102 protein-coding genes, 2 tRNA genes and 1 pseudogene (1 of these 105 cut by a window edge) are annotated in these 114217 nt (G+C 65.2%); 44 read left to right on the top strand and 61 right to left on the bottom strand.

Annotated elements, in window-relative coordinates; all coding sequences use genetic code 11:
• Positions 1-967: the final stretch of an acetate--CoA ligase gene (gene acs, locus AUL31_RS19190; RefSeq protein ID WP_060610508.1), read on the top strand. 992 nt of this gene lie to the left of the window's left edge; the window shows 967 of its 1959 coding nt (coding positions 993-1959); its start codon lies beyond the left edge, outside the window; the stop codon is at positions 965-967.
• A gap of 92 nt (positions 968-1059) precedes the next feature.
• Here the strand turns inward: acs and AUL31_RS19185 are convergent, their stop codons facing one another.
• Together AUL31_RS19185 and AUL31_RS19180 are read right to left on the bottom strand one after the other, a co-directional pair.
• The gene (locus AUL31_RS19185) at positions 1060-4200 is read right to left on the bottom strand and encodes an efflux RND transporter permease subunit (protein ID WP_060610505.1); all 3141 of its coding nucleotides are present in this window, start codon (positions 4198-4200) and stop codon (positions 1060-1062) included.
• A 15-nt stretch (positions 4201-4215) separates the two neighbouring features.
• Positions 4216-5463, bottom strand: a complete 1248-nt coding sequence (locus AUL31_RS19180) for an efflux RND transporter periplasmic adaptor subunit (RefSeq protein ID WP_244489462.1) — start codon at positions 5461-5463, stop codon at positions 4216-4218.
• A gap of 285 nt (positions 5464-5748) precedes the next feature.
• Between AUL31_RS19180 and AUL31_RS19175 the strand changes: the two genes are divergently transcribed.
• A complete protein-coding gene (locus AUL31_RS19175) occupies positions 5749-6948 on the top strand; it encodes an acetyl-CoA C-acyltransferase (RefSeq protein WP_060610499.1) in 1200 nt (399 codons plus the stop codon).
• 64 nt (positions 6949-7012) lie between these two features.
• On the top strand, positions 7013-7207 hold the full coding sequence (locus AUL31_RS19170) for a hypothetical protein (protein ID WP_039194985.1): 195 nt from the start codon (positions 7013-7015) through the stop codon (positions 7205-7207).
• On the opposite strand, the gene AUL31_RS19165 is transcribed toward AUL31_RS19170, so the two are convergent.
• The 4 genes from AUL31_RS19165 to rfbA all read right to left on the bottom strand — a co-directional run bounded on the left by AUL31_RS19165 (position 7208) and on the right by rfbA (position 12021).
• Positions 7208-7927, bottom strand: a complete 720-nt coding sequence (locus tag AUL31_RS19165; RefSeq protein WP_060610496.1) for a haloacid dehalogenase type II — start codon at positions 7925-7927, stop codon at positions 7208-7210.
• 72 nt (positions 7928-7999) lie between these two features.
• Entirely contained in the window at positions 8000-8749 is a 750-nt protein-coding gene (locus AUL31_RS19160) for an AraC family transcriptional regulator (RefSeq protein WP_060610493.1), read from the bottom strand.
• 71 nt (positions 8750-8820) lie between these two features.
• Complete coding sequence (locus AUL31_RS19155) at positions 8821-11019, bottom strand: esterase-like activity of phytase family protein (protein ID WP_060610489.1); 2199 nt, start codon at positions 11017-11019, stop codon at positions 8821-8823.
• A 117-nt stretch (positions 11020-11136) separates the two neighbouring features.
• Positions 11137-12021 carry a glucose-1-phosphate thymidylyltransferase RfbA gene (rfbA, locus tag AUL31_RS19150; RefSeq protein ID WP_060610484.1) on the bottom strand — a complete coding sequence of 295 codons (885 nt, stop codon included), beginning with the start codon at positions 12019-12021 and terminating at the stop codon, positions 11137-11139.
• 196 nt (positions 12022-12217) lie between these two features.
• On the opposite strand from rfbA, the gene rfbC reads away from it, so the two are divergent.
• The 8 genes and pseudogenes from rfbC to AUL31_RS19110 all read left to right on the top strand — a co-directional run.
• Positions 12218-12784 carry a dTDP-4-dehydrorhamnose 3,5-epimerase gene (rfbC, locus tag AUL31_RS19145; RefSeq protein ID WP_060610673.1) on the top strand — a complete coding sequence of 189 codons (567 nt, stop codon included), beginning with the start codon at positions 12218-12220 and terminating at the stop codon, positions 12782-12784.
• A 3-nt stretch (positions 12785-12787) separates the two neighbouring features.
• Positions 12788-13852, top strand: coding sequence for a dTDP-glucose 4,6-dehydratase (rfbB, locus tag AUL31_RS19140; protein WP_060610481.1), 1065 nt, complete (start codon positions 12788-12790; stop codon positions 13850-13852).
• Between the two features lie 2 nt (positions 13853-13854).
• The gene (rfbD, locus tag AUL31_RS19135) at positions 13855-14733 is read left to right on the top strand and encodes a dTDP-4-dehydrorhamnose reductase (protein ID WP_060610670.1); all 879 of its coding nucleotides are present in this window, start codon (positions 13855-13857) and stop codon (positions 14731-14733) included.
• Between the two features lie 21 nt (positions 14734-14754).
• A complete protein-coding gene (locus AUL31_RS19130) occupies positions 14755-15885 on the top strand; it encodes a glycosyltransferase family 4 protein (protein ID WP_060610478.1) in 1131 nt (376 codons plus the stop codon).
• Positions 15882-16772, top strand: a complete 891-nt coding sequence (locus tag AUL31_RS19125; RefSeq protein ID WP_060610475.1) for a glycosyltransferase family protein — start codon at positions 15882-15884, stop codon at positions 16770-16772. Before AUL31_RS19130 ends, AUL31_RS19125 begins: the two co-directional genes overlap by 4 nt.
• A complete protein-coding gene (locus AUL31_RS19120; protein WP_060610473.1) occupies positions 16769-17686 on the top strand; it encodes a rhamnan synthesis F family protein in 918 nt (305 codons plus the stop codon). The genes AUL31_RS19125 and AUL31_RS19120 overlap by 4 nt, the downstream gene beginning before the upstream one ends.
• A gap of 107 nt (positions 17687-17793) precedes the next feature.
• A complete protein-coding gene (locus AUL31_RS19115) occupies positions 17794-18636 on the top strand; it encodes an ABC transporter permease (protein ID WP_060610469.1) in 843 nt (280 codons plus the stop codon).
• 148 nt (positions 18637-18784) lie between these two features.
• A pseudogene (locus AUL31_RS19110) lies at positions 18785-19393 on the top strand (ABC transporter ATP-binding protein); the annotation flags it as partial.
• Between the two features lie 148 nt (positions 19394-19541).
• On the opposite strand, the gene AUL31_RS19105 reads toward AUL31_RS19110, so the two are convergent.
• Positions 19542-19615, bottom strand: a tRNA-Gln gene (locus tag AUL31_RS19105).
• 206 nt (positions 19616-19821) lie between these two features.
• On the opposite strand from AUL31_RS19105, the gene AUL31_RS19100 reads away from it, so the two are divergent.
• A complete protein-coding gene (locus AUL31_RS19100) occupies positions 19822-21063 on the top strand; it encodes an MFS transporter (protein ID WP_082647029.1) in 1242 nt (413 codons plus the stop codon).
• Positions 21064-21112: 49 nt separating this feature from the next.
• Here AUL31_RS19100 and AUL31_RS19095 read toward each other — a convergent pair whose 3' ends face one another.
• Positions 21113-21778: an OmpA family protein gene (locus AUL31_RS19095; RefSeq protein ID WP_060610463.1), complete on the bottom strand. Its 666-nt coding sequence runs from the start codon at positions 21776-21778 to the stop codon at positions 21113-21115.
• A gap of 129 nt (positions 21779-21907) precedes the next feature.
• Positions 21908-22939, bottom strand: coding sequence for an aspartate-semialdehyde dehydrogenase (locus AUL31_RS19090; RefSeq protein WP_060610460.1), 1032 nt, complete (start codon positions 22937-22939; stop codon positions 21908-21910).
• Positions 22940-23498: 559 nt separating this feature from the next.
• Here AUL31_RS19090 and AUL31_RS19085 point away from each other — a divergent pair.
• Positions 23499-25130, top strand: a complete 1632-nt coding sequence (locus AUL31_RS19085) for an MFS transporter (protein ID WP_060610664.1) — start codon at positions 23499-23501, stop codon at positions 25128-25130.
• Positions 25131-25208: 78 nt separating this feature from the next.
• Here AUL31_RS19085 and leuB read toward each other — a convergent pair whose 3' ends face one another.
• Together leuB and leuD are read right to left on the bottom strand one after the other, a co-directional pair.
• Entirely contained in the window at positions 25209-26324 is a 1116-nt protein-coding gene (leuB, locus tag AUL31_RS19080; RefSeq protein ID WP_060610457.1) for a 3-isopropylmalate dehydrogenase, read from the bottom strand.
• A gap of 57 nt (positions 26325-26381) precedes the next feature.
• Positions 26382-26987 carry a 3-isopropylmalate dehydratase small subunit gene (gene leuD, locus AUL31_RS19075; protein WP_060610454.1) on the bottom strand — a complete coding sequence of 202 codons (606 nt, stop codon included), beginning with the start codon at positions 26985-26987 and terminating at the stop codon, positions 26382-26384.
• Positions 26988-27092: 105 nt separating this feature from the next.
• Here leuD and AUL31_RS19070 point away from each other — a divergent pair, with 105 nt between their 5' ends.
• Entirely contained in the window at positions 27093-27977 is an 885-nt protein-coding gene (locus tag AUL31_RS19070) for an HpcH/HpaI aldolase/citrate lyase family protein (protein ID WP_060610451.1), read from the top strand.
• The gene (locus AUL31_RS19065; RefSeq protein WP_060610448.1) at positions 27974-28180 is read left to right on the top strand and encodes a DUF1737 domain-containing protein; all 207 of its coding nucleotides are present in this window, start codon (positions 27974-27976) and stop codon (positions 28178-28180) included. Before AUL31_RS19070 ends, AUL31_RS19065 begins: the two co-directional genes overlap by 4 nt.
• 15 nt (positions 28181-28195) lie before the next feature.
• Here the strand turns inward: AUL31_RS19065 and AUL31_RS19060 are convergent, their stop codons facing one another.
• Complete coding sequence (locus AUL31_RS19060) at positions 28196-28618, bottom strand: metallopeptidase family protein (RefSeq protein WP_060610445.1); 423 nt, start codon at positions 28616-28618, stop codon at positions 28196-28198.
• A 187-nt stretch (positions 28619-28805) separates the two neighbouring features.
• On the opposite strand from AUL31_RS19060, the gene AUL31_RS20435 reads away from it, so the two are divergent.
• Genes AUL31_RS20435 through AUL31_RS19045 form a run of 3 tightly spaced genes read left to right on the top strand, consistent with a single transcriptional unit; the run spans position 28806 to position 34715 of the window.
• A complete protein-coding gene (locus AUL31_RS20435; RefSeq protein ID WP_060610442.1) occupies positions 28806-29669 on the top strand; it encodes an ImuA family protein in 864 nt (287 codons plus the stop codon).
• Positions 29647-31266 (top strand): Y-family DNA polymerase, encoded by a 1620-nt coding sequence (locus AUL31_RS19050; protein ID WP_244489461.1) that lies wholly within the window; start codon positions 29647-29649, stop codon positions 31264-31266. The genes AUL31_RS20435 and AUL31_RS19050 overlap by 23 nt, the downstream gene beginning before the upstream one ends.
• Positions 31263-34715 carry an error-prone DNA polymerase gene (locus AUL31_RS19045; protein ID WP_060610439.1) on the top strand — a complete coding sequence of 1151 codons (3453 nt, stop codon included), beginning with the start codon at positions 31263-31265 and terminating at the stop codon, positions 34713-34715. Before AUL31_RS19050 ends, AUL31_RS19045 begins: the two co-directional genes overlap by 4 nt.
• Before the next feature lie 17 nt (positions 34716-34732).
• Here AUL31_RS19045 and AUL31_RS19040 read toward each other — a convergent pair whose 3' ends face one another.
• From AUL31_RS19040 to cueR, 4 genes are all read right to left on the bottom strand, one after another.
• Entirely contained in the window at positions 34733-35908 is a 1176-nt protein-coding gene (locus tag AUL31_RS19040) for an HlyD family efflux transporter periplasmic adaptor subunit (protein ID WP_082647026.1), read from the bottom strand.
• Positions 35905-37992 (bottom strand): ATP-binding cassette domain-containing protein, encoded by a 2088-nt coding sequence (locus AUL31_RS19035; protein ID WP_244489466.1) that lies wholly within the window; start codon positions 37990-37992, stop codon positions 35905-35907. The genes AUL31_RS19040 and AUL31_RS19035 overlap by 4 nt, the downstream gene beginning before the upstream one ends.
• Positions 37993-37994: 2 nt before the next feature.
• Positions 37995-39470 (bottom strand): TolC family protein, encoded by a 1476-nt coding sequence (locus tag AUL31_RS19030; RefSeq protein WP_060610430.1) that lies wholly within the window; start codon positions 39468-39470, stop codon positions 37995-37997.
• A gap of 202 nt (positions 39471-39672) precedes the next feature.
• Entirely contained in the window at positions 39673-40116 is a 444-nt protein-coding gene (gene cueR / locus AUL31_RS19025) for a Cu(I)-responsive transcriptional regulator (RefSeq protein ID WP_060610425.1), read from the bottom strand.
• An 86-nt stretch (positions 40117-40202) separates the two neighbouring features.
• Between cueR and AUL31_RS19020 the strand changes: the two genes are divergently transcribed.
• Entirely contained in the window at positions 40203-40664 is a 462-nt protein-coding gene (locus AUL31_RS19020; RefSeq protein WP_060610422.1) for a MarR family winged helix-turn-helix transcriptional regulator, read from the top strand.
• Here AUL31_RS19020 and cobF read toward each other — a convergent pair.
• A complete protein-coding gene (gene cobF, locus AUL31_RS19015) occupies positions 40653-41414 on the bottom strand; it encodes a precorrin-6A synthase (deacetylating) (protein WP_060610419.1) in 762 nt (253 codons plus the stop codon). The two genes, AUL31_RS19020 and cobF, sit on opposite strands and share 12 nt — an antisense overlap.
• Before the next feature lie 113 nt (positions 41415-41527).
• On the opposite strand from cobF, the gene cls reads away from it, so the two are divergent.
• The gene (gene cls, locus AUL31_RS19010) at positions 41528-42940 is read left to right on the top strand and encodes a cardiolipin synthase (protein WP_244489460.1); all 1413 of its coding nucleotides are present in this window, start codon (positions 41528-41530) and stop codon (positions 42938-42940) included.
• A 4-nt stretch (positions 42941-42944) separates the two neighbouring features.
• Here cls and AUL31_RS19005 read toward each other — a convergent pair whose 3' ends face one another.
• From AUL31_RS19005 to bcsN, 5 genes are read right to left on the bottom strand one after another with little or no spacing between them, the layout of a single operon-like run.
• Positions 42945-45203 (bottom strand): hypothetical protein, encoded by a 2259-nt coding sequence (locus tag AUL31_RS19005; protein WP_060610416.1) that lies wholly within the window; start codon positions 45201-45203, stop codon positions 42945-42947.
• The gene (locus AUL31_RS19000) at positions 45200-46243 is read right to left on the bottom strand and encodes a glycosyl hydrolase family 8 (RefSeq protein WP_192842538.1); all 1044 of its coding nucleotides are present in this window, start codon (positions 46241-46243) and stop codon (positions 45200-45202) included. The genes AUL31_RS19005 and AUL31_RS19000 overlap by 4 nt, the downstream gene beginning before the upstream one ends.
• 2 nt (positions 46244-46245) lie before the next feature.
• The gene (locus AUL31_RS18995) at positions 46246-48606 is read right to left on the bottom strand and encodes a cellulose biosynthesis cyclic di-GMP-binding regulatory protein BcsB (RefSeq protein WP_060610410.1); all 2361 of its coding nucleotides are present in this window, start codon (positions 48604-48606) and stop codon (positions 46246-46248) included.
• Positions 48603-50792: a UDP-forming cellulose synthase catalytic subunit gene (gene bcsA / locus AUL31_RS18990; RefSeq protein ID WP_060610407.1), complete on the bottom strand. Its 2190-nt coding sequence runs from the start codon at positions 50790-50792 to the stop codon at positions 48603-48605. The genes AUL31_RS18995 and bcsA overlap by 4 nt, the downstream gene beginning before the upstream one ends.
• A 34-nt stretch (positions 50793-50826) precedes the next feature.
• Entirely contained in the window at positions 50827-51732 is a 906-nt protein-coding gene (gene bcsN, locus AUL31_RS18985; protein ID WP_159439818.1) for a cellulose biosynthesis protein BcsN, read from the bottom strand.
• 430 nt (positions 51733-52162) lie between these two features.
• Here bcsN and tal point away from each other — a divergent pair, with 430 nt between their 5' ends.
• Positions 52163-53119 carry a transaldolase gene (gene tal / locus AUL31_RS18980; RefSeq protein ID WP_060610400.1) on the top strand — a complete coding sequence of 319 codons (957 nt, stop codon included), beginning with the start codon at positions 52163-52165 and terminating at the stop codon, positions 53117-53119.
• A 6-nt stretch (positions 53120-53125) separates the two neighbouring features.
• Here tal and AUL31_RS18975 read toward each other — a convergent pair whose 3' ends face one another.
• From AUL31_RS18975 to hslU, 3 genes are all read right to left on the bottom strand, one after another.
• Positions 53126-54109 (bottom strand): DUF1402 family protein, encoded by a 984-nt coding sequence (locus AUL31_RS18975; RefSeq protein WP_192842537.1) that lies wholly within the window; start codon positions 54107-54109, stop codon positions 53126-53128.
• A gap of 105 nt (positions 54110-54214) precedes the next feature.
• Positions 54215-55495 (bottom strand): PQQ-dependent sugar dehydrogenase, encoded by a 1281-nt coding sequence (locus AUL31_RS18970; protein ID WP_060610393.1) that lies wholly within the window; start codon positions 55493-55495, stop codon positions 54215-54217.
• 137 nt (positions 55496-55632) lie between these two features.
• Positions 55633-56940: an ATP-dependent protease ATPase subunit HslU gene (gene hslU, locus AUL31_RS18965; protein ID WP_060610390.1), complete on the bottom strand. Its 1308-nt coding sequence runs from the start codon at positions 56938-56940 to the stop codon at positions 55633-55635.
• A gap of 209 nt (positions 56941-57149) precedes the next feature.
• On the opposite strand from hslU, the gene AUL31_RS18960 reads away from it, so the two are divergent.
• Positions 57150-57902, top strand: coding sequence for a helix-turn-helix transcriptional regulator (locus AUL31_RS18960; protein WP_159439817.1), 753 nt, complete (start codon positions 57150-57152; stop codon positions 57900-57902).
• 15 nt (positions 57903-57917) lie between these two features.
• Here AUL31_RS18960 and AUL31_RS18955 read toward each other — a convergent pair whose 3' ends face one another.
• From AUL31_RS18955 to hisB, 8 genes are read right to left on the bottom strand one after another with little or no spacing between them, the layout of a single operon-like run.
• The gene (locus AUL31_RS18955; RefSeq protein WP_060610387.1) at positions 57918-58403 is read right to left on the bottom strand and encodes a low molecular weight protein-tyrosine-phosphatase; all 486 of its coding nucleotides are present in this window, start codon (positions 58401-58403) and stop codon (positions 57918-57920) included.
• 3 nt (positions 58404-58406) lie between these two features.
• Positions 58407-59363 (bottom strand): type I pantothenate kinase, encoded by a 957-nt coding sequence (coaA, locus tag AUL31_RS18950; RefSeq protein WP_060610384.1) that lies wholly within the window; start codon positions 59361-59363, stop codon positions 58407-58409.
• 2 nt (positions 59364-59365) lie between these two features.
• Positions 59366-59695 (bottom strand): phosphoribosyl-ATP diphosphatase, encoded by a 330-nt coding sequence (locus AUL31_RS18945; protein WP_060610381.1) that lies wholly within the window; start codon positions 59693-59695, stop codon positions 59366-59368.
• Positions 59696-59699: 4 nt separating this feature from the next.
• The gene (gene hisF, locus AUL31_RS18940; protein ID WP_060610376.1) at positions 59700-60482 is read right to left on the bottom strand and encodes an imidazole glycerol phosphate synthase subunit HisF; all 783 of its coding nucleotides are present in this window, start codon (positions 60480-60482) and stop codon (positions 59700-59702) included.
• Positions 60483-60539: 57 nt separating this feature from the next.
• Positions 60540-61271, bottom strand: coding sequence for a 1-(5-phosphoribosyl)-5-[(5-phosphoribosylamino)methylideneamino]imidazole-4-carboxamide isomerase (gene hisA / locus AUL31_RS18935; RefSeq protein ID WP_060610373.1), 732 nt, complete (start codon positions 61269-61271; stop codon positions 60540-60542).
• A complete protein-coding gene (gene hisH / locus AUL31_RS18930; RefSeq protein ID WP_060610371.1) occupies positions 61272-61925 on the bottom strand; it encodes an imidazole glycerol phosphate synthase subunit HisH in 654 nt (217 codons plus the stop codon).
• 7 nt (positions 61926-61932) lie between these two features.
• Positions 61933-62382, bottom strand: a complete 450-nt coding sequence (locus tag AUL31_RS18925) for a DUF2628 domain-containing protein (protein WP_060610368.1) — start codon at positions 62380-62382, stop codon at positions 61933-61935.
• A gap of 1 nt (position 62383) precedes the next feature.
• Positions 62384-62992, bottom strand: a complete 609-nt coding sequence (hisB, locus tag AUL31_RS18920; protein ID WP_060610365.1) for an imidazoleglycerol-phosphate dehydratase HisB — start codon at positions 62990-62992, stop codon at positions 62384-62386.
• A gap of 168 nt (positions 62993-63160) precedes the next feature.
• On the opposite strand from hisB, the gene hslV reads away from it, so the two are divergent.
• A complete protein-coding gene (gene hslV / locus AUL31_RS18915; protein ID WP_039195041.1) occupies positions 63161-63718 on the top strand; it encodes an ATP-dependent protease subunit HslV in 558 nt (185 codons plus the stop codon).
• A 46-nt stretch (positions 63719-63764) separates the two neighbouring features.
• On the opposite strand, the gene AUL31_RS18910 is transcribed toward hslV, so the two are convergent.
• Positions 63765-63840: transfer RNA gene (locus tag AUL31_RS18910), tRNA-Ala, on the bottom strand.
• A gap of 130 nt (positions 63841-63970) precedes the next feature.
• Positions 63971-64399 carry a TIGR02300 family protein gene (locus tag AUL31_RS18905; protein WP_060610361.1) on the bottom strand — a complete coding sequence of 143 codons (429 nt, stop codon included), beginning with the start codon at positions 64397-64399 and terminating at the stop codon, positions 63971-63973.
• A gap of 266 nt (positions 64400-64665) precedes the next feature.
• On the opposite strand from AUL31_RS18905, the gene aroA reads away from it, so the two are divergent.
• From aroA to AUL31_RS18885, 4 genes are all read left to right on the top strand, one after another.
• Positions 64666-66015 (top strand): 3-phosphoshikimate 1-carboxyvinyltransferase, encoded by a 1350-nt coding sequence (gene aroA, locus AUL31_RS18900; RefSeq protein ID WP_060610358.1) that lies wholly within the window; start codon positions 64666-64668, stop codon positions 66013-66015.
• Positions 66015-66665, top strand: a complete 651-nt coding sequence (gene cmk, locus AUL31_RS18895; protein ID WP_060610356.1) for a (d)CMP kinase — start codon at positions 66015-66017, stop codon at positions 66663-66665. The genes aroA and cmk overlap by 1 nt, the downstream gene beginning before the upstream one ends.
• A 263-nt stretch (positions 66666-66928) precedes the next feature.
• The gene (gene rpsA / locus AUL31_RS18890; RefSeq protein ID WP_060610353.1) at positions 66929-68632 is read left to right on the top strand and encodes a 30S ribosomal protein S1; all 1704 of its coding nucleotides are present in this window, start codon (positions 66929-66931) and stop codon (positions 68630-68632) included.
• A gap of 152 nt (positions 68633-68784) precedes the next feature.
• Positions 68785-69399, top strand: coding sequence for a GNAT family N-acetyltransferase (locus AUL31_RS18885; protein ID WP_060610351.1), 615 nt, complete (start codon positions 68785-68787; stop codon positions 69397-69399).
• Positions 69400-69405: 6 nt separating this feature from the next.
• Here the strand turns inward: AUL31_RS18885 and AUL31_RS18880 are convergent, their stop codons facing one another.
• From AUL31_RS18880 to AUL31_RS18855, 7 genes are all read right to left on the bottom strand, one after another.
• Positions 69406-70032, bottom strand: coding sequence for a ribonuclease D (locus AUL31_RS18880; protein WP_060610348.1), 627 nt, complete (start codon positions 70030-70032; stop codon positions 69406-69408).
• A 132-nt stretch (positions 70033-70164) separates the two neighbouring features.
• On the bottom strand, positions 70165-70314 hold the full coding sequence (locus AUL31_RS20110) for a DUF1127 domain-containing protein (RefSeq protein ID WP_082016246.1): 150 nt from the start codon (positions 70312-70314) through the stop codon (positions 70165-70167).
• Between the two features lie 211 nt (positions 70315-70525).
• Complete coding sequence (locus AUL31_RS18875; RefSeq protein WP_060610345.1) at positions 70526-71374, bottom strand: glycine betaine ABC transporter substrate-binding protein; 849 nt, start codon at positions 71372-71374, stop codon at positions 70526-70528.
• A gap of 43 nt (positions 71375-71417) precedes the next feature.
• Entirely contained in the window at positions 71418-72260 is an 843-nt protein-coding gene (locus tag AUL31_RS18870) for an ABC transporter permease (RefSeq protein WP_060610342.1), read from the bottom strand.
• Entirely contained in the window at positions 72176-73480 is a 1305-nt protein-coding gene (locus tag AUL31_RS18865; RefSeq protein WP_060610652.1) for a quaternary amine ABC transporter ATP-binding protein, read from the bottom strand. The genes AUL31_RS18870 and AUL31_RS18865 overlap by 85 nt, the downstream gene beginning before the upstream one ends.
• Positions 73481-73655: 175 nt before the next feature.
• Positions 73656-74702 carry a GlxA family transcriptional regulator gene (locus tag AUL31_RS18860; protein ID WP_060610339.1) on the bottom strand — a complete coding sequence of 349 codons (1047 nt, stop codon included), beginning with the start codon at positions 74700-74702 and terminating at the stop codon, positions 73656-73658.
• A gap of 83 nt (positions 74703-74785) precedes the next feature.
• Positions 74786-75829, bottom strand: a complete 1044-nt coding sequence (locus AUL31_RS18855) for a glycosyltransferase family 4 protein (protein WP_060610335.1) — start codon at positions 75827-75829, stop codon at positions 74786-74788.
• Positions 75830-75924: 95 nt separating this feature from the next.
• On the opposite strand from AUL31_RS18855, the gene AUL31_RS18850 reads away from it, so the two are divergent.
• Entirely contained in the window at positions 75925-77103 is a 1179-nt protein-coding gene (locus AUL31_RS18850; RefSeq protein WP_060610332.1) for an NAD-dependent epimerase/dehydratase family protein, read from the top strand.
• Positions 77104-77162: 59 nt separating this feature from the next.
• On the opposite strand, the gene AUL31_RS18845 is transcribed toward AUL31_RS18850, so the two are convergent.
• Both AUL31_RS18845 and AUL31_RS18840 read right to left on the bottom strand, forming a co-directional pair.
• Positions 77163-77492 (bottom strand): antibiotic biosynthesis monooxygenase family protein, encoded by a 330-nt coding sequence (locus AUL31_RS18845; protein WP_060610329.1) that lies wholly within the window; start codon positions 77490-77492, stop codon positions 77163-77165.
• A gap of 28 nt (positions 77493-77520) precedes the next feature.
• Complete coding sequence (locus AUL31_RS18840) at positions 77521-79626, bottom strand: TonB-dependent hemoglobin/transferrin/lactoferrin family receptor (RefSeq protein ID WP_060610324.1); 2106 nt, start codon at positions 79624-79626, stop codon at positions 77521-77523.
• Positions 79627-79860: 234 nt separating this feature from the next.
• Between AUL31_RS18840 and hemP the strand changes: the two genes are divergently transcribed.
• The 6 genes from hemP to AUL31_RS18815 all read left to right on the top strand — a co-directional run bounded on the left by hemP (position 79861) and on the right by AUL31_RS18815 (position 84081).
• Positions 79861-80016: a hemin uptake protein HemP gene (gene hemP / locus AUL31_RS20105; protein WP_073469495.1), complete on the top strand. Its 156-nt coding sequence runs from the start codon at positions 79861-79863 to the stop codon at positions 80014-80016.
• Complete coding sequence (locus tag AUL31_RS18835; protein WP_073469493.1) at positions 80013-80909, top strand: heme/hemin ABC transporter substrate-binding protein; 897 nt, start codon at positions 80013-80015, stop codon at positions 80907-80909. Before hemP ends, AUL31_RS18835 begins: the two co-directional genes overlap by 4 nt.
• Positions 80906-81988 (top strand): FecCD family ABC transporter permease, encoded by a 1083-nt coding sequence (locus tag AUL31_RS18830; RefSeq protein WP_143190305.1) that lies wholly within the window; start codon positions 80906-80908, stop codon positions 81986-81988. Before AUL31_RS18835 ends, AUL31_RS18830 begins: the two co-directional genes overlap by 4 nt.
• A complete protein-coding gene (locus AUL31_RS18825) occupies positions 81988-82767 on the top strand; it encodes an ATP-binding cassette domain-containing protein (protein WP_060610318.1) in 780 nt (259 codons plus the stop codon). Before AUL31_RS18830 ends, AUL31_RS18825 begins: the two co-directional genes overlap by 1 nt.
• Positions 82768-82890: 123 nt before the next feature.
• Positions 82891-83718: a lytic murein transglycosylase gene (locus AUL31_RS18820; protein ID WP_082647021.1), complete on the top strand. Its 828-nt coding sequence runs from the start codon at positions 82891-82893 to the stop codon at positions 83716-83718.
• A gap of 102 nt (positions 83719-83820) precedes the next feature.
• Complete coding sequence (locus tag AUL31_RS18815; protein ID WP_060610312.1) at positions 83821-84081, top strand: hypothetical protein; 261 nt, start codon at positions 83821-83823, stop codon at positions 84079-84081.
• Positions 84082-84090: 9 nt separating this feature from the next.
• Here the strand turns inward: AUL31_RS18815 and AUL31_RS18810 are convergent, their stop codons facing one another.
• The 3 genes from AUL31_RS18810 to AUL31_RS18800 form a co-directional block, all read right to left on the bottom strand.
• Positions 84091-84873, bottom strand: a complete 783-nt coding sequence (locus tag AUL31_RS18810; protein ID WP_060610309.1) for an ATP-binding cassette domain-containing protein — start codon at positions 84871-84873, stop codon at positions 84091-84093.
• Complete coding sequence (locus AUL31_RS18805; protein ID WP_060610305.1) at positions 84870-85958, bottom strand: ABC transporter permease; 1089 nt, start codon at positions 85956-85958, stop codon at positions 84870-84872. The genes AUL31_RS18810 and AUL31_RS18805 overlap by 4 nt, the downstream gene beginning before the upstream one ends.
• A gap of 71 nt (positions 85959-86029) precedes the next feature.
• A complete protein-coding gene (locus AUL31_RS18800; RefSeq protein WP_060610302.1) occupies positions 86030-87058 on the bottom strand; it encodes a sugar ABC transporter substrate-binding protein in 1029 nt (342 codons plus the stop codon).
• A gap of 170 nt (positions 87059-87228) precedes the next feature.
• Between AUL31_RS18800 and AUL31_RS18795 the strand changes: the two genes are divergently transcribed.
• The 3 genes from AUL31_RS18795 (at position 87229) to AUL31_RS18785 (ending at position 91217) form a co-directional block, all read left to right on the top strand.
• A complete protein-coding gene (locus AUL31_RS18795; protein WP_082647020.1) occupies positions 87229-88482 on the top strand; it encodes an ROK family transcriptional regulator in 1254 nt (417 codons plus the stop codon).
• Between the two features lie 75 nt (positions 88483-88557).
• Positions 88558-90732: a malate synthase G gene (locus tag AUL31_RS18790; protein ID WP_060610299.1), complete on the top strand. Its 2175-nt coding sequence runs from the start codon at positions 88558-88560 to the stop codon at positions 90730-90732.
• An 80-nt stretch (positions 90733-90812) separates the two neighbouring features.
• Positions 90813-91217, top strand: a complete 405-nt coding sequence (locus tag AUL31_RS18785) for a VOC family protein (RefSeq protein WP_060610296.1) — start codon at positions 90813-90815, stop codon at positions 91215-91217.
• Between the two features lie 89 nt (positions 91218-91306).
• On the opposite strand, the gene AUL31_RS18780 is transcribed toward AUL31_RS18785, so the two are convergent.
• Complete coding sequence (locus AUL31_RS18780; RefSeq protein WP_073469491.1) at positions 91307-92080, bottom strand: L,D-transpeptidase; 774 nt, start codon at positions 92078-92080, stop codon at positions 91307-91309.
• Positions 92081-92253: 173 nt separating this feature from the next.
• On the opposite strand from AUL31_RS18780, the gene AUL31_RS18775 reads away from it, so the two are divergent.
• The gene (locus tag AUL31_RS18775; protein ID WP_060610293.1) at positions 92254-92760 is read left to right on the top strand and encodes an MmcB family DNA repair protein; all 507 of its coding nucleotides are present in this window, start codon (positions 92254-92256) and stop codon (positions 92758-92760) included.
• 7 nt (positions 92761-92767) lie between these two features.
• On the opposite strand, the gene AUL31_RS18770 is transcribed toward AUL31_RS18775, so the two are convergent.
• From AUL31_RS18770 to AUL31_RS18760, 3 genes are all read right to left on the bottom strand, one after another.
• Entirely contained in the window at positions 92768-93343 is a 576-nt protein-coding gene (locus AUL31_RS18770) for an ActR/PrrA/RegA family redox response regulator transcription factor (RefSeq protein ID WP_060610290.1), read from the bottom strand.
• Between the two features lie 87 nt (positions 93344-93430).
• Positions 93431-95884, bottom strand: a complete 2454-nt coding sequence (gene hrpB / locus AUL31_RS18765) for an ATP-dependent helicase HrpB (protein WP_060610287.1) — start codon at positions 95882-95884, stop codon at positions 93431-93433.
• Positions 95881-97086, bottom strand: coding sequence for an ABC transporter substrate-binding protein (locus AUL31_RS18760; RefSeq protein WP_082647019.1), 1206 nt, complete (start codon positions 97084-97086; stop codon positions 95881-95883). Before AUL31_RS18760 ends, hrpB begins: the two co-directional genes overlap by 4 nt.
• Positions 97087-97211: 125 nt before the next feature.
• On the opposite strand from AUL31_RS18760, the gene AUL31_RS18755 reads away from it, so the two are divergent.
• Entirely contained in the window at positions 97212-97970 is a 759-nt protein-coding gene (locus AUL31_RS18755; RefSeq protein WP_060610281.1) for an SDR family NAD(P)-dependent oxidoreductase, read from the top strand.
• A 9-nt stretch (positions 97971-97979) separates the two neighbouring features.
• Here the strand turns inward: AUL31_RS18755 and AUL31_RS18750 are convergent, their stop codons facing one another.
• The 3 genes from AUL31_RS18750 to AUL31_RS18740 form a co-directional block, all read right to left on the bottom strand.
• On the bottom strand, positions 97980-98576 hold the full coding sequence (locus tag AUL31_RS18750; RefSeq protein ID WP_060610278.1) for an HdeD family acid-resistance protein: 597 nt from the start codon (positions 98574-98576) through the stop codon (positions 97980-97982).
• Positions 98577-98667: 91 nt separating this feature from the next.
• A complete protein-coding gene (locus AUL31_RS18745) occupies positions 98668-98955 on the bottom strand; it encodes a DUF2218 domain-containing protein (RefSeq protein ID WP_060610275.1) in 288 nt (95 codons plus the stop codon).
• A 65-nt stretch (positions 98956-99020) separates the two neighbouring features.
• Complete coding sequence (locus tag AUL31_RS18740) at positions 99021-99965, bottom strand: Bug family tripartite tricarboxylate transporter substrate binding protein (protein WP_060610272.1); 945 nt, start codon at positions 99963-99965, stop codon at positions 99021-99023.
• A gap of 217 nt (positions 99966-100182) precedes the next feature.
• Here AUL31_RS18740 and AUL31_RS18735 point away from each other — a divergent pair, with 217 nt between their 5' ends.
• From AUL31_RS18735 to AUL31_RS18715, 5 genes are all read left to right on the top strand, one after another.
• A complete protein-coding gene (locus tag AUL31_RS18735) occupies positions 100183-102642 on the top strand; it encodes a transglycosylase domain-containing protein (protein WP_060610269.1) in 2460 nt (819 codons plus the stop codon).
• A 190-nt stretch (positions 102643-102832) separates the two neighbouring features.
• Positions 102833-104761, top strand: a complete 1929-nt coding sequence (gene dnaK / locus AUL31_RS18730; protein WP_060610266.1) for a molecular chaperone DnaK — start codon at positions 102833-102835, stop codon at positions 104759-104761.
• Between the two features lie 186 nt (positions 104762-104947).
• On the top strand, positions 104948-106090 hold the full coding sequence (gene dnaJ, locus AUL31_RS18725; RefSeq protein WP_073469486.1) for a molecular chaperone DnaJ: 1143 nt from the start codon (positions 104948-104950) through the stop codon (positions 106088-106090).
• A gap of 115 nt (positions 106091-106205) precedes the next feature.
• A complete protein-coding gene (locus AUL31_RS18720; RefSeq protein WP_060610260.1) occupies positions 106206-106844 on the top strand; it encodes a class I SAM-dependent methyltransferase in 639 nt (212 codons plus the stop codon).
• Positions 106845-106885: 41 nt separating this feature from the next.
• Positions 106886-107515: a class I SAM-dependent methyltransferase gene (locus AUL31_RS18715; protein WP_060610257.1), complete on the top strand. Its 630-nt coding sequence runs from the start codon at positions 106886-106888 to the stop codon at positions 107513-107515.
• On the opposite strand, the gene AUL31_RS18710 is transcribed toward AUL31_RS18715, so the two are convergent.
• The 7 genes from AUL31_RS18710 to AUL31_RS18680 form a co-directional block, all read right to left on the bottom strand.
• Positions 107504-108838 carry a bifunctional folylpolyglutamate synthase/dihydrofolate synthase gene (locus AUL31_RS18710; protein WP_060610254.1) on the bottom strand — a complete coding sequence of 445 codons (1335 nt, stop codon included), beginning with the start codon at positions 108836-108838 and terminating at the stop codon, positions 107504-107506. The genes AUL31_RS18715 and AUL31_RS18710 overlap by 12 nt on opposite strands.
• A 21-nt stretch (positions 108839-108859) precedes the next feature.
• Positions 108860-109753, bottom strand: a complete 894-nt coding sequence (gene accD, locus AUL31_RS18705; protein ID WP_060610251.1) for an acetyl-CoA carboxylase, carboxyltransferase subunit beta — start codon at positions 109751-109753, stop codon at positions 108860-108862.
• A gap of 47 nt (positions 109754-109800) precedes the next feature.
• Positions 109801-110634: a tryptophan synthase subunit alpha gene (gene trpA, locus AUL31_RS18700; protein ID WP_060610248.1), complete on the bottom strand. Its 834-nt coding sequence runs from the start codon at positions 110632-110634 to the stop codon at positions 109801-109803.
• A gap of 8 nt (positions 110635-110642) precedes the next feature.
• Complete coding sequence (trpB, locus tag AUL31_RS18695) at positions 110643-111863, bottom strand: tryptophan synthase subunit beta (RefSeq protein WP_060610244.1); 1221 nt, start codon at positions 111861-111863, stop codon at positions 110643-110645.
• Entirely contained in the window at positions 111860-112534 is a 675-nt protein-coding gene (locus tag AUL31_RS18690; RefSeq protein ID WP_060610241.1) for a phosphoribosylanthranilate isomerase, read from the bottom strand. Before AUL31_RS18690 ends, trpB begins: the two co-directional genes overlap by 4 nt.
• Before the next feature lie 117 nt (positions 112535-112651).
• Complete coding sequence (locus AUL31_RS18685; protein ID WP_073469484.1) at positions 112652-113419, bottom strand: M48 family metallopeptidase; 768 nt, start codon at positions 113417-113419, stop codon at positions 112652-112654.
• 91 nt (positions 113420-113510) lie between these two features.
• Positions 113511-113936, bottom strand: coding sequence for a DUF2852 domain-containing protein (locus tag AUL31_RS18680; protein ID WP_060610238.1), 426 nt, complete (start codon positions 113934-113936; stop codon positions 113511-113513).
• Between the last annotated feature and the right edge of the window lie 281 nt (positions 113937-114217).

Raw genomic sequence — 114217 nt, 5'->3', positions numbered from 1 at the left:
CGAGGGCGTCCCGAGCTATCCGGACGCATCGCGGTTCTGGCAGGTCGTGGACAAGCACAATGTCTCGATCTTCTATACCGCGCCGACAGCCATCCGCGCCCTGATGGGCGCCGGCGACGAACCGGTGCGCAAGACGTCGCGCGCGTCCCTGCGTATTCTGGGTTCGGTCGGCGAACCCATCAATCCCGAGGCGTGGAACTGGTATTACCGTGTGGTCGGCGACGAACGCTGCCCCGTGGTCGACACCTGGTGGCAGACCGAAACCGGGGGCATCCTCATCACCCCGCTGCCCGGCGCCACCCCGCTGAAGCCGGGCTCGGCAACGCGCCCCTTCTTCGGTGTGCAGCCACAGATCGTCGACAATGAAGGCAATATCCTCGAGGGGGCGGCCGACGGCAACCTCTGCATCGTCGATTCCTGGCCGGGCCAGATGCGCACGGTCTATGGCGACCACGAGCGCTTCGAACAGACCTACTTCGCCACCTATGCCGGCAAGTATTTCACCGGCGACGGCGCGCGGCGCGACGCCGACGGCTATTACTGGATCACCGGCCGGGTCGACGACGTTCTGAACGTGTCCGGCCACCGCATGGGCACGGCCGAGGTGGAATCGTCCCTCGTGGCGCATCCGAAGGTGTCGGAAGCGGCAGTGGTCGGCTATCCCCACGACATCAAGGGGCAGGGCATCTATTGCTATGTCACGCTGATGGATGGCATCGAGCCCAGCGACGAACTGCGCAAGGAGCTGGTCCAGCACGTGCGGGCCGATATCGGGGCGATTGCATCTCCGGACAAGATTCAGTTTTCGCCCGGCCTGCCCAAGACGCGCTCCGGCAAGATCATGCGGCGCATTCTGCGCAAGATCGCAGAAGACGATTTCGGCGCGCTTGGCGATACGTCCACCCTGGCCGATCCCGGCGTGGTCGATGACCTGATCGACAACAGGCAGAACCGCAAGGGCGCCTGAGCGCCTTCGGCAACAGAAAACAGAAGAGGCCGCCCGGCGTCATGCCGGGCGGCCTCTTTTCGTTTGGGCACGGGTACCTGTGAAGGCGTCCGTCAGGCGCCCTGTACCGGTGCCGGCGTCTCGTCCTTCTTGGGCTTGTCGCGCGAGAAGGTACGCATGACGAAGACGAAGAAGATCGGCACGAAGAACACGGCCAGAACGGTGGCCGAAATCATGCCGCCGATGACGGCCGTGCCGATGGCGTTCTGGCTGGCCGCGCTGGCGCCGGTGGCGATCGCCATGGGGATGACGCCCATGGTGAAGGCCAGCGAGGTCATCAGGATCGGCCGGAACCGCAGGTGCGCTGCCTCGATGGTCGCCTCGATCAGGCCCTTGCCTTCGGCTCTAAGATCCTTGGCGAACTCCACGATCAGGATGGCGTTCTTGGCCGATAGTCCGATGATCGTGATGATGCCGACCGTGAAGTAGACATCGTTCTCCAGGCCGCGCAGCAGCACGGCGACGACGCAGCCGATAATGCCCAGCGGCACGACGAGCATCACCGCGAACGGGATGGACCAGCTTTCATAGAGTGCCGCAAGGCACAGGAACACGAACAGCATGGCCATGCCGATCAGGATCGGCGCCTGCGAGCCGGACGCGATCTCCTGCAGGGATTGGCCCGTCCATTCGAAGGCGAAGCCCTGGGGCAGGTCTCCGGCCAGCCGCTCCATTTCGGCGATCGCCTCGCCGCTGGAGAAGCCGGGCGCTGCCGAACCGGTGATGCGGGCCGAAGGATAGCCGTTGTAACCGATCAACTGCGATGTGCCGACCGTCCAGTCCACCGTGGCCACCGCCGACAGCGGCACCATGCCGCCCTGGGCGTTGCGCACGTTGAGCTGGAGCACCTGCTCGGCATCCATGCGCGCCCTTTCGTCCGCCTGCACGATGACGCGCTGCATTCGGCCATTGTTGGGGAAGTCGTTGACGTAGTTGGAGCCGAGGCTTGTGGAGATGGTGTTGTTGATGTCGGCAAAGGTGATGCCGAACGTGTTCGCCTTTTCGCGGTCGATGTTGATGATCAGCTGCGGCCCATCCGGCAGGCCGTCGAAGCGCACATCCGTCAGGATGGGGCTTTGCGAGGCCGCTCCCAGCAACTGGTCGCGCGCGGCGGCAAGCGCCTCCGGGCTCTGGCCTCCCCTGTCCTGAAGGCGGAACTCGAAGCCGCCCGCATTGCCGAGACCCTGGATGGGCGGTGGCGAAAGGGCAAAGGCGATGGCATCGCGGAACTGCAGGAGACGCATGGTAAACGCGCCTCCGAGCTCGCCCGCGCTCTGACCTTCGCCCGTCCGCTCCGACCAGTCCTTCAGCGTGATGAAGGCGAGGCCGGCATTCTGCCCTGTACCCGAGAAGGAGAAGCCCTGGATGGTGATCATCTTGTCGACGGCCGGGTTGGCAAGGATGAACTCCTCGCTCTGCCGCGTCACTTCCCGCATGCGGTTGGACGTTGCGCCGGCGGGGCCCTGGAAGCTGGCGATCAGGTACCCCTGGTCTTCCTGGGGCAGGAAGGCGCTGGGGATCTGGACGTAGAAGTAGCCAAGGCCCGCCAGGAGCGCGATGTAGATCAGCATCAGGCGACCGGCCTTGCGCACCGAGCGTCCGACGATATTGCTGTAGCCCCGCGACGTCTTGTCGAAGCCTCGGTTGAACCAGCCGAAGACGCCGCCCTTGGCATGGTTGTGACCGGCCTTTACGGGCTTCAGGAAGGTGGCGCAGAGGGCCGGCGTCAGCGACAGGGCCATCAACGCCGAGAACAGGATGGACGTCACCATCGTCAGCGAGAATTGCCGATAGATGACGCCGACCGACCCGGGGAAGAAGGCGAGGGGCACGAACACCGAGGCCAGAACGAGCGTGATGCCCACGATGGCGCCGGTGATCTGTGACATCGCCTTGCGGGTGGCCTCCAGCGGCGGCAACCCTTCCTCGGACATGATGCGTTCGACGTTCTCGACCACCACGATCGCGTCGTCGACGAGGATGCCGATGGCGAGCACCATGGCGAACATGGTGAGGACGTTGATCGAAAAGCCCGCCGCCAGCATGACCGCCAGCGTGCCCGACAGGGCAACCGGAACGACGAGCGTCGGAATGATCGTGTAGCGGAAGTTCTGCAGGAAGATGAACATCACCACGAAGACGAGCACGATGGCTTCGATCAGCGTGTGCACGACCTTCTCGATCGATGCTTCGACGAAAGGCGCGGTGTTGTACGGGATGTCGTAGGTGACCCCCTGCGGGAACAGCGGCTGCAGCCGCGCCATCACCGCTTCGACGCCCTCCGCCGCAGCCAGCGCATTACCGGTGGGCGAAAGCTGGACGCCGATCGCGGCGCTGGGCTGACCGTTCAGGAAGGTGGTGAAGGCATAGGATTCGGCGTCGATCTCGACGTCGGCCACGTCGCGGAGACGGACCAGCGATCCGTCTTCGTTGGAGCGCAGAACGATGGCCCCGAACTCATCGGGGGTCGATAGCTGGCCCCGCACCAGGATGGTCGCGGTGGTCTGCTGGCTGACCGGGTTCGGCTGCGCGCCGATGGAGCCTGCGGCAACCTGCGCATTCTGGGACTGGATGGCCGCGGTGACGTCGGAAACCGAGAGGTTCAACCCGATCAGCTTGTCGGGATCGAGCCAGATGCGCATGGCCCGCTCGGAGGCGAACAGCTGGGCGCGGCCGATGCCGGGCACGCGGCGGATTTCGTTGATGACGTTGCGGCTGAGATAATCGCCCAGTCCGACGGCGTCGAGATCGGAATTCTCGTCGGCGATCAGCGAGACGACCATCAGGAAGCTCGAGCCCGCCTCCTCGACCTGGAGGCCCTGCTGCATCACGACGGACGGCAGCGACGCTTCCACGCGCTTGATCCGGTTCTGCGTATCGACGACCGCCTGGGCGATGTTGGTGCCGGATTCGAAGGTGACGGTGATCTCGACCCGGCCGCTCGCGTCACTCGTCGATTCGAAGTAGATGAGGCCCGGAACGCCGTTCAGCTCTTCCTCGATGGGCTTGGTGACCTGCAGATAAAGGTCTTCCGGCGACGCGCCGGGATAGTTCGTCGAGATGGTCAGCTGCGGTGGCGCGACATTCGGGTACTGGGAGATCGGCAGGTTCGGGATCGAGATCACGCCGGCCAGTACGATGAAGATCGCGACCACCCAGGCAAAGATGGGTCGGTCGATGAAAAAACGAGGCATCTGGCTGTCGGTCCCTTATTCGGCCGTCTGGCCGGCCGGTGCCGCATCGCCTTGCGGCGCAGCCTCGGTCGGGGTTTGTGTCTGGGCGTCGCCGCCCTCCGCACCGGCCGGCTGGGCCTGCGACGGATCGGTCCATTCGACCGGCTCGACGGTTGCGCCCGGACCGGTCTTCTGGAACCCGTCCACGACGACGCGCTCTCCCGCCTCCAGACCCTGGGAAACGACCGCACGGTTGCCGATGGCGCGGCCGATGACGACGTTGCGAAGCATGACCTTGTTGTCCGGGTCGAGCACGAAGAGCTGCGCCCGGCCCGCCGTATCGCGCTGCACGGCCTGGCTGGGCACGGCAATGGCGGCCTGGTCGATACCCTGCTCCACCGCAACGCGCACATACATGCCCGGCAGGAGGTTGCCGTCGCTGTTGGGGAACTCGCTGCGCAGCGTCACCTGGCCGCTTGCCGGATCGACCGTGGCTTCCGAAAACAGAAGTCGTCCCGGCTCGCCGTAGCTGGAGCCGTCGTCCAGCATCAGGCTGACCTTGGCGACGTCCGGCTCGATCTGCTCCAGCTCGCCGCGCGCCAGCGCGTTGCGCAGGCGGATGAGCTCCGTAACCGGCTGCTGGACGTCTGCATAGACCGGGTCGAGCTGCTGGATGGTGGCAAGCGCCTCGGTGTTGTTCTGGCTGACGAGGGCGCCCTCGGTAACCAGCGCGCGGCCGATCCGGCCGGCGATCGGCGCACGCACCGTGGTGTAGTCGAGGTTGATCTCGGCACCGCGCAGCGAGGCCCGGGCGGATGCAAGGTCGGCTTCGGCCTGCTTCTGCGTGGCGATGGCCGTGTCCAGGCTCGACTGGCTGGTCGTCCGCGTCGAGACGAGCTGGCGTGCGCGTTCGGCATCCTGGTTGGCCTGCAGAAGCACGGCCTCGGCGCGCATGACGGCGGCACGGGCGGCCTCGACCTCGACTTCGTAGGTCGCGCGGTCGATCTCGAACAGCGGCTGGCCCTCTTCCACATCGGAGCCCTGCTCGAAGACGCGGCGCACGATGATGCCGCCCACGCGCGGACGCACCTCGGCGATACGGGTCGGGGCGATGCGCCCGGGAAGATCGGAGACGACAGGCAGAGCCTCGCGCTGGGTGGTCACGATGCCGACCTGGGATGGCGGCATCTGCGGAGCACCCCCGCCACCGGCCTGCTCTTCGCCCCGGCAGGCCGCCAGAAGCAGTGTCGAGGCCACGAGGGGCAGCAGGACGAGTGTCTTCATCTTACGCATCGGGATGCCTTTGCTGTTGCGGCGTCGGGCCGCACGGACGACAGCGCGGACTCCGGGCATGGGTCGACGCGTCTGATTTGCAGTGCGACATAGATACATCGGTGCATGTATGTGCGCAACCCGGGCGCATAGTGAATTTCGCCCTTACGCTGTTTTGCAGTGCAGCATCGACCCGTCGCATGGGGGCGATGCTGTTGTTCCGCGACCGCAAGATGCTGCATAAGACGTCCAGTCGCAAGCGCGGTTAACAGCGCGCGTCACCGGGAGGATACCAGCATGTCCGTATCGGACCAGTCCGTCGTCATCGTCTCTGCCGTCCGCACGCCGCTGGGGCGGCTATCGGGTGCCTTGGCGCCGTTCGAGGCGCCGCAGCTCGGCGCCCATGTCATTGCGGCGGCCCTGGAGCGGGCAGGAAATCCGGATGGCGCATCGGTGGACGAGGTTCTCATGGGCTGCGTCCTGCCGGCCGGCCAGGGCCAGGCTCCTGCGCGGCAGGCCGCGCGCGGCGCCGGGCTGCCCGACAGTGTCGCCGCCACGACGATCAACAAGGTCTGCGGCTCGGGAATGAAGGCAACCATGCTGGCTCACGACCTGATCCGCGCCGGGTCGGCGTCGGTGGTGGTGAGCGGCGGCATGGAGTCGATGTCCAATGCTCCCTATCTGTTGAAGCGCGCCCGCAACGGCTACCGCGTCGGTCACGATACGGTGTTCGATCACATGATGCTGGACGGTCTCGAGGACGCCTATGAGAGAGGGCGTCCGATGGGCGATTTCGGCGAGGCGGTTGCCGCCGCGTATCAGTTTTCGCGGGCCGACCAGGACGCCTTCGCCATGGAAACCCTGACGCGTGCCCGTTCTGCGGCGGCCGACGGCGCCTTCGCGGCCGAAATCGCGCCGCTGACCGTATCGGGCAAGGGCGGCGAAACCGTCGTGGATACGGACGAACATCCGATGAAGGTGCAGCCGGAGCGTATTCCCGGCCTGAAGCCGGCTTTCAGGCCCGATGGCACGATCACGGCGGCAAGCGCCTCGGTGAACGCGGATGGCGCTGCTGCGCTGCTTCTGACCACCTCGGCCCATGCACGCGCGCACGGCCTGCCCGTGCTGGCAACGATACTTGGCCACACCACCCATGCCCAGGAGCCGGCATGGTACGCGACGGCGCCTATCCCGGCGATCGCCAGGCTGCTCGACCGGCTGGACTGGCGCGTCGACGATGTCGATCTGTTCGAGATCAACGAGGCGTTCGCGCTGGTCGCCATGGCGGCCGCGCGCGAACTGTCGATCCCGCGCGAGCGGCTGAACGTCAATGGCGGCGCCTGTGCGCTTGGCCATCCGATCGGCGCGACGGGAGCACGCCTGATCGTGACGCTGGTCCACGCTCTTCGGGCGAGGGGCCTTCGGCGTGGTATCGCCTCGCTCTGCATCGGCGGTGGCGAGGCAACCGCCATCGCGGTGGAGTGCCCGCCGGCCTGACGCGCATTGCCCTTGGCCGGCGCCGACCCACATCTTCAAGGACTCTCAGAACGGAGACCTATCGATGAGTGAAACGGACGAGCTTGCGGCCCTGGACAGCGAAATCCAGATGGTGGAAGCCAATATGCGCGACCTGACGGAAGCGGCGGCAGCGGCCTCCGGCGCCGCTAACGAGGAAAACATCGCCCGACGGCTGGAAGAGCAGCAAGAGACGCTCGACGAACTGCACCGGCGTCGCAAGGCGCTTGGGGGAGAATAGCTAGCGCGTTTCGGCGTGATGGGCGGCAGCCAGGTCTGCCATGCTGTCGAAGCGAAAATCGACATGCGGCATGACGCCGGGGTCCATCGTCGCGCCGAAGCCCGATTGCGCATGCCGGCGGTAGATCCAGCAACTCTTCAGGCCCATGGCATTGGCAGGCCGATGGTCGTGGAAGAGGCTTTCCGCCGTATGCAGGATACGGCCTTTCTCCACGCCCAGGCCCCCGAGGTTTTCCAGCATATAGTCGAAGTTTCGGGCGGCTGGCTTGTACGAGCCGATGTCTTCGGCCGTATAGACGGCATCGAAGGCGACGCCGAGTTTGCGTTGGCTGTGCGCAAAGGAACGATTGTCCACATTGGACAGGATCACCAGGCGATAATGCGACTTGAGGTAAGCCAGGGCTTCTGCTGAATCCGGGAAGGTCGGCCAATCCTTGACGCTGTCGCCATAGGCCTCGCAATCGGCCAACGACGCCTCGATCCCCCATTCTTCCGCAAGGCGTTTGTAGACGATGGCCAGAAGCTCCCGGTAGGGGCGCGCGGGCGTCCACGCCTGCTGGGCAGATTCGTGCCGGGCATGCGCCTGCAGGATCTGATCGCGGGACAGGCTGTTCTGCAGACGCCCGGTCAGGCTGCGCAAGCCTTCCACCATGCCGCTTTCCCAATCGATGAGCGTGCCGTAGCAATCGAAGGTCAGCGTGTCGAAGTCGTTCAGTTTCATCGTGCGTCCGCGCCGTCTTGAATGGATCGTGACCCTCGATAGCTGGTTTTTCCGACCCCGGATTGGCGATTTCTACGACGAAGCGGCGTTTTCTCGCATGGCCCGGCGATAGGCGGCCGGCGTCGTATCCAGCGCACGGCGCATGGCGCGCGACAGGGCGCTTTGGTCGCCATAGCCGGCAGCCAGGGCAATTTCCGCCAGCGGCAATGTTCCGGTGGCCAGAAGATCGCCGGCCAGCCGCAGGCGCGCGGCGTCCAGAAAGGCGTGCGGGGTGGTGTCCATCGTCGTGCGGAACCGGTCGTGCAGGCGGCTGACGCTCATTCCGGCGGCCTGCGCCATCGAGCGCGTCGTCCATCGGTCCTGCGGGCGCGTCTCGACCGCGGCCAGCATGGCGTCGAAGGCGTCGCGGGACGTGGGTCTGGTGTCTGCAAGATTGTCTACCAGAAGTGCCAGCCACGGCTGCGCCCCGGGGGCTGCCCCATCGGGCGTACCGGCTGTCGCCAGCGCCATGTATTCGACCAGCCGTGCCGACATACGCGATATGGCTGGAAAGGGACGAAGGCGAAGCCGGTCTATCTGGCAGGCCGGCAGCAGCGTCATGTCGACATCGACGATCAACGACCGGTTTGCCCCGGCAGCCTCCTGACAATGAGATACGCCTTCTTCCACGAAGGCGGCGCGCATGGGAGACACACGATTGGTGCGTCCGCCGATCTCCATCTCGAAGCTGCCGCGCAATGGCAGCACGAACTGTGCGAAGTCGTGCCGCTCCGGCGGGTGGCAAAGCCCGTAGCTTCGGATGTGGAAGGCTGGCTGCAGCATATCCCGGCGACGTCCGACAGTTTGAAGCGTGTCCTGCCTCTATACTGCGGGGCCTCGCCGGGGCATAGGCCTTATTGGGCGGACAGGGCGGCCGACTGCTCGTCCATGCGGCCGATCCCGAAGAAGAGCGTCTCGCCGGAGGAGTCGTCGACCCCGTCATTGTCGGTGACCACGAAGCCGAAGCCTTCGGCGTCGATGGCGAACCCCTCGACCTTGTCCACCACGTATCCGTTGGTCTGTGACTTGAGGTCGGGGATGAAGTCGCGGACAAGCTCCTTGCGAACGACCGGAAGATCGCCGCCCAGCGCAGCCGGCTGCATATCGGCAAGGCTGACGCGCGTCAGGCTTTTCAGCGCGGCCTTGTCGCCGATCAGGTTGTCGCGCTCGATCAGATAGGCATGCCCGTCGTGGATCGTCAGCTCCGACAGGCCGACCCAGGCGCCCTCCTGGGCGGGCGCTTCCAGCGGGTAGCGCACGGCGCCCCATTGTCTGGTTCCGAGGTCATAGGCCAGCAGCTTCGTCATACCGGCAGGATCGTCGGCCCAGGGGCGCTGGATGGCAACCCAGAGCCTGTCGCCATCGAGCGCGATACCCTCGGCGCCAAACCGCGTCTGGCCGGCCAGGAGGATGTCCGGAAACGCAACCGATTCCACGATGGCGCCGGAAGCGTCGACATGCACCAGCCGGTGCGGAACCTCCTTCGCGGCGTCGCCCTCGCTGGCAAGCCAGAAGCCGCCCTTGCCGTCGAGCGCAAGTCCCTCGATATCCAGCTTGCCTGCCGGCTCGCCGTTTTCGGTAACGGTCATGGCATCGACGATGCGTGCGGGCGCCGCCGTGGCGTCGATGGTGAAGATGGTTGGTGCGCCCTTGTAGACGCTGTCGCTGGCGGCATAGAGCCAACCGGCTTGCGTGGCATCTGCTGCGAGTGCCCCCAGCGCGCCCCAGCCGATGGGCTTGCCGTCCCGATCATCGGACACGAGCTGCGGATAGGCCGGCTTGCCCTCGCTGCGCTCGAACAGCATGACGTGGCTGCGTGCGGCACCGTCTTCCACCAGATCGGCCTCGTTCGCGGTAGCCAGGAGATTGCGTCCGGGGATGGCGACAGCCCCCTCCGGCGATATGCCGGACGGCAGCAATTGCAGGAATTTGGGATCACCGCCCGTGTCGCGGTAGACGCCGACGACGGAGCCGCGTTCCGACAGAACGAAGATCAGGTCGTCATCGCTGAAGCGCGCGACTTCGAGCCCTTCGGGTTCCACGCCCTTCGCGTCGGACCGCTTGTCCGGATAATGGCCGGCCCGCGCGACATGCATCTCGAAGGAGGGGCCGGATTCATAGGAAACGCTGCCGTTGCGGTTGAAGATGGTGAACCCCCGCGTGCCGCCCTTCCAGTCGCCTTCGTTGGCGATCACCAGACGCCGGCTATCCAGCCATTTGACGGCATCGGGCTCGCGCGGGCGGGCATCGAGCGAATTGGAAAAGGACAGGACGCCGTCGTCCTCTGCGTCGATCCCTTCCAGCGCGATGGTTCCGGCGCTGAAGTGGCCTGTGACGGTGCCGGACGCGCCGTCGATGATCACGATATGGTTGTTCTCCTGCAAGGTGACGGCCAGTTCGTTGGCATCGTTGAAGGCGACGAATTCGGGTTCCGGGTCTTCCGGGGCAATCTCGGCAAGCCCGGTCACGTCGACCTTCCTGAGGCTTTCGCAGTCCGGCAGTCCGTTCGACAGCGCAAGCAGCACCACATAGCCGGCCGGCAGTTGGGGCAGGGCACCATCGTTCAGCTCTTCGTCACGCTCGTTCTCGATCGCGACGGCCGCCATCGTGCCATCCGGCGACACGGCAACGGAATCCGGCTGGCCGCCAAGCTCGCATCTGGCCACGACCGCGTGCCCGGACAGCGAGACGGCGGCCAGATCACCCGCCGGGTCCGTCTTGGAATCCGATGTCCGCAGGCCCACCAGCACATTGGCCCCGGCCATGGCGACGGATGTCGGCTCGCCTTCGAAGGCCACGTATCCGGCCGCCTTCGGGGCCTTCGCATCCGTGATATCGATGAAACCTATGCCGCCATGCGGGCTGTCGGAATAGACGAGCATCGTCCCGTCGCTCGAGGCCGCGATGATCTCGGCCGAAGTCTCGCTGTCGCGGTCGACACCCTCGGGCAGGTTCAGCGCAACCGGAAAGGACGCGATACGATTGAAGACGGGCTCGGCCGCCGCGGACAAGGCCGATGACGTCAGAAGCAGCGCGGCGAGGGGCAGGGTCATGGGGTGGCGCACGGGGGCGAACCTCTTGCTGTGGCGATGCCGCTTCCAAGCAAAAGGGCGCTACACCCGCATGACAGGTCGATGACGAAACAATGACAGGTTGCGTCTACCGGACGGTCAGAACGGTGTTCTAAGACCGTCGTCGGCTATGCGCAGAAGATACTGGCCATAGGTGCTCTTGCCGAGTTCGCGGCCGAGCGAGCGCAACTGGTCGGCGTCGATGAAGCCGTTGACGAAGGCGATCTCCTCGGGGCAGCAGACCTTGAACCCCTGCCGCTGCTCGAGCGTCTGCACGAACTCCGCGGCCTGCAGCAGCGAATCCGGCGTACCGGTGTCGAGCCAGGCAAAGCCGCGTCCCATCGGTTCGACGGAGAGTTTGCCTTCCTCGAGATAGACCTTGTTGAGGTCGGTGATCTCGAGTTCGCCGCGCGGGGACGGCTTGAGGCTGCGCGCGATCTCCGACGCGCGGCCATCGTAGAAATAGAGGCCGGTGATGGCCCAGTTGGATTTCGGCTGCGTCGGCTTTTCCTCGATGGAAACGGCGCGGCCGTCTGGCCCGAACTCGACCACGCCGTACCTTTCGGGATCGCTGACATGGTAGGCGAAGACCGTTGCACCGTCGGCGCGGCTGGAGGCATTGCCCAGCAGTTCGGGCAGGCCATGCCCGTAGAAAAGGTTGTCACCCAGGATCAGCGACGATGGCTCGCCGCCGATGAACTCCTCGCCGATCAGATAGGCCTGCGCAAGGCCGTCGGGGCTTGGCTGCTCTGCGTAGGACAGCTTGATCCCGAGCCGTTCTCCGCTGCCAAGCAGGGCCTGGAAGCGGGGCAGATCGTGCGGCGTGGATATGATGAGGATCTCGCGGATCCCGGCGGACATCAGGACAGACAGCGGATAATAGATCATCGGCTTGTCGTAAACGGGCAGAAGCTGCTTCGACGCCACGAGCGTCATCGGATGCAGACGCGTTCCGCTTCCGCCGGCGAGGATGATCCCCTTCATAAGCCTGTCCCACTCCATGCAAACAATCGCCGCCTTCTACCGGAAGACTGTCGGCTGCGAAAGATTTTCCTGCATGGCGCGGCGATACGCCTACCAAAGGGCGATTTTCCTTTCTGCCGGATTTGGTCTAGAGCGATTTGAAACGAATATGCATCGCGGGCCACCCTGCCGAGGTGGCGACTTTCATGGAGAGATGATGCTCGATATAAGAAAGCTTGCCTTGCAGGACGTGCTTGAGATCAAGCCCCGCAAGTTCGGCGACGACCGTGGCTTCTTTGCCGAAACATATAATCGGCAGCGCTTTCACGATGCGGGCGTCGCGACCGAGTGGATTCAGGACAACCAGTCATTCTCGGCCGAACCGTTCACCCTGCGCGGCCTTCATTATCAGGAGCCGCCCTTTGCGCAGGACAAGCTGGTCCGCGTCCTCAAGGGCCGCATCCTGGATGTCGCGGTGGATATAAGGAAGGGTTCGCCCGATTTCGGCAATTGGGTCTCGCTGGAATTGTCGGCGGACGCCTTCAACCAGATCCTCGTGCCGGCCGGCTTCGCGCATGGCTTCCTGACGCTGGAGCCGGATACGGAGGTCTTCTACAAGGTTTCCGCGCCCTACAGTGCCGAGCATGATCGATCCATCCGCTTCGACGATCCCGATATCGGGATCGACTGGCCGCTGGGAGGCCGCATGCCGGTGCTTTCGGCAAAGGATGCGGCAGCGCCATATCTGGCGCAGGTTGAAACGCCTTTCGTATTTGGAGCCTGAGCGTTGAAGATCCTTGTCACCGGCGGTGCCGGCTTCATCGGTTCGGCGGTCTGCCGCCATCTGATCCACGATACCGAGCACGAGGTCGTCAACCTCGACAAGCTCACCTATGCGGCAACCCTCGGCTCGGTGGCAGAGCTGGAGGGCGACGCCCGCTACCGCTTCGTGCGGGGCGATATCTGCGACCGGGCCTTCGTGGAGGGGGTCCTTGCGGAAACGCAGCCGGATGCGATCATGCATCTGGCCGCCGAAAGCCATGTCGACCGCTCCATCGATGGGCCGGGTGACTTCATCCAGACCAATATTGTCGGCACTTACCAGCTTCTGGAGGCGGCGCGTGCCTACTGGAACGCATTGAAGCCTGCGCAGCAGGAGGCCTTCAGGTTCCATCATATCTCGACCGACGAGGTCTATGGCCAGCTTCCGCTCGACGGTAGCCTCTTCACGGAAGAGACGCCCTACGCGCCGTCATCGCCTTACTCGGCGTCGAAGGCCTCATCGGACCATCTGGTGATGGCCTGGCACCACACCTACCATATGCCGGTAGTGCTTTCGAACTGCTCTAACAATTACGGGCCGTTTCACTTCCCCGAAAAGCTCATTCCCCTGGTCATCCTGAATGGTTTGGAAGGAAAGGAGCTTCCGGTCTACGGCAAAGGTGAGAACGTCCGTGACTGGCTGTTCGTGGAAGACCACGCCCGCGCCTTGGCGCTGGTCGCCACCAAAGGAGAGCCGGGCCGATCCTATAACATCGGCGGGCGCAACGAGCGGTCCAACCTGACCGTCGTCGAGACGATCTGCGATACGCTGGACAGGCTCCGGCCGCTTGCCGACGGAGGCAAGCGCCGCGACCTGATCCGCTTCGTGACAGACCGGCCCGGCCACGATCTGCGCTATGCGATCGATGCGACACGTATCGAGAATGAACTCGGTTGGCAGGCGCAGGAGAACTTCGAGAGCGGCCTCGAAAAGACTGTGCGCTGGTACCTCGACAACGAGGCCTGGTGGCGACCCATACGCGAGAAGCGTTATAGCGGCGAACGGCTGGGCCAGAAGGCTTCCGCATGACGTTGCGACTTCTTGTAACCGGACGCGAGGGGCAGGTGGCGCAGGCCCTGCTTGCCAAGCAGACCGACGATCTGCAGATCGAAGCTCTGGGCAGGCCGACACTCGACTTGACCGACCCGTCGTCGATCGACCGCGCGATCGCGGCCTTCCGACCCGACGTGATTGTCAATGCGGCGGCCTATACTGCGGTCGACAGGGCCGAAAGCGAAGAAGAGACGGCTTTTGCCGTCAATGCGACGGGCGCCGGCAACGTCGCGGCCGCGGCCGCCGCTGCCGGTCTGCCGATCATCCACATCTCCACCGACTATGTCTTTCCCGGCGACAAGGCGACGCCTTATGTCGAGACCGATCCGACGGGGCCGCAGGGCGCTTATGGCCGCAGCAAGCTGGCAGGTGAAGCGGCCGTCGCCGCCGCCAACCCCCGTCACGTTATACTGCGTACGGCTTGGGTCTATGGCCCCTATGGCAACAACTTCCTGAAGACGATGCTGCGGCTGGCTGAAACACGCGATACTCTGCGGGTCGTGGCGGACCAGCATGGCACGCCAACCTACGCGCCCGACATCGCCGAAGGGATACTCGCCGTTGCGCAGCGGCTCGTTTCCGACGCCAGCACCCCCTCCGGTGTGTTCCACATGGTCTCCGCCGGCGAGACGACGTGGGCGGGTTTTGCGGAGGAAATATTCCGCCGATCGGCAGCCCTCGGCGGTGCGGCAGCGACGGTGGAGCCGATCGGCACCTCCGAGTATCCGACACCCGCACGGCGCCCGGCAAACTCCCGCCTCGACACCAATCTGTTTACCCGGACTTTCGCTTACCGGCTCCCGACATGGCAATCCGGTATCGAGCGATGCCTGGAGGCTTCGGCTGACGCTCGGTAAGACCAGGGGTATCGAACGCGGATGAACGGCGGCCGGAGACTCGCATTCATAGTGACGGAGGACTGGTTCTTCGCGTCGCATTTCCTGCCGATGATCCGCGCGGCCCGCGATGCAGGCCTGGAGCCCGTCGTGATCGCGCGGGTTCGAAAGCATGGCGACAGGATCGCCGATGCCGGTGCGCGGGTCATTGCATTCGAAGCCGACAGGCGCAGCCTCAATCCCTTCGCGATCCTGGGGTCGATCGCACGCATGGCCGCGATCCTGCGTCGTGAAAACATCGACCGGGTGCATCTGATCGCCTTGCGCTCCATCATCGTGGGCAGCGTGGCGGCCTCGCTTGCCGGCATCGGCAAACGTGTCTTCGCCGTCACCGGCGGCGGCGTCCTGACGGCGCGCAAGGACCGACTGGGCCGCTTCTCGGCGCGGTCCATCGTATGGCTGATACGCAAAGCGCTTGAAACGCGCGAGACGCAGTATCTGTTCGAGAACCCGGACGACCCCGTCAGCTTCGGCTTCGAGCAGGGGAATGCGCGGGTTACCATCGTCGGAGGCGCCGGCATCGATCCCGATCACTTCCGCCCTACTCCAATGCCCGAAATTCCGCCGCTCAAGGTGGCGATCGTCGCCCGCATGGTCTGGTCGAAAGGGATCGATCTGGCTGTCGAAGCCGTCACAAGGGCCCGTGCACGGGGCGGAGCGATCGAGCTGTCGCTGTTCGGGGCGCCGGATGCCCAGAACCCCAAGTCCATACCGAAGGCGACCTTGCAAAGCTGGTCGGCGCGCGAGGGTATCGACTGGCACGGCGTGGCAATCGACGTTCGTGCCGTCTGGAGCGTCCATCATGTGGCTTGCCTGCCGTCGCGCGGCGGGGAGGGGCTGCCGAGAACTTTGCTTGAGGCCGCAGCATGCGGCCGCGCACTGCTGACCACCGATGTTCCGGGTTGCCGAAGCTTCGTGCGCGATCGGGTCGATGGGTTAGTGGTCGCTCCCGACGATGTGAAGGCGCTCGAAGACGCGCTTGTTTCCCTTTGGTTCGATCCGGATCGGGTTCGTTCTTATGGTGCGTCGGCACGTGACCGGGTCGAACGCGGGTTCACCGAAAGGGACGTCGTCGCCGCTACGACGGCACTCTATCGACGGTGGGGTCCATGAACCGGCCGCGCAGCAGCGGTCTCGCCGCCGCGATAACGGTCTACCGTCCAGACCATGCCGCCCTCGAAAGGCTTTCAGGTGTTCTCGCCGGCTGCACGGAACGCATCTATGTCTATATCGACGGCCCAACCGGTGAGGCGATCGATCTTGATGGATTGGCGATCTTCGAGGGTCGTGATGCTTTCCGCGTCATCCAGTCGCCCCATAACGCCGGAATCGCCACTGGTCTGAACAAGATGGTCGCTGCCGCGATCGAGGATGGCTTCAAGAGGCTGATCTTCTTCGATCAGGATAGCGACGTCGAGCCGCAACTGCCCTGGGCGCTCGACGCGGTACTTGGCGAGATAGGGCGACAGGGTTACAGGCCTGCCGCGGTGGGGCCCATGCCCACGGCTGCCGAGCCTCAGTCCAAGGCACCGTCCTATCGCCCTACGGGACGGCGCTCGGATGCCAGGGAAGAGGTTGCCTATCTGATCGTTTCCGGTTGCTGCCTCGATCTCCCGGCCTTCGAGGCGATCGGCCCCTTCCGGGAGGATCTCAGGATGGACGGCGTCGATGTGGAGTGGTCGTTCCGGGCCCGGTCTCGCGGCTACAGCCTGTGGTGCGATACCGCTTCCATCATGCCACATCGGGTCGGCAACGGCATTGTGCGCCTTGGTCCGGTCGCCTTTCCCCGTCAGAAGGCGGCTCGCATGCTCAATTACGTCTACAGTCAGGCATTGTTGCTTCGGCTTGCCCACGTGCCCACAAGCTGGAAGCTGCGTTCGATGATCTATGTCCCGCTGCAGGTGCTCGCCTACGCGCTTAAATCACCCTGGTCGCCCGGCTTTGTCGGACGAGCGATTGACGCGGCACGCTCCGGTTTCGCCGCAGGAGGCAAACGGTGACGTCCGTAACCGTCTTCGTGCACATTCATTATCCCGATACATGGGCACCGATCCGCGACCGTCTGCAGGCATGCATGGCGATACCATATCGCATCGTCCTGACAACGACTTCCGATCCGGATCAATTCGACCCTCCGAAGTCCGAATACCTCCTTGCGATGTCGACTTATCCAACCGAGAACCGCGGTCGCGACGTCCTCCCGTTTCTCGAAATGCTGCGGCGGGCCGAGCCGTTCGACGTCGGGCTTAAACTGCATGGCAAGAAATCGCTGCACAGGCTTGACGGTGTCTCGTGGCGAGATGCCCTGCTGCAATCCCTGTTGCCGTCTGCGGACGAGGTTGCCGCCATCGTCTCCCGGATCGCGTCCGACCCCGGCATTGGGATCGTCGCTCCCGATAATTCGCTGTGTTCACTGGACCGCCATATCGGCCGCAACATGGGGGCAATGCGCAAGATCGCATCACGGCTGCGTGTCGACCTCGAAACGCTCTTGGCAAAGACCCCGTATTTCGCCGCCGGAACCATGTTCTGGTTTCGGTCCGATGCTTTCCAGGCCCTTGGACAGCTCGATTACGCCGGTGCGTTTCCGGCTGAGAAGGGACAGACCGATGGAACGGCGGCCCACGCTTTCGAACGTTTATTCCCGGCCATCGCGGGTCAGGCAGGGGCAGCAACCGTTACCGCTTCCATGATCCCCGCATTGCCGGACGGCCTGACCTCGGACGCTTTGAAGGCCAACGCCCTGGACGTCCTTGATACGGATAGTGTCCATGTGCGCCGTCCAAGCCGCCTTGGCGTATTCGTCATGCGTTACCTATGGTTCGTCACACCTTTCTATGCGGCGATGCCGGTTTCCGTCCGCCGGCTTGTCAAACGCGTATCCAGCGACGCCTTCCACTCCAACGGCCGGTAACAATATGCCGGCCTTGTTGGACAGCCGATCACGAATTGGCTATAGGCGCCTCACCGAAAAACTTGTCTATCCAACGTATGACAAGTGACCATCCAAGGCAGAAGCATATGACAGGCGCAGGCGGTCAACGCGTTCTCGTATCTCATGCGGGACAGTCTTTCGCGCAACGGCTCGCGGCCCTGGGCCGGGACGTCAAGCACGCGATCGGAATGCGCGAACTCTGGTTGTTTCTTGGCTGGCGCGACGTGCGTCGTCTTTACCAGCGTTCCGTTCTTGGTCCGCTCTGGCTGACGCTCTCCATGGGCGTGATGGTCGGCGGCCTAGGCGTCCTGTATTCGCAGATATTCGGCATGGATATCTCCACCTACCTGCCGTTCCTGGCGACCGGCCTGATCTTGTGGGGGTTTATCGGCAGCGCAATCAACAATGCCTGCACCGTTTTCACCTCAGCCGCCTCGTCCGTCCGTCAGATCCATTTGCCATTGATGGTCTATGTGCTGCAGTTCGCCTGGGCACAGCTGATCACCTTCGCGCATAATCTTCTGATTTTCGTCGTCGTCGCCGTAATCTTTCAGCTGAATCCGGGCTGGAGCGGGCTTCTGTTCCTGCCGGCCATGTTACTCATCCTGTTGAACGTGATCTTCTGCGCGATGATCCTCGGCCCGTTCTCGGCCCGCTTCCGCGATATGCCGATGATCGTTCAGAGCATCACCCAGGTGGCCTTCTTCATGACACCGATCATATGGAGCGCCACACAGCTTCCCGAGCGCGCGGTCTTCGTGCATTTCAACCCCTTCTATCACTTCATAGAGATTGCGCGGGACCCGCTTCTCGGTGGCACTGGAACCGTGGAAAACTGGGTCGTCGTTGGAATCCTGACAGCGGTGATGGGCGTGGTCGCCACTCTCTTTCTCGCACGGTTTCGTGCTCGCATAGCGTATTGGGCTTGATACGATGGCATCGATCACACTGCAGAACGTACAGGTCGACATCGTCATATTCGACGCAACGAGCCGGTCCCTGAAGAACAAGGTTCTCGCTGCCGCGACAGGCGGACAGATCCGGCCGCGCGAGGGGCGTGGCAAGCTGACCGTCCGCGCCATCGACGATCTGACGCTCGATCTTCCTCACGGCACGCGGCTAGGCCTCGTCGGCCATAATGGTGCCGGCAAGTCGACCCTACTGCGCGTCCTGGCGGGCATCTACGAACCGACCGGCGGTTCGCTCCGCGTCGAAGGCGGCACAGCCGCCATGTTCGATATCGGTTTCGGCATGGACCCGGATGCTTCGGGCTGGGACAACATCATCCTGCGCGGCATGCTGCTTGGCTATTCCCGCAAGGAGATCGAGGCGCGCCAGACGGAAATCGGCGAGGCCACCGGGCTCGGCGAATTCCTCAACATGCCGATGCGAACCTACAGCGCGGGCATGTCAACGCGCCTTGCCTTTGCGATCTCCACCTCCATTACGCCGGAGGTGCTTTTGATCGACGAGGGGATCGGTGCCGGCGATGCCGCATTCCTGGAGCAGGCGGAGCGCCGGCTGAACGAGTTCATCGGCCAGGCCGGGATGCTGATCATGGCCTCCCACTCGGAAGAACTGCTGCGCAAATGGTGCACAACCGGCCTGTGGATGGAGCACGGTAAAATGCGCTCCCATGGCCCTCTAGAGGCGGTTCTCCAGGAATATCAGCAGTCGCGGGGATAACAACAGGCTGCTGTCGGGATTGGTCGCGGCAGCGGCAAAGCGGTGACTGCAGATGCGAGGGGCGCATCGGCAGTAGGCTGCGACATGAAACGAGGCGGTACACCGTCCCGATCAAAGCAAAAAGCGCACATTGCGGTGTTTTGAAATTTGGCTGGGGGACCTGGATTCGAACCAAGACTAACGGAGTCAGAGTCCGTTGTTCTACCCTTAAACTATCCCCCAGCGGGGTGCCGAACCAAGCCGACGGGCGCCTCTATAACAATGGCACCGCGTCGATGCAAAGGGAAAATGACGACCATTACAAAAAGATGGATCGTCATGGTCGCTTAACAATCTCCCCTCGTCATCTTGTTGCCAATGATGCGCTGCAGTATGGTCGATCAGAGGCGACCATAGCGCGCGCCATCCACCTTCGACAGGCTTCCATCATGCTTCCGACAACCGATGTCGCGGACACCGTGCCGCCGGCCGGCAACGCCGATGTCTCTGCTGCCAAGGGTTTTGGCAGCGAAGCGCCTGCCCTGGCAGCCCTGTCGATCGCATCCTTTGCCATCGGCGTCGGCGAATTCGGAATCATGGGCCTTCTCCCGGGTGTCGCCGACGATCTCGGGGTCACCATCCCGCAGGCAGGTCTGCTGGTGACCGGCTATGCCCTGGGCGTCGTCTTCGGCGGCCCGCTGCTGGCCGGGCTGACGTCGCGCATGGAGCGCCGGCGGCTTCTGCTCTGGATGGTCGTCATCTTCATCTTAGGCAACCTTGCCTGCGCCCTGGCGCCCGGCTACGGCCTGCTGATGGCGGCCCGCGTCTTCACCGCGCTGGCCCACGCCACCTTCTTCGGTATCGGCGCCGTGCTGGCAGCCGATATCTCGCCGCCCGGCCGGCAGGCCCAGGCCATCTCGCTGATGTTCGTCGGGATGACGCTGGCCAATGTGATGGGCGTACCCCTCGGCACGTTCATCGGCCAGGCCTATGGCTGGCGCGCGACGTTCTGGGCCGTTACCGGGCTCAGCATCCTGTCCGGCATCGCCCTCTACGTCTTCCTGCCCCGCAGCTATCCTCTGGCCGGCATTGCCTTCCGGGACGAGATCCGTGCGCTGACCCGGGTGCAGGTGCTTCTGGCCATGCTGCTCAGCGTGCTGGCTTCGGTCGCGTTCTTTTCCGTCTTCACCTACATCGCCCCGATGCTGGAGCAGGTGACCGGGCTTGCACCCGCCAGCGTTCCTTACGTCCTGCTGGTCTTCGGTGTCGGCCTGACGATCGGCAATGTGCTGGGAGGACGGCTGGCCGACTGGAAGATGATGCCGGCGATCATCGGGCTGTTCGTGGCGATGGTCGTCGTCATGATCGCGCTCTATCCGGCCATGACGAACGCGCCGGTCATGATCGGCGTCATGTTCCTGTGGGGTATCGTCGTCTTTGGGCTGGTCGCACCGATACAGATGCGGATCGTCTCCCGCGCGGTCGGGGCGCGAAACCTGGCTTCCACCTTCAACCAGAGCGCCTTCAACCTTGGAAATGCGATCGGGGCCTGGTTCGGCGGTGCATTGATCACCCTCGGCCTGAGCTATCGCGATCTTCCGCTTGGGGCTCTGGTCATGGCCGTGCTGGGCGTGTGTGTCGCGCTGTTGTCGGGCTGGCTCGACCGGCGCTCTCGCCAATTGCAGGCATAAAAAAGGGGCCGGCAGATGCCGGCCCCAGATTGCAAAGCCTTGGCTTCGATTAACCGCCCTGCAGCGGCGAAATGGCGATCTCGACACGGCGGTTCTGCGCACGGCCCTGCTCGGTCGCATTGGATGCGATCGGCCGTGACATGCCGAAGCCCTGGATGTTGAGGCGATTGCCCGTGACACCCTGCGTCTGCAGGAACTGGCCCACGCTGGCAGCGCGACGCTGGGACAGCGCGAAATTGTATCCCTCGGCACCGACATTGTCGGTGTGGCCCATCACATCCACGATGGTCTGGTTGTACTTGTTGAGCACGATCGCGACCGATGTCAGCGTCGGGTAGAATTCGGAGCGGACCTGATCCTGATCCGTCGCGAAGGTGATGTTGGACGGCATGTTCAGGATGATGCGGTCGCCCTGCCGCGTTACGGAAACGCCCGTTCCCTGCAACTGCGCACGCAGATCGGCTTCCTGCCGGTCCATGTAGACGCCGATCCCGCCGCCCGTCAGGGCGCCGACGCCGGCGCCCAGAAGCGCTGCCCGTCCGCGATCCACGCCGGCGATCTCACCCACGAGAAGGCCACCCAGCGCGCCGACGCCGGCGCCGATGCCGGTGCCTGCAGCCGTGCGCGAAATCTGGGACTCGTTTGTATAGGGGTTCGTCGTCGTGCAACCGCCGAGAACGGCAAGGGAAACACAAGCGGCCAGGGTCTTTTTCATCGCAGGCTCATCTCTCAGAAAGCTCGCGCAGGATGTGCGCCGTCCATGGTTAATATTGCATGAACGGCGCTGCAACCAGACTGTGGCCGCATGGCGGCCGAACGCGTGGCTCGGCCGCCGGTTGAACCATCAGGCCGCCTGACGCTGGTCCAGCAGCTTGCGGTTGACCAGCAACTCGGCGATCTGCACGGCATTCAACGCCGCGCCCTTGCGGAGGTTGTCGGCGACGACCCAGATGTTCAGGCCGTTTTCGAGCGTCTGATCCTCGCGAATACGTGAAATATAGGTGGCATCCTCGCCGGCCGTCTCGAGCGGCGTCACGTAACCGCCGTCCTCATGCTTGTCGATCACCAGGCAACCGGGCGCTTCGCGCAGGATGTCGCGCGCCTCGTCTGCGGTGATCGGGTTCTCGAACTCGATGTTCACGGCTTCGGAGTGGCCGATGAAGACAGGAACGCGGACGGCCGTGCACGTGACCTTGATCCGCGGATCCAGCATTTTCTTGGTTTCGGCCATCACCTTCCATTCTTCCTTCGTCGACCCGTCTTCCATGAAGACATCGATATGCGGAATGACGTTGAAGGCGATGCGCTTGGTGAACTTGCGGGCGGTGACCGGGTCCGCCACGAAAACGGCGCGGCTCTGCTCGAACAGCTCGTCCATGCCTTCCTTGCCGGCTCCCGAGACCGACTGGTAGGTCGACACGACGACGCGACGAATGGTGGCGCGGTCATGCAGCGGCTTAAGCGCCACGACCAGCTGTGCGGTGGAGCAGTTTGGATTGGCGATGATGTTCCGCTTGCGGAAGCCGGACACCGCATCGGCGTTCACTTCCGGCACGATCAGCGGTACGTCCTGCTCGTAACGAAAGGCCGAGGAATTATCGATGACCACGCAGCCCTGCGCGGCGATCCGGGGGGCCCATTCCTTGGCGACCGAACCACCGGCCGACATCAGCGCAATATCCGTATCGGCGAAATCGTAGGTTTCGAGCGCACGGATCTTCAAGGTCTTGTCGCCGAATGTGACTTCCTTGCCCTGGCTGCGGCGCGACGCCAGCACCACGACCTCATCGGCCGGAAAGCCGCGCTCGTGAAGAATGTTGAGTATTTCCCGGCCGACATTACCCGTCGCGCCGACGACAGCTACCTTGTAACCCATCTTGGACCCAGTTCCTCTGCTCCCCGCGACCTCGTCAAACGCCTCCAACCCCGTCCCGGGGGAGTGCGGGACGAAGGTATCAGCTAATCGCGGTTTTAATCGTGGAGCGTGTGAACATGGGCCCGCATATGCGCCCTCGGGCGCGGCTTGTCAATCGAAGGGCCGCGGGGCGCTCAGCGCGCGCCGCGACGCCTGCCGCGCTCGTCACGATCCTCGTGGCCGAACAGTTTCTTCATTACCCAGCCGATTACCACGGCCTTGATCAAACCTCTGATCATATCCTGAGATTCCCTGTCTAACTTATCGATGTACAAGACAACGGCGATGTGGGCGCCCTCGTTCCGTGACCATCGACAGACCAGCGTGTGCCGGCGCTCCGCAGGATTTCCCCAGACAGAATTTTGCCACTTTTCATTTACGCTGGATAGGTTAGCGTGCCTGTCAACACACATCAGGACACGTCGGTGTGTAAGCAACGAGACCGCCTACAAACAGCGGCCGGGAGGGGAACTACGTGGCAAGCTACAATGATACGACCGCGTCCGAAAGCAAGACCAGCATGACGCGGGAAGAGCGGAAGGTGATCATCGCCTCATCGCTCGGTACCGTATTCGAATGGTACGACTTCTATCTCTACGGCTCTCTGGCGGCCATCATCGCCGCGCAGTTCTTTGCCGGTGTCAATCCGACGGCAGGCTTCATCTTCGCGTTGCTGGCCTTTGCCGCCGGCTTCGCGGTGCGCCCGTTCGGCGCCCTCGTCTTCGGGCGGCTGGGCGACCTCGTCGGGCGTAAATACACCTTCCTCATCACCATCATCATCATGGGCCTGTCGACCTTCCTGGTCGGCCTTTTGCCCAACTATGCGTCGATCGGCGTGCTTGCCCCGATCATCCTGATCATCCTCCGCCTCCTGCAGGGCCTTGCCCTCGGCGGCGAATACGGCGGCGCCGTGGTGTACGTCGCCGAGCATTCGCCCAACGGCAAGCGCGGCTACTTCACCTCGTGGATCCAGACGACGGCCACGATGGGCCTGTTCCTGTCGCTGGTCATCATTCTCGGCACCCGGACGATCATGGGCGAGGCGGCATTCGCCGAGTGGGGATGGCGCATTCCGTTCCTGATCTCCATCTTCCTTCTGGCAATCTCGGTCTGGATCCGCACCAAGCTGAACGAAAGCCCGGTGTTCCAGAAGATGAAAGCGGAGGGCAAGGCGTCCAAGAGCCCCTTGCGTGAATCCTTCGGCCAGTGGCCGAACCTGAAGATCGTGCTTCTGGCGCTGTTCGGCCTGACGGCCGGCCAGGCGGTGGTCTGGTATACGGGGCAGTTCTACGCCCTCTTCTTCCTGACTCAGACGCTGAAGGTGGACGGCGCGACCGCCAACATCATGATGGCGGTGGCCCTGCTGCTGGCGACGCCCTTCTTCCTGATCTTCGGCATCCTGTCGGATCGGATCGGGCGCAAGGCGGTGATCATGGCGGGTCTTGCCCTGTCGGTGGTGACGCTGTTCCCGGCCTTCCAGATGCTGACGCGCATGGCCAACCCCACCCTCGCGGCGGCGCAGGCTTCCGCGCCGGTCCATGTGACCGCCGACCCGGCCACCTGCTCGTTCCAGTTCAACCCGGTCGGAACGAGCCGCTTCACCAGTTCCTGCGATATTGCCAAGGCGTTCCTGGCCAGGAACGCCGTGAACTACGACAATATCGAAGCGCCTGCCGGCACAGTGGCCAACGTGCGCGTCGGCGACGTGGTCATCCAGAGCTTCGAGGGTGAAGGCCTGTCGGCCGCCGACCTGAAGACGCAGACCGATGCCTTCGGCGTAGCAGCGACGGATGCGATCCGTGCGGCCGGCTACCCGGCGGCCGCAAACCCGGCCGAGATCAATTATGTCGGCACCACGGCCATCCTGTTCTTCCTGGTTTTCCTGGTTACGATGGTCTACGGACCGATCGCGGCCTATCTGGTGGAACTCTTCCCGACGCGTATCCGCTACACGTCCATGTCGCTGCCCTATCACATCGGCAATGGCTGGTTCGGCGGCTTCCTGCCCACGACGTCGTTCGCCATCGTGGCGGCAACGGGCAACATCTACTCCGGTCTCTGGTATCCCGTGGTCATCGCCGCGATGTCGCTGATCGTCGGCATGATCTTCCTGCGCGATACCCGCCACGTCGATATCCATAAGCTGGACTGACGGCAGAGCCTGCGACACATGAAAAAGGGCCCCGGTGGAGACACCGGGGCCCTTTCCTTTTGGATCTTGTTTGCGCCCTCAGGCGGCGGCGAGCTTGTCGCGGAAGACCGCTGCGATGGCGTCGCCCATCTCTTCCGTGCCGACCTGTCGCGTGCCTTCGGCAACGATGTCCGCCGTGCGGATGCCTTTTTCCAGCACTTCCGCGATCGAGGCTTCCAGCTTGTCGGCTTCGCCGACCATGCCGAAGGAATAGCGCAGGCACATGGCGAACGAAGCGATCATGGCGATGGGGTTGGCGACGCCGCGTCCGGCGATATCGGGCGCCGAACCGTGTACCGGCTCGTACATGGCGCGCCGCCGTCCTGTGGCGTCGTCCGGCCGGCCGAGCGAAGCGGACGGCAGCATGCCGAGCGAGCCCGTCAGCATGGCCGCGATATCGGACAGCATGTCGCCGAAGAGGTTGTCCGTCACGATGACATCGAACTGCTTGGGCGCGCGAACCAGCTGCATGCCCCCGGCATCGGCCAGCATATGCTCCAGCGTCACGTCTGCGTAATCGGCATGGGTTGCCGTGACGACCTCGTTCCATAGGACGCCGGATTTCATGACGTTGCGCTTTTCCATCGACGTCACCTTGCCGCGCCGCGTGCGCGCCAGCTCGAAGGCGGCGCGTGCGATGCGCTCGATTTCGTAGGTATCGTAGACCTGCGTGTCGATGCCGCGCTTCTGGCCATTGCCCAGATCGCGGATTTCCTTCGGCTCGCCGAAATAGACGCCGCCGGTCAACTCCCGCACGATAAGGATGTCGAGCCCGTCGACCAGCTCGCGCTTCAGCGAGGAGGCGTCGGCCAGGGCCGGATAGCAGATGGCCGGGCGCAGATTGGCAAAGAGTTCAAGCTCCTTGCGCAGGCGCAGAAGCCCGGCTTCCGGCCGATGCTCGTAGGGCACGCCATCCCATTTCGGACCGCCCACGGCGCCGAACAGGACGGCGTCCGCGGCCAGGGCCAGCGCCATGTCGGCATCGGAGATCGGCACGCCATGCGCGTCGTAGGCCGAACCGCCCACCAGGCCGCGCTCGATGGTGAAACCCGTGCCCGCTTCCGCGTTCATGAGGGCGATCAGCTTCTCCACCTCGGCCATGGTTTCCGGGCCGATCCCGTCACCGGGAAGAAGAAGCAGGTTACGGGTTGTCATGCGGCGGTCCTCCGGCCGGTAATCGGAATTATGAAAGATCGGGCAGGGCCGACGCGTTCAGGCCCAGGGGCGGTCTTCGGCGAGCTTCTGCTCGAAGGTCGAAATGCCGGGCGCGCGCTCGAGGGTCGTGCCGATATCGTCGAGACCGTTGAGAAGCCGGTGCTTGCGCGATGCCTCCAGGTCGAAATGGATCACCTGACCGTCCGGCCGGCGGATCTCCTGGGTGTCGAGATCGACGGACAGCCGCGCGTTGGAGCCCTTCTCGGCATCCTTGAGAAGCTCTTCCAGTTCCTGCGGGGTCACGCGGATCGGCAGGATGCCGTTCTGGAAGCAGTTATTGTAGAAGATGTCGGCGAAGGACGTGGAGATGACGCAGCGTATGCCGAAATCGAGCAGCGCCCAGGGGGCATGCTCGCGCGAGGAGCCACAACCGAAATTGTCCCCCGCGATCAGGATCTCGGCCTTGGAGTAGGCCGGCTTGTTCAGCACGAAATCCGGATCGGGCGAACCGTCCTCGCGGTAGCGCATATTGGCGAAAAGGCCGACGCCGAGACCCGTGCGCTTGATCGTCTTCAGGTAATCCTTGGGGATGATCATGTCGGTATCGATGTTGACGATGGGCAGCGGGGCGGCAACGCCCGTCAGCGTGTCGAACTTCTGCATCGCATGTCTCCTCGGCTACATGGCTTTTTCCGCTTTCCGATATATCAAGGTGGCAGGCGGGTCAAAACCATTGCGGCATCCGGCGGCATTTGGCAGGAAGCAGGGATGACACAGACACCGCGCTTTCTGAGATCCGCCTTGTTCGTGCCCGCCGCAAACGGCCGCGCGCTGGCGCGCAGCGCCGATTTCGACGCCGATGCGCTGATCTTCGATCTGGAGGATTCCGCAGCACCGGAAGAAAAGGCCGAGGCACGAGAGCGCCTGCGCGATCATCTGGCGACGCCCCGGGGCAGCGCCATGCGGGTGGTGCGCATCAACCCGCTGGCGACGCCGGAAGGCACCGAAGATCTTTTGATGGCGCGCGGCGCGCATGCGGATGCGATCCTGGTGCCGAAAGTGGATAGGGCCGCCGATCTCCTCGATGTGTCGGCGGCGCTGGAGCAGACGGACGCCCCGCCGGCCCTGCAGGTGTGGGCGATGGTGGAAACGCCGCTCGGCATCCTGAATGCGGGCGCGATCGCCGCCGTGCGGATGGCCTATCCGCTGGGGGCGCTCATTGCCGGGCCGAACGACATCGTCGCCGCCGGCCGACTGCGCCCTTCCGCCGGCCGGCCCGAACTCATCCCCTGGCTGGCCCAGATCGTGCTGGCCGCGCGGGCCTACGGCATTCCCGTGCTGGATGGCGTCTACAACGATTTCCGGGATGCCGAAGGTTTCGCCGCCGAATGCGCCGCCGGCCGGCGCATGGGCTTCGATGGCAAGACGCTGATCCACCCCTCGCAGGTGGAGCGTGCCAACGCCGCCTTCGGCCCCACCGCCGAAGAGGTGGAAGCCGCGCGTGACATCGTCGCCGCCTTCGACGACCCGGCCAATTCTGGCCGTGGCGTTATCGGCATCGGCGGGCGGATGGTGGAGCGGCTGCATCTCGCCGACGCACGGCGGCTCCTCGACATCGCCGAATCGATCCCCAATCCGAAGGACAGGTCATGAAGCTTTATCGTCTGCTGACAGGCGTCGACGACGCCGCCTTCTGCCACAAGGTTTCCCTTGCCCTGTCAAAGGGGTGGGAGCTGGCCGGCAGCCCCGCCTATGCCTTCGACGCGGCAGAAGGCGTCATGAAATGCGCCCAGCCCGTCACCAAGGTGGTCGACGGCAAGGATTACGATCCGTCGATGAAGCTCGGCGAACAGTAGGCCGGCGGGCCGGCGTCAGTCGGCCGCGGCTTCCAGCGCTTCCATATCGTCGTCGGACAGGCCGAAATGATGGCCGATCTCGTGGATCAGCACGTGGCTGACAAGCATGCCCAGCGTTTCCTCGTGCTCGGCCCAGTAGTCGAGTATGGGCCGGCGATACAGCAGGATGCGGTTGGGCATTTCGCCCGTCATCTCCGTGGCGGCCGCTGCGACGGCGCGCCCCTCGAACAGGCCGAGAATGTCGAAGGGGGATTCGAGGCTCATCTCCGCCACGACGTCATCTTCCGGAAAGTCGGCGACATGGAATCGGATATCGCCGCATAAGGCGCGAAATTCCGCCGGAAGGCCGGCATAGGCATCGATGGCAAGCTGCTCGATTTCGTCCAGGCTGGGCGCCATGCGCCGCGACCAGTCGTCGCCATGGTCAAGTTGTCCCATCCCCTCAAAGCCTCCGCAGGATACCGCCTGCCGCTCTTTTAGACGAAGCATCGGCCCGTCGCCATCCATCCGGCGTTCTCTTGACTCTGCGTCGGGGCTCTGGAATCCATAAGAACATAACAGGAACAAAACCCTTGGAGCCCCTATGGAGCGGCGATGCGACCCATCTGCCGAGATGCAACCGTCATTGCCGGACAAAGCCCGGCAACTGGCGGAATTGCGGCATCGGATCGCTCGTCTGGAGAAGGCGTCGCCGGCGCTGAATTCCGAAAGCGAAGCGGTGTCCGGCGGGCAATTCGTGCCGCTGCGCGTCGATTCGGCAGACAGGGTGCTTGGAGGCGGCTTTCCATCGGCAGCGCTGACCGAGATCCGCCTTGCCGAACCGCGCGGTGGCGGTGGCGGGGCGGGCTTCCTGGCCGGGGTGGCCAGCCTGTGCGGCGCTTCGGCCGAGCGTCCCTTGCTGTGGATCAGCGAACGGCACGTCAAGGCAGAGCTGGGCGTCTTCTATGCGCCCGGCCTGCGGACATTCGGGCTGGACCCGTCCTCCCTGCTTCTGGTGCATACGCGGCGGTTGCAGGAGGCCCTTTGGGCAGCGGAGGAGGCGGCCGGTTCGGGTGGTGCGGCGCTGGTCGTGCTCGAAGTGTCCGGCAACCCGCATCTTCTGGGCCTGGAAGGCACACGGCGGCTGCATGTGCGGGCCCGTGCAAGCGGCCTTCCGCTGGTGCTGTTGCGGCAGGCCGGGCAGCCGGAAGCCACCGCGGCCCCGTTGCGCCTGCAAATTGCCCCTGCCGCCGCAGGGGCCGTACCGGACCTTTCCCATATCGGCCGGCTCGTCGGGCAGCCTGCCTTCGATGTCGCGGTGGAAAAATCGGCGTCGGGCCGGCCCGGCAGATTTCGACTGGAGTGGAACCAGGATGAGCGTCATTTCACCGCCGCCGAGCAGAATTCTGGCCGTGTGCCTGCCGCATCTGTCGACAGACAGGCTGTTTCGCAAAAGCCTTGGCCGGTCCTGGCGCCGGACGTTTCCCTTGCACGGCGGCGCCGCGCCTGATTCGCCAGTTGCGGGAAGCCTCGCACCCGAGGCTGCCGCAACGGCGGGTCTGTTCCGCGAGGCATCGGGCAGCGCCCATCGCGCGCCGCGCGGTGGTGGCCTGGCGGCCGAGGCCCGGCATCCTGCATGGCAGGGCGCGACGGACGAACTCCAGCCGCTGGCGCTCTACGACAAGGATGGCGGCCTCATGCGCATCCGGGCGGCATGCGAGCGCGCCCGCCTGGCGGGGCTGGTGCCGGGCCTGTCGCTGGCAGAGGCGCGCGCCCGCTTCCCCTTTGTCCGATACGAGGAAATGGACAGGGGCGCGGATGCCGGGTTGCTGGCCGCGATCGCGGATTGGTGCGATCGCTATACGCCGCTGGTTGCGCTGGATGGGCTGGCGGGGCTGTTTCTGGACATTTCCGGCTGCGCGCATCTGTTCGGCGGCGAGGACGGCCTGATGCGCGACCTTGCCCAACGCATGGAAGGGCAGGGCCTGGCTGCCGGGTTGGCCATCGCGTCCTCTGCCGGGCCGGCTGCGGCGCTGGCCGTCCATGCTCCGGGGACGGTGACGAGGCCCGGCGAAGAAGTCGGCCTTCTGGCGCCCTTGCCCTGCCGCGCGCTGCGTTTCGAGCCGGCATTGTCGGCGACGCTGGACAGGCTGGGCCTGCGCCGCGTCGGCGAATTGCTGTCCATGCCGCGTGCCTCTCTCGGGCGCCGCTTCGGCGCGGCCTTCATGGAGCAGCTGGATTTTGCGATCGGCCGCAGTACCCGCCCCTTGAACCCGCGACGCCCGGTGCCGGCCCTTATTCATGAGCGGCGCCTGTTCGAGCCGATCGGGCGGGTGGAGGATATCGAGAATCTCATCCTGCATCTGGCCCAACGCCTGAAGCCGGATCTCGAGCGTCTGGGGCAGGGGGTGCGCCAGCTCGAACTGTCATTGTTTCGTGTCGATGGCGTGGTCGAGCGCATCGCGCTTGCCACCGCACGCCCCATGCGGGACCCGGCCTCCATTCGCCGCCTGTTCTGCGAGCGTCTCAAGGCCATCGGCGACGAACGCGATGCCGGCTACGGCTACGACCTCCTGCGCCTGTCCGTCTTGTCCATGGATGTGCTTGACGACGACCAGTCCAACTTCCTGGCAAGCGGCGTGACGGCCGAAAGGATGGTGACGCTGGTGGACAGGCTGACGGCGCGGCTGGGCCCCGGGGCCGTCCAGTCGCTCCAGGACGTGGCTTCGCATTGGCCGGAAAAGGCGCAGGCCCTGGTGGCCGGGTTTTCCGGTACCGCCGCCGCCACGGATACCGCAATGGAGAGTCTGCCGCGTCCCTTACGCATTCTGGACCCGCCCGAACCGGTCGAGGCCATCTCCGTCCTGCCCGAGGGAGAGCCGATCCGGTTCGTCTGGCGGCGGGCGGCGCACCGGGTGCTGCGCCTCGAAGGTCCGGAGCGGATCGAGCCGGAATGGTGGCATGACGACGTCACCACCGCCACCCCCGGTCTGTTCCGCGATTACTTCCGCATCGAGGACGATGCGGGACGGCGCTACTGGATGTTCCGCGAGGGCCTGGCCGACATGCGGCCTGCCCGCTGGTTCCTGCACGGCATATTCCCATGATGAAGGACGCCGACAAGATAGCGGCTGCCTTCCGGCCCATGGGCGAAGGCTTCTGCGAGATCGGCGTCCAGTCGAGTTTCTCGTTTCTGCGGGGGGCCTCCTCGCCGCAGGAGCTTGTCCTCACCGCACGGATGCTCGGCCTGGGAGGCATGGGCCTTGCCGACAGGAACAGCGTGGCAGGGGTGGTCAGAGCCCTGCAGGCTGCGCGCGATTGCGGTTTCGCCTTTCGACCCGGGGTACGGCTGGTGTTCGCCGACGATACGCCGGATATCCTCGCCTATCCCGAAGACAGGGAAGGCTGGGGAAATATTTGCCGGCTTATCAGTTTGGGAAATCTGCGCGCCGACAAGGGGGAATGCCATCTGGAGCTCGGCGATCTCCTGTCATGGAGCGGGCACTGCCGGTTCGCGATGCTGTGTCCGCAGACGCTGGCCGGCGCCTTGTGGGCCGGTGTCGCCGATGGTTCGGTGCAGGCGCTGGTAAAGCTGCGCGAGGCCGCACCCGGCCGCGTCTGGCTGGCAGCCGCGGCCCGGCAGGATGGGCGCGACAGACGTTTCCTCGCCCGTGCGAGCAGTCTGGCGGCGCGGGCCGGCGTGCCCATGCTGGCCACCAACGACGTCCTCTACCATGTGCGGGAAAGGCGGATGCTGGCCGATGTCGTCACGGCCATCCGGACGCATGTTCCGCTTTCCCGGGCCGGGCTTGCCTTGGCGCGCAATGCCGAGCGCCATCTGCGCGGCACGGCGGACATGGAGTTTCTGTTCCGGGACCATCCGCAGGCGGTGGTGGAAAGCCGGCGCTTCTTTGCGGGGCTGAACTTCAACCTGAAGACATTGCAGTACGAGTATCCGGATGAAGGGCTTACCCTGACGCGCTCGCCGGCGGCCGAATTGCGCCATCTCGCCTATGATGGGGCCAACAGGCTTTTTCCGGCCGGAATCCCCCACAAGGTCCGCCACGAGATCGAGAGAGAACTGTCGATCATCGAGCAGAAGGAATACGAGCCGTATTTCCTGACGGTGCACCGCATCGTCATGGCTGCCCGCGACATGGGCATATTGTGTCAGGGGCGCGGATCGGCCGCCAACTCCACAATCTGCTACTGCCTCGGCATAACGTCGGTCGACCCGGAGCGCGGCAACCTGTTGTTCGAGCGCTTCATCTCCCTGGAGCGGGACGAGCCGCCGGATATCGACATCGATTTCGAGCATGAAAAGCGCGATGACATCATCAACTGGATCTACGAGACATACGGGCGGGACAAGGCAGCCATTGCCGCGACGGTGATTTCCTATCGCTCACGGTCCGCCGCGCGCGAGGTCGGCAAGGCCTTCGGCCTGTCGGAAGATGCGGTCGGGGCGCTGTCCGCCTCCGTCTGGGGTACGTCGCATTCGGCCCTGGGCGCCTGGGAGGCACGTGCGGCCGGTCTCAGCGATGCCGACCCCACCACGGCCAATGTCCTGCACTTCGCGCATGAGCTTGCCGGCTTTCCGCGTCATCTCTCGCAGCATGTCGGCGGCTTCGTGCTGACACGGGGCAGGGTGGACGAGACGGTCCCCGTCCTGAACACGGGTGACAAGAACCGGATCATCGTGGAGTGGGACAAGGACGATCTGGAAGAGATCGGCATCCTGAAGATCGATATTCTGGCGCTCGGCATGCTGAGCTGCCTTCAGCGCGGCTTCGCCATGCTGGGCGCGCATTATGCCGAGGATTTCGGCGGTCATGCGCCTCTTCGATTGGGTGTCCTGCCCAAAGAGGAGGAGAGCGGGCCGGTCTGGAAGATGATGGAGCGCGCCGACACGCTGGGCGTGTTCCAGATCGAAAGTCGGGCGCAGATGTCGATGCTGCCCAAGCTCAAGCCCAAGGAGTTCTACGACCTCGTCATCCAGGTCGCCATCGTGCGCCCCGGCCCCATCCAGGGAGACATGGTGCACCCCTATCTGCGGCGGCGTATGAAGCTGGAGGATGTGAATTACCAGAAGCCGGAATTGAAGGACGTTCTCGGGCGGACACTCGGCGTGCCGCTGTTCCAGGAGCAGGCCATGCAGATTGCCATGGTGGCCGCCAATTTCTCCGGCTCCGAAGCCGATGAGCTGCGGCGCGCCATGGCCACCTTCAAGCGCACGGGCAAGGTGCAGGACTTCCGCGACAAGATGATCGGCGGCATGGTCGAGAACGGCTACGATGCGGAGTTTGCCGCCCGATGCTTCCGGCAGATCGAGGGCTTTGGCGAATACGGCTTTCCCGAAAGCCATGCGGCTTCCTTCGCCGTGCTCGTCTACGATTCGGCATGGTTGAAGTGCTATTATCCGGATGTCTTCGCAGCCTGCCTGCTCAACGCCCAGCCCATGGGGTTCTACGCGCCGGCGCAGATCGTGCGCGATGCACGCGAGCACGGGGTGGAGGTGCGCCCCGTCTGCATCAACGCGTCCGATTGGGACAACGGGCTGGAGGAAGCCGCATTCGACGCGACGCGCATGGCGCGCCGCAATCTGGACATGGCGCCTCATATCCGCACCCGCCATGCGGTGCGGCTGGGCTTTCGGCAGGTAAAGGGCCTGTCCGAAAAGCAGATGAGGCATCTTGTGGAGGTGCGCCGGCAACGCCCCTTCGATTCCGTACGGGATGTCTGGCTGCGCACGGGATTTGCCCGTGCGGTCGTGGCGCGGCTGGCGGACGCCGATGCCTTCGCCGCGCTCGGGCTTTCCAGGCGCGATGCCCTATGGGCCGCCGAGGCTTTGGATGCCGGCGGGGCAGCCGAGCACCTGCCGCTGTTTGCGGTTGCATCGACGCAGGATCTGCATCGGGAGCCGGAAGCGAACCTGCCGCCGATGCCGCCGGGCGAGGAGGTCGTGAACGATTATCGGTTCCTGTCCATGTCGCTCAAGGCGCACCCCATATCCTTCCTGCGGGGGGATATGCGCGCCCTGGCGGTAACCCCGCATTCGAGCCTGCCGGATATCCGCTCCGGCCGGCGCATCACGGTGGCCGGTCTGGTGCTGATCCGGCAAAGGCCAGGTTCTGCCAAGGGCGTGATCTTCATGACGCTGGAAGACGAGACCGGAATCTCGAACGTCATCGTCTGGCCCAAGGTTTTCGAAACCTATCGTGCCGTGGTGCTGGGCGGACGCTTCCTGAAAGTGCGGGGCCGGTTGCAGGCCAGCCACGGCGTCATCCATGTGGTGGCGGAAGAGATCGTCGACCTGACATCCATGCTGGCGCGCATCGCAAGGGGCGGGCTGGAGGGCGCCCGCCTTCTTGCGCCGACGGACCATGTCAAAAGTCCGCTACGCAACCACCGGCCGGATCACCGTGCGCCGATGCCGCGTTCGGACGAGGTCGCCGAAGCGGCAGCTGCGCTTGGCGCGGCACTGGCCCGCGCCGACGAGGTTCGCCGCCCGGACCCCGGCTCGCACCGGGGAAGCCGCGCCTCTGCACGCCGATAGGTACGTAGCGTGTGCGCCTACTTTTCCTGCATGGCGCCGCTGAAGGCCTTCACGACCGGCTTCATCAGATATTTGAGAACGCTACGCTGGCCCGTCCGAATATCCACCGTCGCCGTCAGCCCTGGCTTGACCAGAATCTGGTCGGACTTCGCATTCCAGGTCTGATCGTCGTCGAGACGCACATGGACGCGGTAGTATGGCGTGCTCTGCCCGTTGGCGGCGGTATCGGTCAGCGTGTCCGGGCTGATCAGGGTGACGCGCCCATGCAGCGAGCCGTAGATGGAATAATCGAAGGCGTCGATCTTCACGGAGGCCGGCAGGCCCTCTGCCAGCTTGCCGATATTGGCGGGCGGGACCTTTCCTTCGATGATGACCCCGCCGTCGGTGGGCGCGATCTGCATCAGCTCGTCACCGGGGCGCAGGACGCCGCCGACGGTGTTGATACGCAGAAACTTCACCACGCCGGTCACCGGCGAGACAAGGTCGGTATGCTTCAGGATATCCTGCCGCTCGTCGATCTTGTAATCGGTAGAGGACAATTCCTCTTCCAGCTTGGCGACCTCGGCCCTGGCATCCTGGATCGACTTGTTCCGGATATCGGCGATCTTTCCGTCCAGTTCCAGCACGGCGCGCTGGGCCCGCAGCATTTCCAGCTTGCTGACGTCGCCGTCCTTCAACAGGCGCTCCGTCATGTCGAGCTCCTGCTTCGCCATCTTCAGCGCTTCCTGCAGGGTATCGAGCGTCTCGTCGATCGCCCGCTGGCGTTGCTCGTGAAGGCGCGTCTGCGCCTCGACGAATTCCGGATACTGGGACAGGTCTTCGTCGAAGCTCAGGTCGCCGTTGACGGCTTCGGCTCGCGCGCGGGCCAGCGATGTGCGCAGGGCGGCCCGCCGCGAGCGGCTTTCCTCGTATCCCGCTTCGGCGCGGCCGCGTTCCAGCACGGCAAGCTTCTGGCCAGCCGTGACGACCTGACCTTCCTGGACGAGGATCTGCGACACGACACCGCCGTCCACAGACTGGATGATCTGGGTGCGCTCGCTTGGGATGATCTGGCCCGTCATGCGGACCGCCTCGTCGATCTCGAAGAAGCCCGCCCATCCCACGAAGATCGCAAGCCCGATTGCCAGCAGGACGGACATTGGAAACCGACGTCCGTGGGAGCGGTCGGCATGATGGCTGGTCGTCGTGCTCATGCGGGTACCTTTTCGGCCTGGCCCTGGCTCATCTGCTGGAGGTGACGCAGCACCGCATCGCGCGGGCCGTCCACGACGACCTTGTTTCCGGTCACGACGATCAGCCGGTCGACGAGGGAGAGCATCTCCGGCTTATGGGTGACGATGACGACCGTGTCGTCCTTGCGGATTTCGCGGCGGAGGGCCTGTATGACCATCTCCTCTGTCGCGCGATCCATCGAGGCCGTCGGTTCGTCGAGCAGCCATACCTTGGGTTTGCGAAGGAATGTGCGGGTCAGGTTGACCAACTGGCGCTGTCCGCCGGACAGCCCGATGCCGCCCTCGAAGATGGGTTGCTGCAGCCCCTTCGGATGGCCGGCTATGACAGCCGTCATGAGCCCGGTCAGCCGCGCAGCCTCCAGGATGGTTTCGTCGCCCGGGTCCAGGAGGCCGAGGACGAGGTTGTCGCGGAGCGTCCCCGCAAAGAGCCGCCCTTCCTGCTGGAGGTAACCGACATTCTCGGCAATGACCGGCTTGGACAGATGGGACAGGTCGACGTCGTCGAGGGTGATGCGCCCTTTGCCCGGCTTGTACATGCCGCTCAGCAGCCGCAGCAGCGTCGTCTTGCCGGCGCCGATCGGCCCGATGACGCCGATCTTTTCACCGGCGTTGATGTCGAGCTTCTCGACCTGGAAGGCGACACGCTCGCCGTAGAAGGAGGCGACCGTCTCGAAGCGATAGCGCCCGGTCAGTTGCGGCAGGATGACGGGATGCTCTTCGCCGTCATGATCGTCCTTGAGCTGCCACAGCCTGTCCAGCCCCTGGATCGATGCCCGCACATTTGACCATTGCACCAGTTGCCCGGGAATGGCGGAAACGGGCGCCAGAGCGCGGCCCGACAGGATGGAGCAGGCGATCAGGCCGCCCATCGTCACGTGGCCGGTACTGACGATCAAGGCGCCGGCGGCGATCAGCCCCGAATAGCAGATCTGCTGCATGGCCGCGGCGATATAGGCCGCATGTTCCGAGACATGCCTCATCTCCATCTCGTTCTGCCGGGCGTCGTCGGTGACGCTGAGCCAGCGCGACAGCATCCGCCAGCCGCCCTGTCCGGACTTGATCGTCTCCGCGCCCTCGATGGTTTCGACCAGAAGGCCGTTCTTGAGGTTGCTTGCGGCATTGGCCTTCATCGCCAGGGCGTCCATGCGCCGCCGGTAGTACAGGCCGATGCAGATGCTGACGATGAGCATCGCGACGGGGATCGCGGCAATCCAGCCGACGATCGACCAGATGATCAGGATGAAGAAGATGGCGAAGGGCGCATCGACCAGAAGGTAGGACGAGACCGAGGTCAGGAAGGCGCGCACGGACTCGTAGCCGCGGATCTGGGCAGCCAGCGAGCCCACGCTTTTCGGCATCTGGTCCAGCCGGACGGACAGAAGCCGCATGTAGACGGCGCGCGTCAGATGCTGGTCGACGAAGTCGACGAGGCGTTCATAGGCCGCGCTGCGGGCGTATTTCGAGGCAAGCTCGAACATGATGGCGGCAAAGACGCCGATGGTCAGCACCAAGAGGGTCTGCGTCGCACCGGTGGGGACGACGCGGTCATACACCTGCATGGAGTAGAACGAACTGGCGATCGCGATCAGGTTGATGAGAACCGTGCTGAGCATGATGTCGCCCAGGGTCTTCCAGTGCGAGAAGACTTCGTCGCGGATCAGATGAAAGACCTTGCTGCTGGATGCCTTGAAGGGCAGCGCCATTCGCATGCGGAAGAAGCTGGCATCGGCGGCTTCTTCCCAGACGCCTTCGACGAAGCCCTGCTTCTCGGCGTCCCAGCTTTCCATGACCCATTGGCCCTGGCTGTTCTGCCCGCGCAGGATCAGCCACCGGCTGTCGCTATGGACAACCACCGGAACGATCGCCGGATCGGGCCGAGTCATGGCCCGAAGCTTCGGCAGATGCAGGCGCGCCACCACGAATTGAAGCTGCGCCATCGGCTTCGTACCGGCCTTCTCGGCGGCTTCGGCGGCATCCTTGAGAGCGAGCCGGTCTACGACCTCGCCCTGCAGGGTGGCGATGCGACTTAAAATTGCGAAAAGCACGCTCAACTGCGCTGCCCTTTCGTGTTCGGAGCTGAGGGTGAAATGCCTTCGGCAAGGATGTGCAGTCGCCACTTCACGATGACGGCGGTGGCGCGCGCCTCGGCCAACTGGACCTTCATGTCCATCAGCTCGCGCGCGCCGCTCATGACGTCGAGCCATGTCTTGCGGCCGGCGATGAACTGCCGGTCCCACGAATCCTTGGTCAAGCTGGTGGAGTGGACGGCGTTTTCCAGATTGCGGATGCGTTCGTCGATGGAGCTGGCGATGGCGAGGTCGGATGACATCTGCTCGACCAGTGACAGCTCACCCGTGCGGATGGCCAGTTTCGCCACATCGCGGTCGTAGCTTGCGTTCTGGATTTCCAGGACGTTCGAGAACCCGGCGCCGAACTGGCTCTGTACGCCGAAGACGACACTGTCGACCGGTTCGTCGATCTTGATGTCCTGGCGCCCGTACTGGCGCTGCGCCCGCACGAAGATTTCCGGCGACAGGCTGGAGCGCGCCCGTACGACCGATTGATCGGCAACCTTGACCTCCGCCCCGAGACGCCGAAGCAGCGGGCTGCGCTCCCGCGCCTGCTCGATAAGCTGCGGCCCTTTGGATGGATCGACGGATGGGCCCGTCAACTCTTCGGCAAGCTCGCTGGCGACGAGGGGCCCGCCGACAAGCTGGCTGAGCGCCGCGATGGCGGTTTCCTCGTTGGTCTGCATCTGATTGATGCTGACGCGAAGCTGGTCCAACCGGCTTTGCAGCATCAGCATGTCGCTCTCGGCCGACGCTCCGGCATCGATGCGCCGGTCGATCAACTGGCCGAGATCCAGATAGAGCTTCTCGCTTTCCTGCATGGCGCCGCGCTTCAGGCGCGAAGACAGCCACTGGCCGTATTTTTCGAGAATGTTCAGGGACACACCCTGCCGCTCATGATCGAGATCCGCCTCGGATACCTCCACGCCAGCCTTCGCGCGGCGCAGGGTCGAGGTGAGCCGCCCCCCCGTCCACAAGGGTTGCTGCACCTTCAGCACGGTGACGGTGCTGTCGCCATGGAGATACGGGTCGCTCTGGCTGACGGCGTCTTCCACGGTGACGCTCGGCGTCGCCAGGAACTGAAGCTTGGCGGCGTTGACCTGGTTCTGGGCGCTTTTGATCTTGCTGGCCTTGATCCGCAACGACGGGCTGTCCCGCTGGGCCCGGTCGATCAGGTCGGCGATGCCGTAGCCTTTACCGCGCAGCGGTGTTTTCGGCGCGGGAGCAGGCAGTGGAGATGCAGTGGGCGCAGCGCCGGACATATCGGCGATGGGGCCGGCTTGCGACGATGGCGCGGTACCGTCGGCCGTGCCTTGCGCCGGATCGTGCTTGATGAGGTCGGACAGGAAAGCGACGCCTTTGCCGCCGTGCGAGCCATCCCCGACCGTACAACCGGCGAGACCCTGCAGGAGGGCAGCGCCGACGACGAGCCCCAATCTGAAATCGCTGCGCATTCGGACCTACTGTTCCAGCCGAGAATTAAAATATCCTAATACATATATATTAATAAATTCACGCATTGCGATGCCAGTCCCTGCTGCCGCATGGGCGCACGGTCCATATGCCAGGCCCCATTGCCGGCAATCAAACATGCAATCGATGACTTGTAAATGCTATAGGTAATAGTGATTGAGCTATGAAAATGCTGGCAAAACTTCAGATGCTGTTGAGGCGGCGCATCTGCGGCGGCGCGAGGTCGGATATGCGACCATTTGTCGCTCCAAGATCCTTCAGGATGGGGCAGTCGGGCCTGTCGTCTCCGCAGCAGCTCTCGGCGAGCGTTTCCAGCGTGTCCACCATGGCCTGGATTTCTCGGATCTTGTCTCGCAGGTGATCCAGGTGGGCTTCGGCAATGCGCTTGACGTCCCTGCTCGGTCGGCTGCGGTCCTGCCAGAGCGACAAGAGCTCGCCGATCTGCTCGATGGTGAAGCCGAGATTGCGGGCGCGGCGGATGAAGCCGAGCCGATGGATATCGTCCGGACCGTAGATCCGGTAACCGCTCTCGCTTCGTCCGGCGGGGCTGACGAGGCCCGTCGCCTCGTAGTAGCGGATCATCTTTGCCGATACGCCCGATGCGGCTGCAGCCTGTCCGATATTCATGGTGCCGGTCCCGTCTCTCGATTCATCCACAATGTGTGCACCGCGGATGGCTTGCGCAAATTACTTGATATCAACATATTGAAACGATGGCGATTTCCGACACTGACGAGAGACCCGTTTCCTATGAGGCGACCCTGCTGGTCCGCGATACCTGCATCTGCCTGCATGTGCAGCGTGCGGCGCGGGCGCTTGCCCGTCGTTTCGATGCGATCCTGGCGCCGCACGACCTGACAAACGGCCAGTTCTCCTTGCTGATGTCGCTGAACCGCCCGGAGCCGCCGGGCATGGGTTCGGTCGCCGCGCTTCTGGCGATGGACAGGACCACGTTGACGGCAGCGCTGAAGCCCCTGCAACGTCGTGGCCTGGTCGATATACTGGTCGACCCTGCCGACAAGCGCAGCCGCCGTCTGCTGCTGACGCGGCAAGGGCAGGAGCTTCTTGCGTTGGCCCTGCCATTATGGTGCGAGGCGCATGAGCGCATGGAGCAGCAGATGGGGCCCCAGGCTCTGGACGATCTGCGCGCGGGCCTGGCCAGCCTAGGCCGTTAGCTGCCGGCTGAGAATATAGGAATCCATGATCCAGCCGTGCCGTGCCCGGGCCTCCCGGCGATAGGCCGCGATCGTTTCGGCCAGCGCGTCGAGCGGGCCTGCGAACAGTTGCTCCTGCGGCAGGCCGACATAGGCCCCATAGTGGATGACATAGTCTGCGCCGCACGCTTCCTGGAAGGCATCGCGGCTATCCAGCATCACCGCGACCGTCTCCGGCCGCTGCGACATCAACGCGGCCAGCCCCCGGCCCGGCGTGATCGTGACGCCGCCGCCTATGGCGTTGAACGGAATGCGGTGCCTGGCCACAAGGGCCTGCAGGCTGCTGATGCCGGGAATGACGGAATAATCGACATCGTCGCGCTCCCGGCAGACCGCCTGCATGATGCGGAGCGTGGAATCGTAGAGGGTCGGATCGCCCCAGACCAGGATGGCGCCGGATTGTCCGGGCTTGAGCTCGGCATCGACGAGGTCTCCCGTCAACAGCCGCTTGCGCGCGTTCAGATCGTCGACCACGGCGCCGTAGCCGCTTTCGCGGCTGGCCCATTGCGGGCTTTCGCCCCAGACGAGGCGGTATGGCGCGCCGGCCTTGTGGCGCTCGATCAGATGGCGGCGAAGGTCGGTGAGCTGCGATTTGTCCTCGCCCTTGTCGAACAGGAAGAAGACGTCGCTGGCGGCGATCGCACCAACGGCCTCCATTGTCAGGTGGTCGGGGTTGCCCGCTCCGATTCCGATGATGTGAATATGCCGCATGTCTGCCTGAACCCTGGCCCCAGTGCATCCAGCATAGGCCGGCGGGAACCGGATGGACAACGCGTTTGCGACCGTCCACCGTTGTCGTCTGATGGACAGGGAGTCGCGTGGCGTTGGACAGCCTCATCAATCTGGGAACGGCCTATCTTCTGGCGGAATGGATCGTCCGCCTCGTAATGCTGGGGGTGGCGCCGTTGCGGCGCACCCCGGACGCCGCCCGAAGCTGGCTGCTGCTGGTGTTCTTTCTGCCGATACCGGGCCTGATCCTGTTTCTGCTCATCGGACGGCCGCGCTTTCCGCCCTGGCGAGCCGCCCGGTTTGCAAGTTTCGCGCCGGCGCGCGACCGTGTCATGGAGACGTTGCGGCACCAGGACCTGCCAGACCTGGCCCGGCGGGAGACGGAATTGTCGGCCCTGGCAAATCGGGTCGGCGCCTATCCGCCGGTCACCGGCAACCGGCTTGAATGGCTGGACGACTACGACCGCATGATCGCGCGCCTCGTCGCCGATATCGACGCGGCGAAGCATCAGGTGCATATCCTGGTCTATATTTTCGCGGACGACGAAACCGGGCGGCTGGTCATAGATGCGTTGCTGCGGGCGGTGCGCCGGGGCGTGACGGTGCGCGTGCTGATCGACGCGCTCGGCTCGCGCCGCTGGATGAAACGCACCCTGCGCCTGCTTCGCGGCGGCGGCGTCGACGCGCGGCAGGCGCTGCCGCTGCGGTTTCTCCGCGATCGGACGCGCGGCGACATGCGCAATCACCGCAAGCTCTATCTGGTCGATGGCCACATCGGCTATGCCGGTTCGCAGAACATCGTGGCCAAGGATTTCAGGCCGGGTATCGTCAACAAGGAACTGGTCGTCCGGGTGGAGGGGCCGGCCGTTGCGGCCATGGGCTCCGTCTTCCAGAGCGACTGGTTTCTGGAGACCGAGGAACTGCTGGACGATCCGCCGCTGCCCGAGCCCTGCGGCGACGGAATGGTTGCGCAGGTGCTGCCGTCCGGCGCGGACTACCCGGTGGAAGGCTTCGAGACGCTGCTCGTGTCGCAGATCAACGCGGCCCGCTCGCGCGTTATCGTCACCACGCCGTACCTTATCCCCGATGCGGCGCTTCTCAATGCGCTGCGCACGGCCGTATTGCGCGGCGTCGAGGTGCATCTGATCGTATCGCTGGTGGCCGACCAGCTTCTCGTCAGCCTGGCGCAGCGATCCTATTACGACGAGCTCCTGCACATCGGGGTGGAAATCCACCGCTACAGGCACTTCCTGCTGCACGCCAAGCATGTCAGCATCGACGGCCGCGTGGCGATCGTCGGCTCCAGCAATGTCGACATCCGTTCGTTTCAGCTCAACGCCGAAGTCAGCGTCCTTTTGTACGACGCGGCCGAGGTGGCCATCCTGGAAGCCATCCAGGACGGCTATATCCATGCATCCGAAAAGGTCGATCCGAAGACATGGCAGGAACGGCCCTTGAGCCGGAAGCTATTGGAAAACTGGGCTCGCCTGATCAGTCCGCTGCTGTAGAGCGTCAGCGGCTGGTGGGCCGCATGGCCTCCCGAACCGCGGCCAGCCCGCGTATCCCTTCGCGGTTGCCGGTGGCCGCCACGGCCTTGAACACCCGCTCCGCATCGCGATAGCGGCGAAGCTGCATGTAGGAATAGCCGCGCAGCACCATCAGGTCGAGTTGTTCGGGCACGATCCGCGCCCTCTGATCCAGCGTCATGATGGTTTCGACAGGGCGGCCGGCGTCGAAATTGCTGGTCGCGCGCTGCGACAGGATAGAACCCTCCAGCTCGATCCTGCGGGCACGCGGCTGCGGGGCCATGGTGGCGGCGACAGCCGCCTTGTCCACCAGGTTCTGCCGAAGATAGGCCAGCGCCAGGCCATAGGCGGCATCCTGCCGGGTTGTGGGATTGGTCGTCTGGAGACCCACCTCGAAAGCCGGAGCCGCCTCCATGGGGCGGTTCAGCTCCATCAGGCACCAGGCGCGGTTCAACGCAGCCTGTGCCGACAGGCTCTGCGGCGGGACAAAGCCGCGACATCCCGTCGTGCCAGAGCCGCCGCCACCACCGCCGCCGGACGCGGCGACGCGCGGGGCAGGGGCCTGTTGCCGGGCGGGTGCCGGCTGCTGCTCGGGCGCTGCCGGCTGCATCATGGGCGCCGGCTCCGCATAGGCCATCGCCTGGGGCAAAGGCTGCGGCTGCGGCTGTTGGATCACCTGCGGCAGGGGCTGCTGGGGTTGGGGCTGCTGGGGCAGGGCCTGGGCGATCGGCTGCAGCGGCACGGGCTGCATGGTTTGCACAGGAGCCGGCGGGGTCGTTGTCGCCTGCGGCGCAGCGCCCCGCCAATCCCGTCCGATGTTGGCGATGCGCTCGGAGCGGCCGGCCCATTGCTGCTGGATCGCCCGAAGGCCCGCCGCATCGCCGAGCCGCTGGCGCGTCAACGCCAGGCCGAATGCCGCCAGCTCGCCGTCGGGGCGCCACTCCAGGCTCGTCGTGAACCACTGTCCGGCGGTCTGGAACTGGTTTAGCGCATAGGAATACCAGCCGAGCTGCTCGGCGGTCGCGGCGTCGCGGCCCGTCGCCACCTCCTGCACGATGCGCGCAAGGACTTCCTGGGGCAGGCTGACAGGCGGCTCGATCGCCAGAAGATTGGCCGCGGCAGCTAGATACACCGAACGCGACTGGGTCGATTCGCTGCTGTATGGCCGCATCGCGGCCTCGGCCTCGGCAAATTGGCGAAGGCCGATCAGCGAAAGGGCAAGTCCGCGCGCCGCCTCTGCGGTGGGCTCGCGTTCCGCCGCCATGGAAAACCAGCGCCGCGCATCGTCATAGGCCTGACGTTGCACATAGTACCAGCCGAGGAGCATCGGATCGCTTGCCGTGTCGGAGGCCCGCGCGGCTTCCTCCACCAACCGCAGGTCGGCCTGCGGAACGGTTTCGTCGGGGTTGCTGCCGCCATCGGCAACGGCCTGACGTGCGATATCCACGCGCACCGGCTGGAACTCGCCCACGCCGTTCGGGCCGGTCCGCTCCAGCGACAGCAATTGCTGCAGGTCGTTTTTCGACAGGAGTGGCAGCGCCATCTGAACCGTTGCAAGACGCTCGTTGGCGTCGTTGCAGTTGGTCAGGATGTAGCGGTAGGCGTCGGTCGCCCGGGCCGGACGATCCGTCTGGGCAAAGGCGGCGGCCACCCGCCACAGCACGTCGACGTCGCTGCAGGTCAGCAGGCTGGGATTGTCGGCCCCCAGGCGCACCACCGTCTCGAATTGCTTGAGGTCGGACGCATTGATGATCTGCTGCCGGGCCTCGGCTAGCGCGAGCCGGTCCAGAAGGTCGGCCGGAACCTGCCATGCCGGTTCGCGCGCCTGCCGCTGCGCGATCGCTTCGCGGACCTGGGGATACTGGCCCTGGGCGTAGAGTTGCCACATCCTGTCGAGCTGCGGATCGCCGGCATCCTCGACGGCCAGTGGGTCGGCCGGCGGCGTCCAATCGGGATAGAGCGAGCGCAGGCGGGCGATCTCGGCCTCCAGCCGGCGCGTGTCGCCCTGCCGTGCGAAATAGCGCAACGCCGTTTCGTCGACTTCCGGCACACCGGATGCGGCGGGAGCTGGGCCCGAAGCCGGGGCCGGGGATGCTGCCGGAGCGGTGGGGGCCGGCGTCGCCTGCGCCAGAAGGCGGCTGTCGGGGGCTCGTGTCACGTCGGACGAAAAGGGCGACAGCGGCCCCGATATTCCCAGGAGGGCGATCAGCCCCGCACCTGCGCCGAAGAGGCTGATATTGTTCATGACAGGCACTCCGGATGGCGCTCGGCAACATAGGCGAGGGACAGGAGATGCAGCGTCGACGGGTAATAGAGCGTAGGCTGGAACTGGCGCAGCTCGGCCGGAATGGCGGTTTTGTCCAGGGCGCAGGCGGCCAGCGCCGGCAGGATGCGGTAGCCGGGGTCGGTCAAACGTTCGGTCACCTGGCCATTGGTCAGGTCGACCAGGTTGACGGCGGTGCCGTCCGGCGCCATCGCCGAAATCAGGCTGCGGATCAGCTCCGGCTCCGCAATCTCGCCCCGGATCAGATACAGCGGTATGCGGATGGCGTTATAGCCGAACTCGTCCTTGAAGCCCTTGGCCGGCCGCGGCACGGTCTCGACCGACAGCCATTCGGGCGGCAGCGGCCGGTCCGGGCCAAGAGAGCGCTTCGTCAGCGCGATGCCGTTTTGCGACAGGGCCTCCCAGTCGGTGCCGGGAGCCAGTTGCTGAAGCACGGGGAAGGCCTCGAAGACCCAGTAGGACAGGTTGACGACGGGTCCATCGTCTCGCGCGTCGCTGCCATAGCCGTCCACGCCCGGCAGAAGGATCGGCGCGCCGCCGTGCTGCACCACGACCTTGTCGGCGATGGAGGTTGCCAGCGCTGCGCCGGCGTTGGTGAGGTCCGCCCGCTGCCAGGCCCGGCCCGCGAGGCCGAGCGCATAGGCGATGAGGATGTCGCCGTCGCTGGCATTGTTGGGGTCGGTGACGCGGGGTGTCGAAGCGGGGTCCCAGCGCCACATGGCCAGCCCGTCGTCACGCAGCAGCATTTCGGTCCGGGTGAAGGACCAGATCCTTTCGAAATCTCCCCTGTCGTCCGCCAGAAACGCCAGCAGCATCCCGTAGCCCTGGCCCTCGGTGTGGCTGATGCGGCCGTTGGCCGTATCCACGACGCGTCCGTTCGGCTCCACGAAGGCGTCGGCATAGGCGCGCCAGTCGGCCGCGTCGATGGAAGCCGCAGCGGCGGGACCGGTCAGCGACAGCATGGCGAGCGCACAGGACAGGAGGGCTTTCAGGCGTCGGATCATCAATGGCGCCCCAGGCGTTTGGTCAGCCACGTCGTCGCGACGCCGAGGATGATGGAGAACAGAATGAGCATCGCGGCGTACAGAAGGATATTCTCCGACAGGGCGTTTGCGGCCACCAGGCGCAGGTTCGAGTAGGATAGGGGCTGCGTCTGGAAGAACTCGACATTAGACACCGGAACGTTCGCGTAGCTGTCGGTCGACGCGGTGTAGTTCATCAGGCGCCCGGTCAGCTCGGACCATCCATCCGACCGCACCAGCCGGTCGATGCCGGTCAACATGTCCTCGTCGGTGGCGGCTGTTGCCAGCGTCCAGGCTGCGTCGCCGCCGGGGCTGGCGCCCTGCGCCAGAATAAAGGATACGCCGGGCGCGGGCATGTAGGGCGCATCGTCGGACGGCAGCAGCCGCAGCGCGTCGAAAGACAGGTCGAATGTCTCCGACAGCCATTCGCGCAACCGTTCCACCGGATGCAGCCAGTTGGTGCCGACTTCGCTGCTCCACCGGTTCATGGCTGCGACGGTTCCGGCGGAAGCGGCCGACTGGCCGGTCGTGTCACCTCCGCTGACGCGCGCCTGCTCGGCGATGCCGACCGCTGCCAGCACGCCCACCGGTACCTGTGGCAGCGTGCTGACGAACAAGGCGTTGCGGTTGGACAGCGATGTAATGGGAATCGTCGTATCGATCGGGATCACCCGGCCGGCCGCCTGGGCGAGACGGGATACCAGCGTCGCCGTTGCTGCCAGCGTCTCGCGGCTGCCGCGATCCATGATGACGGGAAGAGGCTCGGTCAGCCGGTTGTACGGGAAGCCGGTGCCCCCCAGTGCCGCCAGGTTGGGGCGCGTGCCGATCCGCGCAAAGTTGGGGATGTCGAAGGTGGATGTGTCGAAGAGCGCGAAGCGGACGTCGTTGCCGGCGCTTGCGCCCGGGGCGCAGACGGCGTCGCTTGCCGTCAGTAGCACCACTTCGATCGCCACTCGGTTCAGCCCAGGCCGGAAGTGCCGCATCGTGACGTTGACGGGCACCTGCCGCAGGATCGCGCCGCTGCCTGCACCCAGTGGCACGGTGGTTGCGATATTGCCGTTCACATAGACGTCGAGATGGCTGCCGGGCAGGATATCGCGCGAGTAGGCGGCATCCAGCACCAGCCGGGCCTCTCCGTAGGCTTCGGCGTAGAAGTCCGAGGGGATGCCGATATTGAATTCGGTATTGAAGCGCCGGCCGGAAAATTCGGACGTGGCAACGCCCAGCGTTGCAAGGCTGATGCTGGAATCGCCCAGAACGAACGGGGCCTCCGGGTAGATCCAGCCATTGTAGGACAGAACGGTGCGGATGACCGAGACGGCGCGTTCGGACGGGGCGGTGATCTGGCGGATGGCGGCGTTGACGTCGGACCATCCGGCGCCGGTCACCAGCATGACCGTTCCGCCCTCGACGATGCCGGGCAGGAAATCGAGGGTGGCCGCGCTGCCCGCCTGGTCGGGAAGTTGCGGCACGAGACGGCGGAGAGAGCCCGCCGGACCCAGAAGGACGACGGCCTCCCCCGGTCCCATTGCCTGCGGCAGCTCCGATACGACGCGCACCGACTGGTTCGGCATTGCAGCCATCAGCGACAGACCCTGCGCAAGCTGAACCAGAGGCTCCGTGGCCGAGGCCATCTCGGTGGCGGGCACGACGATGGTGAAGCGGGTGGAGCCGGTGGCATCGACGCCGAGGGCCCGGAAATCCTCCAGCCGGCGCATCTGCCCCGCATCCGGATCGGAGAACTGCAGGAAGGTGCGGGCGGTGGCGATCTCCGTCCACAGATCGTAGGTGGACGAGATGCTGCAATCGGTCCGATGCCGCATGGAGGCTTCGAACTGGATCAGGTTGTAGCCCGGCTTGAGAAGGCCCGGCGCGATGTCCGACGCAAGGTCGGAGACGGTGTCCGGCGAGGCGATGGCCTCGTCGACCAGCATCGCGCCGTTGATGCTGACACGCAGCCGCGAGGCTTCCGGCGCAACGAAGATGGCATTCTGGTAGCCGATGCTCAGCCGGTTTCCGGCTGCGGCCTCTTCCGGCGTCAGATAGATGGACCAGGCGCGGCGCGCCGTCTCGCCGGCCAGCGTCAGGCGTTCGAACGGCGAAACGAACCGCTGGAAGGGCCGGGCCTCCTCGACAGTGGCGGGGGGCTGCGCGGGGCTTGGCGCTTGCGCAGCCGGCGTCTGCCCGGCGGGCGGCGGAGCGGCTGGTTGCTGGGGTACGGGGGCGGGTTCCTCCGGCCGCTCGTCGGACATGTCGAAGGGGCTGGACTGCGCCATTGCGGGGCCGGCGCCGGACAACACGCAGAGAAGCGCAACGAGAAGGGGTGCGAGGCGGCGCTTCATTGGGCGGGCGCCTGGACTGTGGCGGGCTTTTCGGCCCGTCCGAAACGCTGCCGGAACATATAGAACAGGCCCCGCTGCGTCTGGAATACGGCGATCTGCAGGAAGTACAGCGTACCGCGGATCACGCCCGGGTTCCTGCGACGCGATTGCTGGATGGCCGACCACTGGTCGGAATTGGCGAAGACGAGATCGGAGATCAGGCTGTACTGCAAGGCAGTTGCCGGTGCGAATTGGCAACCGATGGCCGCGCCGTTGCCGACGCGTTCGACATTGCGGATGTCGATGGCAAGGGCCTCGCTCCGCATCGGACGGCTGGGCTTGAACCGCAGGATCGCATCGACATGCTGGCCAAGATCGGCGGGCAGGGTGCCGAAGACGCGGATGCGCGCGCCGGAGACGGAGACGTCCTCGATGGTGCCGGGCAGGACCTGTCCGTCCACCTCGATCTCGCAACGGCGCTTGATCCGCACGCGCTGGGTCTGGCGCTTGGACGACCGTTCCGAAACGACGCCGAGCGCACATCCCGCGATCAACAGGTTGAGCAGGTTCCAGCCACCCACCACCAATGTCAGGTCGGCGCGATAGGGCTCGGTGTAGATGCGCCAGATGGTGACGCCGACGGCGGCCAGGAGCACGAAGAAAATGACGAAGAAGGGCAGGGCGATCTCGGACAGCCGGCTTTCGGCGATGGACTCGTCCTTGGCCGTCACCTTGAAGGTCGGCTTGCTGGGGTTCAGCATCACGGAGATGACGGCCGGCAACAGATGCACCGTCTGCACATACTCGTACAGCTCTGAAATCCATGGCCAGCGGAAATAGCCGTACATGTAGTTCTGCATCATCAGGTTCACGGCCATGTAGGTCAGCGTATAGGCCAGGAACTCACCACCGGACGCCGTGAAGATCTCGAGGTCGAGGAAGAGGTAGAACAACGGCGCGACAAGGAACATCGCGCGCGGAAACGGAAACAGCCAGAACAGTGTCGACGACATGTAGCAAAGACGTTGCGGCAAGGAGAGCCCGCGCTTCAGCGGCGGGAAGCGATACCGCAGGATCTGCATCATGCCCTGTGCCCAGCGCGAGCGCTGGCCGATGAAGCTGGCGAAGGTGGCGGGTTGCAGACCGGCGATCAGCGGCTTGTCCACATAGACGCTGTTCCACCCGCGCGAATGCAGCTCGATCGCGGTTTCGCAATCCTCGGTGATGCTGACACCGGAAAAGCCACCGGTCGTCTGAAGCGCCTTGCGGCTGAGCACAGCGGCCGAGCCGCAGAAGAAGGCCGCGTTCCATTTGTCCAGGCCGCGCTGGATGATGCCGTAGAACATCTCGTTCTCGGACGGCATATGCGTGAATGTCCGCAGGTTCCGTTCCACCGGGTCGGGGTTCAGGAAGAAGTGCGGCGTCTGAACCAGGAAAAGCTTCGGATCCTCGCGGAAATAGCCCACCGTCTCGCGCAGGAAGTCGCGCGCCGGCGCATGGTCGGCATCGAAGACGACGATGAGTTCGCCGGTCGAGAAGGCCATGCCGTTGTTGAGATTGCCGGCCTTGGCATGCTCGTTGCGCTCGCGCGTCAGGTAGATGGCGCCCAGCGACGCGCACAAAGCCTGAAGCTCCTTGTATCGGCGCTCGGCGCCCTGGGCCGATTCCGGGTCGTCCGCATTGCGCTTCTGCACCGTGCCGCCGTCATCCAGCAGCCAGACCTTGAGCTTGTCGGCCGGATAGTCGATCGCAAGGCACGCGGCCAGCGTATTGGCCAGAAGCCCGGCATCCTCGTTGTACGTCGGTACGAAGACGTCGACGAAGGGCAGGTCCTCGGGCTTCTCGGCCGGGCGCGGCGGCCGCGGCGGTATGGGCGAGGCCACCACGAACAGGCTGAGGAACAGCATGAACACGCTGTACATCTCGGCCAGATAGACCAGCAGTCCCGGCACGAAGTTCTCGGGCTGGTTGATGGGTGGCAGCGTGCTCGTCGTCCGCCAATAGACGTATCGCAACACGACGGCGGTACCGAGCGCCAGCGCCACCAGACGCCAGTTGCCCGAAAGCTTGAGCCCCTTGATGACGGCCATCGCCACAAGGATCAGCGCAACCGAGATAAGCTGCGTCTCGACGCTGACCGGAAGCGTGATCAGCGAAATCGACAGCGCGGCGGTGAGTGCCCAGAGCAGGAAGGTGCCGGCGGTCATTCGTCACCTCCCGTGGAGCCCTTGCGCGGGTGCTCTATCGGCATACGACGCCCTCCCCGCTCTCATGCGGCATGCAGAGCGGCGTGGACGGCCTGTCACTGGAGGGCGGCGGCGGGGCCATCGGCACCGACGGGGTCTGCGCAGCCGGCGGAGGCGGCGGAACGGGCGTGCCGACAGGCGCCGGCAGCGGTGCCGACGACACGGGCGCGGGCTGTTGCTGCACGGCCCTGCGGGCCGGCGCGGCGCGCCGTACGACCGGCGCAGGCTCGGGTTCGGGATCGGCTAGCACCGACTCGAAACCGCCGGCCGCAACCGGGTAGATCGGATCGCCCGGGCGGCCGAGCGTTTCGGATGGGCCAGCGGGCTCGCCGTAAGGGTTCCACTGGTAGTTGTCGAAGAAGGCGTTGATGGAGAAGCCGTACATCGTCAGCAGGAGCTGCTCTTCGCTCTGGTTCGGTGCACAGAGCCGCATGCGTAGCTGGATCGTGCCGCGCGCACGCAGGATCAGCGTCGCATTGTCGATGCCGACGATGCGCTGCCAGGCGTACAGGCATATGTCGCCGCTGCCGGCGCGCCCGATCGCGTAGGAAAATGTGCCAAAGCGGTTCTGGACGTAGGTGGGCGACTGGCGCATGGGCACGCCGGGCATCGCGGCGGCGATCTCCTTTGCGACTTCAGACGCACGCAACGGCCGGTCGTTGAGCGGACTGTCGCCGATGCCGGGGCCGGAATTGCCGACCGGGCCGAAGAACTGCACGAGGATGTAGTTCTCGCCGCTCTGGCCGCCCTGCGTCCCAAGCACGATGCGCTGCTCGGTGGCGTCCGTGTAGCGCCGCTCGATGACGCTGACCACCTGTGGCCCGCCCGCCGGCGGCATCACGAACGCGCCCTCCGGCGGCACGTAACGGTAGCTGGAGGACAGGTCGGGCTGACCCGTCATGCACCCCGCAAGCAGCATGCCCGCAAATGCCACGCATGATAAACGCAGGAAGAAACTCGTTGAGCGCGGCATGGGCACGAGGCTGAAACACTCCTGTCGATAGTGCCGGACCATGGGAGACGGCTTCCGGCGTATCGCAACCTGCCGCCGCTACCCCTTTCGAGTATACGGAAAAGGCGGTAGGCCGGATGCGAACAAGAGTATTTATTCCGTTTCGCAGACCTGACGTCCAGTTGCCGGGATTGTGCACAGGAAAAATACCAGTGGTTGTGTCCGCCCAGCCACGTACAAATTTTACGCCTTAAGACTTCTCTTGCGTCCAATCGGTGTTTCCAAGCGCCGCGATGATTATGTAGTACGGCAGATATCCGATGATCCGGGGCCCGTATGGCGCCCCCATCGAATCGCAAGAGACGAGGTTCGAAAGGCAATGACGAGCAAGCTGCAACAATTGCGGGACATGACGGTAGTCGTGGCCGATACGGGCGACATCGAAGCCGTCCGCCGCCTCAAGCCCGTGGACTGCACCACAAACCCGACCCTCGTGCTCAAGGCCGTGGCGCTGCCGCTGTTCGCCGAAAAGCTCGACGAGGCGGTGGCCTGGGGCCGCCAGCAATCGTTCGGCGCAGACGAGCGCGTCGCCGCCGTGGCCGACAGGCTGGCCGTCTCGGTCGGTGCGGCGCTGTCCGAGCTGGTGCCGGGGCGGGTATCCACCGAGGTGGATGCGGACCTGTCCTTCGATACCGAGGCCTCGGTGGCCAAGGCGCGGCAGATCATCGATGCCTACGAGCAGCGCGGCGTCGGCCGTGAGCGCATCCTGATCAAGCTGGCAGCGACGTGGGAAGGTATCCGCGCAGCGGAAATCCTGCAGCGCGAAGGCATCGACTGCAACCTGACGCTCATCTTCAACGAGGCGCAGGCCATCGCATGTGCCGATGCGGGCGTCTTCCTGATTTCGCCCTTCGTCGGCCGCATCCTGGATTGGCACGTCAAGCAGAGCGGCAAGACCTTCACCCCGGAAGAAGACCCGGGCGTGCTGTCGGTGCGCAGCATCTACCGCTATTTCAAGGCGCATGGCGTGAAGACGGTGGTGATGGGCGCTTCGTTCCGGTCCGCCGGCGAGGTCGAGGCGCTGGCAGGCTGCGACCGCCTGACCATTTCGCCGGCCCTGCTGGACGAGCTGGACAAGGACGAGGGCACGCTGGAGCGCAAGCTGTCGCCGGATGCGGGCGGGGAGGCTCCCGAGCGCCGCTCCTACGACGAGAAGGCGTTCCGCTGGGCGATGAACGAAGATGCGATGGCAACTGAAAAGCTGTCGGAGGGCATCCGCTCCTTCGCGGCCGACCTTGCCAGTCTGCGCCGGCTCGTGGCCGAGCGCCTCGCCTGACCGCTTTTAGCGGAACAGGGCGCGCAGCTCGTCTTCCTTGTCGTTGACGAGCCAGCCGTAATAATTCTCCTGCGGCAGCCGCTTGGGCTGCCGCGCCGCCGCCCTCTGCCGGTTGTCGCGCGCCAGTGTCGATGCCCGCGCCGCCGGATTTCCAAGGTTGTAGAGCGTCGCGACAATGCCCGGATTCTTCGAGATGTCGAAGCCGGCGATGTTGCGATAGGCCGTGATGGACGATCGGATGACAGCCGCCATGTAGGCCAGCGTCTTGTCCGGATCCATGATGGCGGCGTAGACGCCCGCCGCATCGGCCGGGTTCAGTTCCGGATAGCCGGATACCCGATGCACGACATCCGAAACCGACAGTGCCGTCAGCGGGTTGAGCTGGCCGAGGCCGAAGGTCTGCCCGGCGTAATAGGGCTGGAAGAAGGTGGCGCCGAAGCGCTGGTTCGGGTAGCTGCGCCCGTCCACGGTGCGGCCCCGGAAATTGGCTTCGAAGACCGTTTCCCGGCAATTCCACAAGGCTTCGTCACTGCGCGAGGCATCGCAGGCGCGGAACTGCTCACGCGACAGGAAGTCGGTCAGCGACTCGCCCTTGTAGGCGAAGGTCAGCCCCGACTGCAGGTAGGATGTCGCCTTGACGTAGTAGGTCTGCAGCCGATCCAGCGCGTCGACATTGTAGGTGTGTTCGCCCACCAGCGCACCGGCGATATGGACCGGGTCGATGGAGTAGCGCCGCGATACGGCGACGATCTTCGTGCGCAGATCCTTGTCGCGCTTGAGCAAGTCGTAGATGCGCTGGTACTTGGTGTCGAAGGTCGTGCGCAACTGCCGCGTTCGGCTGTGGGAGCCGCCGGGCACGGCCGGCTGGCTGGCGTTGCGGTTGCCGGGCGGCACCAGATCCTGCGCCTTCGCCGCAACCGGGGACAGGCCCACCAGAACGGCGAGGCACAGGGAAAGCATGCCGGGAAGCCGACGCGTGAACCGAACCATCGCTGACATTATCCGGAAGATCGCAGGCGCGCCGACACCCGGCGCACAACACAAAAAAGGGTGCGCGCTGAATAGCACGCACCCCCAGCCGGTACAATCGGAAGGTTAATCGGCCGCCTTGCTGAGGCGGATGATGCTGCTGTCGCCGCCGCCGCGCACTTCCGTCACGGCATAGACTGCGCCGTCGGGTCCGACGCGCACGTCGCGGATGCGCGCATCCAGCGGCACGCGCTCTTCGGACGCCACCCGGCCATTCTCCAGATGCACCACGACGACGCCCTGCGAGACGAGGCCGCCGATCAGCATGGCGCCCTCCCATTCGGGAATGGCGTCGCCATCGTACAGCGCCATGCCGGACGGGCCGATGACGGGGTCCCAGTAATAGACCGGCTGCTCCAGGCCGTCGGCGGCGGTCTGTCCGTCGCCCACTTCCGCGCCGGAATACTCCACGCCATAGGTGATGACCGGCCATCCGTAGTTGAGCCCGGCCTCGGGCATGTTCAACTCGTCGCCGCCCTTCGGGCCATGCTCGACGGTCCAGAGGTTGCCCTCCGCATCCAGCGCGGCGGATTGCAGGTTGCGATGGCCGTAGGACCAGATCTCCGGCAGCGCATCGGCCTGGCCGGCGAAGGGGTTGCCTTCCGCCGCCTCACCGTCGGGGGTGATGCGGAACACCTTGCCGAGGCCGCTGGACAGATCCTGCGACTGGACGCGGGGTTCCGGGTCCGACCGCTCGCCGACGGTGACGAACAGATTGCCGTCCGGCGCGAAGACGAGGCGCGAGCCGAAATGCTTGTCGCCATCATAGGTGGGCATCTGCTGGAAGATGACCTCGACATCCTCAAGGCTGGCCGAACCGCCATCCTCGACAAGCCGCGCCTTGGCGACGCTCGTTCCGTTACCGCCATCGCGCGGTTCCGAGAAGGAGAAGTAGATCGTCTGGTCGCTCGCGAAGTCGGGGCTCAGCGCAATGTCGAGAAGGCCGCCCTGTCCTTCGGAAGCCACTTCGGGCACGCCGGCGATCGGTTCCCCGGCCTCGCCCTCGGCGGTCACGATCATCATCTCGCCTTCCTTGGCGGAGACGAGCATGCGGCCATCCGGCAGAAACTCCATCGCCCAGAGATGCGGAAGGCCCTCGGCGACGACTTCGGTGACGATCTCGGGCATCGCGCCGGGCTGGGGCGCGCGTGTCTGGTCGGCGCTGGCGGGTTGCTGGTCCGGGGCGTTAGACGGGTTCGTCTCGACCGGCGCGCCGGGCGTTGCCGCGGTTTCGCCCGTTGCGGGGGCCTGCCCTTCGACATGCCCGAGGCCGGAATTGTCCGTCTGGGCAAAGGCCGCTCCGGTCAGAAGCGCGGTCGAAGCCAGAAGTGTCGTGAATCGCGTCATATGGGTCCCGTTTTCGAGAGTGGTGGTGCTCGAAGGACCTAATGAAAAAGGCGGCACTCCGTTTCCGAAGCACCGCCCTTATCGCCTACACGATTTCAACACTCATTCGTGAATGGTATGCGTTACCAATCAGGGGGTTAGAGGATGAAGCGCGACAGGTCGGTGTTGCCGGCGATGCCGTCGAGCGCCTTGTGGACATAGGCGGCATCCACCAGGTGCCGCTCGCCGCCCCGGTCGGGCGCATCGAACGAGATTTCGTCCAGCACGCGCTCCATCACCGTCTGCAGGCGCCGGGCACCGATGTTTTCGACGCTCGCATTCAGGCTCACGGCGATATCGGCCAGGGCGTCGATCGCATCGGCGGTGATCTCCAAGTCGACATTCTCGGTCTTCAGCAAGGCCACATACTGCTTGATCAGCGAAGCCTCGGTCTCTGTCAGGATGCGACGGAAATCGTCCTTGGTAAGCGCCTGCAACTCAACGCGGATCGGAAGCCGGCCCTGCAGCTCGGGCAACAGGTCCGACGGCTTGGCCACGTGGAACGCGCCCGAGGCGATGAACAGGATATGGTCCGTCTTCACCGGCCCATGCTTGGTGGCGACGGTCGTGCCCTCCACCAGTGGCAGCAGGTCGCGCTGCACGCCTTCGCGGCTGACACCGCCGCCCATGCCGTCCTGCCGGTTGGCTACCTTGTCGATCTCGTCCAGGAAGACGATGCCGTTGTTTTCGACCGCCGCGATGGCGTCGGCCACCAGCGCCTCGTTGTCGAGCAACTTGTCGGATTCCTCGTTGATCAGAAGCTCGTAGCTCTGGCGCACCGTGGTATGCATCTGCTTCGTGCGGTTGCCCATCGCCTTGCCGAACATCTCGGACAGGTTCAGAACGCCGATATTGGCGCCCGGCATGCCCGGAATGTCCATGCCGCCCATCGGGTTGGACGTATCGGCAACCTCGACGTCGATCTCCTTGTCGTCGAGCTCTCCGGCGCGCAACCGCTTGCGGAAGCTGTCACGCGTGGCCGGCGAGGCCGTCTTGCCGACCAGCGCGTCGAGCACACGCTCCTCGGCACCGCGATGGGCCTTGGCGCGCACCTCTTCGCGCTTCTTGTCGCGCACCAGCACGATGCCGATCTCGACAAGGTCCCGGACGATCTGCTCGACATCGCGGCCCACATAGCCGACTTCGGTAAACTTGGTCGCTTCCACCTTGATGAACGGCGCGCCGGCCAGACGGGCCAGGCGCCGCGAAATCTCCGTCTTGCCGACGCCGGTGGGTCCGATCATCAGAATGTTCTTCGGCATCACCTCTTCACGAAGCGAGCCTTCGAGCTGCTGCCTGCGCCAGCGATTGCGCAAGGCGACGGCGACGGCGCGCTTGGCATCGTTCTGGCCGATGATGTGGCGGTCGAGTTCGGAGACGATCTCGCGGGGTGAAAAGTCGGTCATGATCTTTCGCTTGTCCGGAAATTGAGATGGCCCGGCCGGGCCTGTCGGACGACAGATGGGGACACGAACCGAATTTTACCAATGGCAGGGCCGCGCCCACCCAAAATGGCCTCAAAAAGCTGGGTATGAGCGGACGGATGGTGCGATGCCGATTCATTCGGCACCCGATCGCGCTTAAGGTCAGATTCTGGGGCAACGAAGGAACCGGCATGCCGTTCGACGAAGGCAGGGCGTCAGCCGCAGCAAGCCAGGCACTGAGCGACATGCTGGACATGCCGTGGCCGTGGGCCGCGTCGGACGTATCGCGCGTGCTGGGCCGCCTCTGCCATGCCTACGGTTTCACGCATGGCGCCCTGTCCGTCTTCCAGGGCACCGAAACAGGGCAGGGCGAGTTGCGTGCGGTCGCCAGCAACTGGAGCGATCCGTTCCGCGATGGCTTCGAACGGCTCGGCCTCGGGCGCTATTCTCCGGTCATGCGTGCGCTGAAGGCCGATCCATCGCCCTTCGTCTGGGATATCGAAAGTCTCTTCGGCTACACGCCGGGCGGCGGCGAGCCCGCCGACGAAACGGTCAGCTTCCTGTTGTCGTGCGGGCATGTGCATGGCCTGTTCCTGCCTGTCCATGGCCCCGGCGGGCTGCAGGGTGCCGGCGTCTTCGGCGGCACGCAGCCGGCATCGGACATCGCAGCGCGCACCGAACTGCACTGCCTGACGTTCACTCTGTTCGGAATCCTGTCGGCTTGCCGGCTGGAGGAGAACCGCTCCAACAACCCCTTGTCGCACCGCGAGATGGATTGCCTGCGGCTGGCCATGCTGGGAAAGACTTCGTCCGAGATCGGACAGAGCCTCGGCGTCTCGGAGCATACGGTATCGCAGCATCTGGCATCGGCGACCCGCAAGATGAACGCCGCCAACCGCACCCATGCGGTGGCGATGGCCGCGCAGCTCGGCTATCTCAGCTAGGCTGACGCCCAGGCCCTACCGGCTCTGCGCGCCTTGATCTCTCTGCAAATGCGCAACGAGCGCCTCTGCGCCGGCTGTGACGTCGTTCCAGGTGGTGTCGAAGCCGCCGGCATCGCCATAATACGGGTCTGCGATGGGCTCGCCCTTGCGGCCGGGAACATGGTCGAGCAGCATCGACAATTCGGCTGTCGCGCTTTTGGGCCGCATGGCCTCAAGGTCGGAGAAGTTTTCGGTGTCCATCGCCACGATATGGGTGAAACGCCTGAAGTCGTCCGGCGTCACGCGGCGCGCACGCTTGGCCGCCATGTCCAGCCCCGCCTTGCGCGCCACGGCCTGGGCACGCGGGTCGGGTGCGTAGCCGAGATGGTAGGTGCCGGTGCCGGCGGATTCGATGTCGGCGTCCAGCCCGGCGCGCTCCGCCGCCGCGCGAAAGGCGAACTCGGCCAGCGGCGAGCGGCAGATATTGCCAAGGCAGACGAACAGGACGGACGGACGTTTCATGAATCAGATCTTCCGCAAGGCGACCTGCTCGACGCGGTGCAGCCCGCCCTTGCGCAGGATCAGGTCGGCGCGGGGGCGTGTCGGCAGGATATTTTCATAGAGGTTGCGTGCGTTGATGTTGCTCCACAGACCTTCGGCGATCACCAGCGCCTCGTCATGCGAAACCTTCGAATAGCGATGGAAGAACGAGCCTTCCTGCCGGAATGCGGTCTCGCGCAGCTTCATGAAGCGCGAGACGTACCAGCGGCGCAGGTCGGCCTCGTCGGCGTCGATATAGATGGAATGATCGAAGAAGTCGGAGACGAAAGGCACCGCCTTTCCGTCCTTCGGCATCTCGCGCACCTGCAGGACGTTCAGCCCCTCGAAGATCAGAATGTCCGGCCGGTCGACCGTGATCGTCTCGCCCCGCATCACATCGTAGTGGAAATGCGAATAGACGGGCGCCCGCACCTCCGGTGCACCGGCCTTGATGTCCGACAGAAAGCGCAGGATGGCGCCGACATCGTAGCTTTCCGGAAAGCCCTTGCGCTGCATCAGGCCCTCGGCTTCCAGCACCGCATTCGGGTAGAGGAAACCGTCGGTGGTTATCAGGTCCACCTTCGGCGAACTCGGCCAGCGGGCCAGCAATTCCTTCAGGATACGCGCCGTGGTCGATTTGCCGACCGAGACCGACCCCGCGATGCCGATGATGAACGGGGTCTTGCGCAGTTCCGGACGGCGCAGGAAGCGCTGCCGTTCCCGGAACAGCAGCTGCATCGACTCGACATGCGACGACAAGAGCCGCGAGATCGGGAGGTAGATGCGCGCCACCTCGTCGAGGTCGATCGCGTCGCCCATCGAGCGCAGCCGGTTCACTTCCTCGGCGGTCAGCGTCAGCCGCTCGTCGGCGCGGAAACCACCCCATTCCTGGGCCGAATAGAAGCGATAGGGCGACAGGCCCGAGGGCGACATCTGGTCCATGGTCAGGTCTGCGCCCCGCGCGCGGCCTTTTCTTCCAGGCCTGTCTGCGCCGTGCGGCGGGCCAGCTCGGCCTCCACGGCCGCCAGCGGGATACCGCGCAGGTGCAGCAGCACCATGAGATGGTAGAGCAGGTCGGCGGCCTCGCCCGTCAACGCCGCGTCGCTTTCCTGCAGCGCCGCGATGACCGTCTCGACTGCCTCTTCACCGAGCTTCTGCGCCACCTTCGGCATGCCGCGCGCCGCAAGCTTTGCGGTATAGGAGGATGGGTCGTCGCTCGACGCCCGCTCGCGGACGCGCGCCTCGAGGTCGCGCAGCGTGAATTCCGTCGTCATCGTTTCAATGTCCGTCCAGGCGCATCGACAGGCCGGCCGCAGCCATATGGTGCTTGGCCTCGCCGATCGAATAGGTGCCGAAGTGGAAGATCGACGCCGCAAGCACTGCCGTCGCATGCCCCTCGCGGATGCCGTCCACCAGATGGTCCAGCGTGCCGACGCCACCGGAAGCGATCACCGGCACGCTCACGGCGTCGGCCACGGCCCGGGTGAGTGCGATGTCGAACCCGGCCTTGGTGCCGTCCCTGTCCATCGATGTCAGCAGCAGCTCTCCCGCCCCGAGAGCGGTGACGCGCCGCGCGAAATCCACCGCGTCGATGCCGGTGCGCTCGCGCCCGCCATGCGTGAAGATTTCCCAGCGCGGGGCCTCGTCGCCGGTGGAGACGCGCTTGGCGTCGATGGCGACGACGATGCACTGATTGCCGAACTTGTCGGCCGCCTCGGCTACGAATTCAGGTCGCTTCACGGCTGCGGTATTGATGGACACCTTGTCGGCGCCGGCCAGCAGCAGACGCCGGATATCGGCCACCTCGCGTACGCCTCCACCCACCGTCACCGGCATGAAGCAGGCCTCTGCGGTGCGCGCCACGACGTCGTACAGCGTGTCGCGTCCATCCGACGAGGCGGTGATGTCGAGGAAGCAGAGCTCGTCCGCTCCGGCGGCGTCATAGGCGCGCGCCGCCTCGACCGGGTCGCCCGCATCGATGAGGTCGACGAAGTTGACCCCCTTCACGACACGGCCGTCCTTGACGTCGAGGCAGGGGATGATCCGGCTTTTCAGGCTCACGTGACGTGGGTTCCGCTTTCTGATCTCCGTCAGCCGCTTATGCGCCTTCCGGACGGTTTACCGCAAGATGCGCAGGGCCTCGGCAACGTCGATACGCCCGTCATACAGCGCCCTGCCGGAGATGGCCCCCTCCAGAACGGCGGCGTCCGGCGCGGCAAGGCGCTCGATATCGGCCATCGAGGCGAGGCCCCCGGAGGCGATGACCGGAATGCGCACCGTATTGGCAAGATCGATCGTGGCCGGCCAGTTGATGCCGGCCAGGATGCCGTCCCGGTCGATATCGGTGTAGATGATGGCCGACACGCCGGCATCCTCGAAGGCGCGCGCCAATGTGGTCACGTCCAGTTCGGATGCTTCGGCCCAGCCTTCCACTGCCACCTTGCCGCCGCGCGCATCGATGCCGACGGCGACACGGCCGGGAAACAGCCGTGCGGCCTCGCGCACCAGATCGGGCCGGCGTACCGCAACGGTGCCCAGGATGACGCGGGACAGGCCGCGCGCAAGCCAGCTTTCCACGGCGTCGATGCTGCGGATACCGCCGCCGAGCTGCACACGGACATCGCCGCCCACCGCCGCCAAAATGGCGTCCACCGCCGAACCGTTGACCGAGCGTCCCTCGAAGGCGCCATTCAGGTCCACGACATGGAGATGGGCGAAGCCCTGGTCGCGGAAGGCGCGCGCCTGGGCGGCAGGATCGTCGTTATAGACGGTGGCCTGGTCCATGTGGCCGAGCTTCAGCCGCACGCACTGGCCGTCCTTCAGGTCGATTGCCGGAAAGAGATGAGGCATTCAGGGCCTCCAGGCCAGGAAGTTGGCGATGAGCGCCAGGCCGAGTGCCTGGCTCTTTTCAGGGTGAAACTGCACGCCCGCCTTGTTGCCCTCGGCCACCATGGCGGTGACGGGGCCGCCGTAGTCGGCCGTGGCAATCACCTGCGCCGGCCGGGCCGAAACAAGATGATAGGAATGCACGAAATAGGCGTGGAGCCCTTCGGGCCCGGTGGGAATGCCGGCCAGGAGGGCGTGGTCGGACGAGGCGTCTATCGTGTTCCAGCCGATCTGCGGGATCTTCAGCGTCGGATCGGCCGGAACGATGGGCTCCACATCGCCGGCGATCCAACCAAGGCCCGTCGTGATGGTTTTCTCCAGGCCGCGTTCCGACATAAGCTGCATGCCGACGCAGATGCCCAGGAACGGCGTTTCGCGGCGCTCGACCGCGTCGCGCAGGGCCTCGACCATGCCGGGCACCGAATCGAGCCCGGACCGGCAGTCGGCATAGGCTCCGACGCCCGGCAGCACGATGCGGTCGGCAGACCGCACATGCTCGGGTTCGTTCGTCAGGGATATCCGGGCATCGATACCGTTATCGGATGCGGCCCGCTCGAAAGCCTTAACCGCCGATCGGAGGTTTCCCGACCCGTAGTCGATGATGGCGACGGTTTGCATGGCTGGTTCAGCCTCCGATGGGGTCGAGCAGCGTGCGCACCGCCCGCGCGGCCTGCCGGCCGGCCGGCGTCAGCGCCATTGGCCGGGCCGGCGCGTCCTTTGCGGCGCCTTCCGCGTAGATGCGCTCGGCATCGTCGAGGCTGTCGGCATTCAGGATCGCGGCTTCCCTGTAGCCGAGGCGTCTGAGCTTCGCCAGGCGCCATGCCGGCCCTTCGAGGGCGACGAGGGCGCAGAGCGCCAGGATGGCGAATTGCGTATAGCCGGAGCCTAAGGCGCGAAAGGCGAACGCCACCGCAGCCGATGCCGCGACGAAGCCGATGGTCGCCAGCCAGAGGCGGTTCCACAACAGCCAGACGAATGGAAACAGCAGGGCCAGCCAGGAGAACCGGTCGCGCACGAAGACGGTTTCGGCCGCGGGTCGGCGCGACGGCGGGTCCATGACAACGAAGCGCGTCATCTCAGGCCAGAACCCCTTTGGTAGAAGGGATCAGGTCGGCCTGTCGCGGATCGATGGCCAGCGCATCGCCCAGCACGCGGGCAACCGCCTTGAAGCAGGTTTCGGCTATGTGATGGGCATTGTCGCCGTACAGCGTCTCGATATGCAGCGTCAGCCCGGCGTTCTGCGCCAGCGCCTGGAAGAACTCGCGGACGAGCTGCGTGTCGAAGGTGCCGATCTTTTCGGCGGTGAACCGGGTGCGGAACACCAGGAAGGGCCGGCCGGACACATCGACGGCAGCCCGCGTGAGGCATTCGTCCATGGCCAGGTCCAGCGAGGCGTAGCGCCGGATGCCCCGTCGCTCTCCCATGGCCTTGCGAAGGGCCTGACCCAGCGCGATGCCGACATCCTCGACCGTGTGATGATCGTCGACATGCAGGTCGCCCTCGGCGGCCACGGTCAGGTTCATCAGCGAATGGCGGGCGAGATGATCGAGCATATGGTCGAAGAAGCCGACGCCGGTGGCGACGTCGGCGCGCCCCTGTCCATCGATCTCCACCCGAACGCGGATGGCAGTTTCCTTCGTGGTGCGCTCGATCGCTGCATCGCGCCGCCCGGCCGTGTCGCCCATGACCGCCTGTCCCTTAACGCTGTCGATGGGCGATCCTGTAGGCCAAACCGGGCTGCGAGGAAACCCCGGCCGTACGCGCCGGTTTGCGCGCGCCGCCGCTGCCACCCATATGAGCGGGCAAAGAGCCGCCCAGGCGGCGCATGACACAAGGAATCGGCGACAATGAGTATGGAACAGCACGATCCGGCCAAGATGTACGGCACGACGATCGTGACGGTGCGCAAGGGCGGCAAGGTGGTCGTGGCGGGCGACGGGCAGGTATCGCTCGGCAATACGGTCATGAAGGGCAATGCGCGCAAGGTGCGGCGCATCGGCAAGGGCGGCCAGGTGATCGCCGGCTTCGCCGGCGCCACCGCGGACGCCTTCACGCTGCTGGAGCGCCTGGAAGGCAAGCTGGAGCAGTATCCGGACCAGCTCATGCGCGCCTGCGTGGAACTGGCGAAGGACTGGCGCACCGACCGCTATCTGCGGCGCCTGGAGGCCATGATGATCGTGGCCGACAAGAGCGTCACCCTGACGCTGACGGGCAATGGCGACGTGCTGGAGCCGGAAGGCGGCGTCATCGCCATCGGCTCGGGCGGCAATTATGCGCTGGCCGCAGCCCGGGCGCTGGCCGAAACGGACCTGTCGGCAGAGGAGATCGCCCGGCGCGCCATGCGCATCGCGGCCGAAATCTGCATCTACACCAATGACAATGTCGTGCTGGAGAGCCTCGACGAGGCGTAAAAGAAAAGGGCCGATCTCTGTTTTGGAGATCAGCCCTTTATCAAACTGGTGGAGCCAATCGGGATCGAACCGACGACCTCTTGAATGCCATTCAAGCGCTCTCCCAACTGAGCTATGGCCCCAGGCGAAGCACCGGGATTTCCGCCCGGCATCGCGCTGTGTGGCGGCTTCGTATTGGAATGCCGGTTGAAGATCAAGCGCTATTTGTCGCTTTTTCTCCACCGGCCTCCACAGCCGCCCCGGTTTTACCGGTCAGACGTCGTCTTCGTCGTCGCGACCGCCGCCGATGATGTCGGTCATGTCGTCGTCTTCGTCCTCGTCCTCCTCGAGGAAGGTCGAATCGTCATCGCCATCGTCATCGACCACGATGCCGTCGTCATCGTCGCCGTCGACGTCGGGCAGATCGTCCTTGCCGCTGTCATCGTCCTCGTCGATGTCGTTGATCGAGACGGTCTCCTCGTCGGTGTCGGCCACCTCCGTATTCTCGTTCTCGGTCTCGTCTTCCGCGCGCGGGGCAGCGGCAGCGCGGCTGCGCGACGGTGCGGCCTTGATGGCCTCGAAGAAGGAGAGGGGATATTCCTTGCCCGTGAAGGGCGAGACGATGGGATCCTTGTTCAGATCGTAGAATTTGCGGCCCGTCTCGGGATCGACCCGTTTGGTGCCGAGTTCTGGTTTCGCCATCTTGACCTCGTTGCCATCCTGAAGGGAAGAAAGCCGGAGCGTTCCGGCCGATTGCTGGCCCGGACGAAGGCCGACACATGCGCGCCGCCCACCGGAAAAATCGTTGGTCCCTTACGGCCTTGCCTTGCCCTTGTCAAAGCATGTTCCAACGCAGCCAAAAGGAACCAAACCACGTGACGGGACGCAGGGTTGCATGATAACGCGGGTTGCGCCCGGACAGGGCGGCAGAATGCGGTAAACGGCGGTGCAAGGGTTCAGGGTGCGACATGAGCGGACATGGTGATGGTGGGGGCCCGTTGCGGGCGACCTTCGGGAGCGCCTTGAGCGGCACTGTCAGGGTGCCGGGCGACAAGTCGATTTCGCACCGTGCCTTCCTGTTCGGTGGCCTTGCCGCCGGCAGAACGCGGGTTACCGGACTTCTGGAAGGCGAGGATGTGTTGGCGACGGGCCGCGCGATGCGGCAGATGGGCGCCCGCATCGAGCGCGACGGCGACGGCTGGGTCATCGACGGCGTCGGCAACGGCGCCCTGCTGGAGCCGGAGGGCCTCCTCGATTTCGGCAATGCCGGCACCGGCTCGCGCCTGACCATGGGCCTCGTCGGCACCTATGATTTCGCAACCTGTTTCACCGGTGACGCATCCTTGTCGCGCCGGCCCATGGGCCGTGTCCTGGATCCGTTGCGCCAGATGGGAACGCAGGTCATCGCCCGGTCGGGCGACAGGCTGCCGCTGGCCATCCACGGGCCGCGCGTCGCAGCGCCCATCACCTACCGCGTCCCCATGGCGTCGGCGCAGGTGAAGTCGGCCGTGCTTCTGGCCGGCCTGAACGCGCCGGGCATCACCACGGTGATCGAGCCCGTCATGACGCGCGACCATACGGAACGGATGCTGCAGGGCTTCGGTGCGACCGTGTCGGTGGAAACGGATGCCGCAGGCGTGCGCACCATCCGCCTGGAAGGGCAGGGGCGGCTGTCGGCCGTACCGGACTTCGTCGTGCCGGGCGATCCGTCTTCAGCCGCGTTCCTGGTGGTGGCGGCGCTGATCGTGCCGGGCTCCGACGTGACCATCGAGAACGTCTTGATGAACCCCACCCGTACCGGCCTCGTCCAGACGCTGATCGAGATGGGCGGCGCGATCGACATCCTCAACCAGCGCGAATCGGGCGGTGAAACCGTCGCCGACCTGCGCGTGCGGCATTCGGAACTGAAGGGCGTCGACGTGCCAGCCGACCGCGCTCCCTCGATGATCGATGAATACCCGGTTTTGGCGGTGGCGGCCTCGTTTGCGGCAGGCACGACGCGCATGAACGGGCTGGACGAGCTGCGCGTCAAGGAAAGCGACCGGCTGGCTGCCGTGGCGGCCGGCCTTGCCGCCAACGGCATCGACCACGAAGAGGGCCACGACTGGCTCACGGTCACCGGTCGTCCCGATGGGCGGGGTTACGGGGGCGGCACCGTCGCCACCCATCTCGACCATCGCATCGCCATGAGCTTCCTTGTGCTCGGCCTTGCATGCCAACGGCCCGTCACTGTGGATGACGGCGCGATGATCGCCACCAGCTTCCCCGAGTTCGTCGGCCTCGTCGCCACGCTCGGCGGCACGGTCGAGCCGGCGTGATGGCGGGCGACGCAGCCCGAAAGCCGCTGACCATCGCCATCGACGGCCCGGCGGCGGCCGGCAAGGGCACGCTGGCCAAGCGCATATCGGCGCATTACGGCCTGCCCTACTTGGACACGGGGCTCTTGTACCGCGCAGTCGGACGGTTGGCGGCCGACAGCGGCATCGACCTCGACGACGCGGATGCCGTGGGCCGCATCGCGCTGACGCTGGACACCGACCAGCTCGACGATGGGTCGCTGCGCGGCCGCGAGGCTGGTGAGCGCGCCTCGCGCGTTGCCGTCCATCCGCAGGTCCGTGCCGCGCTGATCGATGTGCAGCGGCGCTTTGCCTCGGCGCCGGAGGGCGCCGTGCTGGATGGCCGCGACATCGGCACGGTGATCTGCCCCGACGCGCGCGTGAAGATCTTCGTGACGGCGTCGCCGGAGGTGCGGGCGCGGCGGCGGACGGACGAGCTGTCGGCCAAAGGGCGCGACGTGTCCTACGAGACGATCCTGGCCGAGGTGCGCGAGCGCGATACCCGCGATGCGGGACGCGTCGCCGCACCGTTGAAACCGGCTGCCGACGCGCACTTGCTGGATACGAGTGAAATGGATATAGAAAGCGCGTTCCGTGCGGCTTGCGGTTTGATCGATCGCGCCACATCTTGAGCGGATGGCTCGGGTTCCATGCCCGATGCCACACCGGCACGGCCGGAACGGGTCCCTGTGAAGGCAGTGACCGCCGATCACGATAATGAAGAACTGCTCCTGGCCGGTCCACCGCGCCGACTTTCAGCCTGCCGCGTCTTTGATGGCGTCGCCGGTTTCGCTTCCCGGGTTCTCTACCGGGGAAGCCGGATTGGACAGGGGTTCGACGCAACACCAACCATGGCGCGCGTCCGCTTCCGCAAGCGGGCATCCAAGGAGAACGAATGTCCAACACACAAACCGCGCGCGATGATTTCGCCGCATTGCTCGAAGCGTCCTTCCACGATCACGACGTTGCCGAAGGCACCGTGGTCAAGGGAACGGTCGTCGCCATCGAAAAGGACATGGCCGTCATCGACGCCGGTCTGAAGGTCGAAGGCCGCGTCGCCCTGAAGGAATTCGGTTCCAAGGGCAAGGATGGCGAGCTGAACGTCGGCGACACCGTCGAAGTTTATGTCGAGCGCATCGAAAACGCCCTCGGCGAGGCCGTCCTGTCGCGCGACAAGGCCCGCCGCGAAGAGAGCTGGGTCAAGCTCGAAGCCCGCTTCAACGCCGGCGAAAAGGTCGAAGGCCAGATCTTCAACCAGGTCAAGGGCGGCTTCACCGTCGACCTGGATGGCGCCGTGGCCTTCCTGCCGCGCTCGCAGGTCGATATCCGTCCGATCCGCGACGTCGGCCCGCTGATGAACACCCCGCAGCCGTTCCAGATCCTCAAGATGGACAAGCGCCGCGGCAATATCGTCGTCTCGCGCCGCACCGTGCTTGAAGAGAGCCGCGCCGAGCAGCGTTCCGAGATCGTCCAGAACCTCGAAGAGGGTCAGGTCGTCGACGGTATCGTCAAGAACATCACCGATTACGGTGCGTTCGTCGACCTCGGCGGTATCGACGGCCTGCTGCATGTCACCGACATGGCGTGGCGCCGCGTGAACCATCCGAGCGAGATCCTGCAGATCGGCCAGTCGGTCAAGGTGCAGATCATCCGCATCAACCAGGACACGCACCGCATCTCGCTGGGCATGAAGCAGCTCGAGGCGGATCCCTGGGAAGGCATCGGCGTCAAGTATCCGATGGGCGTGAAGGTCACCGGCCGCGTCACGAACATCACCGACTACGGCGCGTTCGTCGAGCTGGAGCCGGGCATCGAAGGCCTGATCCACGTTTCGGAGATGAGCTGGACCAAGAAGAACGTCCATCCGGGCAAGATCCTCTCCACCTCCCAGGAGGTCGAGGTTGTCGTGCTCGAGGTCGATCCGGTCAAGCGCCGCATCTCGCTGGGCCTCAAGCAGACCCTGCAGAACCCCTGGGAAGCGTTCCGCGACCAGTTCCCCGTCGGCTCGATCGTCGAGGGCGAGGTCAAGAACAAGACCGAGTTCGGCCTGTTCATCGGCCTGGACGGCGACGTCGACGGCATGGTGCACCTGTCGGATCTCGACTGGAACCGTCCTGGCGAGCAGGTCATCGAGGAGTTCAACAAGGGCGACCTTGTGAAGGCGCAGGTTCTCGACGTCGACGTCGACAAGGAGCGCATCTCCCTCGGCATGAAGCAGGTCGGTGGCGATCCGTTCGTCAACGCTGCCGAAGCCGGCGACATCCGTCGCGGTGCGGTCGTCACCTGCGAGGTCACCTCGGTCAACGAGGGTGGCATCGAGGTCAAGATCGTCGATACGGACCTCACCTCCTTCATCCGTCGGGCCGATCTCGGCCGCGACCGCGAAGAGCAGCGCCCTGAGCGTTTCTCGGTCGGCCAGAAGGTCGATGCCCGCGTCACCCAGTTCGACAAGAAGGCGCATCGCGTCGGCGTGTCGATCAAGGCGATGCAGATCGCGGAAGAGAAGGAAGCCGTTGCCCAGTACGGTTCGTCCGACTCGGGCGCCTCGCTGGGCGACATCCTCGGCGCGGCCCTGAAGAACCGCACCGACGACGAATAAGCCTTTACGATATCGCACCTTGCGACATCGTCAGAACCGGCCCGCGGCGCTTCATCGGCGCCGCGGGCTTTTTTGTGGGGGCAGGCGCTTGCCAAGCGAAGGCCTAACCCCGATTGGTTGGATTGCAGACCGCAGGGCATGAGGACGGCGCGATGAGAAATTGGGAAGAACGGTTCGAGACGCTTCCGCGCGGCAAGATCGCCGCGATCGCCACCTCGATGGAGCTGGCCCGGAAACCGGAGCTACGGCCCGAGCGGCCCGGTGCGCCGGGCGTCATCCGTCCGGTTGAGCGTCCCGATGTCGATTGGTATCTGGAAGTCTACCGGCGTGTCGGTGCGGACCATCTGTGGTTTTCGCGGCTGTTCATGGAGCGCGAGACGCTCGCCGCCGTCCTGTCGGATGCGGCCACCTACGTGGCGGCACTGACGATCGACGGTCAGGACGAGGGCCTCCTGGAACTCGACTTCTCGGAAGACGATACCTGCGAGATCAAGTATTTCGGCGTCACCGTTCCGCTGCAGGGCGTCGGCGCGGCGCGCCGTTTGATGAACCATGCGATCGAAACGGCCTTCGCGCGCCCGGTCAGCCGCGTCTGGCTGCATACCAACACGCTGGACCATCCCAATGCGATGGCCTTCTACCGGCGCACCGGCTTCGAAGCGGTGTCGCAGCAGATCGAGGTTGCGGACGATCCGAGGTTGCGCGGCGTGCTGCCGATGAGCGCCGCGCCCCATGTGCCGATCTTCCCGGTGGATCCGGAAGCCTGAAGTCTGTCAGGCCCGCGTGACGGAGTGGGAGAAGATGTCTTCCTCTCCCCATCCCAAAAGGTCCAGGCGCGCGCGGGTCGGCAGATAGCGGAAGGATTCGCGTGCGATGTCGAGCCTGCCTTCCCGCTCGAGGCGCTGCAGCAGTACGCCCATCAGGTCGTGCAGGTACAGGACGTCTGACGCGGCATAATCTATCTGCGCCTGCGACAGCGTCTCAGCGGCCCAGTCCGAAGATTGCTGCTGCTTTGAAAGATCGACGCCGATCAGTTCCTTGGTAAGGTCCTTCAGGCCGTGGCGGTCCGTGTAGGTGCGCGTCAGGCGCGAGGCGATCTTGGTGCAGAAGACCGGTCCGGGCATCACGCCGAAGGCATGATACAGGGCCGCCATGTCGAACCGCGCATAGTGGAAGATCTTGACCTTGCTGTCGTCGGCCAGGAGCGCCTTGAGATTGGGGGCGTCGGTCTGCCCCTTCGCGATCTGCACGACATCGGCCGATCCGTCGCCGGGCGAAAGCTGCACCACGCACAGCCTGTCGCGGCGCGTGTCGAGGCCAAGCGTCTCGGTATCGATGGCGACGGAGCCGGTATAGCGGGCAAGGTCGGGCAGGTCGCCCTTGTGTACGCGGATGGGCATGAAGCGGTCTTCCAGTCAGGATGGTCCGCTTGTGTAACCCATCGTATGGGGCGCGGCCAGCAAGCGCACAGCAAAAAGGGCGGTGCCGGAGGCAACCGCCCTTTCGATCGTCTCGCCTTGCGGCGATAAAGCTTAGAAACGGCCGAACGTGACGGCGCGCTTGATGTCGCCGCGCGATACGCCGATGTCGGCGAGCTGGCGGTCGTCCAGCGAGGCCAGCTCGTTGATGACGCGCTGACGGTTGCGGAAACTGCGGATGCGGGAAGCGAGCTGAGAGATCATTTTGGTTCCACCTACGGGCTATCAAATCTGTTGACAGTCATATAATTCGACTGCCTGCCCAATAGGAGAGCAATTGCTGCACATCAGTTGTGCGTTCCGCGCATGGCATTGTCATATCCGTGCCACGAACGCAGGTCGTGACCGAAAAATCTGCACAAAAAATAACCGGCACCCAGAGGATGCCGGCCATATGATTTAAAGTTGTGCTGCCTTACTGGCTGGCAGCCGTCCACTGGCTGACGGTGTCGGCATTCGCCTCGACCCAGGCCTTGGCGGTGGTGGCAGGGTCCGCGCCCTCCTCGTTCTCCAGCATCACCTTCTGCTCTTCTTCGAGGCTCAGCTTGAAGTTCTTCAGGATGGCGTGAACTTCCGGCATGTCCTCGGCAAGGTCCAGGCGCGCCACGGTGTTGACCGTCTCTTCGCCGCCGAAGGCGCCCATCGGGTCTTCCAGATACTTCAGGTCCCAGCGACCGAACATCCAGTGCGGCGTCCACGTGGTGACGACGATGTCTTCCTTGCGGTCGATGGCATCCTTCAGCGCCGCGGTCATCGTGGCGTCGGAGCCTTCCACCAGCTTGATCGACGAAAGGTCGTATTCCTCGATCGCCTTCTCGGATGCCTGCATCAGGCCGGCGCCGGGGTCGATGCCGATGACCTGGTTATCGACGAGGCCGCCCTTTTCCTTGAGGTCCGCCACCGAGGCGATGTCCGTGTAGGCCGGCACGGCCCAGCCGATCTTGGCGCCTTCGACGTTCGGACCGATCAGTTCGACCTGGTCCTTCAACTCCTCGTAATAGGCGGCATGCGTCACCGGAAGCCACGCGGCCACCATGGCATCGGCCTCGCCGGTGGCGACGGCCTGCCACATGGCGGCGGCCGGCAGCGGCGTCAGGTTGACCGTGTAGCCTTCCTGTTCCAGCACGGCCTTCAGGATATTCGTCGCCACCACGGCGTCGGACCATTCGACATAGGCAAGGTCGACCGTGCCGCCCGACTGGGCGCTGGCCGGCCCCGCGTAGGCGGCCGTGGCAAGGAGTGCTGCGGTCAATACGCGAATCATGTTGTTTCCTTCCTGGGTTATGAAACGGATGGGTGCGGCGCCCTCAACTGGGGCGCGCGCGCTGCGCCATGGCCTGGGTGATGCGGTCCAGCACCACGGCCACGATCACGATGGCAACGCCGGCCTGGAAGCCCGATCCGGCGTCCAGACGCTGGATAGAGCGCCAGACTTCGCGGCCGAGGCCGCCGGCGCCGATCATGGAAGCGATCACCACCATGGATAGCGACAGCATGATTGTCTGGTTGATGCCGGCCATGATGGTCGGCAAAGCAAGCGGCAGTTGCACCTTGAACAGCTTCTGCGTCGTCGTCGTGCCGAAGGCGTCGGATGCCTCCACCAGCTCCTTCGGCACCGAAAGGATGCCGAGGGCGGTCAACCGGATCACCGGCGGCATCGAAAAGACGATGGTGGCGAAGACGGCCGAAACCGAGCCGAGGCCGAAGAAGGGGATGGCCGGGATCAGATAGACGAAGCTGGGCATCGTCTGCATCATGTCGAGCACGGGACCGACGGTCTTCCAGGCCCGCTTCGATAGCGCGCAGAGAATTCCGAGGGGAATGCCGATCGCCAATGCCGCAAGCGTGGCAAGGATCACCAGCACCAGCGTCTCCATGGTGGGGCCCCATAGACGCAGGTTCCACAGGAACAGGAAGCCGACGCCCGCCAGTATGGCGACGCGGCGTCCGGCCAGCCACCAGGCGAGCAGCACGATGGCTACGATCACCACGGGTGGCGGCAGCGCGGTCAGAAGCTCCGTCGCCGTCTCGATCCAGCCGCGCACGATGCGGCTGGTGCTGCGTGTCACATCCGAAAAGTGGGCTGTGAGCCAGGAGAGGGCGTTGTCGCTGTATCGGTCCAGTGGGAATTTGGGAACTGACCAGTCCAAGACGCGTCTCCGATTTCTTCGGTGGATTCAATGGCATCGGACGCTCCGGACAGCGCCTTGAGCGCCATCGCCTGCGTGATCTGCCCGAGATAGGTGCCGTCCTCGGCCACGACCGCGAGGCCATGCGGCTCTTGAGCAAGGCGCGGAAGTATGGATTTCAGCACTTGCGATGCGCCGACGGTGGCGACACCCCCCTGCATCAGGGCCTCGACCGGGCGGTCGCCGCCCCGCGCGCCCCTGAGCTGGTCGCGCGAGATCCTGCCGATCGGCGTGTTGCGATCGCAGGTGACGATGAAACCGTCGCCGCGCCGCCCGTCGACCATGGCGAACGCCTTGTCGGCGCTGGCCTTGCACGGAACCGACGGCGTCTCGCTGCTGGCCAGGCGGCCGGCCGTGATGACCGAGGAAACGTCGATATGTTCGACGAAGCGGCGGACATACTCGCCCTGCGGCTTGAGAAGGATCTCTTCCGGATAGCCGCTCTGCACGATGGCGCCGTCCTTCATCAGCACGATGCGCCCGCCAAGGTGGATGGCCTCGTCCAGATCGTGGCTGACGAAGACCACCGTCTTCTTCAGGGTCCGCTGCAAGGTGCGCAGCTCGTCCTGCATGTCGCGGCGGATCAGAGGGTCCAGCGCGGAGAAGGCCTCGTCCATCAACAGGATGTCGGCATCCACCGCCAAAGCGCGGGCAAGGCCAGCGCGTTGCTGCATGCCGCCGGAAAGCTGGCTCGGGTAACGGCTGTCCCAGCCCTTCAGGCCGACCAGCTCGATGGCCGCCAGCGCCTTGTCGCGCCGCGTCTTGCGGTCGATGCCCTGGATTTCGAGCCCGTATTCGACGTTCTCGGCGATGGTCCGGTTGGGAAACAGCGCGAAGTGCTGGAACACCATGCCGAATTTGGCCCGGCGAAATTCCAGCAATTGCTTGTGGTTGAGCGTGGTGACTTCGGTGCCGTCGACGCGGATGGAGCCGCTCGTGGGCTCTATCAGGCGGTTGATGCACCGAAGCATGGTGGATTTGCCGGACCCGGAAAGTCCCATGACCACCAGAATCTCGCCTTCATTGACTGAGAAGGAGACATCATGGAGGCCGAGGACGGCGCCGGTTTCGTCGTGAATGGCGTCCTTGCCCTTGCCGGCTCGAAGCAGCTCGAGGCCGGCTTGCGCGCTGTCGCCGAACAGCTTGACGACATTGTCCACGCGGATGCGTTCTTTCGTCATCGATGCTCCGTCGTTGCCGGAGGCTGAGCCAAAGGCTGCCAAACCGCCGGTTGCAAAGGGATCGTGACGGGAAGCCTGTCCGCTGACGATGCCAGAACGGACACGGACAGGTATAAACCCGACAGAGGATAGATCAGCGCCTCATCAGAAGGCGCTAGGGAGGGTGTGCCCTTCGCTACTGCACAAGAACCGGATAGTCAACCGCCGCATCGCTGTGCAGACTGCCTCTTTCTGCAGCGCGTATATCTCTTGGTGCAGTGCCGAAGAACTGTCTGAACTGTCGCGCAAAATGTGCGCCATCGCAAAATCCTGCTTCGACTGCGATTTCAGTTACGCTCTTCTTTGTCGTTTCCAGAAGTCGACGCGCATAGCGCAGTCGAAGCTGGCGGTAGGCGAGCGCCGGGCTCATGGTCAGCGTCTCATGAAACAGACGTTCCAGTTGTCGCGTGGACAATTGCAGCCGGCCGGCGATGGCCTCAACGGAGAGGGGTTGTGCGACATGCTGGTCCATCAGCAGGATGGCGCGGCGCACCCTGTCGTCGCCGATGCTGGTGGCCCCGGAATGGGGCTGAGCGTCGCTGCCCGAGCGGGCATTCTGCAGTTGCAGGACATGCAGCCCCTTCTGTGCCGCCTGCGGCCCGATATGCCGCTCGATCAAAAAGGCGGCAAGGTCGGCGACGCCGCTTCCGCCCGCGCAGGTGATGCGATCTCCATCCTCGATGAAGAGGCGGTCCGCATCCGGCGTCTGGTCGGGGAACTCGGATTCGAAATCGGCGAAATGATACCACGACACGCAGGTGCGGCGACCCTTCATCAGGCCCGCGCGCGACAGGATGAACGATCCCGTGCACACGCCCACAAGCGTAACGCGGGCATCGGCTGCCGCACGCAGATAGCGGATCGAGGCATCGTCGAGCTGGTCGCCGGCATGCAGCAGCCCGCCGACGACGACGATATAGTCGAAAAGTGCCGGGTCGCTCAGCGGTGCGTTACGCTGGATCGTGACGCCGCAGCTCGAGCGGATCGGCTCCGGCCGCGCCGACATGACCGACCAGCTACAGCGGACCTGCCGCGACCGGTCGCCCTCGTCGCCGGCCAGCCGAAGGACGTCGATGAACAGGGACAGGGCCGAGAGGGTGAAGTTGTTGGCCGGCAGAAAGCCGACGCGCAGCGCCGGCCGCTCGGCAAACCGTCTCGTATGGGCCGTCACCTGCGAGGCCATTGCCGTCTTCCGTCAAAGCCGCCGATATTTGGATCATGCCCTCTGTTTGGGCAGTTGGCCAGTCCGGAATCATTACAAGAGAGTCACGCCGCCTTGAGGGCCCTCAGATGGTCGGGCACCGTCACCAGATTGGAGCGGAAATCGGCGGTGCATTCGGCCCAGGAGAAGGTTTCCGCAAAGGCGCGGCAGCCTGCCCTGTCGATATCGAGCGCGGCCAGCGCGGCCGAGCGCAGATCTTCCGACAGGATCGCATGGGGCGTGCCCCCGACGATATCGGCCGGGCCGGGCACGGGCAGGGCGGCGACCGGCGTGCCGCAGGCAAGCGATTCCAGGACGACGAGGCCGAAGGTTTCGAATCTTGACGGAAAGACGAAGGCGTCCGCCGCCGAGAAATGGCGCGCAAGATCTTCGCCCGTTCGATATCCGGTAAAATGCACGTCGCGATAGCGGGCCTTCAGGCTGGATAGCTGGGGGCCGTCGCCGACGACGAGTTTCGAGCCCGGCAGGTCTAGATCGAGGAAGGCCTCGATGTTCTTTTCAGCCGAGACGCGTCCGAGATACAGGAAGATCGGGCGCGGCAGGCCCAGGAAGTCCTTGTCGAAGGAGGGATCGTTGCGGCACGGGTGGAACGCCTCAAGGTCGACGGCCCGGCCCCAATGCGCCATGTTGCTGAAACCGCGCTCGCCGAGCTGGCGTTCCAGCGTGGCCGTCTGAACCATCATGCGCGCGCCGCCATTGTGAAACCGGCGCTGCAGCGCATAGGCGAAATCGACACCGTGCCCGATCCGCTTTTCGATATAGTCGCCGAACCGGGTGTGGAACGAGGTGGTGAACGGTATGCCGCGCTTGCGGCAGTAGCGCCAGGCCGCAAGGCCAAGCGGGCCCTCGACCGGAATGTGGATGGCGTCGGGGGCGAAATCCTCGATCATCCTGCCCAGCTTGCGCCCCGGCATCAGGGCCAGCCGCACCTCGGGGTAGCCGGGCGCCGGAAGCGTCGGAAACATCGACGGCTCGATGACCATCACCTCATCGCCGCCTTGCCGGAGCATCTCCGCCGTCTTGTCCAGGACGCGGACCACACCGTTGATCTGTGGGTGCCATGCATCTGTGATGATTAGAATTCGCATCTAATTTAACCCCCGCGCGCGCAACACGTTTGTCGCGACAGACAAGAATGCTAAATCACACTTCCGTATTGAAAGCGTGACGGAGCCGTGAAGCAATGAAAATCATCGTACTCGGAGGCGACGGCTTCTGCGGCTGGGCAACCAGCCTGCATTTGTCGGCGGAAGGTCATGATGTGACCATCGTCGACAATTTTGCCAGACGCCGCACCGACGAGGAACTCGGGGTGCAGAGCCTGACGCCGATCCGCTCGATGGAGGAGCGGCTGGCCGCCTGGCGCGAGACGCGCAACACGCCGATCGATTTCGTGGAGCTGGATGTCGCCGAGGATTACGAGCGCCTGGAAGCGCTGTTCCACGCCGTCAAGCCGGATGCGATCGTGCATTTCGCCGAGCAGCGTGCCGCGCCATATTCCATGAAGTCGCCGCGTCACAAGCGTTACACCGTCGACAACAACGTCAACGCCACCAACAGCGTCCTGTGCGCCATGGTGGAGGCCGCCCCCGATGCGCACCTGATCCATCTGGGTACGATGGGGGTCTATGGCTACGGCAAGACGCGGGGCATGATGATCCCCGAAGGCTATATCGAGGCGACGCTGCACTCGGCCGGTGCATCCGCCGATGTCGAGATCCTGTATCCGGTGGATCCCGGCTCGATCTACCACATGACCAAGACGCTCGATCAGCTCCTGTTCTTCTACTACGCCAAGAATGACGGGCTGCGCATCACCGACCTGCACCAGGGAATCGTCTGGGGCACCACGACGCCGGAAACGCTGCTCGACGACAGGCTGGTCAACCGCTTCGACTATGATGGCGACTACGGAACCGTGCTGAACCGCTTCCTGATGCAGGCGGCCATCGGCCATCCGCTGACGGTCCACGGGTCGGGCGGCCAGACGCGCGCCTTCATCCATATCCGCGATACGGTACGCTGCATCGCGCTGGCGGCAAGCTCGCCGCCGGAGAGGGGCGAGCGGGTGCGCATCATGAACCAGATGACGGAAACGCATCGGGTGCGCGATCTTGCGGAGATGATCTCCGGCATGACGGGCGTTCCGGTGGAGCTGCGCGACAACCCGCGCAAGGAAATGCCGGAGAACGACCTCGTCGTCGCCAACGACACGCTCATCAAGCTCGGGCTGGAGCCGACGCGCCTGTCGGAGGGGCTGATGTCCGAAGTGGTGGATATCGCGGCCCGGCACCGCGACCGTTGCGACGACAGCCGCATCGTATGCTCCAGCCTCTGGGTGCGTCCGCAGGCGGCCGAATAGCAAAAAGGCCCGCGCCGGCATGTCCGGCGCGGGCCTTTTATCTTTAGTCTCGACAGGTGTCAGGCGGCCTTGTCGGCGCGGCTGACGGTCTGGATCACCTCGAAACCTTCGAACTCCGGATGGCCGAGATACAACGGCTTGGACGTCGGCGCGCCGCGATGGGCGGCGCGGAACGCCTCCGACCTGGTCCAGTTCTCGAAATCGGCGCGGCTGGCCCAGACCGTATGCGACGAATAGAGCGTATGGTCGTCGCGGTCCGGCCCCTTCAGCATATGGAACTCGACGAAGCCCGGCAGGTCCTGCAGGTGCGATTCGCGGTTCAGCCAGACGGATTCGAAATCCGGCTCCGACCCTTTGACGACCTTGAAGCGGTTCATGGCGATGAACATAAGCGATGTATCCTTTTGCTATTCCGGTTCAGCGTGGAACGCCGAGCTTGAATGTCATGCCCACCATGGCCTCGAATCCCGGCGCGGAAAAGGAGTCGATGTTGGGCCCGCCCGTGTAGGCGACATATTTGTGGTCGAAGACGTTCTTCAACGAAACGTCGAAGCGCGTATCGTCGTTCGGCTCGTAGGCGAGGAACAGGTCGACCAGATTATAGGCCGAGGTGGCAAGTTCCGGGCTGCTGACGTCGTCGGCGCCCTTGGCGTCCACCCAATGCCAGCGCGCACCGTAGCTCAGGCGGTTTTCCATGGCGCGGAAGCCCACGGTGGTCGTGACCCTGGCAGGGAAGATCGAGTCCAGCGGCGCGTTCGTCTCGCGGTTCTTGCCTTCGGTATAGCTTCCGGCAATTCCGGCAAAGCCCCAGCCCCAATCGTAGGCGCCTTCCAGTTCCACGCCACGGATGCGGGCCTCGTTGATGTTCACGTAGGTGACGGCATCGAAGGGTAGCCGCGCGAAGCAGCGGCCACCTGGGGCCGATGCGACGCAGGGGTTGGGGACACCTGGCCGGTCGATCGAGTCCATGTCGATGTAGTCGTCGACATCGTTCTGGTAGACCGACAGCTTGGCCCGGAATGCGTCTCCCGCGGTGATGATGTCGTTGTAGGCCAGGTTGACGCCCGCTTCCATCGTGTGCCCGACTTCGGGCGACAAGGCCGGATTGGGGATGAACTCGAATGCCGCCGGGGCCGGGTGGAAGCCCGAGACGAGCGCCTCCTGCAGCGTTGGCGCGCGCAGACCCTCGGCGTACAGGCCATAAAGCTGGAAACCGGTGATGGGCGTGATGCCGAGGCTGACCTTGGGGGAGAAGCGATCGCCCTTGTTGTCGGGCGATGCCGCGCTCGACAGGTCGTAACGGTCGAAGCGGCCGCCGACGGTGAAGTCGATCAGGTCTTCGTACTCGAACAGGGCCTGCGCGAAGCCGCCATAGACGGTACGCTCGCCATTGGGGTTGAACAGCTCCGTGGTGTCGTAGTCGCTCGATGCGTCCACCTCGTCGCGGAAGCCGTCCACGCCGTAGGTCATGGTGGTGGACAGGCTTGGGCTGAACTCGACGATCGAGGTGTTGTAGAGGTCGATACCCGTGGTGGCGACGTCCACTTTGCGGCGATCGCCGGAACCGTCCTGAAGGCGCTGCCGGTAATCGGTGTCGGTGCGGTAGATGTTCAACGTCATGTCAATCAGCTGCGAATCGGCAGGATCGAACCGATATCCGAGACGATAGGTGCTGGTGGTCACGTCCGTATCGCGCGGGTCGCCGTCGCCGGTCGCCGATTCGAAGCTCGTATCGTAGAGGATGCCCGCCAGCTCGAGTTGATGGCCTTCGGCCGGGCGGACCCGCGTCTTGAAGATGCCGCTCTGCACGTCGAAGCCGGTGCGGTCCACCTGGTCGCCCCCGCCGTCGTAATAGTCGGCATTGCGGCGTAGCGCGAAGGCTCCGTATGCGTCCCACTGGTCGGTCAGGTAGCTGCCGGCCTCGAGGTTGAGGAGGCCCGACGGGCCATTGGAGCCGAGGTTGATGCCCATGCGCGCGGCCGAGCGCTCGTCCGCGTCGACCAGATCGTCGATCCCGAGCGTGCGCATCGAGACGACGCCGCCGATGGCACCCGAACCGTAGGCATTGGCGATCGGGCCGCGGATTACGTCCACGCCGGCCAGCAGCGAGGGCTCGACGTAGAAGGCGCTGCCGGCATTATGGCCGGTGACCTGGAAGTTCTGGCGCGCACCGTCGATCAGCACGTTGACCCGGCCCGAATCCTGCAGGCCGCGAATGTTGACGGTCGTTGCCGGATCGTCGTCGCGCGGGGCGGTGGCGACACCCGGGATCGTGTCCAGAACGCTGTCGATCAGCGACGGGTCGAAGCGGTCGATCTCCGAGCGGGAGACGACGGATACGCCCCCGAGCGTCTCGATCGGGCGTTGCAAGCGACGGTCGGACAGGACCGTGACCTGATCCAGCTCGATCACGTCGGCCGTGGCGGGCCGGGCGGCCTCCTGCGCCATCGGCGCGGTGGAAATGAGGGCCGTGCCCGACAGAAGCGCGGCACGGAGGAAGATGAAGCGATAGGGGCGCAGCATGGCAAGAACTTCGTCACTGGAGTGGGAAGGGCTGGCTGGCTGCGCACGCGGCGCGCTGGCTGGCTGGAGGTCAGGGCCGCAGGACGGCCTTGCCTTGCGACCGCTATTTAATATGATATAGCCAGTCAACTTTATTCCGGGGATATCGGTCGCTGCGAAGCCACACTGCGGTATCGGCGCAACAGGACCCATCAGGAGACGCTTGAAATGGGTGGGGACCCAACGGCACAGGACATGAGGCAGACAGCGCAACGGCGGCTGGCGAACACGCCGCGGGAGCTGGATAGCCGGACGCTGTTCACCGACACGCGCGAAATCATCATCCAGCACGAAGACGAGCGTTATCGCCTGCGACTGACGTCGAACAACAAGCTGATCCTCACCAAATGAACCTCCGTCCGCTCATTCTGGCCGCACTCGTCTTCGTCGCGGCTCCGGCCACGGCCGAGGAGGCGACGGTTCATGATTCGTCCCGGATCGTCTCCATCGGCGGTCCCGTCACCGAGATCCTCTACGCCCTTGGGGCACAGGACCGCATCGTGGGGCGCGATTCCACATCGACCTACCCGCCGCAGGCCGAAGCCCTGCCGGACGTCGGCTACATGCGCGCCTTGTCGGCCGAAGGTGTCCTGTCCCTGTCTCCGACGCTCATCCTGGCGGTAGAGGGCTCCGGCCCTCCGGACGTCATCCATCTGCTCGATGGCGCGCGCGTCGATTTCGTGACCATTCCGGATGCGCCCGATCCGAAGGGAGTCGCGGCAAAGATTCGCGCGGTGGCGGAAGCGATCGGCGAGCCGCAGCGCGGCGAAGATCTTGCCGCTGCCGTAGAGGCGGATTTCGCGGCACTGGAGGCAAGCCTGGCCGGGGTCCAGGGACGCCCCAGGGCGGCCTTCGTGCTGACCATGAGCGGCGGTGCGCCGCTGGTGGGCGGGGCGGGCACATCGGCAGACGGCGCGCTTGCCCTGGCGCATGCGGACAATGTCTTTGCCGGACTGAGCGGCTTCAAGCCCGCGACGCCGGAGAGCGTCCTTGCGGCGGCGCCGGAGGTCATCGTGACGATGCAAAGCCCGGCGCACAGGCCCGAAACCATTGCGCAGAGCCCGATCTTCGCGTCGACGCCGGCCGGCCGCAACGCCAATATCGTAGCAATGGACGGCACATACCTTCTGGGCTTCGGGCCGCGCGCGGCCCATGCCATGCGCGATCTGGCGGCAGCCCTGCATCCGCAGGCGGACATTCCGCAATTGCCGGCGCGTCCATGGGTCGGAGCGGGCGGGCCATGACGGCGGTGGCAGGGGACGGCGCCCGACGCCTGCCGCGCCTTGGGCGCGGCGCCCTTGCCATCGCGGCCTGCGGCGCCATCGCCCTGGCAGCGGGGCTGACCGCCCTGTCGGCCGGCGCGGCAAACCTTTCCCTCGGCACCGTGCTCAAAACGCTTTCAGCCGGCATGTCGGGTACCCGGGATACGGTCGATGCGGGAGCCGCCGCCATTCTTCTGGATATCCGCCTGCCGCGCGTGCTGCTGGCGCTCATGGTCGGAGCCTGCCTCGCCGTATCGGGCGCTATTCTGCAGGGCCTGTTCCGCAACCCGCTTGCCGATCCCGGCCTTGTCGGCGTCTCGTCCGGCGCGGCACTCGGGGCGATTTCCGTCATCGTGCTGGGGGTCCATGCCGCCCCGATCCTGCCCGAGGCGCTCATGCGTCACTTCCTGCCCATTGCCGCCTTCGTGGGCGGTGCGATATCCACCTTCCTCGTCTATCGCCTGTCCACCGTGGCCGGCCGCACCTCCATGGCGACGATGCTGCTGACAGGCATCGCACTGGCGGCGCTGACAGGCGCAATGACCGGCATCCTGACCTATCTGTCGACCGACCAGCAGTTGCGGGAACTGACATTCTGGTCGATGGGCGGTCTTTCCGGCGCAACCTGGGACAAGGTCCGTGTCGCGCTGCCGTTCATGGCGCCGGCCTTCTGCGCGGCGCCGTTTTTGGCCAGCGCCCTGGACCGGTTGGCGCTCGGCGAGTCGGAGGCATTCCATCTCGGCGTCCGGGTCCAGACCGTCAAGCGCGTCGCCATTCTGGTCATCGCCGCCGGTGTCGGCGCCGCCGTCTCGGTATCCGGCATCGTCGGTTTCGTCGGGCTTGTCGCGCCGCATCTGGTGCGGCTGGCGGTCGGACCGGGGCATCGGACGCTGCTGCCGGCCGCCGCGCTGCTGGGCGCGGGCCTTCTGGCATTCGCCGATCTGGCGGCGCGGACCATCGTCGCCCCGGCCGAGCTGCCGCTGGGCATCGTCACGGCGCTCATCGGCGCTCCGTTCTTTCTCTACCTGCTTTTGCAGCGCAGCCGGGCCGGCGTCCTGTGATGGCGGCCGCGATCAGGGCATGCGGCGTGCGCCGCATCATCGGCGGACGGGCCGTTCTCGAAGGGGTCGACCTGTCGGTCGAGACGGGCGAGGTCGTCGTGCTGATCGGCGCGAACGGCGCTGGAAAATCCACGCTTTTGAAGATCATTTCCGGCGAAAGCGCCCCGGACGGCGGCCATGTCGGCGGTCCGGTCGCCGAAGCGCGGAACGCCGCGGCCATGGCGCGGGTGCGGGCCGTGGTTCCGCAATCGGTGGAGCTTGCCTTCCCGTTCACCGCATTCGAGATCGTGCGCCTCGGCGCCGAATCGGGCGGCGCCGGCGGCCGGGCGGCCGACAGGCTATGCGACGCCGCGCTGTCCGATGTCGGGCTGGCGGGATACGGCGACCGGAAGGTTTCCAGCCTTTCCGGGGGCGAGGCCCAGCGCGTCCATCTTGCGCGGGCCATCGCGCAGGTGCGCGCCATGCCGGGGCCGACCCGCTTCCTGCTGCTGGACGAGCCGACGGCGAGCCTCGATCTTTGCCATCAGCTTCTGGTTGTACGGCTGGCGCGTCGCATGGCGGAGGAAGGCGTCGGCGTGCTGGCCATACTGCACGACATCAACCTGGCCTGCCTTGCCGCCACGCGGCTTGTGGCGTTGGCCGATGGCCGTGTCGTGGCGGATGGCAGCCCCCGCGAAATCGTCGACGACGCGTTGATCGAGCGCGTCTACGCGGTGCAGCTTGCCGTCGGTCATGCACCCTCGCACCTGCCCTTCGTGCTGCCGCAGGCGGCGGGCTGATCGCGAAAGAGTGACGCCACGGGTGCGATCGACCGCCGATTGTGGTGCATTCGCACTACGTTAAACTGTCGATTGCTATTACTGCCTTCACAATGGGGTACGCACCCGATGCAGGAGGCTGAAATGGCGGCATGTCGCTCGTTTATTCGCAAGGCGGTCCTGGCCGCCGGCATGGTCCTGGCCGTTTCGGCGACACCGGCGCTGGCCCAAAGCTGCGGCAATGACGGCGCCGGCTTCGACCGCTGGCTGGCCTCCTACAAGCAGTCGATGAGCCAGCAGGGCATCTCCAGCCGAACGCTGCAAACCGCGCTCGGCAACGTGTCCTACAATAGCGAGGTCATCCGGCTCGACCGGAACCAGCGCTCCTTCAAATTGTCGCTGGACGAGTTCATGCAGCGCCGCGCGCCGGCTTCCTTCGTCAAGCGCGGCCAGGGCATCATCCGTGACAATGCACGGCTGCTGAATGCCATCGAAAAGCAGTACGGCGTTCCGAAGGAAATCCTGGTCGCCATCTGGGGCATGGAAACCGGCTTCGGTTCCAATTCCGGAAACATGAACATCTTCCGCTCGCTGGCGACGCTGGCCTATGATTGCCGGCGCTCGGAATTCTTCACCAACGAGCTGAACGCCGCGCTGATGATCGTCGAGCGCGGCGACAAGCGGCCGGAAGACATGAAGGGCGCGTGGGCTGGCGAAATCGGCCAGACGCAGTTCCTGGCGTCGAATTACCTGCGCTATGCAGTGGATTTCGACGGTGACGGACGCCGCGACCTGATCCGCTCGCGCCCGGATGTCCTGGCCTCGACCGCCAATTTCCTGCGCCAGCATGGCTGGCAGCCGGGCGCCGGCTACATGCCGGGCGAGCCGAACTTCGCGCGGCTGCGCGACTGGAACAGGGCAGGCGTGTACCAGCAGGCTCTGGCCCTGTTCGCCTCGCGTCTGGCAAACTGACACAAAGTCATGTTAAGAATAAATGTTTGATGGGGTGGAGCCTTTCGAGTGCTCCTATCATCGATACGGTCGTTTGTTCGATGACATTGCTGGGTAGCGAAGATGGGTTCTTTCATTCGCATTCCCCCCACGCCTGCCTTCAAGGGCGACATGGAGGTTGTCGATAAGCTCGGCGTCCTGGCCGAACGCCTGCGCGAGCGTCACCCCGAAGCCGAGCGCATGGTGTTGGAGGCCGCGGACATCATCCTGCGTGACATCGAGCAGGCATGCCGGCAACTGGGTATCGAGTTCGACGCGGTGCCCACCCCGCGCTCCGCGCTGTCGCTGGTCCACAGCGACAGCTCCGAGCCGGACGCATCCTGAAACCTGATGCTACGCGGCCATGGCCGGCTCGGGTGCCTTGGCTCCCGTCATCAGGGCGACGGCGTCCGACATGGTGATCGCCTTCGGGTTCACGACGCACAGGCGTTTGCCAAGGCGGTGGATGTGGATCCGATCGGCGATCTCAAAGACATGCGGCATGTTGTGCGAAATCAGCACGATCGGGATGCCGCGTTCGCGCACTGTCAGGATGAGGTCCAGCACCTTGCGCGATTCCTTGACGCCCAGGGCGGCCGTCGGCTCGTCGAGCAGCAGCACGCGCGTTCCGAAGGCCGCGGCGCGCGCAACCGCAACGCCCTGTCGCTGGCCACCGGACAGCGTTTCCACCGCCTGGTCGATATTCTGGATGGTCATGAGACCGAGTTCCGACAGCTTCTCGCGGGCGATGCGGCGCATCGTGCCCTTGTCGAGCATCCGGAAGATCGATCCCAGCGGGCCGCCACGACGGATCTCGCGGCCCAGGAACATGTTGTCGGCAATCGATAGCGCCGGCGACAGCGCCAATTGCTGGTACACGGTCTCGATGCCGGAATCGCGTGCCGCCTGCGGATTGGACAGCGTCATCGGCTTGCCGTCGAGCCGGAGCTCTCCGGAATCCGGCTGGATCGCGCCCGTCAGAGCCTTGATCATCGTGCTCTTGCCGGCGCCGTTGTCGCCGATGACGGCGAGGATCTCGCCGGGCATCAGGTCGAAATCGGCATTGTCGATGGCCACGACGCGCCCGTAGCGCTTGGTGAGGTTGCGGGCCGAGAGGATGGGTTCTTGCTGGCTCATGCGGACACCTTCCTGATCCACTGATCGGCTGCGACGGCAAGGATGATGAGGCCACCGACGGTCAGACGCGTCCATTGCGGGTCGGTGCCCCAGATCCGCAGGCCCATGGCGAAGACACCGACGATCAGCGCTCCGATAAGCGTGCCGATGACCGAGCCGCGCCCACCGAAGAGGGACGTTCCGCCGATCACCACGGCGGTGATGGACTGGATGTTGGCCTCGTAGCCGGATGTCGGCGAGACCGAGCCGAGACGGCCGATGAGCGCCCAACCGGCAAAGCCGCAGATGAGGCCGGCGACGGCATAGACCGAAATCAGCACGCGCCGCGTACTGATGCCCGACAGGCGCGCCGCGTCGGGATCGTCGCCGAGGGCATAGACATGCCGCCCCCAGGCCGTGTGGTTGAGTATGTAATAGAACAGCGCGACGAGAAGCACGACGGCCACGACCGCATAGGTGAACACCGCGCCGCCGATGCGGAAGGTGTTGCCAAGGAATTGCAGAAGCGGCGCGGAGGCTTCCACGTCCTGCGCGCGTATGGTGGCGTTTTGCGAATAGATGAAATTCGCCGCCTCGAAGATGAACCAGGTTCCGAGCGTCACGATAAAGGGTGGCAGGCGTACCAGCGCTACCAGGAAGCCGTTGACCACCCCGCAGATCGTGCCGGTGAGCAGGCCGCAGAACAACGCCAATGGGGCGGGCATGCCGTGTGTCACGGCAAGATTGCCCATCACGACGGACGACAACACCATGATCGCGCCGACGGACAGGTCGATGCCGGCGGTCAGGATCACCAGCGTCTGCGCGATGCCGACGATGCCGACGATGGCCACCTGCTGCATGATGAGCGTCAGGGTGAAGGCATTGAAGAAGCGGTCGCCGATGATGGCCCCGAACGTTCCGACGCCCACCATCAACACGAAAACCGGCACCATGGTGGGGTAGGCATGCAGGAAATGCTGCAGCCTGTCCATCGGTCCGCGATGCACCCCATGCGAGAAGTCGGCGACCTGTCCGCCGCTTCCGGCGAGGCCTTTTTCGAAGCTGCCTGCGGCCTCGGTCTTGCTGCCTGTCGTTTCCGTCATCGTCCTGCCTCCCTGTCCGAATCCGTGTCCGGCCGCCGCCTTGCGGGCGACGGCCGGTCGTCATGCGCGGATCAGCCCCAGCAAAGCTTGGCGGCATCCTCGGACGTCATGGACGTGACGCCATCGACGGGCTCGTCGGTTACCAGATCGACGCCCGTGGCGGTGATCTGCAGACCCTCGCTGGCCTGGGGCTTTTCGCCGGAATCGGCGAAGGCCTTGATGGCTTCGATGCCCATGGACGCCATCTTCAGCGGATACTGCATCGACGTTGCGCCGATGACCCCATCCTTGACGTTGGCGATGCCCGGGCAGCCGCCATCGACCGAGACGATCGTCACGCTGCCTTCAAGCCCGACCGACTTGAGCGCCTCGTAGGCTCCGGCAGCCGCCGGCTCGTTGATCGTGTAGACGAGGTTGATGGAGGGGTCCTTCTGGAGAAGGTTTTCCATGGCCTGACGGCCGCCCTCTTCGTTGCCGTTAGTGATGTCATGGCCGACGATCCGGGCGTCGTCCTCGTCGCCGACGATGGCCTTGTCCTTGTTGTCGATGCCGAAGCCTTCCATAAAGCCTTGGTCGCGCAGGACGGCCACGGAGGGCTGCTGCGCCGTCAGGTCGAGGAAGGCGATCTTGGCGTTCTCCGCCTCGGCGCCCATCTTGCCCTTGGCCCATTCGCCGATGAGCACACCGGCTTCGTAATTGTTGGTGGCAAAGGTGGCGTCCGCCGAATCCACCGGCTCCAGCGGCGTATCCAGCGCGATCACGATCAGACCCGCATCCCGCGCCTGCTTGACCGAGGGTACGATGCCCTTGGTGTCGGACGCGGCGATGAGGATGCCCTTGGCCCCTGCCGCGATGCAGCTTTCGATGGCCGCGACCTGCGACTCGGAATCGCCGTCGATCCGGCCGGCATAGGTCTGCAGGTTGATGCCGAGCTCCTGGGCCTTGGCCGTTGCGCCTTCCTTCATCTTCACGAAGAACGGGTTGGTGTCCGTCTTGGTGATAAGGCAGGCGGTAACCTGGTCCTGTGCCATGGATACGCCAGGCAGTACCAGGGTGGCGACGCCGAGCGCGGCCGCATGGCCAAGATACTTGAGAATCATCGAATTTCCTCCCGATAAGGCGGCCGCATCGAAGCGTCCGTCCCGGACCTCCCCGTCCGGCTCGCAGGGATTGGACGGCAAAGAGCGGTCGCTGTCAATCGATAAATCACGATGATTTATTTATTGACAGCGAGAGAGCGCGGGATCATCGTTCGGGCGGGAGGACATCGATGGACATGGCAGGCGGAAAACCCACCGTGCCGGACACGGCGACGCTGTCCGCGACGGGCGATGTGGCCCTGCGCGACGGCTTTCGCGCGTCGAGCCAGGCAGGCCTGCGCGCCCACAACGAACGGTTGGTCCTGTCCCTTATCCGGGCCGGCGGTGAACTGGCGAAGGCCGAGATCGCGCGCCATTCCGGCCTGTCCCCGCAGACGGCCTCCGTCATCATGCGCGTGCTGGAGGCGGACGGCCTGGTGCTGGCCGGCACGCCGAGGCGCGGCAAGGTGGGGCAGCCATCGGTGCCCATGCGCCTCAACCCGCGCGGCGCGTTTTCGTTGGGCCTGAAGATCGGCCGGCGAACCAGCGAGATGGTTCTGATGGATTTCGTCGGAACGGTCCTCGACAGCCGCGCCATCTTCTACCGTCGCCCCGTGCATGGGCAGGTGATGGAGTTCGCGCAGGATGCGGCCGAGGCCCTGGTGTCGACGCTCGGGCCGGATGAACGGGCCCGGGTGGCCGGGCTCGGTGTCGGCCTGCCCTTCGAGATCTGGTCATGGGGCGCCACCAACGGTGCACCCTCGGAAGAGCTGGCCATCTGGCGCGAGGCCGATATCGTCGCGGAGCTGGCCCGGCGCACGGGACAGCCCGTCACCATGGCCAATGACGTGACGGCCGCCTGCGGCGCCGAGCACGCCTTCGGCCGCGGGGCAGGGGCCGATTTCGTCTATTTCTTCGTCGGCGCCTTCATCGGCGGCGGCGTCGTGATGGACGGGCAACTGGTGGAAGGGCGCGTCGGCAATGCCGGGGCACTGGGGTCGATGCCGGTGCCGGCGCCCGGCGGCGGAAGCCGGCAATTGATCGAGGCGGCATCGATCCATCTTCTCGAACGCATGATCGAACAATCCGGAGGCGACGGCATAGAGCTGTGGCGTAAGGACTGCCGCTGGGACGGTCTGGAAGGCCTTCTGGATCGCTGGCTGTCGGAGGCGGCCGCCGGCATTGCCCATGCGGTCGTTTCCGCTTCGGCGATCTACGATTTCGAGGCGGCCGTCATCGAAGGCAGCTTCCCGCCCTTCGTCCGCGAGCGGCTGGTGGCGCGCGTCGCCGAGGTGCTGGCGAAAATGGACATGCGCGGCCTCGTGCCGGTGGCGGTTCGCGCCGGGACGATCGGCCGCGACGCGCGCGAGATCGGGTCGGCCAGCCTTCCCTTCTTTGCCCGCTACCTGACCGACCGCCGGGTTCTCTATTCCGAACGGACCTGACACCCTTCCGGCATTTGACTTTGCGGCTCCGATGGCCGATGGCGTCGGCAGAGGAGCTTGCGGAAGGGAGCATTCATGTCGAGTTACGTCACGGTCGCCGGATTGCAGGTCGATTCCGAGCTGAAGGATTTCATAGAGAAGGAAGCTCTCCCCGGTACGGGCGTCGATGCCGACCGGCTTTGGCAGGGCCTTGCCGGGCTTCTCGGCGATCTCGCTCCGCGCAACCGCGAGCTGTTGGCGATCCGCGACGACATGCAGGCGCGCGTCGACGAGTGGTGCGCATCCCACAAGGGCGGCGCCGTGGACGGTGCAGCTTACGAGGCCTTCCTGCGCGAGATCGGCTACATCGTCCCCGAGGGGGAAGCCTTTTCCGTCGAGACCGCCAATGTCGATCCGGAGATCGCCTCGGTGGCCGGTCCGCAGCTCGTGGTTCCGGTGATGAACGCGCGATATGCGCTGAACGCGGCGAACGCCCGCTGGGGCTCGCTCTACGACGCGCTCTACGGCACCGATGCGATCGCCGAAGAGGGCGGCGCGGAAAGAGGTTCGGGCTACAATCCCGTCCGCGGCGAAAAGGTGATCGCCTGGGCGCGCGCCTTCCTGGATGGGTCGGTGCCGCTTGCCGATGCGTCGTGGACCGATGCGCGTGGCTTCTCCATCGATGACGGCGCGCTGACGGTCAGGCTGGAGTCCGGCACGACCGGGCTGAAGAGCCCCGGCCAACTGGCCGGCTATCGCGGCCCGGCGAGCCAGCCCACCAACCTTCTCTTCGTCACCCATGGCTTGCACAGCGACGTCGTGATCGACCGCACGTCGCAGATCGGTCGGTCCGATCCGGCCGGCATTTCCGACGTTGTTCTGGAAAGCGCCGTGACCACGATCCAGGATTGCGAAGACTCCGTCGCCGCCGTCGATGCGGCCGACAAGGTGGTCGTCTATCGCAACTGGCTCGGCCTGATGAAGGGCGACTTGTCCGACACGTTCGAGAAGAGCGGCAAAAGCGTCACGCGCCGCCTCAACCCGGACCGCGAATACACCGCACCCGACGGCGGCACGCTTGTGCTGCCCGGACGCTCGCTGATGCTGGTGCGCAATGTCGGCCACCTGATGACCAATCCTGCCGTCCTTCTGGCCGACGGATCGGAAGCGCCGGAAGGCATGCTGGACGGGCTCTTCACCGGGCTGATCGCGATGCACGACCTGAAGAAGCAGGGCGGCGACCGCAATTCGCGCGCCGGCTCCGTCTATATCGTCAAGCCCAAGATGCACGGTCCGGACGAGGTCGCCTTCGCCGACGAGATCTTCACCCGGGTCGAAACCATTCTCGGCCTTGCGCCCAATACGCTGAAGATGGGCATCATGGACGAGGAGCGCCGCACCACGGTGAACCTCAAGGAAGCCATCCGGGCAGCACGCAAGCGCGTCGTCTTCATCAATACGGGCTTCCTCGATCGGACCGGCGACGAGATGCACTCCTCGATGGAGCTTGGCCCGATGATCCGCAAGGGCGACATGAAGGCGTCCACGTGGATCAAGGCCTATGAGGACCGCAACGTCGATACCGGCCTTGCCTGCGGGCTCAAGGGCCATGCGCAGATCGGCAAGGGCATGTGGGCCATGCCCGACCTGATGGCGGCCATGCTGGAGCAGAAGATCGGTCATCCGAAGGCCGGTGCCAATACGGCCTGGGTACCGTCGCCCACGGCTGCGACCTTGCATGCCACGCATTACCACACGGTGGACGTGGCCGAGCGCCAGGCCGAGCTGGAAGGCAAGAGCCGCACCAGCCTCGAGGATATCCTGACCATCCCGGTTGCCGTGCGCCCGAACTGGACCCCGGAAGACATCCAGGCCGAACTCGATAACAATGCGCAAGGCATCCTCGGCTACGTCGTGCGCTGGATCAATTCCGGCGTCGGCTGCTCCAAGGTGCCCGATATCAACGATGTCGGCCTCATGGAAGACCGTGCCACCTGCCGCATCTCCTCGCAGCACATCGCCAACTGGCTGCACCATGGCGTGGTGACGCGCGACCAGGTGGTGGAGACGATGGAGCGCATGGCGCGCGTCGTCGACGGACAGAACGCCTCCGACGCGACCTACGAGCCGATGGCGCCCGACTATGCGGGGTCCATTGCCTTCCAGGCCGCTCTGGACCTGGTCCTGAAGGGGCGTGAACAGCCCAATGGCTACACCGAGCCTGTCCTGCACCGTCGCCGCCTGGAAAAGAAGGCGGCCGCACGGGCATAAGCGCCGGGCAAGCCCTGTTCAATCGGGGCGAAAAACAGACTACCCTCCCGCTTGCAAGCAACGCGGGAGGGGTTCGCGGCATGGTTTCCACCATCATTCCGACATTGCGCTACCGGGATGCGCAGGCCGCCATCGACTGGCTGTCCGCCGTCGTCGGCTTCAACGTCGAAATGGTGATGGAAGACGATGACGGCCTCATCGCCCATGCGGAGCTGACCCTTGGCGGCGGCATGGTCATGCTTGGGGCCGTGCGTGACGACCCCTTCGGCGAAACGCAGATCACGCCGGATGAAGCCGGCGGCGTCACGCAGAGCGCCTACATCGTCGTCAAGGATGCCGACGCCTTGTTCGAACGTGTGACCGCTTCCGGCGCCGAGATCATCATTCCGCTGCACGACCAGCCCTACGGAAGCCGGGAGTTCTCCTGCCGGGATTTCGAGGGCCATCTCTGGAACTTCGGGACATACGACCCATTCGCTCCTTAACGGTCGGCACTGCAAAAAAAAGGCCGGGCGCCTCCCCCGAAGCACCCGGCCATGGCGGTCCCCCGCCTTGAAACTTCAATCTTGCACGATCAGCTTGCCTGGGCCTTCCGGTTTTCGGCAATCCGCTTCTGTGCCAAGGTCTCGCCCGGCATCAGCACGATGACACGCGCCTGCAGCGGGACCCGCTCGTAGAGATCGATGGCATCCTGGTTGATGAGACGGATGCAGCCAGACGAAACGGACTTGCCGATCGACCACCATTCCGGCGTGCCGTGCAGGCGGTACAGCGTGTCCTTGTTGCCCTGCCACAGATAGACGGCCCGGGCGCCAAGCGGGTTCTGCAGGCCGGGATTCATGCCGACTTCGTTGCCGTAGGGCGCAAGCTCAGGCCTGCGCTCGATCATTTCCTTGGGCGGGAACCACTTCGGCCAATGCTGCTTGTCGCGGGCATAGGCCTCGCCAGACCAGGAGAAGCCGGCCTTGCCGATGCCGATGCCGTAGCGCATGGCCGTGCCACGCGACTCGATGACGTAGAGGAAATGATCGCCCGTATCGACAACGACGGTGCCCGGCGCAAAGCCCATGCCATCGTAAACGACGCGCTGGCGCAGGAAGCGCGGATCGATCTTCTCGACCGGTATCGCCGGCAGGTTGAAACCGCCATCCTGCGCAGCAGCATAGGCCAGCGGGTCGACCGGGCCCAGGGGGCCGCCATCGAGGATGGTGCTTTCCGTGGACGCATAGGCCGTCGCGACCGGCGAATCGCCGTTGATCGCCGCGCGATCACCGGAGGTGGTGCAACCGGCAAGGCCGAGCGCCAGGGCGGCAGCGGCGAGAACGGATAGGGTAGAATGGGTTGTCATCGAAACGTCCGGTCGAGGCAGGCCGTGCCGGGTAAAGCTGTACGACACCGGCTGGCTGTCACCACCGATATGCCCTCGTTACCCGACTGGCAATTGGCACGAGCCTAACGCATGATGGTTAACAAACGTTTGTTGCGATGCGGGCACAGCCGCGTTGCCGGAGCCGTATCCGCATGCCCATAGTCTCTTCCGTCCCCTATCAGCCGCTGCTCGACGGGCGGCAATCCGATCGCGCCATGCTGGTGCGGCGCGGTGTCCAGCGCCTGATGATGGCGCAGGCCCTGTCCGTTCTGCCCGAGATGCCCTTGTCTTCGGGCCGGCGTGCCGATCTTGTCTGCCTGTCGGCGAAAGGCGAAGTCTCGATTGTCGAGATCAAGACGTCGATCGCCGATTTCCGGGTGGATCGCAAATGGCCGGACTACCGGCTGCATTGCGACCAGTTGTTCTTTGCGACGCACCCCGACGTCCCACTGGACATCTTCCCGCAGGATTGCGGGCTGATCCTGTCGGATGGGTACGGCGCCGAGATCCTTCGGGATGCGCCGCTGCATCGCATGCCGCCCGCAACACGCAAGGCCCTGACGCTGCGGTTCGCAACGCTGGCGGCAAACCGGCTGCTACAGGCGGAATGGGCAGCAAACCCTTATATGACGGGCTCTCGCGACGATCTGGTGGAGTGACGACAGCTCAGCGCGGCGCGTTTTTCGCCAGGATACGCTGCAGGGTGCGGCGATGCATGGACAGGCGCCGCGCGGTTTCGGAAACGTTGTGTCCGTAAAGCTCGAAGACGCGCTGGATATGCTCCCACCGCACACGGTCTGCCGACATGGGGTTGTCGGGCGGGGTCGGCCGCTTGTCGTCGCGCTGGGTGAGGGCGGAGATGACCTCATCCGTGCTGGACGGCTTGCATAGATAGTCGATGGCGCCCAGCTTCACGGCGGCGACGGCCGTCGCGATGTTGCCATAGGCCGTCAGGACAACGATCGCGCTGTCCTTGCGGCGGCGGTGCAGATCTTCCACGAGATCCAGTCCATTGCCGCCGGAAAGCCGAAGATCGATCACCGCCATCGCCGGGGAGGCCGACGAAATCTCCTTCTGCGCCTCGGAAAAGCTCGCAACCAGAACCGGGGTATAGCCCCGCTGCTCAAGCCCCCGCGACAGGCGGGCGGCAAAACCGTGGTCTTCGTCGACCACCAGGATTCTGCGCTCGCCGGACGTGGCGAGGGGGCCACGCATATCCCTGGCTGGCGTCTCCACATTCATACGGAATCTCCCACGCGTAAGGCACGGTTTCACAACGTGAAACCACACGCGGAGGTTGCGTGCTTGGATAATCCGAGTGGAATCGTCCTATTTGCCGCGCGGCTTTGCCCGCGCCGTGGGTGGCGCGAGGGCCGGATCTTCGGGCCAGACATGCTTGGGATAGCGCCCGCGCAGGTCGGCGCGGACGTCGCGCCAGGAGCCCGCCCAGAAGCCGGGCAGGTCCTGCGTGATCTGGATGGGGCGATGGGCCGGCGACAAAAGTTCAAGCGTCAGCGGCACCCGGTCCGCGGCTATGGCGGGGTGCCGCGTCATCCCGAACAATTCCTGGACGCGCACTGCCAGAACGACCTGCTCCGGATCGTAGCGCAATGGCAGGCGCGATCCGGTGGGCGCCTCGTAATGCGATGGCGCAAGGGTGTCGACCTGGCGGGCCAGCGGGCCCGGCAGAAGCGAAAGAAGCCCCTGCCGCAGCCGGTCCGGCCGCAGGTCCGACAAGCGGCGCGCATCGGGGTGGAAGGCCAGGACCCATTCGTCCAGGCGCTCCAAAAGTGCCGCCTCGGACAGATCCGGCCACGGATCCCCCAGCGAGGCGTGCAGAAAGCGCAGGCGCTCCAACAGCCGCTCGCCATCCCGGTCCATCGGCAAGAGGCGCGTGCCTTCCTGGCGGATCGCGTCCGCCAGCGCCGATTGGACAAGCTCGGCAGGCGGGTCGGGCAGGGGAGATTCCGACAGCACCGCCCGGCCGATCCGGCGTACCCGGCGCGCCCGGACCGCACCGGATGCGGCATCGAAAAGGACGACATCCTCGTCGACCGCGCGCTCCTCGGCCAGCGCCGCAAGCTGCCGTCGGTCGAGACCGATAGCCGAGGTGATGCGCCCCGCCCGTGCCTGTCCCTGCAACTCGGCCACCACCAGCCCGGCCGATGCGGCCAGCGAGGATGCGGCATCGACCTGCCCGCCGCGTCCGCTGGCCAGCAGGAATTGGCCATACGTGCCCCGTGCCACCGCGACGCGGTCCGGATAGGCGACGGACAGCAGGCGCCCGGCATCGGCATCCTCGATGTCGCCGGCAGCACTTGCCTGTTGCACGAGACGCTCGGCAAGGCCGCGCGCCGCGTTGCCCCGGGGCGATCGGTCGGTGCGCCAGCGTCGGTGCCGCTCTGCCAGATCGGGGTCGTTGCCGCCAAGGCCGCGCTCGGTCAGAAGAACGGCCAGTTCCGCCGCCATGCGGCGCGGTTGGCCCGCCCTGGCGCGGACCACCATCGTTCCGAGGCGGGGCGGCAGGCCCACCTGCCTCAACTCGCGTCCGATCTCCGTCAGCCGGCCATCGGCATCGAGAGCGCCGAGCTCGCCCAGCAGGACGCGGGCTTCGGCAAGGGCCGGTTTCGGCGGCGCATCCAGAAATCGCAGTTCGGCAGGGTCGCCGACGCCAAAGGCCGCGCAGTCGAGCAGCAGGCCGGACAGATCCGTCGACAGGATTTCCGGCGGATCGAAAGCCGGCAGCGCGTTCGTCTGTTCCGCGCGCCAGAGGCGGATGGCCGTACCCGGCCCCGTACGCCCGGCGCGGCCGGCCCGTTGCGTTGCGCCGGCGCGTGAAACGGCCACGGTCTCCAGGCGCGACAGGCCACTGGCCGGCTCGAACACGGGCCGTCGCGCAAGTCCGCTGTCGATAACTACGGTGACACCGTCGATGGTGATCGAGGTTTCGGCGATCGACGTGGCCAGCACCACCTTGCGGCGGCCGGCCGGCGCCGGGCGGATCGCCAAATCCTGATCGGACGTCTCCAGCGCGCCGTACAGCGGCGCAAGAGTTACATCCGGCGGAACGCGCCCTTCCAGCCGCTCGCGCACCCGCTCGATTTCGCGTTGTCCCGGCAGGAAGGCAAGGATGCTGCCCGGCATATCGCGCAGCGTCTGCTGCACGGCGTTGGCGACGGCGTCCTCGATACGCTCCATGCCGCTTCTGTCGCGGTTCTGGATCTCTACGGGGAAACTGCGGCCGGCGGTTTCGATGACAGGGGCATCGCCCAGCAGCGCGGCGACGCGCGCGCCATCCAGCGTCGCAGACATGACGAGGATCGCAAGGTCTTCCCGCAGGGCGGCCTGAACGTCGAGCGCAAGCGCAAGCCCGAAATCGGCATCCAGGGAACGCTCGTGGAATTCGTCGAACAGGACGGCAGAAATGCCGGTCAGTTCCGGATCGGCCAGGATCAGCCGCGTGAAGACGCCCTCCGTCACCACCTCGATGCGGGTTGCGGCCGAGACCCGCGTATCCAGCCGCATCCGCCAGCCGACGGTCTTGCCAACCGTCTCGCCCAGAAGCGAGGCCATGCGCGTTGCCGCGGCCCGCGCGGCGATCCGGCGCGGCTGAATAAGGATGATGCGTCCCGAAAAATCCGGCTGCCGGATCAGGTGCAGTGGCACCATGGTCGTCTTGCCGGCGCCCGGAGGGGCCACCAGCACCGCGCGCCGAGCCGTGCGCAACGCCGCCCCGACATCCGCAAGAACCGCCTCTACGGGCAGCGTTTCCGGCACGGTCATTGAGCCGCCAGACGCTCCGGGACGCGCTGGCCCAGCCAGTCCATCCAGCTATAGTGCGGCCGGGGGATCGACACGCCCGAAGTGCGCGGCAGGCCCGCGCGCATCAGCGCGCGCAAATCCTGCGCTTCCTGCTGCGGCAGTCGGGCTGGATCGAGGATCGTGACATCGCCCCACATCGCCGGATCGGCCTTGCGGATCTGCGCGGCCGGAGACAGCATGAAATCCGCGGTCACGAGTGCGGCCTCCGGCGCGGTCGCCTGTGGGGCCACGGCCAGGAAATGGGTATCGGTCACGGCACCGTTGGCGAAGCCGAACCCTTCCACGCCCTCCGGCCAGTCATCGCCGGCCCGCCCGGCAGCGCCGGCCATCGGATTGAAATCGGCAATCATGTCGACCTCTCCACGGGCCAGAAGGTCACGGGCCTCGGCTTCCGAACGCGGGAAGCTTCGCCCCTCCTGCCAGAGAAGCGGGCGTATGTCGTCCAACCACGCAAAGAAGGGCGCGGCGGTTGCTTCGGCGTCGGCACCGGCAATCGGCCGATCCAGCACGGACGGGTCTTCCGCCAGGTTGCGCAGAACCTCTTCCAGAAAAGCCGACCCGGCGGCCGTTGCCGGATCGGGAAAGGCAAACCGGCCTGGATTTGCCCGGGCATAGGTAAGGAGGGCGGCAGGCGAATCGGGTCGCGATGCCGTTGCCGCGCCGTTGCCGTAAAGCGTTACGCTGCGCTTGCCCCAGGGTACGGCGCTGTAATGCGTGGGCAGCCCCGCCGCGAAGATGACCGAAGGGGTGCCTGCCCTGTCGACGAAATGCCAGTTCGGCAACCGGTAGGCATAGCGCTCGGGCAAAAGGTCCGTGCGCCGGCCCTCTGCCACCGCGCGTGAGCCGAGCGCGGCCATGTCGATGCGGGATTCTTCCCCGGCTCCGAGCGCTTCGAGCAGCGTTTGCTGCGAGGGAAAATCCACGATCTCCAGACGGATGTCGTAAAGCCGCTCGAGTTCGCCGCCGGCCCAGTCCAGAAACCGTTGCTGCCCTGCGCTGCCGCCGGCAACGCCGAGGCGTACCGTGCCACCCTGCGCCGCCGTGGCGATGGCCGGCCAATCCTTCAGGTCGGGCAGGGCGGCGGCGGGCGCGGCCATCGCAAAAGTCAGAAAAGCGGCAAGGGCAGCACGGCGGAACGACATGGCGGGCTTTCGACGGGTCATCGGCTTATCCGGACAGAGATGGGCTTTTCATGCATCGGCGTCAAAGACAATGGCGATCCAATGGCTTTTCACGATGCGCCGCACCATCTAAAGCACTCCTGGATAGAAGCCTGCGGGGACCGAGCATGACGGACAGCGAGATCAAGGATACCCGCCCGGCGCTGGTGTTGACCGGCGCGTCGCGCGGCATTGGCCACGCGACCGTCAAGCGCTTCTCGCGGGAGGGGTGGCGTGTCATCACCTGCTCGCGGCAGGATTTCTCCAGTGATTGTCCGTGGCCCGCCGGGCCGGAGGACCATATCCGGGTCGACCTGTCCGACCAGGAGGATGTCGGCTATGCGATCTCCGAAATCCGGCGCAGGCTGGAGGCCAATGGCGGGCGGCTGCAGGCGCTCGTCAACAATGCCGCGATCTCGCCCAAGACGAAGGGCGGCGAGCGGATGGATTCCATCAAGACGCCGATGCATGTCTGGCGCGACGTCTTCCAGGTCAATTTCTTTGCGCCGATCATGCTGGCGCGCGGGCTCTACGCCGAGCTGCATGCCGCCGGCGGGTCGGTGGTCAACGTCACCTCCATCGTCGGCAGCCGCGTCCATCCCTTTGCCGGGACGGCCTATGCGACGTCCAAGGCGGCGCTGGCATCGCTGACGCGCGAGATGGCCGCCGACTTCGGCCCTGCCGGCATCCGCGTCAACGCCATCGCGCCCGGCGAGATCGACACCGCGATCCTGTCGCCGGGCACCGAGAAGATCGTGGAGACGATCCCTCTTCGCCGCCTCGGCAAGACCGCCGAAGTAGCCGACATCATCTACTTCCTGTGTTCCGGCCAGTCGTCCTATGTCAACGGCGCGGAAATCCACATCAATGGCGGCCAGCACGTCTGAGCCCGGGTGTCAGGCGGCCGGTGCGCCGCGCCGCGCATCAAGGGCCGCGAAGAGAAGGCCGACGCCCGAGAAGATGAAGGATATGCCGAGATAGACGCCGACTGCCCAGACAGCGGTGCCCGGAAGGCCGAGCACCAGAAGGGCGGCCAGCACGAGATTGAGAATGCCGGTCAGCACCAGCGCCCACCAGCCGCCGCGGCTGCCCGAGCGGACCGCTTTGGCGAGTGCGAACTCCAGAAACGCCGAAAGGACGAAATAGGTGGCCAGCATCCAGGTCAGCGTGACCGCGCCGGCGAAGGGATCGTAGACGATCACGGCGCCGAGGATCGTTACCAGAACTGCGAGCGCGAGGCTGGACCAGAAACCGGAGTGCCGGCGCGCCTGGAAGGCGGCCACGATGCCGATGATCCCGCCGATGATGAGCAGCCATCCGAAGAACAGGGTCGAAGCCAGGGTGGCCGCCAGCGGCGCCATCAGCGCCAGGAAGCCGACCACCAGCAGGAGAACGCCCTGGAAGGCGTAGGCCTTCCAATGGTCGTGCAGCTCGGTGCGGAACCGGGACTCCACGGTGCGGGAAATGTCTTCACGATCGGTCGGTATCGTCATGTCCAGCCTGCCCTCTGTTGCGGCCCCAAGGCCCCTTCAAGCCACGATTGTCGAAATGGTCCGGGCCATGCGCCAGTAAAGGGCGCACGGCTCAATTCCAGTTTGCCCCCAGGGGCGCTTCCCGAAATGCGAAGCGGTCGAGATGCTCAACGACGACCGTCTTCATACGCTCCAGCGCCTCCGGATCGGGGGCGTCGATGGCGATCGTCAGGCCTTCGGGGTCGGCCGAAAGCCGGGCGACCGCGCCGTTGGGGAAGGGAACCGTCCCCTGGCTTTCGTCGAAGGTGACGTCGAACTTGTGCGCCCAGTGCTTGCAGAGCTGCTGCAGATAGCGGCTGGCGCTGGCGGTCTCGATGCGGCCCGTGGAGGATATTGCCATGACGTGCTTCCTGTTTGTCGACCGGACGGGCGCCGGGGCGCCCGTCCGCACGGCGATGTGCCGCTTTACTCGATGCGCGCGCCCGAGGCCTCGACGACGGGCCTCCAGCGTTCGACTTCGGTCTTTACGTGTTCGCCGAGTTCCTCGGGCGTAGAGCCGACGATCTGCGCACCCACCTCGGCAAGGCGCTTCTGCACCTCCGGGTCCTGGATGGCCTTGTTGGCAGCCTCGTTCAGCCGGGCAATCGCCTCGGGCGGTGTGCCGGCCGGTGCGAAGAGGGCGTTCCAGCTATTGGTTTCGTAGCCGGGAACGCCGGCCTCTTCCATCGTCGGAATATCCGGGAAGTTCGGCGCGCGTTCCTTGGTGGTGACCGCCAGCGCACGAAGCTGGCCCGAGCGGATCGGCTCCGTCGAGGAGGGCAGATTGTCGAAGGAGATCGGCACCGCGCCGCCGATCACGTCCACCAGCGCCGGGCCGGATCCCTGATAGGGCACGTGGATGATGTCGACGCCCGCCATCGATTTGAACAGCTCGCCCGACAGGTGCAGCGGCGTGCCGTTGCCCGACGAGGCGTAGGCGTACTCGCCCGGCTTTTCCTTCAGAAGCGCAATCAACTCCTCGACGTTCTGCGCGGGAAACTGCGGGTTGACCGTCAGGACGTTCGGCACCGTCACCAGCCATGCCACTGGCGCGAAATCCGCGACCGGATCGAAGGGCGGGTTGGCGTAGAGCGAGGCGCTGAGCGCGTGCGTCGCAATGGTTCCCATCAGGATCGTATAGCCGTCGGGCTGCGCCTGGGCGACAGCCGTCGCACCCAGCATTCCGCCCGCGCCGCCGCGATTGTCCACCAGCACCTGCTGGCCGAGCTCCTGGCTCATGCGCTGTGCGACGATACGGGCGACGAGGTCCGTCGAGCCACCGGCCGCAAAGGGAACGACCATCGTCACCGGCTGCGTCGGAAAGTCCGTTTGCGCAGCCGCCGGGGCCGCGCCGGCGGCAACCAGCGCCATCAGGGCGACGGCGTGACGGGTAATGGATTTGATAAGCACCAATGCTCCTCCTCAAACACTTCACTGAACTTTTGATTGTGCGTCATGCGTGGCCCGGCGGCAACAGCGGGCCCGATCATTCGATAACGACCCGTTAAACCGCCATATTTACGCTGCAACGCGAAGGCTGCGCGGGTGCCGGCGCAACCAGTTTTCAATCGTGTCTAAGGGGTAGTCGATGGGTCTGGGACGAAAGGAGCCACGGATCGAGCCGACTTTCGGGGATTCCCGGGAGAAGCGCGGCAGCGACGGCTTCCGCGTCTCGGCGGACGACCGTGCCGTCCAGCCCGGAGCAACGCGCAAGGATCGCTCCGAGCGCAAGGCCCCCCGCAAGCCCGCGCGTGGCGGCGGCGGAGGCGGCGGCAACGGCCGCAAGACGCGTCGCAGACGTTCGCCTCTGGCGCGCCTTGCCAACCTCGTCTTCATGCTGGGCTTCTGGGGCATGATCGCCGCGGCAGGCGTGGTCGGCTACTTCGCCATGACGCTGCCGCAGGAAGCCTGGGTGGTTCCGGACCGTCCGCCCAATGTGCGGATCGTGTCCGTATCGGGAGATCTTCTGGCCAATCGCGGCGTTACGGGGGGCGAGGCGCTGGCACTGGACCAGATGAGCCCGTATCTGCCGAAGGCCGTGATGGCCATCGAGGACAGGCGGTTCTATTCGCATCTCGGTGTTGACCCGGTGGGTATCGTGCGCGCCGCCGTCACCAACTTCACGGCCGGCGGCACCGTGCAGGGCGGCTCGACCCTGACGCAGCAGCTTGCCAAGAACGTCTTCCTGACGCCCGAGCAGACCCTGCGCCGCAAGGTGCAGGAGGCGATCCTGGCGCTATGGCTGGAACAGCGCTTCTCCAAGGACCAGATCCTCGAAATGTACCTGAACCGGGTGTTCTTCGGCTCGGGCGCAACGGGCGCGCAGGCGGCGGCGCGCCGCTATTTCGACAAGAATGCCGGCGACCTGACCCTCAGCGAGTCCGCTATGCTGGCCGGCCTGCTCAAGGCACCCTCGACGTTGAATCCGGTGCGCAACCCCGAGGCTGCCAAGGCGCGCGCCGACGTGGTGCTGAGCGCCATGCTGGACGCCGGCTACATCTCGGAGGACGAGTACAAGGCCGCGCTGTCCGAGGAGCCGACCAAGCCCAAGAGCTTCTGGACGGGGGCCGAGCATTACGCCGCCGACATGGTGATGCGGGACATCAAGGGTCTCGTCGGCGAAGAGATCAAGGATGACGTCATCGTCGAGACGACGATCGACCTGACGCTCGAGAAAGCCGCCGAGGAGGCCATCCGGCACACGGTGGACACCGCCACCCAGAACGTCACGCAAGGGGCACTCGTGTCCATCGACGGCACCGGGGCCATCCGCGCCATCGTCGGCGGGCGCGACTATGCCGAAAGCCAGTTCAACCGCGCCGTCGACGCGCGCCGCCAGCCCGGCTCCGCGTTCAAGCCTTTCGTCTACGAGACGGCCCTGGAATTCGGCTGGCGCCCCGAAAGCATGATGATCGACCAGCCGGTCCATATCGGCAACTGGTCGCCATCCAATTACGACAACAAGTTTCGCGGGCCCGTGACGATGGCGCAGGCCGTCGCCCACTCCCTCAACACGACGGCGGCGGCGCTGACGGCGGAGCTCGGCCCCAAGACGGTCATCGAGACGGCCACTTCCATGGGCATCACCTCGCCCATGGCCGAGAACGCGTCCATTGCGCTCGGCACGGCCGAGGTGTCGCTGCTGGAGCTGACGGGCGCCTTCGCCCCCTTCGCCAATGGCGGCTATCGCGCCACGCCGCATCTGGTGAACCGCGTGACCACGGTGGACGGAGAGGTGCTGTACGAGCGCCCGTCCGAGGTTCCGCCGGTCATCGTCACCTCCGATATCGCGGGCATGATGAACGCGATGCTGACCGGGGTGGTGACGTCCGGTACGGGGCGGCGCGCCGCGCTGGACGGCTGGCAGGTGGCCGGCAAGTCGGGCACGACGCAGGACTTCAAGGATGCCTGGTTCATCGGCTACACCGCCAACCTCACCACCGGCGTCTGGCTCGGCAACGACAACGGCAAGCCGATGCGCAAGGTAACGGGCGGCTCGCTGCCGGCGGATGCCTGGAAAGCCTACATGAAGGTTGCCCATGAAGGGCTGCCCCCGACGCCCCTTCCGGGCAACTACGTGATCGGCGGCCAACATGGCGATGTGCCGATGGCCGCGAATCAGCCCGGCGCGGGCGGCCTGCCCGTACAGGGCGGGCAGCCGGTCCAGGGCGGCGGCGAAGCGCCGCGCGCCACCTATGTCGACGAATACGGAAACCTTCTCGACCAGTACGGCAACATGATGCCGAACCAGCCGCCGTCGCAGGCCGAGTTGCAGGCGCAAGGCGGCTATGAGCAGCCGGCGCCAGGGTCCGCGGCCTCGGTTGCGCCGCCGCCCGGTGCGCCCATGCCGCAGCAGCAGGATCCGTATGGCGACGGGCAGTATGGCGGGCCGCCGGCGGTTTACGGGGAAGGGTCCGGCGATGTCCTGGAAGGACCGGCCCGTGTCGTCCGGCAGGATCAGCTTCCTCCGGATGCCGTGCTGGAGGGCCCCGCGCAAGGAGGCCGCGCTTCCGACCGGTCGCTATTCCGGGGCCTGTTCGGCGGCTGATTGCCGACGGGTAAACAGGATGTGATCCAGCGCCTTGCGCCCGCAAAGGCACGTTCATATATAGCCGTCAGCCAACGCGACCTCCGCTTGCGGACCGGGCGCGCGGCACTCGTATGGATAACTCACCAGGAACCGCCGCGCGGAATGCCTCAACGAGGGTCCGGGCGGTTCGCTCAAGAAGGAGACACCCATGGCCAAGGTGATCGGCATCGATCTCGGCACCACCAATTCCTGCGTTGCCGTCATGGACGGCAAGAACGCGAAAGTCATCGAGAACGCCGAAGGTGCGCGCACGACGCCATCCATCGTGGCCTTTCTCGACGACAATGAGCGGCTGGTCGGCCAGCCCGCCAAGCGGCAGGCCGTTACCAACCCGGAAAATACGCTCTTCGCCATCAAGCGCCTGATCGGCCGTACCTACGACGATCCGTTGACGCAGAAGGACAGGGACCTCGTTCCGTACAAGATCGTACGGTCGGACAATGGCGATGCGTGGGTCGAGGCGCTCGGCCAGAAATACTCCCCGTCGCAGGTATCGGCCATGATCCTTCAGAAAATGAAGGAAACGGCCGAGGCGTATCTGGGCGAGAAGGTCGAGAAGGCGGTCATCACCGTGCCGGCCTACTTCAACGACGCCCAGCGCCAGGCCACCAAGGATGCCGGCAGGATCGCCGGGCTGGATGTCCTGCGCATCATCAACGAGCCGACGGCGGCCGCGCTGGCCTACGGCCTCGAAAAGAACGACGGCAAGACGATCGCGGTCTACGATCTGGGCGGCGGCACGTTCGACGTGTCCATCCTCGAGATCGGCGATGGTGTCTTCGAAGTGAAGTCCACCAACGGCGATACCTTCCTGGGCGGTGAGGATTTTGACCTTCGCCTCGTCGACTATCTGGCGACCGAGTTCAAGAAGGATCAGGGCATCGACCTGAAGAACGACAAGCTTGCCCTGCAGCGCCTCAAGGAAGCTGCGGAGAAGGCCAAGATCGAGTTGTCTTCGGCGGCCCAGACCGAAATCAACCTGCCCTTCATCACCGCCGACGCCTCCGGCCCCAAGCACCTGACGCTCAAGCTGACGCGCTCCAAGTTCGAAAACCTCGTTGAGGATCTTGTGCAGCGCACGGTGGACCCCTGCAAGTCGGCGCTCAAGGATGCCGGCCTGACGGCTGCCGACATCGACGAAGTGGTCCTGGTGGGTGGCATGACGCGTATGCCGAAGATCCAGGAAGTCGTGAAGAACTTCTTCGGCAAGGAGCCGCACAAGGGCGTCAACCCGGATGAGGTCGTGGCCATGGGCGCCGCCATCCAGGCCGGCGTGCTGCAGGGTGACGTCAAGGACGTGCTGCTGCTCGACGTGACGCCGCTGTCGCTGGGCATCGAGACGCTGGGTGGCGTGTTCACCCGCCTGATCGACCGCAACACCACGATCCCGACCAAGAAGAGCCAGGTCTTTTCGACGGCCGAGGACAGCCAGAACGCCGTGACGATCCAGGTCTTCCAGGGCGAGCGCGAAATGGCTGCCGACAACAAGATGCTCGGCCGCTTCAACCTCGAGGGTATCCCGCCCGCACCGCGTGGCGTGCCGCAGATCGAAGTGACCTTCGATATCGACGCCAACGGCATCGTCAACGTGTCGGCCAAGGACAAGGGCACCAACAAGGAGCAGCGGATCACGATCCAGGCTTCCGGTGGCCTGTCCGATGCCGATATCGAGAAGATGGTCAAGGATGCCGAGGCCAACGCCGAGGTCGACAAGAAGCGTCGCGCTGGCGTGGAAGCCCGCAACCAGGGCGAGAGCCTCGTCCATTCGGCAGAGAAGTCGCTGAAGGATTACGGCGACAAGGTCGGTGCCGACGATCGCAAGTCCATCGAGGACGCGATCGCGGATCTGAAGGCCGAACTCGAGAAGGACGAAGCCGACGCCGAAGCCATCAAGACCAAGAGCGAGCGTCTCGCCGAAGTCTCGATGAAGCTGGGCCAGGCCATGTACGAGGCGTCCCAGGCGGAGGCCGCCGCCGGCGGTGAAGAAGGGCCGGCCGGCTCTTCCGAAAGCCGCGACGACGTGGTCGACGCGGACTTCGAAGAGGTCAAGGACGACGATCGCAAGAAGTCCGCCTGAGCGGGCTTCGCAGAGGCTGAAATCGGGGCCCCGGTCGCAAGACCGGGGCCCTTTTCTTGAACGAAGTTGCCGATTGGCTGCACCGCGCCTGTAGCAAGCTGCGCCGCCAATGCTTAAATCAAGGCAAGGCCGGTCAAGCGGCTTTCGTCCTGTTTCGACAACTTAAAATCGTGGGTTGGTGCTCAAGTGTCCGTAAAGGTCGATTACTACGAAATGCTCGGTGTCGAGAGGACATGCGACGAGAAGGTTCTCAAGTCGGCATTTCGCAAGCTCGCCATGCAGTATCACCCGGACAAGAATCCGGGCGATACGACAGCGGAAAAGAAGTTCAAGGAAATCGGCGAGGCCTACGAGGTCCTGAAGGATCCGCAGAAGCGCGCGGCCTACGATCGCTTCGGCCATTCCGCCTTCCAGAACGGTGGCGGCGCCGGCGGTGGCTTCCGCTCCGATTTCTCGTCGTCCATGGCCGACATCTTCGACGATATCTTCGGGCAGATGCACGGCCAGCGGCGCGGGCGTAGCAACAACACCGGGCGCGAGCGCGGCTCGGACCTGCGCTACAACATGGAAATTTCGCTGGAAGAAGCCTTTGCCGGCAAGACGGCCGAAATCCGCGTGCCCACCACGATCCAGTGCGATGTGTGCACCGGCACCGGCGCCAAGCCCGGAACCTCCCCGCGCACCTGCCCGACCTGCGGCGGTGCGGGACGGATCCGTGCTTCGCAAGGCTTCTTCTCGGTCGAGCGCACCTGCCCCACATGCCATGGCAACGGGCAGATCATCAGCGATCCGTGCACCAAATGCGGCGGCGCCGGCCGCCTCCCGGAAGAGCGCAACCTGTCGGTCAACATTCCGGCCGGAATCGAGGATGGTACCCGCATCCGCCTGGCGGGCGAGGGCGAGGCCGGCCTGCGCGGCGGTCCGTCCGGCGACCTGTACATCTTCCTTTCGGTGCGCAGCCACGAGATCTTCCAGCGCGACGGCGCGGACCTCTACTGCAAGGTCCCCATTTCCATGGTGTCGGCGGCGCTTGGCGGCGCCTTCGAGGTAACGACGCTCGACGGCAGCAACAACCGCGTCAAGGTGCCGGAGGGCACGCAGGCCGGCACGCAGTTCCGCGTGCGGGGCAAAGGCATGCCCGTTCTTCGATCCACCCAGGTGGGCGACCTCTTCATCCAGGTGACGATCGAGACGCCGCAGAACCTGTCGCGCCGCCAGCGGGAGTTGCTGGAGGAGTTCCAGGAAATCTCGTCCACCGACAATTCCCCACAGTCCACCGGCTTCTTCTCCCGCATGAAAGAATTCCTCGGCGGCCTCGGCGACAGTTGAACAGCCGATCAGGGGCTCTTGCGAAAAATTCACTTTCGCAAGGGTTCCGAATGGCTACTCTCCCGCACGAGAAAGCCGGGCGGACGCCCGGGCGGAACGGCCGGAAGCAGCACTGATGCAATCCAAACAAGGGATTTCTCGCTCCGTGCGCCGACGCGGCGTCGACGAGGCAAAATTCCTGGCGGGATGGTTCCGCAAGCCGCTGGTGACAGGGTCCATCTTTCCGTCGTCGCGCGCTTTATGCGCTGCGATGGCACGCCCGGTGCCGGACGCCGCGCTGGAGCCCGGGCAGGTCGTGCTTGAGCTGGGGCCGGGAACCGGCGTCGTTACCCGCGCTCTCATGGAGCGCGGCGTGCCCGAAGCCAACCTTGTCCTTGTGGAATATTCCCGCGATTTCTGCACGCTCCTGCGTGCCCGCCATGGCGCCGCCACGGTGGTGGAGGGCGACGCCTACCGGCCGGGGGCTGCGCTGGAGCACGCTTTGGCGGGGCGCAGCGTCGCGGCCATCGTATCCAGCCTTCCGTTGATGGCCCGTCCCGAAGACGAACGCGAACAGGCGCTGCGCGGGCACCTTGCGCTTATGGCGCGCGGCGCCCCGTTCATCCAGTTCACCTATGCCCTGGTGCCGCCGGTACGCCCCGCGCGAATCGCTGCCACGGCCGAATGCGCGGCATTCGTGAAGCGAAACCTGCCGCCGGCCCGCGTCTTCGTCTATCGCCGCGAAAATGCCGCCAGCGTTGCGGCCACGGCCTGAACAGCCGTTCAAACCGAGTTTAAACAGGAGTCGCCTGCCGTATGAGCGGACACGACAGCAACCGGGCCCATGGCACCGAGCGGATGGCTCAAGATAGCGGCGATTGGGCCCGCTTCCTCGGAACATGGCTGAAGCATCCGTTGAAGATGGGGGCCGTTGCAGCCTCGTCGACGGCCTATTGCGACGAGATGGTGGCGCGTTCCACAATCGGCAATAAAGGCCGCATCCTCGAACTCGGGCCTGGGCTCGGCGCAGTCACACGGGCCCTGCTGCGCGCCGGCGTGGAACCGGAGCGGATCGTTTCCATCGAGTATGACAGCCAGTTCGCCACCGCGCTGAAGACACGCTTTCCGCGCATCGATATCATCGAGGGGGATGGCTTCGACCTCGACAAGACACTCGGCGACGGCGGTGCCGAAACCTTTGCTACGATCCTCCTGGCGATACCCATCGTCAACCTGCGCCAGAGCGAACGGCAGGCGCTGCTGCAGCGCTATTTCCGGCGGCTGGCGCCGGGCGGCAACCTGACCCAGCTATCCTATCTCTGGAAGCCTCCCATCGAGCCGATCGCCGGTCGCTTCACGGTGTCCTCGTCGGACATCGTCTGGAAGAACATTCCGCCGGCGCGGGTGTGGGTCTATACGCCCGTGGAGGGCGGTTCAGCGCGGTGAAAGACCGCTTGCCCTGAGTACCTCTCCGGCAAGGTAGAGCGAGCCGCAGACAACGATCCGCGGTGCCGGCCTGCTGGTCCACCCGGTGGAGATCAGGCGGATGGCCTGCTCGACGCTGTCGCAGGGCTCGGCATCCAGGCCCGCATCGAAGGCGGCGTCGGCCAACTCGTCGGGCGACAGCCCGGCATCGGTCGTGCGCAGCGGCACGGTGAAGACGTGGCGCGCCATGCCGGCAAAGGCGTCGAAGAAGCCTACCGGATCCTTTGTCGACAACATGCCGGCAATCAGGAACAGCGGCCTCGGGCTCTTGTCCTCCATCTCGGCGATGGCCTCGGCCACCACCGTTCCGGCACCCGGATTATGCCCGCCATCCAGCCATAATTCGCTGCCCGGCACGGCCATGTCGAATAGCGGTCCACTGGTTATGCGCTGCAGGCGGCCGGGCCATTCGGCAGCGGTGACGCCGGCTTCCAGGGCACGATCCGACACGGCGACACCGGCTGCGCGCACGCCGGCGATGGCCAGGGCCGCATTGGCAAGCTGGTGCCGGCCGGGCAGGCGCGGCAATGGCAGGTCCACGAGCCCGCCGCCATCCTGAAAAACCAGCCGTCCATGCTCTTCATAGGCCAGGAAATCCTCGCCGTAGATGGTGGCCGGCGCGCCGACGCTTGCCGCGCGCTGGCGCAGCGTATCCAGAGCGCCATCGTCGCCCTGCTGGCCGATGACGGCGGGAGACCCCTTCTTGAAGATCCCGGCCTTCTCCGCCGCGATCAGCTCCACGCGGTCGCCGAGATAGGATTGATGATCGAGGGAAACGGTCGAAACCAGCGCAGCCGCCGGCTGGCGGATGACGTTGGTGGCGTCGAAGCGCCCACCCAGCCCGACTTCCACCAAGGCCATGTCGGCCGGGTGCTCCGAAAAGAGCAGGAAGGTCACGGCCGTCAATATTTCGAAGACGGTGATCGGGGCACCGTCATTGGCGATGGCGGCGCGGTGGATGGCGTCGGCAAGGGTTGCGTCGTCCACGAAGCGGCCCGGTGCGCCCCGTTGGCCCAGCCTGTAGCGTTCGTGCCAGGAGACGAGGTGCGGAGAGGTGTGGACATGCACCGCCAGCCCTTCGGCTTCCAGCATGGCGCGGGCGAATGCGATGGTGGAGCCCTTGCCGTTGGTGCCGGCGACGTGAATGACCGGAGGCAACTTGTCCTGCGGGTTACCCAGCGCCTCCAGCAACCGCGCTATGCGGTCGAGCGACAGGTCGAAGCCCTTGGGATGCCGCAGCATCAGTGCAGCGATTTCGGCATCCGCCAGGGTATCGTCCGTCATGTCGGCTACTTCGTAGAGCGTTCAGGCAGCTTCCGGCGCGGGCAAGGCGGCTTGCGCCGGCGCCACGGGCACATGCATCAGAATCTTCAGCAGCCGGGCAATCGTTGGCTTCAGGTCATGACGATGGACGACCATGTCGACCATGCCGTGCTCCATGAGATACTCCGAGCGCTGGAAGCCTTCCGGCAGCTTTTCGCGGATCGTCTGCTCGATCACGCGGGCGCCGGCAAAGCCGATGAGGGCGCCCGGCTCTGCGATATGCACGTCGCCCAGCATCGCATAGGACGCGGTGACCCCGCCCGTGGTCGGGTTGGTCAGGACGACGATGTAGGGAAGGCCGGCATCCTTGACCATGTCCACCGCCACGGTGGTGCGCGGCAACTGCATCAGGGACAAGATCCCCTCCTGCATGCGCGCGCCGCCGGAGCCGGCAAACAGCACCAGCGGCCTGTGCAGCTCCACCGCCTTCTGGGCCGCCGTCACGATGGCCTCTCCGGCAGCCATGCCGAGCGAACCGCCCATGAAGGCGAAATCCTGCACGGCGGCCACGATCGGCTGGCTTTCGATGGCGCCGGTGGCTACGAGGACGCTGTCCTCCAGCCCGGTCTTGGTCCGGTATTCCTTGAGACGATCGGTATAGCGCTTGGAGTCGCGGAACTTCAGAGGGTCCACCGGCACCTTCGGCAACTCGACCGTCTCGAAGGCGGCATTGTCGAAAAAGGACTGCAACCGTTCGCGGGCGCTGATCTTCATGTGGACGCCGGACGAGGGCACGACCCACTGGTTGGCTTCCAGATCCTTGCGGAAGACCATTTCGCCGGTTTCCGGGCACTTGATCCACAGGTTCTCGGGCACCTCGCGCGGGCCGAGCAGGCTGGTCAGCTTGGGGCGAACGTAATTGGTGATCCAGTTCACACGAAGGTTCCTTCGTTCAATCTCAATCGCTTCATATCGCCGTCATTTCACGCGAAGGCAAGCCGGGCCCGCCGGACGCCGGCGGACAGGTCGCGCACGACGTCCAGAACCGCCTCGGCGGCGGCTTCGCGGTCCTTGCCCTCTGTTTGTGCCGTCTCGATTGCGGCCACGAGGGCCGAGCCCACCACCACGGCATCGGCCACGCGGCCAAGTGCTTCGGCCTGAGCGCCGGTGCGCACGCCGAAACCGACGGCCACGGGAAGATCGGTCTGCCCCTTGATGCGCGCGACAGACCGGGCGACGGCGTCCGTATCGGGCGCGGCCGAGCCGGTGATGCCGTTGATCGATACGTAGTAGACGAAGCCCGAGGTGTTGCGCAGCACGGTCGGAAGGCGCTTCTCGTCCGTCGTGGGGGTTGCCAGCCGGATGAAGTTCAAGCCGGCCTCGACGGCGGGCAGGCACAATTCGGCGTCCATCTCGGGCGGCAGGTCCACGACGATCAGCCCATCGATGCCTGCGGCGCGCGCATCGGCTACGAAGCTGTCGACGCCGTAGATGTAGATCGGGTTGAAATATCCCATCAGGATCACCGGCGTTTCGCCGTCGGCTTCGCGGAAACGGCGTACGGTGTCCAATGTGCGGTGCAGGGTTTCGCCGCCCTTAAGCGCGCGCAGGCCCGCCTTCTGGATGGCGGGGCCGTCGGCCATCGGGTCCGAGAACGGCATGCCGAGCTCGATCAGGTCGGCGCCGGCTTCCGGCAGGCGTCGCATCACCGACAGGGTGGTGTCGCCATCCGGGTCGCCCGCCATGATGAAGGTGACCAGGCCGGGGCGTCCTTCATCGCGCAGCTTCTGGAACCGGGCTTCGATACGCGTCGTCATGGGATTCCTCAAAGCTCCACGCCCAGCATCGTGCCGACGGTATGGACATCCTTGTCGCCGCGACCCGAAAGATTGACGATGATCGTCTTGTCCGCGCCCATGGCAGGCGCCAGCTTCATCGCGTGTGCGATCGCATGGGCCGATTCCAGCGCCGGAATGATGCCTTCCACCCGCGTCAGAAGCTGGAAGGCCTCCAGCGCCTCGTCGTCGAGGATCGGCACATAGGAAACCCGGCCCGTATCCTTCAGCCACGAATGCTCGGGCCCGACGCCGGGATAGTCGAGGCCGGCGGACACCGAATGCCCTTCCATGATCTGCCCGTCGGCGTCCTGCAGCAGGTAGGTGCGGTTGCCGTGCAGCACGCCAGGGCTGCCCGCCGTCATCGAGGCACAATGCTCTTGCCCGTCCAGGCCGCGCCCGCCGGCTTCGACGCCATAGATCGCCACTTCCGGATCGTCCAGGAAGGGGTGGAACAGGCCGATGGCGTTGCTGCCGCCGCCCACCGCCGCGATGATGGCGTCGGGCAGCCTGCCTTCCTGTTCCAGCATCTGGGCGCGCGCCTCCTGGCCGATCACGGCCTGGAAATCGCGCACCATCTCCGGGTAGGGGTGCGGGCCGGCCGCGGTGCCGATCAGGTAGTAGGTGTCCTGCACATTGGTCACCCAGTCGCGCAGCGCCTCGTTCATGGCGTCCTTGAGCGTGCCGTGGCCGGCCGAGACGGGCTTGACCTCCGCACCCAGGAGCTTCATGCGGAAGACGTTCGGCGCCTGCCGGGCAACGTCCGTCGCGCCCATATAGACGACGCAGGGCAGGTTGAAGCGCGCCGCAACCGTTGCCGAGGCGACGCCGTGCTGGCCGGCCCCCGTTTCGGCGATGATGCGCGTCTTGCCCATGCGTCGGGCCAGAAGGATCTGGCCAAGGCAGTTGTTGATCTTGTGACTGCCGGTATGGTTGAGGTCTTCGCGCTTCAGGAAGATGCGCGCGCCACCCAGATGACGCGTCAGCCCCTCCGCGAAATAGAGCTTCGACGGGCGCCCGGCATAATGGGTGGACAGGTTCTTCAGTTCGGCCTGGAATTCCGGGTCGTTGCGCGCCTCGTCATAGGCCTGCTGCAGCTCCAGGATCAGCGGCATCAGCGTTTCGGCCACGAAGCGGCCGCCATAGATGCCGAACAGGCCTTCGGCATCCGGCCCGCCGCGCAATGTGTTGCGCTTGAGCTGTTCGTTCATGACGCTCGCCTTCCTTCAAGGGGTTGCGATGCGGCCAGGACCGCGTCGAAAAATTGGTCGATCAGGTGGATATCCTTGACGCCGGGCGCGCTTTCCACGCCGGACGAGACATCCAGCCCGGGAGGCGCCGCCTGCCGCAGGGCCGCGCCGACATTATCGGGCGTCAGGCCGCCGGAGAGCATGTAATCGAGACCCGCAGGCAAGCCGGCGAGCAGCCGCCAGTCGAAGGCAACGCCGTTGCCACCGGGCAATACGGCGCCCTTCGGCGCCTTGGCATCCAGCAGCAGGCGGTCCGCGATGCCGCGATAGGACGCAACCGATGCAATGTCATGGGCATCGTGAACCGACAGCGCCTTCATGGTGGCCAGTCCCGTGCGCCGGCCGATCTCGGCCACCCGCTCGGGTGTCTCGGACCCGTGAAGCTGGATCGTATCGGGCCGAATGTCCCGCCGGATCGCCTCCAGCAGCGCGTCATCCGGATCCACCGTCACGATGGTAACGGCCGCCCTGTCGCCCAGATAGGCGCGCAACGCGGCCATGTCGGGCAGCGAAAGATGGCGCGGGCTCTTCGGAAAATGGACGAAGCCGACCTCCGGCCCGCCATGCCGCAGGACGGCGTCCACCGCCTCCGGCGTCCGGAGGCCACAGATCTTGATGCGCGGATGGCGCACGGTCGCTTCGTCCTTCCATGCAGATGATGATCAGCCCATCGTCATGGGCATGCGACCCGCTTATCGCGCTGAAACGGCGGCAGGTAAACCCCGTTTCGCGCGCGGGCCGCGCCTTGTTCAGCCTTCTGCTGAGATGAACTCGATGGCCTGCAGGGTCGTTCCCTCGGTCCTCAGCCAGCGGCGGCTTTCCTCGGTGTGGGGGCAGAGCGCGCGACACAATGCCCAGAACTCCGCGCTGTGGTTCATGTGCACGAAGTGCGCCACCTCATGCGCAGCCAGATAATCCAGTACGGACGGCGGCGCCATGACGATGCGGAACGAGAAGGATAGCCGCCGATCCGCCGTGCAGGACCCCCATCGGCTGACCGTATCCTTGATGGCGATGGCGCGCGGTTGCTTGCCGACCGCCTCCGCGTGGCGCGTGACCGCCTCCAGAAGGTCGTTCCGCGCCTGCCGCGCCAGAAAGTCGCGTACGCGCCGGCCCATGAAAGCCGGCTCGCCGCCGACCTCCAGAACCGGATGGCCGTCGGCGTCTTCGCGCAGCCGTGTCGCCCGGATGTCCGGCCGGTGGGCCAGCAGAAGATTGCCGCCCTTGAAGGGCAGCGTGCCGCCATCGGCGATACGGATCGTTTCCTGGCGCCCGGTCAGACGGCTGGCGGCCCAGCCCTTGTGACGCTCCACGAACTCCAGCACCGTGCGGCGCGCCGTGCGCCTTGGCATGGTCACGACGACGCCCCCTGTCGGCGTCACGCGCATGATGAGCCGCTTGGCGGTCGGATGCTCGCGGAAGGACAGGGGTACCGAGCGCGTATCGAGGTCCAGCCGCTCCGGCCATGGGGCTTCGCGCGCCCGGCGCTTCAGGAAAGCCGGCAGGAAAACGCCCATGGTCGTGTCGACACCACTCCGAATCGCAAAAACAAGGCCGCGGCGATGGTCGCCGCGGCCAATGCGTAATGCAACAGTTTGAACGCTCGCCTTAGCTCGCGTCCACAACCGGGCCGGTCGGGCCGTTTCCGCGACGGTCGCGCATGAAACGGTCGAACTCTTCCTGGTCCTTGGCGCGGCGCAGTTCCCGCGCGTAGGTCTCGAACTCGGCGCGGGCGTCGTCCAGCCTGCGGCGCTCCTGGTCGAGGCGCGAAAGCTCGGCTTCACGCCAGTCGTCGAAGGCGACGTTGCCGGTGCGCCCCTCGGTAAAGGGACGGCTTACGCCCGAGCGGCGGAAACTGCCCATGAAGCGGTCCGTGGAGCGGTTCACGTTGTTGCGGAAGCCTTCCAGCCTGTCACCCCAGAGGATGTAGGCCAGAGCGGCGAGGCCGAGGGGCCAATAGACGATGAAACCCAAAACCATCAGTGCGATGGTCGCCGGGGTCCATGCCGGGCGGATCAATGCTTGTGACGTCATGGGCTGCTCCAATCAAAGGCCGAAAGACGGTAAGCGCCTAATGCTGCTACCGATTTTCACATGGGGACCCAATTATGGCCGTTCAATCTCACGCAGCAGAAAATGTTCAGGCCTTGGAACGGCTTGAAGGCGCGGCAGCCTTCTTCGCCGTTCTTTTGCGCGCCGGCTTGGCCGCTTCCGCAGGCTTGGCCGCCGCTGCTGGCTTGGCCGCTTCCGCAGGCTTGGCCGCCGCCGTGGCCTTGGACTTGGCGGGTGCCGTGGCTTTGGCTACCGCCGTCGCC

Origin of the sequence: Aureimonas altamirensis, from assembly GCF_001463885.1 — a bacterium.
In the GTDB taxonomy this organism is placed as follows: Bacteria; Pseudomonadota; Alphaproteobacteria; order Rhizobiales; family Rhizobiaceae; genus Aureimonas; species Aureimonas altamirensis.
Note: the sequence above shows the minus strand (reverse complement) of the source record. Positions and strands in the feature narration are given on the sequence as shown.

Coding starts and splice junctions, on each gene's coding strand:
- AUL31_RS19185 (WP_060610505.1), bottom strand. CDS start 4,200: ATGCCTCGTTTTTTCATCGACCGACCCATCTTTGCCTGGGTGGTCGCG.
- AUL31_RS19180 (WP_244489462.1), bottom strand. CDS start 5,463: ATGAAGACACTCGTCCTGCTGCCCCTCGTGGCCTCGACACTGCTTCTG.
- AUL31_RS19175 (WP_060610499.1), top strand. CDS start 5,749: ATGTCCGTATCGGACCAGTCCGTCGTCATCGTCTCTGCCGTCCGCACG.
- AUL31_RS19170 (WP_039194985.1), top strand. CDS start 7,013: ATGAGTGAAACGGACGAGCTTGCGGCCCTGGACAGCGAAATCCAGATG.
- AUL31_RS19165 (WP_060610496.1), bottom strand. CDS start 7,927: ATGAAACTGAACGACTTCGACACGCTGACCTTCGATTGCTACGGCACG.
- AUL31_RS19160 (WP_060610493.1), bottom strand. CDS start 8,749: ATGCTGCAGCCAGCCTTCCACATCCGAAGCTACGGGCTTTGCCACCCG.
- AUL31_RS19155 (WP_060610489.1), bottom strand. CDS start 11,019: ATGACCCTGCCCCTCGCCGCGCTGCTTCTGACGTCATCGGCCTTGTCC.
- rfbA (WP_060610484.1), bottom strand. CDS start 12,021: ATGAAGGGGATCATCCTCGCCGGCGGAAGCGGAACGCGTCTGCATCCG.
- rfbC (WP_060610673.1), top strand. CDS start 12,218: ATGCTCGATATAAGAAAGCTTGCCTTGCAGGACGTGCTTGAGATCAAG.
- AUL31_RS19130 (WP_060610478.1), top strand. CDS start 14,755: ATGAACGGCGGCCGGAGACTCGCATTCATAGTGACGGAGGACTGGTTC.
- AUL31_RS19125 (WP_060610475.1), top strand. CDS start 15,882: ATGAACCGGCCGCGCAGCAGCGGTCTCGCCGCCGCGATAACGGTCTAC.
- AUL31_RS19115 (WP_060610469.1), top strand. CDS start 17,794: ATGACAGGCGCAGGCGGTCAACGCGTTCTCGTATCTCATGCGGGACAG.
- AUL31_RS19100 (WP_082647029.1), top strand. CDS start 19,822: ATGCTTCCGACAACCGATGTCGCGGACACCGTGCCGCCGGCCGGCAAC.
- AUL31_RS19095 (WP_060610463.1), bottom strand. CDS start 21,778: ATGAAAAAGACCCTGGCCGCTTGTGTTTCCCTTGCCGTTCTCGGCGGT.
- AUL31_RS19090 (WP_060610460.1), bottom strand. CDS start 22,939: ATGGGTTACAAGGTAGCTGTCGTCGGCGCGACGGGTAATGTCGGCCGG.
- AUL31_RS19085 (WP_060610664.1), top strand. CDS start 23,499: ATGACGCGGGAAGAGCGGAAGGTGATCATCGCCTCATCGCTCGGTACC.
- leuB (WP_060610457.1), bottom strand. CDS start 26,324: ATGACAACCCGTAACCTGCTTCTTCTTCCCGGTGACGGGATCGGCCCG.
- leuD (WP_060610454.1), bottom strand. CDS start 26,987: ATGCAGAAGTTCGACACGCTGACGGGCGTTGCCGCCCCGCTGCCCATC.
- AUL31_RS19070 (WP_060610451.1), top strand. CDS start 27,093: ATGACACAGACACCGCGCTTTCTGAGATCCGCCTTGTTCGTGCCCGCC.
- AUL31_RS19065 (WP_060610448.1), top strand. CDS start 27,974: ATGAAGCTTTATCGTCTGCTGACAGGCGTCGACGACGCCGCCTTCTGC.
- AUL31_RS19060 (WP_060610445.1), bottom strand. CDS start 28,618: ATGGGACAACTTGACCATGGCGACGACTGGTCGCGGCGCATGGCGCCC.
- AUL31_RS19045 (WP_060610439.1), top strand. CDS start 31,263: ATGATGAAGGACGCCGACAAGATAGCGGCTGCCTTCCGGCCCATGGGC.
- AUL31_RS19040 (WP_082647026.1), bottom strand. CDS start 35,908: ATGAGCACGACGACCAGCCATCATGCCGACCGCTCCCACGGACGTCGG.
- AUL31_RS19030 (WP_060610430.1), bottom strand. CDS start 39,470: ATGCGCAGCGATTTCAGATTGGGGCTCGTCGTCGGCGCTGCCCTCCTG.
- cueR (WP_060610425.1), bottom strand. CDS start 40,116: ATGAATATCGGACAGGCTGCAGCCGCATCGGGCGTATCGGCAAAGATG.
- AUL31_RS19020 (WP_060610422.1), top strand. CDS start 40,203: ATGGCGATTTCCGACACTGACGAGAGACCCGTTTCCTATGAGGCGACC.
- cobF (WP_060610419.1), bottom strand. CDS start 41,414: ATGCGGCATATTCACATCATCGGAATCGGAGCGGGCAACCCCGACCAC.
- AUL31_RS19005 (WP_060610416.1), bottom strand. CDS start 45,203: ATGAACAATATCAGCCTCTTCGGCGCAGGTGCGGGGCTGATCGCCCTC.
- AUL31_RS18995 (WP_060610410.1), bottom strand. CDS start 48,606: ATGAAGCGCCGCCTCGCACCCCTTCTCGTTGCGCTTCTCTGCGTGTTG.
- bcsA (WP_060610407.1), bottom strand. CDS start 50,792: ATGACCGCCGGCACCTTCCTGCTCTGGGCACTCACCGCCGCGCTGTCG.
- bcsN (WP_159439818.1), bottom strand. CDS start 51,732: ATGACGGGTCAGCCCGACCTGTCCTCCAGCTACCGTTACGTGCCGCCG.
- tal (WP_060610400.1), top strand. CDS start 52,163: ATGACGAGCAAGCTGCAACAATTGCGGGACATGACGGTAGTCGTGGCC.
- AUL31_RS18975 (WP_192842537.1), bottom strand. CDS start 54,109: ATGGTTCGGTTCACGCGTCGGCTTCCCGGCATGCTTTCCCTGTGCCTC.
- AUL31_RS18970 (WP_060610393.1), bottom strand. CDS start 55,495: ATGACGCGATTCACGACACTTCTGGCTTCGACCGCGCTTCTGACCGGA.
- hslU (WP_060610390.1), bottom strand. CDS start 56,940: ATGACCGACTTTTCACCCCGCGAGATCGTCTCCGAACTCGACCGCCAC.
- AUL31_RS18960 (WP_159439817.1), top strand. CDS start 57,150: ATGCCGTTCGACGAAGGCAGGGCGTCAGCCGCAGCAAGCCAGGCACTG.
- AUL31_RS18955 (WP_060610387.1), bottom strand. CDS start 58,403: ATGAAACGTCCGTCCGTCCTGTTCGTCTGCCTTGGCAATATCTGCCGC.
- coaA (WP_060610384.1), bottom strand. CDS start 59,363: ATGGACCAGATGTCGCCCTCGGGCCTGTCGCCCTATCGCTTCTATTCG.
- AUL31_RS18945 (WP_060610381.1), bottom strand. CDS start 59,695: ATGACGACGGAATTCACGCTGCGCGACCTCGAGGCGCGCGTCCGCGAG.
- hisA (WP_060610373.1), bottom strand. CDS start 61,271: ATGCCTCATCTCTTTCCGGCAATCGACCTGAAGGACGGCCAGTGCGTG.
- hisH (WP_060610371.1), bottom strand. CDS start 61,925: ATGCAAACCGTCGCCATCATCGACTACGGGTCGGGAAACCTCCGATCG.
- AUL31_RS18925 (WP_060610368.1), bottom strand. CDS start 62,382: ATGACGCGCTTCGTTGTCATGGACCCGCCGTCGCGCCGACCCGCGGCC.
- hisB (WP_060610365.1), bottom strand. CDS start 62,992: ATGGGCGACACGGCCGGGCGGCGCGATGCAGCGATCGAGCGCACCACG.
- hslV (WP_039195041.1), top strand. CDS start 63,161: ATGGAACAGCACGATCCGGCCAAGATGTACGGCACGACGATCGTGACG.
- AUL31_RS18905 (WP_060610361.1), bottom strand. CDS start 64,399: ATGGCGAAACCAGAACTCGGCACCAAACGGGTCGATCCCGAGACGGGC.
- aroA (WP_060610358.1), top strand. CDS start 64,666: ATGAGCGGACATGGTGATGGTGGGGGCCCGTTGCGGGCGACCTTCGGG.
- cmk (WP_060610356.1), top strand. CDS start 66,015: ATGGCGGGCGACGCAGCCCGAAAGCCGCTGACCATCGCCATCGACGGC.
- rpsA (WP_060610353.1), top strand. CDS start 66,929: ATGTCCAACACACAAACCGCGCGCGATGATTTCGCCGCATTGCTCGAA.
- AUL31_RS18885 (WP_060610351.1), top strand. CDS start 68,785: ATGAGAAATTGGGAAGAACGGTTCGAGACGCTTCCGCGCGGCAAGATC.
- AUL31_RS18880 (WP_060610348.1), bottom strand. CDS start 70,032: ATGCCCATCCGCGTACACAAGGGCGACCTGCCCGACCTTGCCCGCTAT.
- AUL31_RS20110 (WP_082016246.1), bottom strand. CDS start 70,314: ATGATCTCTCAGCTCGCTTCCCGCATCCGCAGTTTCCGCAACCGTCAG.
- AUL31_RS18875 (WP_060610345.1), bottom strand. CDS start 71,374: ATGATTCGCGTATTGACCGCAGCACTCCTTGCCACGGCCGCCTACGCG.
- AUL31_RS18865 (WP_060610652.1), bottom strand. CDS start 73,480: ATGACGAAAGAACGCATCCGCGTGGACAATGTCGTCAAGCTGTTCGGC.
- AUL31_RS18860 (WP_060610339.1), bottom strand. CDS start 74,702: ATGGCCTCGCAGGTGACGGCCCATACGAGACGGTTTGCCGAGCGGCCG.
- AUL31_RS18855 (WP_060610335.1), bottom strand. CDS start 75,829: ATGCGAATTCTAATCATCACAGATGCATGGCACCCACAGATCAACGGT.
- AUL31_RS18850 (WP_060610332.1), top strand. CDS start 75,925: ATGAAAATCATCGTACTCGGAGGCGACGGCTTCTGCGGCTGGGCAACC.
- AUL31_RS18845 (WP_060610329.1), bottom strand. CDS start 77,492: ATGTTCATCGCCATGAACCGCTTCAAGGTCGTCAAAGGGTCGGAGCCG.
- AUL31_RS18840 (WP_060610324.1), bottom strand. CDS start 79,626: ATGCTGCGCCCCTATCGCTTCATCTTCCTCCGTGCCGCGCTTCTGTCG.
- hemP (WP_073469495.1), top strand. CDS start 79,861: ATGAGGCAGACAGCGCAACGGCGGCTGGCGAACACGCCGCGGGAGCTG.
- AUL31_RS18835 (WP_073469493.1), top strand. CDS start 80,013: ATGAACCTCCGTCCGCTCATTCTGGCCGCACTCGTCTTCGTCGCGGCT.
- AUL31_RS18830 (WP_143190305.1), top strand. CDS start 80,906: ATGACGGCGGTGGCAGGGGACGGCGCCCGACGCCTGCCGCGCCTTGGG.
- AUL31_RS18825 (WP_060610318.1), top strand. CDS start 81,988: ATGGCGGCCGCGATCAGGGCATGCGGCGTGCGCCGCATCATCGGCGGA.
- AUL31_RS18820 (WP_082647021.1), top strand. CDS start 82,891: ATGGCGGCATGTCGCTCGTTTATTCGCAAGGCGGTCCTGGCCGCCGGC.
- AUL31_RS18815 (WP_060610312.1), top strand. CDS start 83,821: ATGGGTTCTTTCATTCGCATTCCCCCCACGCCTGCCTTCAAGGGCGAC.
- AUL31_RS18810 (WP_060610309.1), bottom strand. CDS start 84,873: ATGAGCCAGCAAGAACCCATCCTCTCGGCCCGCAACCTCACCAAGCGC.
- AUL31_RS18805 (WP_060610305.1), bottom strand. CDS start 85,958: ATGACGGAAACGACAGGCAGCAAGACCGAGGCCGCAGGCAGCTTCGAA.
- AUL31_RS18800 (WP_060610302.1), bottom strand. CDS start 87,058: ATGATTCTCAAGTATCTTGGCCATGCGGCCGCGCTCGGCGTCGCCACC.
- AUL31_RS18795 (WP_082647020.1), top strand. CDS start 87,229: ATGGACATGGCAGGCGGAAAACCCACCGTGCCGGACACGGCGACGCTG.
- AUL31_RS18790 (WP_060610299.1), top strand. CDS start 88,558: ATGTCGAGTTACGTCACGGTCGCCGGATTGCAGGTCGATTCCGAGCTG.
- AUL31_RS18785 (WP_060610296.1), top strand. CDS start 90,813: ATGGTTTCCACCATCATTCCGACATTGCGCTACCGGGATGCGCAGGCC.
- AUL31_RS18780 (WP_073469491.1), bottom strand. CDS start 92,080: ATGACAACCCATTCTACCCTATCCGTTCTCGCCGCTGCCGCCCTGGCG.
- AUL31_RS18775 (WP_060610293.1), top strand. CDS start 92,254: ATGCCCATAGTCTCTTCCGTCCCCTATCAGCCGCTGCTCGACGGGCGG.
- AUL31_RS18770 (WP_060610290.1), bottom strand. CDS start 93,343: ATGAATGTGGAGACGCCAGCCAGGGATATGCGTGGCCCCCTCGCCACG.
- hrpB (WP_060610287.1), bottom strand. CDS start 95,884: ATGACCGTGCCGGAAACGCTGCCCGTAGAGGCGGTTCTTGCGGATGTC.
- AUL31_RS18760 (WP_082647019.1), bottom strand. CDS start 97,086: ATGACCCGTCGAAAGCCCGCCATGTCGTTCCGCCGTGCTGCCCTTGCC.
- AUL31_RS18755 (WP_060610281.1), top strand. CDS start 97,212: ATGACGGACAGCGAGATCAAGGATACCCGCCCGGCGCTGGTGTTGACC.
- AUL31_RS18750 (WP_060610278.1), bottom strand. CDS start 98,576: ATGACGATACCGACCGATCGTGAAGACATTTCCCGCACCGTGGAGTCC.
- AUL31_RS18745 (WP_060610275.1), bottom strand. CDS start 98,955: ATGGCAATATCCTCCACGGGCCGCATCGAGACCGCCAGCGCCAGCCGC.
- AUL31_RS18740 (WP_060610272.1), bottom strand. CDS start 99,965: ATGGCGCTGGTTGCCGCCGGCGCGGCCCCGGCGGCTGCGCAAACGGAC.
- AUL31_RS18735 (WP_060610269.1), top strand. CDS start 100,183: ATGGGTCTGGGACGAAAGGAGCCACGGATCGAGCCGACTTTCGGGGAT.
- dnaK (WP_060610266.1), top strand. CDS start 102,833: ATGGCCAAGGTGATCGGCATCGATCTCGGCACCACCAATTCCTGCGTT.
- AUL31_RS18720 (WP_060610260.1), top strand. CDS start 106,206: ATGCAATCCAAACAAGGGATTTCTCGCTCCGTGCGCCGACGCGGCGTC.
- AUL31_RS18715 (WP_060610257.1), top strand. CDS start 106,886: ATGAGCGGACACGACAGCAACCGGGCCCATGGCACCGAGCGGATGGCT.
- AUL31_RS18710 (WP_060610254.1), bottom strand. CDS start 108,838: ATGACGGACGATACCCTGGCGGATGCCGAAATCGCTGCACTGATGCTG.
- trpA (WP_060610248.1), bottom strand. CDS start 110,634: ATGACGACGCGTATCGAAGCCCGGTTCCAGAAGCTGCGCGATGAAGGA.
- trpB (WP_060610244.1), bottom strand. CDS start 111,863: ATGAACGAACAGCTCAAGCGCAACACATTGCGCGGCGGGCCGGATGCC.
- AUL31_RS18685 (WP_073469484.1), bottom strand. CDS start 113,419: ATGGGCGTTTTCCTGCCGGCTTTCCTGAAGCGCCGGGCGCGCGAAGCC.
- AUL31_RS18680 (WP_060610238.1), bottom strand. CDS start 113,936: ATGACGTCACAAGCATTGATCCGCCCGGCATGGACCCCGGCGACCATC.